General features: G+C 47.1%; 99 protein-coding genes, 1 tRNA gene and 1 riboswitch (1 of these 101 only partly in view). Of the genes, 64 read left to right on the top strand and 36 right to left on the bottom strand.

The window, feature by feature from the left end; all coding sequences use genetic code 11:
* The 10 genes from OS145_RS06475 to OS145_RS06430 form a co-directional block, all read left to right on the top strand.
* Positions 1 to 437, top strand: partial view of a GGDEF domain-containing protein gene (locus tag OS145_RS06475; protein ID WP_006955462.1) — the end only. It extends 655 nt beyond the left edge of the window; only the last 437 of its 1092 coding nucleotides appear in the window; its start codon lies off the left edge, out of view; the stop codon is at positions 435 to 437.
* Positions 431 to 600, top strand: a riboswitch (Lysine riboswitch). Its footprint overlaps the gene before it by 7 nt.
* A gap of 66 nt (positions 601 to 666) precedes the next feature.
* Positions 667 to 2049 carry a lysine-sensitive aspartokinase 3 gene (gene lysC, locus OS145_RS06470; RefSeq protein ID WP_006955461.1) on the top strand — a complete coding sequence of 461 codons (1383 nt, stop codon included), beginning with the start codon at positions 667 to 669 and terminating at the stop codon, positions 2047 to 2049.
* A gap of 96 nt (positions 2050 to 2145) precedes the next feature.
* Positions 2146 to 2946, top strand: coding sequence for an undecaprenyl-diphosphate phosphatase (locus OS145_RS06465; protein WP_006955459.1), 801 nt, complete (start codon positions 2146 to 2148; stop codon positions 2944 to 2946).
* 32 nt (positions 2947 to 2978) lie between these two features.
* On the top strand, positions 2979 to 3824 hold the full coding sequence (locus OS145_RS06460) for an ion transporter (RefSeq protein WP_006955457.1): 846 nt from the start codon (positions 2979 to 2981) through the stop codon (positions 3822 to 3824).
* On the top strand, positions 3799 to 4500 hold the full coding sequence (locus OS145_RS13005) for a M48 family metallopeptidase (RefSeq protein ID WP_006955456.1): 702 nt from the start codon (positions 3799 to 3801) through the stop codon (positions 4498 to 4500). Before OS145_RS06460 ends, OS145_RS13005 begins: the two co-directional genes overlap by 26 nt.
* Complete coding sequence (locus OS145_RS06450) at positions 4469 to 5641, top strand: alpha-hydroxy acid oxidase (RefSeq protein WP_006955454.1); 1173 nt, start codon at positions 4469 to 4471, stop codon at positions 5639 to 5641. The genes OS145_RS13005 and OS145_RS06450 overlap by 32 nt, the downstream gene beginning before the upstream one ends.
* A 15-nt stretch (positions 5642 to 5656) precedes the next feature.
* Positions 5657 to 7393: a thiamine pyrophosphate-binding protein gene (locus OS145_RS06445; RefSeq protein WP_006955452.1), complete on the top strand. Its 1737-nt coding sequence runs from the start codon at positions 5657 to 5659 to the stop codon at positions 7391 to 7393.
* A gap of 78 nt (positions 7394 to 7471) precedes the next feature.
* The gene (gloA, locus tag OS145_RS06440) at positions 7472 to 7912 is read left to right on the top strand and encodes a lactoylglutathione lyase (protein ID WP_040487867.1); all 441 of its coding nucleotides are present in this window, start codon (positions 7472 to 7474) and stop codon (positions 7910 to 7912) included.
* A 73-nt stretch (positions 7913 to 7985) separates the two neighbouring features.
* A complete protein-coding gene (locus OS145_RS06435) occupies positions 7986 to 10211 on the top strand; it encodes an NADP-dependent isocitrate dehydrogenase (RefSeq protein WP_006955448.1) in 2226 nt (741 codons plus the stop codon).
* A gap of 70 nt (positions 10212 to 10281) precedes the next feature.
* The gene (locus OS145_RS06430) at positions 10282 to 10761 is read left to right on the top strand and encodes a hotdog fold domain-containing protein (protein ID WP_040487865.1); all 480 of its coding nucleotides are present in this window, start codon (positions 10282 to 10284) and stop codon (positions 10759 to 10761) included.
* Between the two features lie 53 nt (positions 10762 to 10814).
* On the opposite strand, the gene OS145_RS06425 is transcribed toward OS145_RS06430, so the two are convergent.
* A complete protein-coding gene (locus OS145_RS06425; protein WP_006955446.1) occupies positions 10815 to 12377 on the bottom strand; it encodes a peptide MFS transporter in 1563 nt (520 codons plus the stop codon).
* A 117-nt stretch (positions 12378 to 12494) separates the two neighbouring features.
* Positions 12495 to 13265 carry a TerC family protein gene (locus OS145_RS06420; RefSeq protein ID WP_006955445.1) on the bottom strand — a complete coding sequence of 257 codons (771 nt, stop codon included), beginning with the start codon at positions 13263 to 13265 and terminating at the stop codon, positions 12495 to 12497.
* A 158-nt stretch (positions 13266 to 13423) separates the two neighbouring features.
* On the opposite strand from OS145_RS06420, the gene OS145_RS06415 reads away from it, so the two are divergent.
* The 8 genes from OS145_RS06415 to OS145_RS06380 all read left to right on the top strand — a co-directional run bounded on the left by OS145_RS06415 (position 13424) and on the right by OS145_RS06380 (position 25781).
* Complete coding sequence (locus OS145_RS06415; RefSeq protein WP_006955444.1) at positions 13424 to 14107, top strand: GntR family transcriptional regulator; 684 nt, start codon at positions 13424 to 13426, stop codon at positions 14105 to 14107.
* 2 nt (positions 14108 to 14109) lie between these two features.
* Positions 14110 to 14991, top strand: a complete 882-nt coding sequence (gene prpB / locus OS145_RS06410; protein WP_006955443.1) for a methylisocitrate lyase — start codon at positions 14110 to 14112, stop codon at positions 14989 to 14991.
* Positions 14992 to 15150: 159 nt separating this feature from the next.
* Positions 15151 to 16275 (top strand): bifunctional 2-methylcitrate synthase/citrate synthase, encoded by a 1125-nt coding sequence (gene prpC, locus OS145_RS06405; RefSeq protein ID WP_006955442.1) that lies wholly within the window; start codon positions 15151 to 15153, stop codon positions 16273 to 16275.
* A gap of 12 nt (positions 16276 to 16287) precedes the next feature.
* Positions 16288 to 18885, top strand: a complete 2598-nt coding sequence (acnD, locus tag OS145_RS06400; RefSeq protein ID WP_006955441.1) for a Fe/S-dependent 2-methylisocitrate dehydratase AcnD — start codon at positions 16288 to 16290, stop codon at positions 18883 to 18885.
* A gap of 1 nt (position 18886) precedes the next feature.
* Complete coding sequence (gene prpF / locus OS145_RS06395; protein ID WP_006955439.1) at positions 18887 to 20068, top strand: 2-methylaconitate cis-trans isomerase PrpF; 1182 nt, start codon at positions 18887 to 18889, stop codon at positions 20066 to 20068.
* Between the two features lie 152 nt (positions 20069 to 20220).
* On the top strand, positions 20221 to 23904 hold the full coding sequence (locus tag OS145_RS06390) for an ATP-binding protein (RefSeq protein WP_006955438.1): 3684 nt from the start codon (positions 20221 to 20223) through the stop codon (positions 23902 to 23904).
* Entirely contained in the window at positions 23901 to 24521 is a 621-nt protein-coding gene (locus OS145_RS06385) for a condensin complex protein MksE (protein WP_006955436.1), read from the top strand. The genes OS145_RS06390 and OS145_RS06385 overlap by 4 nt, the downstream gene beginning before the upstream one ends.
* Positions 24522 to 25781, top strand: a complete 1260-nt coding sequence (locus OS145_RS06380; RefSeq protein WP_006955435.1) for a hypothetical protein — start codon at positions 24522 to 24524, stop codon at positions 25779 to 25781.
* Positions 25782 to 25793: 12 nt separating this feature from the next.
* Here the strand turns inward: OS145_RS06380 and OS145_RS06375 are convergent, their stop codons facing one another.
* The 5 genes from OS145_RS06375 to OS145_RS06360 form a co-directional block, all read right to left on the bottom strand.
* Positions 25794 to 26528: a 3'-5' exonuclease gene (locus OS145_RS06375; protein WP_006955434.1), complete on the bottom strand. Its 735-nt coding sequence runs from the start codon at positions 26526 to 26528 to the stop codon at positions 25794 to 25796.
* Between the two features lie 6 nt (positions 26529 to 26534).
* Positions 26535 to 28388 carry a DUF294 nucleotidyltransferase-like domain-containing protein gene (locus OS145_RS06370; RefSeq protein ID WP_006955433.1) on the bottom strand — a complete coding sequence of 618 codons (1854 nt, stop codon included), beginning with the start codon at positions 28386 to 28388 and terminating at the stop codon, positions 26535 to 26537.
* A gap of 68 nt (positions 28389 to 28456) precedes the next feature.
* On the bottom strand, positions 28457 to 30121 hold the full coding sequence (locus OS145_RS06365; RefSeq protein WP_006955432.1) for a BCCT family transporter: 1665 nt from the start codon (positions 30119 to 30121) through the stop codon (positions 28457 to 28459).
* 146 nt (positions 30122 to 30267) lie between these two features.
* Positions 30268 to 30645, bottom strand: a complete 378-nt coding sequence (locus tag OS145_RS13295; protein WP_116287543.1) for a YchJ family protein — start codon at positions 30643 to 30645, stop codon at positions 30268 to 30270.
* 57 nt (positions 30646 to 30702) lie between these two features.
* Positions 30703 to 31347 (bottom strand): outer membrane beta-barrel protein, encoded by a 645-nt coding sequence (locus tag OS145_RS06360; RefSeq protein WP_006955430.1) that lies wholly within the window; start codon positions 31345 to 31347, stop codon positions 30703 to 30705.
* A 214-nt stretch (positions 31348 to 31561) separates the two neighbouring features.
* Between OS145_RS06360 and OS145_RS06355 the strand changes: the two genes are divergently transcribed.
* The gene (locus OS145_RS06355; RefSeq protein WP_040487915.1) at positions 31562 to 31936 is read left to right on the top strand and encodes a thiol-disulfide oxidoreductase DCC family protein; all 375 of its coding nucleotides are present in this window, start codon (positions 31562 to 31564) and stop codon (positions 31934 to 31936) included.
* Positions 31937 to 31943: 7 nt separating this feature from the next.
* Here the strand turns inward: OS145_RS06355 and OS145_RS06350 are convergent, their stop codons facing one another.
* Positions 31944 to 32549: a methyltransferase family protein gene (locus OS145_RS06350; protein WP_006955428.1), complete on the bottom strand. Its 606-nt coding sequence runs from the start codon at positions 32547 to 32549 to the stop codon at positions 31944 to 31946.
* 171 nt (positions 32550 to 32720) lie between these two features.
* Between OS145_RS06350 and OS145_RS06345 the strand changes: the two genes are divergently transcribed.
* On the top strand, positions 32721 to 33932 hold the full coding sequence (locus OS145_RS06345) for a M24 family metallopeptidase (RefSeq protein WP_006955427.1): 1212 nt from the start codon (positions 32721 to 32723) through the stop codon (positions 33930 to 33932).
* Here the strand turns inward: OS145_RS06345 and OS145_RS13000 are convergent, their stop codons facing one another.
* The gene (locus OS145_RS13000) at positions 33933 to 35561 is read right to left on the bottom strand and encodes a serine hydrolase domain-containing protein (protein ID WP_006955426.1); all 1629 of its coding nucleotides are present in this window, start codon (positions 35559 to 35561) and stop codon (positions 33933 to 33935) included.
* Positions 35562 to 35775: 214 nt separating this feature from the next.
* Here OS145_RS13000 and katG point away from each other — a divergent pair, with 214 nt between their 5' ends.
* Positions 35776 to 37950, top strand: coding sequence for a catalase/peroxidase HPI (gene katG / locus OS145_RS06330; RefSeq protein ID WP_006955425.1), 2175 nt, complete (start codon positions 35776 to 35778; stop codon positions 37948 to 37950).
* Between the two features lie 62 nt (positions 37951 to 38012).
* Here the strand turns inward: katG and OS145_RS06325 are convergent, their stop codons facing one another.
* From OS145_RS06325 to OS145_RS06315, 3 genes are read right to left on the bottom strand one after another with little or no spacing between them, the layout of a single operon-like run.
* A complete protein-coding gene (locus tag OS145_RS06325; RefSeq protein ID WP_006955424.1) occupies positions 38013 to 39011 on the bottom strand; it encodes a LacI family DNA-binding transcriptional regulator in 999 nt (332 codons plus the stop codon).
* A 1-nt stretch (position 39012) separates the two neighbouring features.
* Entirely contained in the window at positions 39013 to 40338 is a 1326-nt protein-coding gene (locus tag OS145_RS06320) for a glycoside-pentoside-hexuronide (GPH):cation symporter (RefSeq protein WP_006955423.1), read from the bottom strand.
* Positions 40332 to 41723: a GH1 family beta-glucosidase gene (locus OS145_RS06315; RefSeq protein WP_006955422.1), complete on the bottom strand. Its 1392-nt coding sequence runs from the start codon at positions 41721 to 41723 to the stop codon at positions 40332 to 40334. Before OS145_RS06315 ends, OS145_RS06320 begins: the two co-directional genes overlap by 7 nt.
* 122 nt (positions 41724 to 41845) lie before the next feature.
* Between OS145_RS06315 and OS145_RS06310 the strand changes: the two genes are divergently transcribed.
* Together OS145_RS06310 and OS145_RS06305 are read left to right on the top strand one after the other, a co-directional pair.
* Entirely contained in the window at positions 41846 to 43120 is a 1275-nt protein-coding gene (locus OS145_RS06310) for a sugar MFS transporter (RefSeq protein ID WP_006955421.1), read from the top strand.
* Complete coding sequence (locus OS145_RS06305) at positions 43120 to 45639, top strand: glycoside hydrolase family 3 protein (protein WP_006955420.1); 2520 nt, start codon at positions 43120 to 43122, stop codon at positions 45637 to 45639. Before OS145_RS06310 ends, OS145_RS06305 begins: the two co-directional genes overlap by 1 nt.
* A gap of 118 nt (positions 45640 to 45757) precedes the next feature.
* Here OS145_RS06305 and OS145_RS06300 read toward each other — a convergent pair whose 3' ends face one another.
* The 4 genes from OS145_RS06300 to hexR all read right to left on the bottom strand — a co-directional run bounded on the left by OS145_RS06300 (position 45758) and on the right by hexR (position 53407).
* On the bottom strand, positions 45758 to 48721 hold the full coding sequence (locus tag OS145_RS06300; protein WP_006955419.1) for a TonB-dependent receptor: 2964 nt from the start codon (positions 48719 to 48721) through the stop codon (positions 45758 to 45760).
* 30 nt (positions 48722 to 48751) lie between these two features.
* Positions 48752 to 51388 carry a glycoside hydrolase family 16 protein gene (locus OS145_RS06295; protein ID WP_006955418.1) on the bottom strand — a complete coding sequence of 879 codons (2637 nt, stop codon included), beginning with the start codon at positions 51386 to 51388 and terminating at the stop codon, positions 48752 to 48754.
* Positions 51389 to 51475: 87 nt separating this feature from the next.
* Complete coding sequence (gene gap / locus OS145_RS06290) at positions 51476 to 52534, bottom strand: type I glyceraldehyde-3-phosphate dehydrogenase (RefSeq protein WP_006955417.1); 1059 nt, start codon at positions 52532 to 52534, stop codon at positions 51476 to 51478.
* A gap of 12 nt (positions 52535 to 52546) precedes the next feature.
* Positions 52547 to 53407 (bottom strand): transcriptional regulator HexR, encoded by an 861-nt coding sequence (gene hexR / locus OS145_RS06285; RefSeq protein WP_006955416.1) that lies wholly within the window; start codon positions 53405 to 53407, stop codon positions 52547 to 52549.
* 128 nt (positions 53408 to 53535) lie between these two features.
* Here hexR and zwf point away from each other — a divergent pair, with 128 nt between their 5' ends.
* The 6 genes from zwf to OS145_RS06255 all read left to right on the top strand — a co-directional run bounded on the left by zwf (position 53536) and on the right by OS145_RS06255 (position 59943).
* The gene (zwf, locus tag OS145_RS06280; RefSeq protein WP_006955415.1) at positions 53536 to 54999 is read left to right on the top strand and encodes a glucose-6-phosphate dehydrogenase; all 1464 of its coding nucleotides are present in this window, start codon (positions 53536 to 53538) and stop codon (positions 54997 to 54999) included.
* Entirely contained in the window at positions 54992 to 55696 is a 705-nt protein-coding gene (pgl, locus tag OS145_RS06275; RefSeq protein ID WP_006955414.1) for a 6-phosphogluconolactonase, read from the top strand. Before zwf ends, pgl begins: the two co-directional genes overlap by 8 nt.
* 9 nt (positions 55697 to 55705) lie before the next feature.
* Positions 55706 to 57529, top strand: a complete 1824-nt coding sequence (gene edd / locus OS145_RS06270) for a phosphogluconate dehydratase (protein WP_006955413.1) — start codon at positions 55706 to 55708, stop codon at positions 57527 to 57529.
* Complete coding sequence (glk, locus tag OS145_RS06265) at positions 57530 to 58546, top strand: glucokinase (protein ID WP_006955412.1); 1017 nt, start codon at positions 57530 to 57532, stop codon at positions 58544 to 58546. It begins immediately after the preceding gene.
* A gap of 8 nt (positions 58547 to 58554) precedes the next feature.
* Positions 58555 to 59115, top strand: a complete 561-nt coding sequence (locus tag OS145_RS06260; RefSeq protein WP_006955411.1) for a bifunctional 4-hydroxy-2-oxoglutarate aldolase/2-dehydro-3-deoxy-phosphogluconate aldolase — start codon at positions 58555 to 58557, stop codon at positions 59113 to 59115.
* A gap of 126 nt (positions 59116 to 59241) precedes the next feature.
* Positions 59242 to 59943: a dUTPase gene (locus tag OS145_RS06255; RefSeq protein ID WP_006955410.1), complete on the top strand. Its 702-nt coding sequence runs from the start codon at positions 59242 to 59244 to the stop codon at positions 59941 to 59943.
* A gap of 29 nt (positions 59944 to 59972) precedes the next feature.
* On the opposite strand, the gene OS145_RS06250 is transcribed toward OS145_RS06255, so the two are convergent.
* Complete coding sequence (locus OS145_RS06250; RefSeq protein WP_006955409.1) at positions 59973 to 60815, bottom strand: restriction endonuclease; 843 nt, start codon at positions 60813 to 60815, stop codon at positions 59973 to 59975.
* Between the two features lie 261 nt (positions 60816 to 61076).
* On the opposite strand from OS145_RS06250, the gene OS145_RS06245 reads away from it, so the two are divergent.
* The 3 genes from OS145_RS06245 to OS145_RS06235 all read left to right on the top strand — a co-directional run bounded on the left by OS145_RS06245 (position 61077) and on the right by OS145_RS06235 (position 62985).
* Positions 61077 to 62261 carry a GGDEF domain-containing protein gene (locus OS145_RS06245; protein WP_006955408.1) on the top strand — a complete coding sequence of 395 codons (1185 nt, stop codon included), beginning with the start codon at positions 61077 to 61079 and terminating at the stop codon, positions 62259 to 62261.
* A 128-nt stretch (positions 62262 to 62389) separates the two neighbouring features.
* Entirely contained in the window at positions 62390 to 62797 is a 408-nt protein-coding gene (locus tag OS145_RS06240) for a hypothetical protein (protein ID WP_006955407.1), read from the top strand.
* The gene (locus OS145_RS06235) at positions 62794 to 62985 is read left to right on the top strand and encodes a helix-turn-helix transcriptional regulator (RefSeq protein ID WP_006955406.1); all 192 of its coding nucleotides are present in this window, start codon (positions 62794 to 62796) and stop codon (positions 62983 to 62985) included. The genes OS145_RS06240 and OS145_RS06235 overlap by 4 nt, the downstream gene beginning before the upstream one ends.
* Before the next feature lie 44 nt (positions 62986 to 63029).
* On the opposite strand, the gene OS145_RS06230 is transcribed toward OS145_RS06235, so the two are convergent.
* From OS145_RS06230 to OS145_RS06220, 3 genes are all read right to left on the bottom strand, one after another.
* Positions 63030 to 64028, bottom strand: coding sequence for an NADP-dependent oxidoreductase (locus OS145_RS06230; protein ID WP_006955405.1), 999 nt, complete (start codon positions 64026 to 64028; stop codon positions 63030 to 63032).
* Positions 64029 to 64149: 121 nt separating this feature from the next.
* Positions 64150 to 64226, bottom strand: a tRNA-Val gene (locus OS145_RS06225).
* Between the two features lie 117 nt (positions 64227 to 64343).
* On the bottom strand, positions 64344 to 65318 hold the full coding sequence (locus tag OS145_RS06220) for a DUF3080 family protein (RefSeq protein ID WP_165477451.1): 975 nt from the start codon (positions 65316 to 65318) through the stop codon (positions 64344 to 64346).
* Positions 65319 to 65412: 94 nt separating this feature from the next.
* Here OS145_RS06220 and OS145_RS06215 point away from each other — a divergent pair, with 94 nt between their 5' ends.
* Complete coding sequence (locus OS145_RS06215; protein ID WP_006955403.1) at positions 65413 to 66024, top strand: riboflavin synthase; 612 nt, start codon at positions 65413 to 65415, stop codon at positions 66022 to 66024.
* Here OS145_RS06215 and OS145_RS06210 read toward each other — a convergent pair.
* Positions 66018 to 66227 carry a CPXCG motif-containing cysteine-rich protein gene (locus OS145_RS06210; protein WP_006955402.1) on the bottom strand — a complete coding sequence of 70 codons (210 nt, stop codon included), beginning with the start codon at positions 66225 to 66227 and terminating at the stop codon, positions 66018 to 66020. The genes OS145_RS06215 and OS145_RS06210 overlap by 7 nt on opposite strands.
* A gap of 35 nt (positions 66228 to 66262) precedes the next feature.
* On the bottom strand, positions 66263 to 67147 hold the full coding sequence (locus OS145_RS06205) for a DMT family transporter (protein WP_006955401.1): 885 nt from the start codon (positions 67145 to 67147) through the stop codon (positions 66263 to 66265).
* Between the two features lie 151 nt (positions 67148 to 67298).
* On the opposite strand from OS145_RS06205, the gene thrS reads away from it, so the two are divergent.
* From thrS to OS145_RS06170, 7 genes are all read left to right on the top strand, one after another.
* Entirely contained in the window at positions 67299 to 69215 is a 1917-nt protein-coding gene (thrS, locus tag OS145_RS06200) for a threonine--tRNA ligase (protein ID WP_006955400.1), read from the top strand.
* Between the two features lie 20 nt (positions 69216 to 69235).
* The gene (gene infC, locus OS145_RS06195) at positions 69236 to 69778 is read left to right on the top strand and encodes a translation initiation factor IF-3 (protein ID WP_083405017.1); all 543 of its coding nucleotides are present in this window, start codon (positions 69236 to 69238) and stop codon (positions 69776 to 69778) included.
* A 77-nt stretch (positions 69779 to 69855) separates the two neighbouring features.
* On the top strand, positions 69856 to 70053 hold the full coding sequence (gene rpmI / locus OS145_RS06190) for a 50S ribosomal protein L35 (protein WP_006955398.1): 198 nt from the start codon (positions 69856 to 69858) through the stop codon (positions 70051 to 70053).
* Between the two features lie 14 nt (positions 70054 to 70067).
* A complete protein-coding gene (gene rplT, locus OS145_RS06185; RefSeq protein WP_006955397.1) occupies positions 70068 to 70421 on the top strand; it encodes a 50S ribosomal protein L20 in 354 nt (117 codons plus the stop codon).
* 125 nt (positions 70422 to 70546) lie between these two features.
* A complete protein-coding gene (gene pheS, locus OS145_RS06180) occupies positions 70547 to 71527 on the top strand; it encodes a phenylalanine--tRNA ligase subunit alpha (protein WP_006955396.1) in 981 nt (326 codons plus the stop codon).
* A gap of 13 nt (positions 71528 to 71540) precedes the next feature.
* Positions 71541 to 73925: a phenylalanine--tRNA ligase subunit beta gene (gene pheT / locus OS145_RS06175; protein ID WP_006955395.1), complete on the top strand. Its 2385-nt coding sequence runs from the start codon at positions 71541 to 71543 to the stop codon at positions 73923 to 73925.
* A 3-nt stretch (positions 73926 to 73928) separates the two neighbouring features.
* On the top strand, positions 73929 to 74225 hold the full coding sequence (locus tag OS145_RS06170; RefSeq protein ID WP_006955394.1) for an integration host factor subunit alpha: 297 nt from the start codon (positions 73929 to 73931) through the stop codon (positions 74223 to 74225).
* Between the two features lie 33 nt (positions 74226 to 74258).
* Here the strand turns inward: OS145_RS06170 and OS145_RS06165 are convergent, their stop codons facing one another.
* The 3 genes from OS145_RS06165 to OS145_RS06155 form a co-directional block, all read right to left on the bottom strand.
* Positions 74259 to 74939 (bottom strand): ChrR family anti-sigma-E factor, encoded by a 681-nt coding sequence (locus OS145_RS06165; RefSeq protein ID WP_006955393.1) that lies wholly within the window; start codon positions 74937 to 74939, stop codon positions 74259 to 74261.
* Positions 74932 to 75552: a sigma-70 family RNA polymerase sigma factor gene (locus OS145_RS06160; RefSeq protein ID WP_040487855.1), complete on the bottom strand. Its 621-nt coding sequence runs from the start codon at positions 75550 to 75552 to the stop codon at positions 74932 to 74934. Before OS145_RS06160 ends, OS145_RS06165 begins: the two co-directional genes overlap by 8 nt.
* A gap of 81 nt (positions 75553 to 75633) precedes the next feature.
* On the bottom strand, positions 75634 to 76212 hold the full coding sequence (locus OS145_RS06155) for an LON peptidase substrate-binding domain-containing protein (RefSeq protein ID WP_006955391.1): 579 nt from the start codon (positions 76210 to 76212) through the stop codon (positions 75634 to 75636).
* A 181-nt stretch (positions 76213 to 76393) separates the two neighbouring features.
* Here OS145_RS06155 and OS145_RS06150 point away from each other — a divergent pair, with 181 nt between their 5' ends.
* The 11 genes from OS145_RS06150 (at position 76394) to OS145_RS06100 (ending at position 85069) form a co-directional block, all read left to right on the top strand.
* Positions 76394 to 77329 (top strand): YbgA family protein, encoded by a 936-nt coding sequence (locus OS145_RS06150; RefSeq protein WP_006955390.1) that lies wholly within the window; start codon positions 76394 to 76396, stop codon positions 77327 to 77329.
* A gap of 2 nt (positions 77330 to 77331) precedes the next feature.
* Positions 77332 to 78738 (top strand): deoxyribodipyrimidine photo-lyase, encoded by a 1407-nt coding sequence (gene phrB / locus OS145_RS06145; protein ID WP_006955389.1) that lies wholly within the window; start codon positions 77332 to 77334, stop codon positions 78736 to 78738.
* The gene (locus tag OS145_RS06140; RefSeq protein WP_006955388.1) at positions 78731 to 79165 is read left to right on the top strand and encodes a nuclear transport factor 2 family protein; all 435 of its coding nucleotides are present in this window, start codon (positions 78731 to 78733) and stop codon (positions 79163 to 79165) included. The genes phrB and OS145_RS06140 overlap by 8 nt, the downstream gene beginning before the upstream one ends.
* Positions 79162 to 79887, top strand: a complete 726-nt coding sequence (locus OS145_RS06135) for an SDR family NAD(P)-dependent oxidoreductase (RefSeq protein WP_006955387.1) — start codon at positions 79162 to 79164, stop codon at positions 79885 to 79887. Before OS145_RS06140 ends, OS145_RS06135 begins: the two co-directional genes overlap by 4 nt.
* On the top strand, positions 79887 to 81161 hold the full coding sequence (locus OS145_RS06130) for an NAD(P)/FAD-dependent oxidoreductase (protein ID WP_006955386.1): 1275 nt from the start codon (positions 79887 to 79889) through the stop codon (positions 81159 to 81161). The genes OS145_RS06135 and OS145_RS06130 overlap by 1 nt, the downstream gene beginning before the upstream one ends.
* Positions 81154 to 81891, top strand: a complete 738-nt coding sequence (locus OS145_RS06125) for a DUF1365 domain-containing protein (RefSeq protein WP_006955385.1) — start codon at positions 81154 to 81156, stop codon at positions 81889 to 81891. Before OS145_RS06130 ends, OS145_RS06125 begins: the two co-directional genes overlap by 8 nt.
* A 12-nt stretch (positions 81892 to 81903) precedes the next feature.
* Positions 81904 to 83136, top strand: a complete 1233-nt coding sequence (locus OS145_RS06120) for a class I SAM-dependent methyltransferase (protein WP_006955384.1) — start codon at positions 81904 to 81906, stop codon at positions 83134 to 83136.
* Positions 83137 to 83155: 19 nt separating this feature from the next.
* The gene (locus tag OS145_RS06115) at positions 83156 to 83665 is read left to right on the top strand and encodes a DUF2878 domain-containing protein (RefSeq protein WP_006955383.1); all 510 of its coding nucleotides are present in this window, start codon (positions 83156 to 83158) and stop codon (positions 83663 to 83665) included.
* Positions 83662 to 84204, top strand: coding sequence for a chalcone isomerase family protein (locus tag OS145_RS06110; RefSeq protein WP_006955381.1), 543 nt, complete (start codon positions 83662 to 83664; stop codon positions 84202 to 84204). The genes OS145_RS06115 and OS145_RS06110 overlap by 4 nt, the downstream gene beginning before the upstream one ends.
* Positions 84182 to 84733: a DUF3833 domain-containing protein gene (locus OS145_RS06105; protein WP_006955380.1), complete on the top strand. Its 552-nt coding sequence runs from the start codon at positions 84182 to 84184 to the stop codon at positions 84731 to 84733. Before OS145_RS06110 ends, OS145_RS06105 begins: the two co-directional genes overlap by 23 nt.
* Positions 84734 to 84817: 84 nt before the next feature.
* Positions 84818 to 85069: a DUF3912 family protein gene (locus tag OS145_RS06100; RefSeq protein WP_006955378.1), complete on the top strand. Its 252-nt coding sequence runs from the start codon at positions 84818 to 84820 to the stop codon at positions 85067 to 85069.
* Positions 85070 to 85106: 37 nt separating this feature from the next.
* Here OS145_RS06100 and OS145_RS06095 read toward each other — a convergent pair whose 3' ends face one another.
* Positions 85107 to 85451 carry a hypothetical protein gene (locus OS145_RS06095; protein ID WP_006955376.1) on the bottom strand — a complete coding sequence of 115 codons (345 nt, stop codon included), beginning with the start codon at positions 85449 to 85451 and terminating at the stop codon, positions 85107 to 85109.
* A 141-nt stretch (positions 85452 to 85592) separates the two neighbouring features.
* Here OS145_RS06095 and OS145_RS06090 point away from each other — a divergent pair, with 141 nt between their 5' ends.
* The 3 genes from OS145_RS06090 to OS145_RS06080 are packed head-to-tail and all read left to right on the top strand — an operon-like array spanning position 85593 to position 88031.
* Complete coding sequence (locus OS145_RS06090; RefSeq protein WP_006955374.1) at positions 85593 to 86354, top strand: Nif3-like dinuclear metal center hexameric protein; 762 nt, start codon at positions 85593 to 85595, stop codon at positions 86352 to 86354.
* The gene (locus tag OS145_RS06085) at positions 86351 to 87127 is read left to right on the top strand and encodes a methyltransferase domain-containing protein (protein ID WP_006955372.1); all 777 of its coding nucleotides are present in this window, start codon (positions 86351 to 86353) and stop codon (positions 87125 to 87127) included. The genes OS145_RS06090 and OS145_RS06085 overlap by 4 nt, the downstream gene beginning before the upstream one ends.
* Before the next feature lie 13 nt (positions 87128 to 87140).
* On the top strand, positions 87141 to 88031 hold the full coding sequence (locus tag OS145_RS06080; RefSeq protein ID WP_006955371.1) for an NAD(P)-dependent oxidoreductase: 891 nt from the start codon (positions 87141 to 87143) through the stop codon (positions 88029 to 88031).
* Between the two features lie 47 nt (positions 88032 to 88078).
* Here the strand turns inward: OS145_RS06080 and OS145_RS06075 are convergent, their stop codons facing one another.
* A complete protein-coding gene (locus OS145_RS06075; RefSeq protein WP_006955369.1) occupies positions 88079 to 89431 on the bottom strand; it encodes a DUF1329 domain-containing protein in 1353 nt (450 codons plus the stop codon).
* A 162-nt stretch (positions 89432 to 89593) separates the two neighbouring features.
* Here OS145_RS06075 and OS145_RS06070 point away from each other — a divergent pair, with 162 nt between their 5' ends.
* On the top strand, positions 89594 to 90766 hold the full coding sequence (locus OS145_RS06070; RefSeq protein WP_006955368.1) for a WD40/YVTN/BNR-like repeat-containing protein: 1173 nt from the start codon (positions 89594 to 89596) through the stop codon (positions 90764 to 90766).
* A 1-nt stretch (position 90767) separates the two neighbouring features.
* The gene (locus OS145_RS06065; protein WP_006955366.1) at positions 90768 to 93101 is read left to right on the top strand and encodes an efflux RND transporter permease subunit; all 2334 of its coding nucleotides are present in this window, start codon (positions 90768 to 90770) and stop codon (positions 93099 to 93101) included.
* A gap of 24 nt (positions 93102 to 93125) precedes the next feature.
* On the opposite strand, the gene OS145_RS06060 is transcribed toward OS145_RS06065, so the two are convergent.
* From OS145_RS06060 to OS145_RS06050, 3 genes are all read right to left on the bottom strand, one after another.
* On the bottom strand, positions 93126 to 94748 hold the full coding sequence (locus tag OS145_RS06060; protein WP_006955364.1) for a GMC family oxidoreductase: 1623 nt from the start codon (positions 94746 to 94748) through the stop codon (positions 93126 to 93128).
* On the bottom strand, positions 94726 to 96186 hold the full coding sequence (gene sbcB / locus OS145_RS06055; protein WP_006955362.1) for an exodeoxyribonuclease I: 1461 nt from the start codon (positions 96184 to 96186) through the stop codon (positions 94726 to 94728). The genes OS145_RS06060 and sbcB overlap by 23 nt, the downstream gene beginning before the upstream one ends.
* A gap of 98 nt (positions 96187 to 96284) precedes the next feature.
* Positions 96285 to 96524, bottom strand: a complete 240-nt coding sequence (locus OS145_RS06050) for a hypothetical protein (protein ID WP_006955360.1) — start codon at positions 96522 to 96524, stop codon at positions 96285 to 96287.
* Positions 96525 to 96605: 81 nt separating this feature from the next.
* On the opposite strand from OS145_RS06050, the gene OS145_RS06045 reads away from it, so the two are divergent.
* Entirely contained in the window at positions 96606 to 97658 is a 1053-nt protein-coding gene (locus tag OS145_RS06045; RefSeq protein WP_006955357.1) for an isoaspartyl peptidase/L-asparaginase family protein, read from the top strand.
* Positions 97659 to 97669: 11 nt separating this feature from the next.
* The gene (hrpA, locus tag OS145_RS06040; protein WP_006955355.1) at positions 97670 to 101614 is read left to right on the top strand and encodes an ATP-dependent RNA helicase HrpA; all 3945 of its coding nucleotides are present in this window, start codon (positions 97670 to 97672) and stop codon (positions 101612 to 101614) included.
* Between the two features lie 35 nt (positions 101615 to 101649).
* Here hrpA and OS145_RS06035 read toward each other — a convergent pair whose 3' ends face one another.
* From OS145_RS06035 to ubiG, 6 genes are all read right to left on the bottom strand, one after another.
* Positions 101650 to 101916, bottom strand: coding sequence for a GrxA family glutaredoxin (locus OS145_RS06035; RefSeq protein ID WP_006955353.1), 267 nt, complete (start codon positions 101914 to 101916; stop codon positions 101650 to 101652).
* Between the two features lie 104 nt (positions 101917 to 102020).
* Positions 102021 to 102284 (bottom strand): class I ribonucleotide reductase maintenance protein YfaE, encoded by a 264-nt coding sequence (gene yfaE, locus OS145_RS06030; protein WP_006955351.1) that lies wholly within the window; start codon positions 102282 to 102284, stop codon positions 102021 to 102023.
* 8 nt (positions 102285 to 102292) lie between these two features.
* Positions 102293 to 103426, bottom strand: coding sequence for a class Ia ribonucleoside-diphosphate reductase subunit beta (gene nrdB / locus OS145_RS06025; protein ID WP_006955348.1), 1134 nt, complete (start codon positions 103424 to 103426; stop codon positions 102293 to 102295).
* A gap of 15 nt (positions 103427 to 103441) precedes the next feature.
* Entirely contained in the window at positions 103442 to 105775 is a 2334-nt protein-coding gene (gene nrdA / locus OS145_RS06020; protein WP_006955346.1) for a class 1a ribonucleoside-diphosphate reductase subunit alpha, read from the bottom strand.
* 327 nt (positions 105776 to 106102) lie between these two features.
* Positions 106103 to 106765: an HAD family hydrolase gene (locus OS145_RS06015; protein WP_006955344.1), complete on the bottom strand. Its 663-nt coding sequence runs from the start codon at positions 106763 to 106765 to the stop codon at positions 106103 to 106105.
* Positions 106766 to 106782: 17 nt separating this feature from the next.
* The gene (ubiG, locus tag OS145_RS06010) at positions 106783 to 107517 is read right to left on the bottom strand and encodes a bifunctional 2-polyprenyl-6-hydroxyphenol methylase/3-demethylubiquinol 3-O-methyltransferase UbiG (protein ID WP_006955341.1); all 735 of its coding nucleotides are present in this window, start codon (positions 107515 to 107517) and stop codon (positions 106783 to 106785) included.
* A 150-nt stretch (positions 107518 to 107667) separates the two neighbouring features.
* On the opposite strand from ubiG, the gene gyrA reads away from it, so the two are divergent.
* The 6 genes from gyrA to OS145_RS05980 form a co-directional block, all read left to right on the top strand.
* Positions 107668 to 110307: a DNA gyrase subunit A gene (gene gyrA / locus OS145_RS06005; protein WP_006955338.1), complete on the top strand. Its 2640-nt coding sequence runs from the start codon at positions 107668 to 107670 to the stop codon at positions 110305 to 110307.
* Positions 110300 to 111385 (top strand): 3-phosphoserine/phosphohydroxythreonine transaminase, encoded by a 1086-nt coding sequence (gene serC / locus OS145_RS06000; protein WP_006955337.1) that lies wholly within the window; start codon positions 110300 to 110302, stop codon positions 111383 to 111385. The genes gyrA and serC overlap by 8 nt, the downstream gene beginning before the upstream one ends.
* Positions 111386 to 111426: 41 nt before the next feature.
* Positions 111427 to 112530, top strand: a complete 1104-nt coding sequence (hisC, locus tag OS145_RS05995; protein ID WP_006955335.1) for a histidinol-phosphate transaminase — start codon at positions 111427 to 111429, stop codon at positions 112528 to 112530.
* Complete coding sequence (aroA, locus tag OS145_RS05990; protein ID WP_006955334.1) at positions 112520 to 113845, top strand: 3-phosphoshikimate 1-carboxyvinyltransferase; 1326 nt, start codon at positions 112520 to 112522, stop codon at positions 113843 to 113845. Before hisC ends, aroA begins: the two co-directional genes overlap by 11 nt.
* Positions 113846 to 113963: 118 nt before the next feature.
* Positions 113964 to 114656, top strand: a complete 693-nt coding sequence (gene cmk, locus OS145_RS05985) for a (d)CMP kinase (protein ID WP_006955332.1) — start codon at positions 113964 to 113966, stop codon at positions 114654 to 114656.
* A gap of 117 nt (positions 114657 to 114773) precedes the next feature.
* Positions 114774 to 115343: S1 RNA-binding domain-containing protein (locus OS145_RS05980; protein ID WP_006955331.1), on the top strand; the 570-nt coding region annotated here is incomplete at its 3' end.

The raw sequence follows: 115343 nt of genomic DNA, 5'->3' as shown, positions 1-115343 counted from the left end.
GTCGGACATTACCTATTTCTGTCCTATTACTCGATGTTGATCTATTTAAAAGAATTAACGATGAACACGGCCACCTGTTTGGTGACGAAGTGCTCGTCAAAATGGCTCAACGTCTCACTGAGGTCGTTCGTGATGACGATGTTGTCGGCCGTTGGGGAGGTGAAGAATTTCTAATCATCGCTCCGAACACCTCAAAAAGTGATGCTTTAGGACTCGCGGAACGCGTTCGCCGTAGTCTGAATATGTCAATTACTGAATCGGTAACGACCAGTGTGAGCATCGGTGTATCGAGTGCTGACAGAGTTAAGAGCCCAGAAGAGTTAATCTCACAAGCCGATCGAGCGTTGTATCAAGCAAAGTCAAATGGTCGTAACCAGGTTTGTAGTTTCATTTCGGCAGTTGAATCTCATCAACGAACGATTAATAATAAGGCTTAGGAAGAGGCGCGATAGCTAGGTAGCATTTCTTGATAAGTTCCAACACTTAAGAAATGTGAGGGAGTTTTTCGCCGAGGTAACTGAGCGGTTGGATGCTTGGTTATCGGCTGTTGGGTTTGAACACCTGCAGTTGTCACCAAACGGGTGGAGAGCTTCTGGCTGCAGTATTGAGAATCCTCATCATGTACCAAGCTCTCTGAACATTGTTGTAAGTTGTTCAGAGGATCAAATGACTAATCCCCAACATACATTTCGAGTTGCAAAATTTGGTGGAACCAGTGTCGCTAATTATTCGGCAATATGCGCCGCGGTTGCCAACGTAAAATCACAAAACCAACCTATCTTAGTGGTCGTAAGTGCATGTGCTGGCGTTACCGACCGGCTAGTGATGCTCGCTAACGAGTCTGACAATGTGGAGTCTATATTGTCTGAGATAGTGCATCGACATACAGAGATCGCCGATGAATTATCCCGTTTAAACAGAGCCGGAGCGGTGGAGAAGCAATTAGCGCTTGATGACTTGCATGACCGACTGAGACAACATGTGGCGCGCAGACCTACTCCCCATGATGCTTCGTTTGTCGCGTGGCGAGACCAGCTTTTGAGTTTTGGTGAGTATTGTTCAAGCCTACTATTTAGCTGGGCTTGGGAAGCGAAAACAGAACAACCGAGCGCAGTACTTGAGGCGAAAACTTGGCTCTTTACCGACAGTCGATACGGTCGAGCGAGACCGCAGCTTAAAGCCATGATAGAAAAAGCACCACAATGGCTTAAAACCTTAGAGCCTGGTCGGCTCTATGTAACCCAAGGCTTTATCGGAAAAAATGAGAGGGGTCAAACAACAACCCTGGGACGCGGCGGAAGTGACTATTCAGCAGCGTTGCTCGCGGTTGTCGTCCAAGCTCAAGAGTTACAAATTTGGACCGATGTGGCGGGCGTGTATTCGACGGATCCAAGACTATGTTCAGATGCTTTTGCAATCGCTGAAATGAGCTTTGATGAAGCGGCTGAAATGGCGACTTTTGGCGCTAAAGTTTTACATCCTGCGAGCTTATTGCCTGCTATTGAGTATCAGATACCGGTATTTGTCGGGCATGCGGCGTATCCTGCTCGTGGCGGAACTCGTTTGGTAAAGAACAGTACTCATAAACCCGATGTTAGGGCAGTCGCAGTCCGTAAACAGCAGACTTTGATGACCGTACATAGCATTGATATGTTTCATGCTTCGGGTTTTCTCGCGCAGTTGTTTTCGATTTTCGCTAAGTACGATATTAGTGTTGACCTGATCACGACTTCAGAAGTAAGTATTGCGCTCACGTTAGATGAGGGAGGTAGTCAAGCTAATCACGCGGTATCTGTGCCAGCCGCAGCCATCGCAGAGATTGAACTGTTTGCTAAAGTTGAACTTGAGTACAACTTAACGCTCATAGCACTTATAGGTAATCAAATTGGTCGTCAGTCCCAGCTCAGCCAATGGGTGTTTGATGCCGTCGCACCAACACCCGTGCGGCTTATTTGCCAGGGTGCCAGTGAATTTAACCTGTGTTTTCTTATTCCAGAGAGGGATACGGTTGACGTGGTCACGCGATTACATGAGCGCATTAAGCGATAAGAGACCGAAAATTTATTCTTTCGCTTATTAAATTAAAAGCGGTTGTGCGTATAATGCCTGCGAAAATGATAAAAACATCAGTTAGTAGGCATTAATATGGATCTTTTACACGCTATTTGGTTGGGGATATTACAAGGGATTACTGAGTTTTTACCCATCTCTAGTTCTGCTCACCTAATTTTGTTGCCCGTGCTTACAGGCTGGCAAGATCAAGGGGTTGCTTTTGATTTAGCGGTTCACGTGGGAACGTTGTTAGCCGTTATTGGCTATTTCCGCAAAGAGGTGGGGACTTTGCTTTTTGATGGCTTGCGTTCCATACCGAGAGGAAAACATGTTGGTGAGAGCAAACTTGCATGGATGGTCGTGATCGCGACCATTCCAGCGTGTGTAGCCGGCTATTTCCTGATTGATTACGTTGATTCTGTATTACGCGCCGTCGCAGTCATCATTACGACAACGGTCGTGTTTGCCGTATTGCTCGCGGTGGCGGATAAGTTTTGTCGCGGAACGCGAACACTCGATCAAATTGGTTTAAAAGACGCCATCATTGTCGGCTTATTTCAAGCCGTTGCTCTGATTCCTGGTACGTCTCGATCAGGGTCGACGATTACGGCAGGGCTATTTTTGGGAATGACGCGAGAAACCGCCTCAAAATTCTCGTTTTTCATGGCGATTCCTATCACTTTAGCAGCGGCAACCCTAAAATTAATGGATGTGGTCAGCGAGGATATATTGATCGATTGGACTGCATTCATGATAGGTACCTTGGCCTCATTTATAACGGCTATCACTGCAATTCACCTGTTTTTGAAATGGTTAAATCAAGTTGGTATGTGGCCTTACGTGATTTACCGTTTTCTACTGGCAGGCTATTTAGTTTGGGTTTTCTATCTGTAAACGTGTTTCGATATTTAAGGTAAAACAATCGTATGTATGAAGCACTAAAAGGGCGCTTAGCCGCGTTAAAGAACAACCGTTTATTTGAGTTTGCGGTGATTACCGTAATCATCATCTCGGCGTTGGAAATTGGTGCCAAAACTTACGAACTACCGAACTTGGTAAATACGATGCTGGTGGGCTTGGACTGGTTCATCACGGTTTTTTTTGTGGTTGAAATTACCATTCGGTTCATCGCCGATAGCGATAAAAAGCACTTCTTTAAAAATGGCTGGAACGTGTTCGATACGCTGGTAGTTGTGGTCAGCCTCATTCCAGTAAACGACTCGGAACTTGCTTTGTTGGCTCGCCTTGTGCGTGTCTTCCGAGTGCTTCGAATGATATCGATCATTCCCGAATTACGAACGCTCATTACATCCTTGCTAAAAGCACTGCCGCAGATGGGTTACGTCGTATTGTTGATGTTCATTATCTTCTACATCTACGCTGCGCTGGGGAGTTATCTATTTAAAGATATTAATCCGTTCCTCTGGGAAAACATCGCACGTTCGATGCTCACTCTGTTCCGCGTGATGACGTTTGAAGACTGGACGGATATCCAATATGAGACAATGGAAGTCTATCCATGGAGTTGGCTGTTCTATATGACGTTCATTTTCTTGACCGCTTTTGCTTTTCTGAACATGGTGATCGGTATTGTTGTCAATGTAATGGATAAAGAAAGCCGACTTGAACTGCAAGCGTGTGAGCAAGAGCTTGAACAAAGTCGCGAGCAGCAGTTAAACGAGCAAATCGCTGGTTTACGGTCAGAGATCACCGAGTTAAAGCAGCTTATCGTCAAACAAGGTGGGCATGGAACAAATAACGACGCCTCTTAAAGTTAACATTCTGCGTAAGCCGATAAAGCATATTTATTTGCGCTTACGTTCGGCTGATGAGCTAGAGGTGAGTGCACCTAAACGCTGTCCTCAAAAGTACATTGATGAACTCATTGCAGAGCGGCATGACTGGATTACACAACGTCGTGCACAGTTGCGTGATACGGCGCGCTCGCCCAGCGTGCCGTTACTCAGTACGGAGCGCGTGTTACTCGCGGGTCGCTGGTATCTATGCCAGGCTTGCCGAAACGCCAAGGCGGCTGGCCCTGAGGCTGATTCGGCACTGTTCAACGTGACTGTACGGGGCGATAAGGGACTGACTGAACAACACGTCGAACGACAACTGCGCCGCTACTTAAGTGAGAGGATCACGGCGCTCCTTACTTATTGGGAACCCTTGATGGGTGTCAAAGCAAGTTGTTTCGGCATCCGCAAAATGCATACACGATGGGGCACTTGTAACACAAGAACCGAGAAGATTTGGCTGAGCTTCCAATTAGTGCACTTTCCCTTGGAGTTGCTTGAGTACGTTGTTGTTCATGAGCTTACGCACTTATTTGAGCGCTACCATAACAGGCGTTTTTATGCGTTAATGGACTCATTTCTGCCGAATTGGCGTTCATTAAAACAACGTTTGAACCATTATGAGATACCCGATTACCCCAGCGGGCAGTGAGGATTTTAGGCAAGCTGCTAAGCGGCGTTTGCCACGTGCACTATTTGATTATATTGATGGCGGTGCATTCGCTGAACAAACCGCACACGCTAATGTCCATTCGTTTTCACGCTGGCGCTTACAACAACGTGTGCTGCGTGATGTTGAACATATAAACCTTGCGGTGAATCGACTGGGTCAATCTTATGCAGCGCCGCTTGCGCTAGGACCTGTCGGCTTAGCAGGCATGATGGCGCGTCGTGGCGAAACACAGGCATACCGAGCTGCTCAACACGAACACATTCCTTTCTGCGCATCCACCGTGTCACTATGCGGTATTAATGAAATTCATCAGCATCGTGATACTCAACCAGCATGGTTTCAATTATACATGATGCGCGATCGCGAATTTGTTGTACAGCTACTTGATCGCGTGCAAGCACAAGGTGTTGAAGTGCTCGTTGTGACGGTCGATTTGGCGGTGTTGGGTGTGCGCTATCGAGATGTCAGAAATGGCTTCGAATCAAGCACGGGGCTCGCAAAGTTAAAGCGATTCTATGACTTTGTATCACATCCCCAATGGTTATGGGACGTAGGCTTAAAAGGCGGCCCCCACGTTTTTGGCAATCTCACCGACGCGGTGCCCAACGCACGACAATTGACAGACTTCAAAAGCTGGGTTGACGCACAGTTTGATCCCCGTGTCACGTGGGATGATATTGCGTGGATTCGCTCCCGTTGGCCCGGCAAGTTAGTAATCAAAGGTATCTTGCATTCTGATGATGCACTGAAGGCTGTAAAAGTCGGTGCCGACGGTTTGATCATTTCTAATCATGGGGGGCGTCAACTGGATGGCGCGCCATGTCCAATTGATATATTACCCGAGATTCACCAACACTTATTGAATCAGGGATGTCGCGAACGCATTGAACTTTGGCTCGATGGCGGGCTGCGTAACCCACAGGATTTGTTAATTGCACTGGCGCTGGGCGCCGATGGTGGGCTATTAGGGCGTGCATGGATATACGCACTGGCTGGCTATGGCGAGTTTGGCGTGACACAACTACTTAAGCAGTGGCAAAAAGCACTCTCCGTTAGCTTGGCGTTAATGGGGTGCAACGACATTAATCAACTTAATGAATCGCACTTAATAAGAAGCTAATAATAAGGAGCGGGTGTGAGAAAAAATGCAGCACAGTTAGCCGTAGCAGCGCTCGAAAAACTCGGGGTTACGCATACGTTTGGTATTCCCGGTGTGCACAACACAGAGTTTTATGATGCGCTGCACGCCAGTGAGCAGATTACCCCTATCTTAGTCACTCATGAGGGGGGCGCCGCGTTTATGGCCGATGGCATGAGTCGCGTTCGGCAAATGCACGAGGGCATTGGTGTACTCGCCATTGTTCCCGCTGCCGGTTTCACCCATGCAGCGAGTGGTATTGGTGAGGCGTATCTTGATGGTGTTCCGATGCTTGTGATTTCGGGTGGTGTGCGCACTGATACCGAGTTTGATTTTGTCTTGCATGGTGTTGACCAGTTGGAACTGGCAAAGGGGATCACCAAAGGCGCGTTTCGTGTTAATCATCAAAATGATGTGACGGATGTATTGTATCAAGCTTACCAACTGGCGACCGAAGGAAAGCCAGGTCCCGTGTTAGTCGAAATTCCCGTTAATTTGCAGCTATTTGATGCAACCGTTGCTCAACCTCAACAGCCGCCTCAGCCCACTACACCGGCTATCGATGAGCAAGCCATTCAACGGGCTGTTGAACTCATATCAGCGGGTAAGAGACCCGGACTGTTTGTCGGTTGGGGTGCTCGACACGCGCAACAGCAACTAATTGATTTAGCAGAATATCTGCAAGCACCGGTGGCGACCACCTTGCAGGGACTGTCGGTTTTTCCTCATGATCATCCACTGCATGTGGGCTTTGGTTTTTCAGCTTCGGCAGTACCCGCAGCGCAAGCAAGCTTCAAAGACTGCGATTTAATGATCGCGATTGGTACACGTTTTGCCGAAATCCCAACAGGCAGTTTCAGCGCGAAAGTGCCCGAAAATCTCATTCATATTGATATCGATGAGTCGGTATTCAACCGGAATTATCCGAGCAAAGTGAGCATCAAAGGAGATGCCACAGAGGTACTGAAGTTGTTAAACAACGCGCTGAGCGGTCAGGCAGCACGAGCCGATAGTGCGTCGCTCAAGGCTACAATTAAGCAGTTAAAACAGGATTATTTCGACGAATGGCGAGCGCATGATAGTCACGAACGCATTAATCCATACGTGTTTTTTACGTCAATTGCCGCACAAATGATGGATGACGCGATCATTGTTTTGGATGATGGAAATCATACGTACTTAGCGGCGGAATTATTGCCCCTAAAAGCCGGCATGACATTATTGACTCCCACTGACTATAACGCGATGGGCTATGCTGTTCCTGCCGCAATCGGCGCAAAGCTGGCACAGCCCGAGCGACAAACCATTGCCATTGTGGGAGATGGCTGTTTTGTTATGACGGGAATGGAGTTGCTGACAGCGCAACAGCAGGAGGTTGGCGTTGTTTGTTTTGTATTCAACGACGGCGAACTATCTCAAATCGCGCAAGCGCAGCAAACGCCTTATGCGCGAAAACCCTGTACGGCATTGGTGGGTGCGAAATTTGAAGGCATGGCATTAGCGACCGGAGCGCATTATATTCGTATTGAAACCGAAGCTGAGCTCGATGCGTATATAGCCCAAGCATTCGACGTCGCAGCTAAAGGACAGAGTGTATTGGTTGATGTTAATATTGATTACAGTAAACCCACGCGCTTTACTCAAGGTACGGTAAAGTCAACTTTTAAGCGCTTTCCGACCCGTCAGAAGCTGCGCATTGCTGGTCGAGCGGTGAAGAGAAAACTGTTTGGCTGAAACATTCGCCAAAGGTCGAATCGTGTTGTATTAACGATATGATTAAACTGAAGTAAATACTGTTGTAGGGAGTTAACGTTGAGATATTTACACACCATGGTTCGGGTCGAGGATCTCGACGCGTCATTGCGTTTTTATTGTGACTTGTTGGGCCTTAAAGAAATGTACCGGAAAGAAGTTGAAGCCGGGCGTTTTACATTGGTGTTTCTAGCTGCACCCGAAGACGAAGATGCGGCCAACGAAAACAAAGCGCCGATGGTGGAGCTGACATATAATTGGGATCCAGAGTCGTATGACGGCGGGCGTAATTTTGGCCATTTAGCCTATGAAGTGGACGATATTTATGCACTGTGCAAAAAGTTACAAGATAACGGTGTGACGATTAACCGTCCGCCACGTGATGGACGCATGGCATTTGTCCGTTCTCCGGATGGTATTTCGATCGAACTACTGCAAAAAGGTGGCGCGCGTGAACCAGAGGCACCTTGGGACACGATGGAAAATACGGGTGAATGGTAATTAGAGGGTAGATCCCGTATAATTCGCCCACAGTTCAACCTATTACGAAGTCTGATAAACGATAGGAATCATTATGTCGAACGACAAATCGAAGATTATTTATACTGAAACGGATGAAGCACCACGTTTAGCTACTTACTCGCTGCTGCCTATCATCCAAAGCTTTACTAAAGCGGCAGGCGTTAAAGTTGAAACGCGTGATATTTCACTTGCAGGTCGTATCATTTCGCAATTCTCTGAGTATCTTACTGAGGAACAGCGCCAGTCAGACGCATTGGCTGAGTTAGGCGAATTAGCGAAGACACCAGAAGCTAACATTATTAAATTGCCGAACATCAGTGCATCTATTCCACAGATGACTGCGTGCATTAAAGAGCTGCAAGCACAAGGCTACAAATTACCTGACTTCCCGTTTGATCCACAGACTGACGAAGAAAAAGATATTCGTGCACGTTATGACCGCGTTAAAGGCAGTGCGGTGAACCCTGTGTTACGTGAAGGTAACTCAGATCGCCGTGCACCGATGGCGGTTAAAAACTTCGCTAAGAAGCACCCCCATCGCATGGGCGCTTGGAGTAAAGATAACCAAGCCCACGTTGCGCACATGGAAGAAGGCGATTTTTACGGATCAGAAAAATCAATGACTTCAAGCCAAGACGATAGCTTTAAAATCGTATTGGAGAGTAACGGTGAGCAAAACGTGCTTAAGGACGGTATCAAAGTGCTGGCCGGCGAAGTTGTTGATGCTGCTGTTATGAGCCGCAAGAAGCTACAAGCGTTCTTCGAGAAAGAGACGGTTGCTGCTAAAGAGCAGGGCGTTCTACTGTCATTGCATTTAAAAGCCACCATGATGAAAGTTTCTGACCCGATCATGTTTGGCCACGCGGTGCGTGTTTATTTCAAAGATGTACTTGAAAAACACGCCGATTTAATGAAAGAAATTGAGTTTGATGCCAGCAACGGTATCGGCGATTTGTATTCTAAGCTCGATAAACTGACCGATGAACAGCGTCAGGAAGTCGAGAATGACTTGAATACCGTTTATGCCAAACAGGCTGAGTTAGCAATGGTTAACTCAGACAAAGGTATCACTAACTTACACGTACCAAGCGACGTTATTATTGATGCTTCAATGCCTGCCATGATTCGTGACTCGGGCCAAATGTGGGACCGAGAAGGTGGACAGAAAGAAGCTAAGGCGATGATTCCCGATCGTTGCTATGCGGGTGTTTACCAAGAGACGATTAGCTTCTGCCGTGAAAACGGTGCGTTTGATCCTGCAACCATGGGTACAGTGCCTAATGTTGGTTTGATGGCGCAAAAAGCGGAAGAATACGGTTCGCACGATAAAACCTTCGAAATCCCGGCGGATGGTACGGTAAAAGTATTGAATCAAGCGGGTGATGTAGTATTTGAACACGCGGTTGAAGAAGGCGACATCTGGCGTATGTGTCAGGTTAAAGACGAGCCTATCCGTGATTGGGTTAAGCTTGCCGTTAATCGCTCACGTTTAAGTGGCATGCCTGCCGTATTCTGGCTCGATAAAAACCGTGCCCATGATGCTCAATTGATCAGCAAAGTTGAGACTTACTTAAAAGAGCACGACACCGATGGTTTGGATATCCAAATCATGTCGCCTGAAGAAGCAACACGCCACACGTTGAAGCGCGTGAAAGAAGGCAAGGACACGATCTCAGTCACGGGCAACGTATTACGTGACTACTTGACTGACTTGTTCCCGATCCTTGAGTTGGGCACTTCTGCGAAAATGCTCTCGATTGTCCCATTGATGAACGGTGGCGGCTTATTCGAAACCGGCGCGGGTGGCTCAGCACCTAAACACGTACAACAGTTTGTGGAAGAGAACCACTTACGTTGGGATTCACTGGGCGAATTCCTTGCGTTGGCGGCTTCACTTGAGCATCTCAGCCGTGCGACCGACAACCGTCGTGCACAGATTTTGGCTGATGCGCTTGATAATGCGACCGCGAAGTTCTTGGAAGAGAACAAATCGCCTTCGCGTAAAGTGGGTGAGATTGATAACCGCGGCTCGCACTTCTACTTGGCGATGTATTGGGCTGAGTCTCTGGCTAAGCAAACTGAAGACAAAGAGCTTCAAGAGCGCTTTGAGAAACTCGCTGCAGCTATGCAGAAGAACGAGCAAGCCATCATGGACGAATTGAACGGTGTTCAAGGTAAGCAAGTCGATATCGGTGGTTACTATCAGCCAGACACTGATAAAGTATCTGCTGCTATGCGCCCATGTTCAGTATTGAACGAGACGCTCGCAAGATTATAATGAACATAAGGTTGTGATAGAAAGCAGGCTGCGGCCTGCTTTTTTTATGTCTAACTGTTGAGGAACACACGTGAGTGAACAAAATTATCTACTAAAACTAAGAGCACAGTGTTTAAAGCTGCCGTTGGGGGCGCGTATCTTCTCCCTGATGTTCGCTCGCAAAGCGCCTTACTTTGCTTCGATAAAGCCGCTAGTCACTGAGCTTGAGCCTAACTTTTGTCAACTGACGTTTAAAAAACGCAAAGCGGTTGAAAATCATATTGGTACCGTACACGCGATTGCTGTATGTAATGGCATGGAAATGGCGATGGGGGCATTAGCTGAGGCGTCCATTCCTAAGCACTTACGTTGGCTGCCTAAGGGCATGCAGGTTAATTACTTGGCTAAGACAAACAGTGATGTGCGCATTGAAGCGAAAGCGACAGAGCAAACATGGCAAGTTGGCGATCAGCCTATCGAAGTCACTGCCTATCGAGACGATGGTACTGTGGTGGCCGCAGGGCATATTACGATTTATGTTTCGGAAAAGCCGGCAAAGTCTAAGTCATAAACCATTAAAAAAGGGGCCTAAGCCCCTTTTTTAATGATGCGATACATCTCACTTTACGGTTTATTGACTGGCTCATTAGCGTCAATAACCGCACCTGGATGATCATCGTTGTCAGCTTCACCGTCGTCTGGTGGCAGCTTTTCCCACTTACGAGTGAAGAAGGCGAGAACGAATACTACCGCACCCACACTGACACCGAATAGGAATATCGTCCAGTAGAGCTCTGGCATGGCTTGAGGGTTTTCAGGATCAAGACCACCTGCTAACAAGCCAGCAATTAAGTTACCCATCGCATAGGTCAATACGAATACGCCCATTAACTGACCCGCCATGCGTTTTGGCGACAATTTACTTACGGCACTTAATGCGACAGGGCTCAAGCATAGTTCACCCACGGTGTGAATGAAGTAAACAGCAACTAGCCAGTAAGGCGCGACCTTAAGGCCACTTGCAGCGGCTTGAGAGGCGAAGAACATGACGATAAAGCCGGTTGCCATGATCATCAGACCGATTGCACTCTTAAAACCGTAAGAAGGGTTAATCATGCGTTTACTGAGGTTAATCCAAAGCGCCGCGAAGAATGGTGACAACGTGACCAGGAAAATTGAATTTAACGATTGGAACCAAGTCGTTGGAATTTCAAAGTCGCCAATCATACGATCGGTTAAGTCACGTGCAAACAAATTAAATGAAGAACCGGCTTGCTCGAAGCCTGCCCAGAACATGGTTGATGCGATACACACGAGGAACAAGGCGCCGAGGCGTTTCATTTCATTGCGTGTCAGTTTACCAAACAGGAAAATACTCAGGTAATACACGAAGAAAATGATAGTAAAGATAACGGCCACGTTGCCAGCTAATACCACTGGATCAATAACAATAATATTGTTTAGCGCTAGATAGGTGACGGTTGCCAGACCCGCCAATAGCAAATAAATTACTGCCCAGCTACGCTTGGCAGCACCTGCGCTCATAGGTTTAGCTGGCTTCTCGCCAACACCCTTTAACTTGGGCTGTGTCAATTTGTATTGAATTAGGCCAAAAGCCATACCTACTGCTGCAGCACCAAAGCCCCAGTGATAACCGGCATTTTCTTGCAAGTAACCGGTAACGAAGTAACCGATAATAGAACCAATGTTAATACCCATGTAGTAAAGGGTATAGCCACCATCACGACGGTCATCATTTGAACTATACAGTTGACCCACCATCGCCGTGATATTCGGTTTGAGAAGACCTGTTCCAAGAACAACGAGGATCATACCGATAAAGAAGCTGGCTTCGCTTGGGATTGCCAGTACGATATGGCCCAGCATGATGATGATGCCACCATACCAGGTTGCGCGTTGGCCACCCAGAAGGCGGTCAGCAATCCAACCACCAGGAAGGCCCATGAAATAAACAGCACCGGTATAAAGACCGTATATTGCTGTGGCGGAGGCGACGGTAATGGCAAGTCCACCTTCTTGCATTGAGGCGGTCATAAACAGCACGAGCAACGCGCGCATGCCGTAGTAACTCATGCGCTCCCACATTTCGGTAAAGAACAGGGTTTGAAGTCCCCCTGGCTGTCCGAAAAAACTAGCGTCTTTGTCGACAATATTTTTTGGATCCATTTTAATTATCCGTTTGTTATAAAAATTAATGTTGACCCATTCGACTTTGGTCGAAGTCGAAAAAAGTGGTCATACTTTACTAGCCAATGCCCATGATTAAAACCTTTAGCGATGAATTTATTGGTTTTTGGGTTGGCTGTCCCCCGGGATAGACTTTCTCAGCTGTACAGGTTCTGAGGCCCGTTTTTTGGCACGCACGCGGATGTTTAAAAATTCCACCGCAAGTGAGAACGCCATGGCAAAATAGACATACCCTTTAGGCACATGAAAGCCCATTCCCTCGCCAACTAACGTCATGCCAATCAAAATGAGGAAACTTAACGCTAACATCTTAATAGTCGGGTGTTTGTCGACAAAATCTGAAACCGACTTAGCCGCAATCAGCATGACGCCAACGGATAGGATAACCGCAATCACCATGACCGACAGATGATCCGCTAAACCGACCGCAGTAATGACTGAATCAAGTGAGAATACGATATCGAGCACTGCAATTTGCACCAGTATAGCGACAAAATTGGCTTGTACAGCACTGTGTCCCTCGCTCGACTCGCCTTCAAGCGCATGGTGTATCTCTAAGGTACTTTTGCCAAGTAAGAATAAGCCACCCAGCAGTAAGATGAGATCACGCCCCGAGATTGATTTACCAAGGACGTCGAATAAGGGAGTTGTTAATGACATGACCCAAGTGAGGGAGAATAAAAGCGATAGTCGCGTGCCCATTGCTAATATTAGGCCCAGCGTTCTAGCTCGGTTCCGCTGGTGTTCAGGCAAACGACCAACTAAAATAGAAATGAAAATAATGTTATCAATGCCCAGTACAATTTCTAATGCGGTCAGTGTAGCCAATGCAATCCACGCCTCGGGCATGGCGATCCACTCAAACATAATCTTCTCCGAAATTTGACGTCGTAAATTATAGTGAAGGTCTTCAACTGAAAAGCAATCTTTCCAGTATTGTCGACAATACTTTATAAATATGCTTGTAATATACCTAAATGATCGGGCAGAATAGTAACAACACTTAATTATGTCGACAATTTGATATGGAAGTGCTTTCACCTATTGCCAAACCAGCTGTAACCTCCGCTGACCGGGTTCTTGTTCAGATTCAAAGAGCCGTGGTCGAGGGCGAAATTGCCGCTGGGAGCAAAATTAGCGAGCCTGAGCTTGCTCGTAAATTTAACATCAGCCGTGCACCTCTGCGCGAGGCACTTGCTCGGTTGGAGCGCTGCCATCTCATTGAACGAACGCCAAATGCCGGAGCCCGTGTCGTTCAGCTATCTTATCAAGGACTCATCCATTTATATCAAATTCGGGAAGAATTAGAAGGGTTAGCGTGTCGGTTGGCTGCCGAGTACATGGCAACCGAGGAAATCGAGCAACTTCAGAGTTTGCTTGACCAACACTTATCGCATCAGCGCGTGCGCGAAGGTGAAAGTTACTATCAAGAAGCGGGCGATTTGGACTTTCATTATCGTGTCATCTTAGGGAGCAAGAATCCCTATCTGATAAATATGCTCTGTGATGAACTTTACTATTTGGTCAGGATGTATCGCGTCCAAATGGGGATGAATGGACCTCGTGTTTCACGCGCCTTTGATGAGCATAAAGCGATTTTGACCGCCATTGGCAATCGTGACGGTGAACTCGCGGACTTATTGATGCGGCGTCATATTAGCGCGTCGCGTAAAAACATCGAAATTAAACTAGCACAACAGGAGAAGTGATAATGAGTAACGGAATCCAAAGTGCGGGCGCAAAACTGCGTCGTGCAATTGAACAAGAAAATCCTTTGCAGATCGTCGGTACGATTAACGCTTACACAGCCATGATGGCTGAAAAAGTGGGCCACAAAGCGCTTTATTTGTCGGGCGCAGGTGTTGCTAATGCCTCTTTTGGTTTACCTGACTTGGGTATGACTTCACTGAATGACGTGTGCGAAGATATTCGCCGTATTACCGGCGCTTCAGACTTGCCATTATTAGTTGATGCCGACACAGGCTGGGGTGGTGCATTCAATATCGCACGCACTGTTAAAGAAATGACGCGTGCAGGTGCAGCGGGTATTCATATTGAAGACCAAGTTGCGCAAAAGCGTTGCGGTCATCGCCCAAATAAAGAGATCGTTACTCAAGCTGAGATGGTTGACCGCGTTAAGGCGGCCGTTGATGCCCGTATTGACGACCAGTTTTTAATTATGGCGCGTACTGACGCGTTGCAGCAACAAGGCTTAGATGCTGCCATTGAGCGCGCGCAAGCGTGTGTCGATGTGGGTGCGGATGCGATTTTTGCAGAAGCGGTACACACACTGGAGCAATATCAAGCCTTTACTGAAGCGCTTGATGTGCCAGTATTGGCTAACATTACCGAATTCGGAGCAACGCCATTGTTCAATAAGCAAGAGCTGGCTGACGTCGGTGTCGATATTGTATTGTATCCGTTGAGCGCATTCCGTGCGATGAACAAAGCAGCGTTAAATGTCTACAATAGTATTCTTGAGAACGGCGATCAGAAAGCGGTTGTTGATGATATGCAAACGCGTGCAGAACTCTATGAGTTCTTGAACTACCATGAGTTCGAAGAAAAACTAGACAACCTATTTAAAAAATAAGCTCGGTAGCTTGCGCCTTGGGCGCAAGAATTGATTATGTAGCTTGCGCCTTAGGCGCAAGAATTGATTTTGTAGCTTGCGCCTTGGGCGCAAGAATTGATTTTGTAGCTTGCGCCTTAGGCGCAAGTCAATCACAACAAATTAAGAAGGAATAAAACCATGGCAGAGAAAAAACTAGGTGGTGCAGGATTACGCGGCCAATCAGCGGGTGAAACCGCACTATGTACGGTGGGTAAATCAGGTTCTGGCCTTACTTATCGTGGCTATGACATTAAAGAGTTAGCGGAGAAGGTGAGCTTTGAAGAAGTCGCGTATTTGCTAGCGAAGGGTGAATTACCCAATCAAGCTGAATTAGATGCATACCGTAAGCGTCTAAAATCCATGCGCATCCTACCGCAGGAAGTCAAAGACGTACTGGAGCGTATTCCAAAAGAAGCGCATCCGATGGACGTGCTACGTACAGGTTGCTCAATGTTAGGCAACCTCGAGACTGAAGAAAGCTTCGATGAAGCGGACGATAAAATCGAACGTATGATTGCAACTTTCCCAGGTATGGTGCTGTATTGGTACCGTTTTACACACGATGGCGTGCGTATCGATACTGATTCTGAAGAACAGTCCACAGGTGCCCATTTCCTACGCCTATTGCATGATGAATCGCCGTCTAAATTACATGCTGACGTGATGAATACGTCGTTAATCTTGTATGCAGAGCACGAGTTTAATGCATCAACCTTCACAGCGCGTGTATGTGCTTCGACACTATCTGACATCCACTCGTGTGTAACCGGTGCGATCGGTTCATTGCGTGGTCCATTGCATGGCGGAGCCAACGAAGCCGCAATGGAGCTTATCGAGGACATGAAAGATCCAGAAGATGCTGAGAAAACACTCATGGGTATGCTCGAGCGTAAAGAGAAGATCATGGGCTTTGGCCATGCAATTTATCGCGAGTTTGACCCACGCAATGACATTATCAAAGCATGGTCTAAGAAGCTTGCCGAAGAGAATGGCGATTCTCGCTTGTATGATGTTTCTGTGCGCTGTGAAGAAGTCATGTGGCGTGAGAAGAAGCTGTTCCCGAACGCGGACTTTTTCCACGCGTCTGCATACAACTATATGAACATTCCGACAAAACTGTTCACACCTATCTTTGTGATGTCACGTGTGACGGGTTGGACGGCACACGTGAAAGAGCAACGCGCAAACAACCGTATCATTCGTCCTTCGGCGGATTACACCGGCCCAGAAGCGCGTCCAGTACCCGCTATCAGCGAACGATAAGTAGGTGGTGGGATGAGTTCGAATTACCGTAAATCGTTAAAAGGCACCACGCTCGAGTACTTTGATGCTCGAGCAGCGGTGGAAGATATTGAAGCGGGCGCCTACGACAAGCTACCTTACTCGAGCCGAGTCTTTGCCGAGAACTTGGTGCGCCGCTGTGAACCCGAGCTTCTTAAACAGTCACTTGAGCAATTAATTTACCGCAAACGTGAGCATGATTTTCCGTGGTTTCCAGCCCGTGTCGTTTGCCATGATATCTTAGGTCAGACCGCGTTGGTCGACTTAGCGGGATTGCGTGATGCTATCGCTGAGAAAGGGGGTGATCCGGCAAAAGTGAACCCGGTGGTTCCCACTCAGTTGATTGTTGACCACTCGCTCGCGGTGGAGCATGCAGGCTTTGAAAAGGACGCGTTCGAGAAGAACCGTGCGATTGAAGACCGTCGCAATGATGATCGCTTTCACTTTATTAACTGGACTAAAACTGCGTTTAAAAACGTGGATGTTATCCCTCCGGGGAACGGCATCATGCACCAGATCAATTTGGAGAAGATGTCACCGGTTGTGCAAGTGCGTGACAACGTCGCCTTTGTAGATACCTGCGTAGGCACGGACAGCCACACGCCGATGGTTGATGCCTTGGGTGTTATCTCGGTAGGTGTGGGCGGTCTTGAGGCTGAGAGTGTAATGCTTGGCCGTGCATCTTATCTACGCTTGCCTGATATCGTGGGCGTTGAATTGACTGGTAAGTTACAGCCAGGCATCACCAGCACCGATTTGGTACTCGCATTGACTCAGTTCCTGCGTAAAGAACGTGTGGTCGGTGCTTACCTCGAGTTTTATGGTGAAGGTGCTAAAGCCCTGACGGTCGGCGATCGGGCGACTATCTCTAATATGACGCCAGAATACGGTGCCACGGCAGCGATGTTCTACATTGATGAGCAGACCATTGATTATCTTAAATTAACTGGACGTGATGACGATCAGGTCGAGTTGGTGGAACAATACGCCAAAGAGACTGGGTTATGGGGCGATAGTCTTGAAACCGCAGAATATGAGCGTGTTCTAACGTTTGATTTAAGCCAAGTAAAACGTAACCTAGCGGGGCCGTCAAACCCTCATTCATTGTTGCCCGCTGGCGAGTTGACTGAGCGGGGAGTGGCGAAACATATTGAGTCACCTGAAGATGGAAAAATGCCTGATGGCGCGGTAATTATCGCAGCTATTACGAGCTGTACAAACACCAGTAACCCGCGCAATATGATTGCGGCGGGCTTGATAGCGCGTAACGCCAATAAATTGGGTTTAACGCGTAAGCCATGGGTAAAAAGCTCACTCGCACCGGGCTCTAAGACGGTTAAGATGTACTTAGAAGAAGCGCAATTGTTGCCAGAACTGGAAACACTCGGTTTTGGTGTCGTGGCGTTTGCATGTACTACCTGTAATGGTATGAGTGGTGCACTTGATCCTAAGATCCAACAAGAAATTATCGACCGTGATTTGTTCTCGACAGCAGTGCTATCGGGTAACCGTAACTTTGATGGTCGGATTCACCCTTATGCAAAACAAGCGTTCTTAGCATCACCGCCATTGGTTGTTGCTTATGCGATTGCGGGCACTATGCGCTTTGATATCGAGAAAGACGTGTTGGGCTATGACACTGACGGCAACGCAGTCACGTTAAAAGACATCTGGCCAAGTGACGAGGAAATTGACGCTATCGTTAAATCGAGCGTTAAGCCTGAGCAGTTCCGGAAAGTGTACGATCCGATGTTTAATCTTTCGGTCGATTACGGTGACGATATTAACCCACTCTATGATTGGCGTGAAATGTCGACCTACATCCGTCGGCCCCCGTACTGGGAAGGTGCGTTGGCCGCTAAGCCAAGCTTAACAGGGATGCGTCCTTTAGCGGTACTTGGCGACAACATTACTACGGATCATTTGTCACCTTCGAATGCGATTCTTGCTGACAGTGCAGCCGGTGAATACCTCGCTAAAATGGGCTTGCCAGAAGAAGACTTTAACTCTTATGCGACCCACCGTGGCGATCATTTAACGGCTCAACGTGCAACGTTTGCCAACCCGAAATTGTTTAACGAAATGGTGCGGGATGATGCTGGCAATGTGATTCAAGGTTCGTTGGCACGGATTGAACCTGAGGGTAAAACCGTACGCATGTGGGAAGCGATTGAGCACTATATGACTCAAAAGCAACCATTGATCATCGTGGCAGGTGCTGACTATGGTCAAGGTTCATCGCGCGACTGGGCCGCTAAAGGTGTCCGCTTAGCTGGGGTTGAAGCTATCGTAGCAGAAGGTTTCGAGCGTATTCACCGTACCAACTTAATTGGTATGGGCGTTTTGCCACTGCAGTTTGAAGAGGGCACAACCCGCAAGACGTTAGCACTTGATGGTTCTGAAACCTATGATGTTAAGGGCGAACCGGCTCCTGGTGCGCGACTGAGTTTAATGATTCACCGAGCCAATGGTGAAGATATTGAAGTGCCCGTGATCTGCCGCTTGGATACCAAAGAAGAAGTATCCATTTATTCGGCGGGTGGTGTGCTTCAACGGTTTGCACAAGACTTTCTTGAGGCTGAGGCAAGTTGATATGAAATTTAGGCCACAGTTGAAAATTCCCGCCACCTATATGCGTGGCGGGACTTCAAAAGGTGTATTCTTTAACTTAGCGGACTTACCTGAGGCCGCGCAGCAGCCAGGTAACGTGCGCGATGCACTTCTGATGCGCGTGATTGGCAGCCCCGATCCTTACGCTAAGCATACTGATGGTATGGGCGGCGCGACATCAAGCACCAGTAAAACGGTCATCGTGTCGAAAAGCACGCAACCCAACCATGATGTCGATTATCTATTTGGTCAGGTATCGATTGATACCCCCTTTGTTGACTGGAGCGGTAACTGCGGTAATTTGTCGTCTGCGGTGGGGGCTTTTGCAATAACTCAAGGCCTCGTTGACGCCGATCGCGTGCCGGAAAACGGTATCGCTGAAGTCCGTATTTGGCAGGCAAACATTGGCAAAACTATTGTCAATAAGGTACCGATGCAAGACGGACAAGTACAAGAAATGGGTGACTTTGAGCTTGATGGTGTGACGTTTCCAGCGGCTGAAGTGGCGATCGAGTTTATGGATCCCTCCGCCGATGGTGAGCAGATGTTTCCCACCGGAAATCTTGTCGATACATTTGAGGTGCCTGGCGTCGGAACCTTAGAGGCTACCTTTATCAATGCGGGTATTCCTACCGTATTTCTGCGTGCCGAGGCGTTAGGCTATGAGGGAACTGAGTTGCAAGAAGCGATTAATGGTGACGCAGCAGCCTTGACGCGACTCGAAACGATTCGGGCTCATGCCGCGGTTCGCATGGGATTGATCGATAAGGTAGAAGAAGCCGTGCAACGTCAACATACGCCGAAATTAGCCTTTGTAGCACCCGGTAAGACCTACACCGCCTCGAGCGGTAAAGTGATTGAGGCCAGTGATGTTGACTTGCTTGTCCGTGCTATGTCGATGGGTAAACTACATCACGCGATGATGGGAACGGCTGCGGTGGCGATTGGCACAGCCGCTTCTATTCCAGGTACATTAGTAAACCAAGCCGCCGGTGGCGGTGAGCGCACGATGGTCAACTTTGGTCATCCGTCGGGTACGTTGCAAGTCGGTGCTGAAACGCTCCTAAAAGATGGTGAATGGCGTGCTGTCAAAGCCATTATGAGTCGAAGTGCACGTGTGCTTATGGAAGGCTGGGTGAGAGTACCTGCAGAGGTGTTGGATTAATGACCCGCTAATTCATAACGATTGCTGAAAGCGTCCTTTGGGGCGCTTTTTTTATGGTTTTAACGGATGTAAATTGTCCGTTAGTGCATCGCTCACGATGCAGAATGCATGCTATCATTAACGGCTTTGGTGAAGGTGTTACGAGGAACAATATGGCAGGTAATGCGGCTCGTCTTAAAAAAATAATTATGATTAACGGTCACCTCCCGGGTATCGTGGAACTGGATTTAGAAGGGCACACCAATATTTGTGGTAGTAACGCGTCGGGGAAAACCACGTTACAACGTATGATCCCCGTGTTTTATGGCGAGCAACCCAATAAAGTGGTGCCTAAAACCCGCGACAACTTTGACAAGTTCTATCTGCCGTACAGTAATAGCTACATTATTTATTCATATCGGTCTGCGGCGCAACGCGACGTCCAAGTGGTGTTGACCAAACGCAACGATGGCGTTGATTACCGTTTTATCGATGCTGAATATTGCCCACAAGACTACCTCGACGAGCAAGGTGATAAAGTGGTTGCGGTTGACTACCAGGAGTGGTTGAAGCGATTGCGCGCGAAAGGGCATCTTTTTAGTCATAAAATCAGTGCAACAAGCGAGTTTCGTACGCTGATTCAAAATGATGTACAAGCGTTGCAACATACCCAAAAAGATAGCGTAAAACTGCGTCAATTGGCGGCACGCTTTGCATTGGTGAAAGCGCCTCATAAATTACGTCATATCGAAAAACTGGTCAGTGCTGTGCATGCTAAAGAAGGCAAAATGGATACTTTACGTAGCATGTTAGCGGCGATTCTAGAAGAAGACGGGCACGCTGTCCCCCACAGTTCGATTCGTGGTGAAAAGATCCGCAGATGGATTGAACAAATGCGGCAAACGATGCGCTTGGATGATCTACAGGCCGCTTTCACTAAACTCTCAAGCGGTGCTCATCGCTATGGCGATGAGTTAGCAGAGCTTTGGGCTATTCAACCTTTATTGCTTGAGCATAGAGAGCAGTTAGCTGATCAAGAGCGTGATTTAAAGGCAACGTTAAAGACAATTGAACAACGTATTAGTCAACGCACCGCCGATTATGAGCAGCAACGCGATCAAATCAATGAGACACTGAGCGAGTACAAGGCCGAGCTTAAACAAGTTGAGCGACAACTGGATGAAGCACAGAACAGGGCCGATGAATTTCGTGACGCTAATATTGAGGAGTGGGAACATACAATTGATCGTTTGCCCGAGCTACAGGAACAAGCGGAGGAAGTTAAACAGCAGCGCATTGTTTTGCTTGAGGCCCATCATGCTGAACGTCAACAACTCGATAGCGAGAAATTAAAACTAACGGAGCGGCAGCAACGGCGTGATGTGAAGCATCAAGCTAAACTCGACGCACTCGCGCAAGAACTGTCTGAGCTGCATGCACGCCACAGCGAGGCATTAAGTGAGTTCCGTGAACAACATCAACGCCACCGTAACGAGCAAACTGACCGTTGGCGTGATGAGCGAGAAGCCGTCAAGCTGAAACTGGCCGCGTTTAATTCGGAGAGTCATCACGCAAATGCAGAGGAGCAACAGCAATTAGATGCATTGTCCGAGCGCGTTGTTGATGCGCAAGAGCATCTCACCCTGCAACGCGATCAACTCGAACAAGCGCGTGAACAGCTCAACCAGTCACAGCGTAGTCGTCTACGTGTCAGTGAGGAATTAAACCGTACGCGTGAGCAGTTAGCCTCAGTAAAAATCACCGTTAAGCAAAAAGCGATCGAGCTTGAGCCCAATCCTGATAGCCTTCGAGGCTTTCTGCATAGCCATTTACCTACGTGGCATGACACGATTGGTAAGGTCATTTGTCCGTCACTATTAGAGCGCACCGACCTGAATCCTGTTTTTGAAGAAGCCAACGACAGTGTTTATGGTTTACAGATTGATTTGACGGCGATCGAGTTGACACCACACGATAATGAGCAGGGCAGACGTGAACTCGAGCAACTACAGAGCCAACAACAGTCGCTGATTAAACGGGTCGAAGAAATTGAACAGCAGCTAGGCCGCGAAAGCGAGTGTGTATCCGAGGCTGAAGCTCAGGTTCATCAGGTGCAGCATCAGCTTCAAAAACAACAGCGTGAAGTCGAATATGCGCTTGATGCTCAAGCTCGATTAAAAGCGGATATAAAGCGACAAGTCTCGGAGCGAGCTCAACAACTTCGAGCACAACAAGAGGCTTATGAAGAGCGGCTAGAAAGTCTTAATGAACACATTGAAAGTAGTACGCAAGCGTTAATCGAACAGCAACGTAGTGCAGAAATTGAGTTGAAAGCTGAACAGCAAGATGTGATCGCACAACTTGAGGAGTCGCAAGAGCTAGAACGTCAACAGCAGGCACAGGAACGTGCACAGGTTAAGGACGATATTAAGGCATTGGAGCGAGCATTTAGCGACAAACTTGCTCAGCAAGGTGTCAATGAACAGGATATTGAACAGTTAAAACAACGAGAAGAACAGTTAAATGACGCGATACATCAAGCGACTCAATGGAAAGAGCGCGTGCGCGAGTATCGATATTTTAAACAGTCCGTTTGGCAGTCAGCACGTCCGCAATGGCAAGCGCAAGAAAGACGGTTGCAGTCAGAGATTTTAACGCGAGAAGATCAAAAACGTTTAGCTAAAAATGTGTTTGAACAGAGTAAATCGCAAGATCTCGAGTTGCGTCAGCAGACTCAGTTGAAACTGGAACAGATAAGTGCGTTGTTACAGCGATTACGAGACAGCCTCAGTAAACTCGATCACTTGCCAGGACTTACGCCTGAGTTGCAGCAAAGACAACAGGCAAGCGCCTTAAAGGAAAGAGACAGTAGCGAACTTTTAGGTCGATGCGATGATGTGTACGAACGTTTCATGCATAGCGATAGAGTCCTTAGTGAGGAGCTTCGTCAGTTCGATAATCAACTACGTCGTGATGCGCAAGTAGACTTTCTTAACTTCATGGAAGAAAGCCGACAACGCATGAATGTGGGAGAAGACATTGCATCGAAATTGGCACTCTTCCAAGTGATGTTGGACTATCTCGAAGAGCACCAACAGGCAATATTGGCGACCGGTCACAATATTAGTAAAGATTTAGTAGACTTCTTTACTGTCTTTAATGATATCCATAAGCGTGTGGCTCAGTACAGCCGGCGTTTAACTGATGCCGTAGGCGATGAGCTGTCTTTATCAGGCATCGACCGCGCCGAAGTTAAAATCAGCTCAACTATCGATGCGTTGGGATTTTGGGAACCGCTCACACAGTTTGTAGCAAGTTATGAGCAATGGCAGCAGTCCGGCGATAGACTTCCAAACGAAGACTACTTGATGCAGTTGGGAATGGTCGCCGATATTTTGCGAGCCGATCAAAAATACAGTATCGAATCATTATTGAAGATTGAGTTGTTCTTAACCGAAGCAGGCAATGAGCTTGTGATTCGGAATGATCGCCAACTCGCTGAATCGTCGAGCCATGGAATGGCTTATCTGATCTTGTGTAAATTCTTATTAGCCTTCACACGTTTGTTACGCACGGATAGCGAGGCGATAACGCTCCATTGGCCGATTGACGAAATCGGTACGTTGGCCTATCACAACGTCGAGAAACTTTTTGATGCGTGTGATAGCAATCACATTCAAATTGTAGGCGCCTTTCCTAATCCTGAGTCTGATGTTTTGATGCTATTTAAGCATCGTTACTTAATTGAGGCACATCCAGACAAGGTGGGAAAAGGACAGTTGAAACGCATTCAACCAAAGGTTTCTGGATTATCTGAGAAGCTGGCTCACCTTGTTCAACAGGAGCACCACGTATGATGACATTTGGTCCCATTATCGAGACGCTACTGGCTGGCGAGTTTATTTGTAGTCAACGTTTCCCAGAGTATCATCGACAGTTACAAGATGAGACATTACAAAATCAGATAAATGATTATTTGCGTCCGTTAAATCGCACCGTGAGCCAGGCGGCTGACGGGAGCGTTTTTTTCTTAAGCTATCAGACGCTTGATAAATCGGGTCGTGAGCATTTACGTCAACAGTTTATTCAGACCCTTGCTACACTGATGCCGTTACTCGAATGGCTCACTCTGACACAAGAAGCGCTCGGCCACGATAGTACATTGGTGCCTGGCGACACGATTAAGCTTCCCGAGTGGGTTGTTGCCTGTGAGGACAACCCCAGTCTAAAACAACGCCTAGCAAATTTAGCACGTGACCGCTTTTTTAACTCGCAAGCCGAAACTGTCGATGCCCAAATAAAGCAAATTGCTAAGCGGTTGGTAGAGCATGGTTATTTTATCCAGCCTCACACGGACAGACCGTATTTTATTGTGACAGGAAAAGTGGATTATTTGATGGACGTAATCCGCTTTATTCGCGACGAAGAAAACCTTCCCGTTGAGGAGACACCTGAGCAAGAGGCGTTATTGTAGATGACTGATGAGCAACTCAATGTTTCCGACCAGCGGCTTGAGCAAGGTGAAAAGCGACTCAACCTGATAGGTCGACATGCAGGTATTTTGATGCAGGCCTATCAAACGGGGGAGCTTGATGCTTTGTCTGTTAATGAAGGAATACTGCGTAACCTCTTAAATGCACGGATTATTTATCAGCCGGAGCACGGTCAAGGGTATCGTTTGCGAGCGCCTATTGCACAACTCATTGCTAATTTAGTTGTGGATGAACGGCGACGGTCGATCCAAGCCGATGTTGCGGACAAGCTGGACTCTATTCGCAACCAGGTCGATGTGTTCAGAAAGGCGCACCAGCGCAGTGATATGTATCTAGCAGAGTTAAAGTTACATATTATTGAAGAGCGTGTTTATGACTTAGTCTCTGAGTTTGATGAAGCAATTCACAGTTTATGGAATCGATTGAATACCGATTTTGGCTTTGCCGCCAGTTTGGATGAGAAAATGGCTGAAAACCAGCGGGCACAAAACCAAATCGAGCGATTACTCGACGGACTTTCAATGGTCGATTACGAGGAGTGTATTGCGCTTGCCGATGGTCATGTAAAACTACGCCAACTACTGGTTGTGCAACTACAGCGCCGGACAAGCTTACAACGTGCAAGTATGCTCGAGATTCAACATCGAATGATTGAATTAATGAGCCGGTTTCGTGAACAGCAGTCGCGTAGTCTATTGGTTAATAATATGGCGCAGTTTCTGCGTCAACATCCCGAGCTTAAGGTCAGTGATTATACTGAACGCAGTGAAGTCCCCGAGTTGTTTAACCTAGCGCGTGGTATTCGTGCGGGTGCTCACGCGGATGTGCGTATTGAGAGTACTCAACAACAAACGTTAGACGTGCTGCATGAGGCGCTACATAAAACGCGTCACTTACGTACTGAACAAACTTCATCGAGTGAGTCAGCAAAAGCCATGGCGCAGTTTAGCGACGCGGTACTTGAAACTGAACAGCGACAGTTAAAGCAAGATGTTGATGAGTTTTTTATCGATGCAGCTCAAAGCCAGTATCCTCATTCCGCACTCGACTATCTAGTCAACAACGAACTGCGTTGGCAGCCAGAAATTTGGTTATTTCAGGTACTCAGTGAATACCAAACGCTAACGAAAAGTGTGCAAGTAGAATTGCCGCTGCAAAGGCGCGAACGCGCCGTAAGCAAAACTAATGAGGTGCATATTATTGAAGATTTAATTGTGCAGCCACCTAAACGAGTCGCCTAACAATATCTTTCACTAGGGCAACCAAATATCTTGCAGCGGCGAATCCAGACTGTAGCGATGACGGATTTGCGCTTGTAAGAGCTCAGCACATGCAAGCGCATCGGTGAGCGCATCATGGGGTGCGTAAAAGGGCAAGTTATAGCGCTCGCGACTATCGGCAAGACGAATAGATAGGGGACGCTTACCCATTAACCTTGACCAAAACGAACGACGTTGACGGTGAAAGCGTGCTTCAATGGCCATGGTATCGATGACAGGAAAATGGATATGTTCATTGAAACGCGCATCCATTGCTTTTTGTAGGAAAGGGCGCTCGATTCCGTTGTAATGAACGACCCAAATCTTGCCCGCGACTAAATCCAATAGCTCAGGCAAAATAGCCTCGATATCAGGAGCGGATTGAATATCAGAGTGAGTAATACCGTGAATAACGACAGATTCGTCCGTTAAGTCTTGTCGCGGTTTGACCACCCATTGCCGCGCTTGCGACATAAAGATCCGTTGAGCGGACATAGGTACGACAGCAATACTGACGATGCTATTACGTTGACAATCTAAGCCTGTGGTCTCGAAATCAACGGCGACCATCGGAGCGTCTTTAATCAAAGTCTCTTTGTTAACCATGCCCTGTTCAAAATAGTGTTTAAACATCGGGGTGCTGACATGGGCAGCCCATGTCGAGAAGTCCATTGACCAATCACGCTCAGCATCCGAATTAATCACCTCACGCGGCTTTAAATAAAACATGCCGGCTTAGCCTCCTGCATAGCGATAGCGTAAGTATTTCTGTGCATTACTGAGGATCTGAAAAGCATCTTTTAGGTTTTTGCGTTCAAAATCCGATAGTTGCTCGGGCGCGACATTATTATCGGGCGTGTCGCCCTCCGTTAGGGCAATAGCCTGGTGTCGAATACGCACCATTGAGATTAACTCGAGGGCGTCACGTAAATCCGGTCCCCGACCTTTGGGCAGTATGTTTGCCTCCATGATATCCTCAAGGCGAGCAAACGAGTTGCGTTGCGTCGAGCCGACCGCGAGCGCATGTACGCGAATCAGATCAGCCACCGGTGCTGTGCCGCGTCGTTTCGTATTGATACTGTCGCGGTGCTTACCATCCTTTTCCATCACGAAATCTTTGAAAAAGCCCAGCGGTGGTGTTCGACTCAACGCATTACGCGCCATAGAGCCTAAGAAACGCTTATTATTTTTGGCTTTTACACGAATTAATTCATTCAGTTGTTTGGCAAAACTAAACTCACCCCATACGCCGTCTAAGTCAAAAAAGATAGAGGAGTGCAGTAAGCGTTCGGGAGAGGGGTTATCAATCCAGTCGGTGAAGTATTTCTTCCAAACGCGCAGCGGTTGTCGCCACTGGTTATTGGTTGCCATAATACCACCTGTGCAATACGTATAGCCGCATTCATGCAAACCGTCCGAGACAAACTTAGCCAAAGCTTTGAAATAGGCATCGTGTTCTTTAGGATTAAAGTCGTCGTGTAATACCAGTGCGTTATCTTGGTCGGTTACGATAGATTGTTCATCACGCGCCATTGAACCAAGTGCGAGAAAGCAGTAGGGAATGGGTGGTGGACCTAATTCGATTTCCGCTAACTCCAAAAGGCGTTGCTTGAAGCTACGACCGATGGTGGCCATCGCTGAGCCAATCATTCGTGAATTAGCGTCTTCGTTGACCAAACGCACAAAGCTTGCTTCTACACTTTCTTTTAACTGCGCCAACTCTTCAAACGTATTTTGTTTAAAGATACTACTGACTACGTAAAGACTTGATTTCGATTCGTGACGCACGACGTCAGATAAGGCAATAACACCAATCAAGCGCTGCTTTTTTAATACAGGTAAATGATGCAGGTTAGTCCTGAGCATGGTTAACATCGCTTCAAATATGCGTTGATTATGCTCAATATAAACTAAGTTCGAGGACATCACGTCACGTACGGGATCGCTGGGAGCACGTTCAACGGCAAGTACACGCTTGCGTAAATCTTTGTCGGTAATAATACCGAGTACGTCATCAGGGTTATCACCACAAATGAGTAATGACGAAACTTGCTCGTCAGTCATTTTTTGAGCGGCCTCTATAATACTGGCATCAGACTCGATAATAACAGGCTGCCGACTCAACAATGTTTCGACGGTTTCAATAAATAAATCGTTACGCTGCTCGCGTTCGCGCACGGCTAAATTAACGCGTTGGTGTTCTTCAACCTCAACCGCATCCGCAAAGGCGTCGTATTCGTCGTAAAGCCGATTAAATAGGGCACCGGGTACATAGTAAATCAGGCTGTCTTCTAACGCTTTTACAGGATAACGTACACGGCCTTTACGTAATAAGCCGGCTTCACCGAAAAAACCTCCGGCACTTAAGCGATTAAAAAGTTCGCCGTTGCGCTTATACGTTTCTATGGCGCCGCTACGAATCACATGGAGATCAGAAATAGGTTGGTTGTACTCAAGCACCTGATCACCCTTCTGAAAATAGCCGACCTCGATTTGTTGTGAGATCGTTTGTAATTCCGCTTCGGGCAGAATAGTGAAGGGTGCATATTGTTTAATGAAATTTAGTATTTCGACGTGTTCGGCTTCCATGACATCACCTCAGGTACAAAAAAGCGGCGCTTAGTGCGCCGCTTTTGTTTGAAGACAACAGCTGCGTGTTATCCGTTTTTACCGATTCGTGGTTCAGAACGCAAGCCCTGAATAACGGCGACGCAGGCCGCCAACAATACGATAGTAAATGGTAGACCCGCAGAAACAGCCATTGCTTGTAGTGCGACAAGTCCACCACCAAGTATCAAGGCGATTGCGACCAATCCCTCGAAGGTACACCAGAAAATACGCTGGGGTACAGGCGCTTCAACTTTACCACCCGCACTGATGGTGTCGATAACTAAAGAGCCTGAGTCAGACGAGGTGACGAAAAATACGATGACCAGTATGATTCCGATGAATGAAGTCACTGACGCCCATGGTAATCCTTCAAGCATAACAAATAGTTTCAACGAAAGATCCGCGTCAACCAAGTCTTGTGCTCCGTTAATCACCTGTTCGATAGCAATATTACCAAATACAGACATCCAGAATACACAAGCCAGTGAAGGTACCAACAATACCGATACTAAGAATTCACGCACAGTACGACCGCGAGATACACGTGCGATGAACATACCAACGAACGGTGACCATGCAATCCACCAAGCCCAGTAGAACGATGTCCAGCCTTGAGTGAAGTTTAAGTCTTCACGTCCTACAGGATTAGATAAGGCAGGTAGGTTAGCAATATAGTTGACTAAGTTTTCGCCGAAACCAGTGATAATTGCGAGCGTGGGGCCGACAATAATGACGAATAGAAGGAGTAGCGCCGCTAACGTCATATTGATCTGCGATAAACGCTGTACACCTGATTCTAAACCTGCCAGCACCGATGTGAGTGCGATGGCTGTGATACCCATAACGAGAAGAATTTCTGTCGTATCCCCTTTGGGTACATCAAACAGAAAGTTGAGTCCAGCGGCAGCTTGTGAGGCACCAAGCCCGAGCGAGGTCGCAAGCCCGAATAGCGTCGCTAAGATAGCGATGGTATCGATAATGTGACCTGGCCATCCCCAAACGCGCTCTTTCAAAATCGGGTAGAAAATTGAACGAACAGTCAGAGGCAAGCCTTTGTTAAATGAAAAGAGCGCTAGACCCAAAGCTAGGATTGCATAAATAGCCCATGGGTGAAGTGCCCAGTGGAAGATAGTCGCTGCCATGCCTAATTCGCGTGCAGCTGCTTCATTGCCGCCAGCAGCACCTAATGGCGCCCAGTCGGTACGCACTCCATTTTCCATGGAGATACCCCCGAGCGAAGACGAGAAGTGGGAAATCGGCTCAGACACACCATAAAACATAAGGCCGATACCCATACCTGCAGCAAACAGCATCGAGAACCAACCCATGTATGAGAAGTCTGGTTTGGCCTCTGTGCCGCCAATGCGAACGCGACCGAGTGGTGTAAAGATTAGGACCAGTGCAACCACGACAAAAATATTAGCCGCGCTTAAGAAGAACCAATCAAGATTTGATGTAAGCCAACCACGAATTCCACTAAATAATGGTTCAGCTTGTTCTTGGAAAATTAAAGCAAAGAGAACGAATGCAACAATTGCAAGGCCTGAAACAGCAAAAACCCGATTGTGGAAGTCTAATCCAAACGGGCCTAAATTCATCACGACGTTGTCTTGTCCAACTTTGTAATCGGTATTGATGGGGTTGACCTCCCCATCCGGGATCATCGGATCCTTCTCCGCCTTACTTTCATCTATATCCTTGTTTTCGCTCATGGACATCCCCTTTATTTGTTGTGATTAGTGAGTACATTCTGCAAATTTACACTTATTTTACCGAAGTTTAGAGTAAACAGTTCACCCACGCGAGTAAAAACCCTTGTTTTTATAGCAAATGACAGAGGGTTTGAGTGATGAGCTGGCTATTTTACTTCTCCTGTTGTGTAGAGCCAGCATTCAGATAGCTTAACAAACTGACTTTGTTCTTCCATCCATGTGAGTTCATCCTGCGTATAATAGAATGCGCGAAAGTGAACGTAACCTCGGTTATTTGAGTGACTGTGAGATACGATTTGTAAACGGATGAATTCAGGTAATCCCTCAAGTGATAGGTCTGGGGGACAGTAATCTCGGTGCCATGTCTTGCGTATATAGGGCAAGTCGCCAATTACGTACGCCGTATAACGCGATCGCATGAGTTGTTCGGGTGTTTGTGCGAGTGTTCGATCACTCAATAACAAATGGCAGCAGTGTTTAAAACTCTTTTCGCTACCGCAGGGACATTGATGGTTAAGATCCATAGGGCATACTTGCCTCACAAAATGCCAAGTATGCCACGTTCAGATGGACAACCCCACTTAAAACCAAAAACGTAGGTTGAGAAGATAGTTGTCTTGTCGATAATCGGTATCAGAGGCAGTGCGGCGTTGATAGCTGACGCCAAGTGCAGTGCGTGGGTTCATCATGTAAAACGCGCCCAATTCGGTCTGCCAATAGCGCACATCGCGTGTGAGGCGGCTATAGCTCGCAGAAGCAAATAGCGTTAGCTGAGTTTGAGTTTGGTGTTCAATACCAAGCTCAATGCCAGGACCCGTTTCTTGATCTTCTGTACGCGTGGTGCCGTCGTCAACTTCAACCGTAAGACGTTGTATGAATAACTCTGAAAACAACCGTGTGTCCGCTGATAAGAAATGTTGTGTGCCTAGTCGTATACTCATTTGGTCAGTGAGCATGTCAATGTCGTTATGGCTGACTTCGGAAAATTGACCTGAGACACCAACGTACCAATCATTTTGCCATTGCAGTTGAAGTTCAGCACGAGCGCCACCACCATCAAATGCATTTTGTGTAGAGCCGCCATCTAAGTCGGTTTCAGTACTTAAACCGCTAAATGTTAACTGGTTGAGGGATTGTGCGGGCATGGTAAATGCGCTTTGAGCAAAACTAGGAAAAGAAACTGATGCAATTAAGGCGAATGCTGAAATATTAAAAAAAACTTTCATAAAGACTCTCAGTTAAAGTGACTTTCGTTGACTAGATTAGTTCGAATTATCATGTTCGCTATCGGTAGAAAGCTACAAACGGTGTACGCGTTAACTGAGAAACGGCTCGACTCATTAATCGATAACTCGGAATAAATCGTATTTTAAAGGGAACAAATTGAAACCTAATTTGAGGTGTCTTGTGTCAAAAAGTAAACCGAAGACCAGTGGCAAGGTGCTCATTTTTTATGATGGCGGATGCCCTTTATGTGTGAAGGAAATGCGTCACTTAAAGCGTTTAGATACCAACAATAAACTGGCGTTTGAAAATATTAATGTGAAGGATTTCAGTGCGCGGTACCCCGACATCGATCCAGATGCCGCCAATCAATTTTTACATGGTATCAACGCCGATGGGAACGCAATATACGGTCTTGATGTCACTCACGCTGCTTGGCAGGCGGTTGGGAAGGGCGCTTATATCGCGCCCCTGCGATGGCCCGTGATCCGTTGGTTTGCTGACCGAGCTTATTTATTATTTGCCAAACATCGTAACCGTATATCACGCTGGGTTACCGGGCAAGCTCGCTGTGAACAGTGCAATTTATAACACTGAATTAGAGCCAACGCGGTGTCTTTTGCTTGTACTGGATATAGACGTCCCCATGGCTTTTTTCGAGCGCTATTTCTTCCTGACGAACTTGGAGACAAATCATGGTAACGCCCGTGATAAGGCAGACGAGTGTAAATAGTGAAGGGAAGGTTAAAAACAAACCGAGTTGACCGAGCAACACGCCCTTAAAGATAGGGTTGCGGGTTCGTTTAAATGGACCACTCACTAGCAGGGGGTGTTGCGAATCGTCATCAATGCCCGAACGCCACTCGGATTGCATGTAAGCGTGACTAAAACTTACTAAGAAAAACGAACAAAGCATCAGAATAACCCCAGAATAAACGGTTACGGGCTGATAAATCACCTCAATCACGCCAAGCTGGGTGTCAATATCCCACACTAAACGAGCAATACAAATGGCTAATATTGCCGAACGAAACATATTGAAGGTTTGTCTTATCCACCATGATGCGCTCAGAGCCTTGCCTACGTGCACTTGTGTTTGTTGTGTTCTTGCTTTTCGGCCAAGCGCAACACTACTGTAGTGAACGGCTATAATAGTAAAATAAATCGCAAGAAAATACTGACTCAGTATGTCAAAGTTGAACACACGATACCCCTATATTTTCGAATAAATATAGCATCTATTGTACTATTATTTTAAGTAATTGAAACCCTTCTGAGTGTGCATTCAAAAAGCAATGGTTTGCCTTTTGGTGTACGCCATGCGAGCCTTGCTGTTCAATATTTGAGTTTTCATTACTTAAGGCTGGAGTGCAGTATGACGCGTGGTATTGGTTATCAAACACAGAACGAAGCATTAAACCAATTGGTGAATAGGGCAAAGGGAGCTAAACCAATTGGTATTGACGAGTTTAATCAACGTATCGAGCGCGCTCAGACTCTCATGAAAGCGCAGGGAATCGATGCTATTTACCTTAATGCGGGTACGAATCTTGAGTACTTTACAGGGTTGCGTTGGTACCCGAGCGAACGGTTAGTGGGGGCAATTATCCCAGTTGAAGGTACACCGCGGCTTATTGCTCCGGCTTTCGAACTCGGTTCACTAAAGCAAGCGATGCAGGTCCCCCTTGAGCCATTACTGTGGGAGGAGCATGAATCGCCCATTGAGCTGATGGCAAGCACGTTAAAGGACACGTTCGGCGCTAAATTAAGGCTGGGCATTGACGAGTCAACGGCCTACAGTTTCGTCGCTCGACTGGAGGAATACGTCCCGGCACAGCAGTTATGTGATGCCAAAACGGTTATTGCTGAATGTCGAATGCACAAGTCAGAGGCCGAACTTGCACTCATTCAAACTGCCATGGATATGACGATTGCTGTTCATCGCGCGACAGCATCGATGCTGAAAGAGGGGATGAGTGCGACGGAAGTGCGGACATTCATTGATGAAGCACATCGTCGAGTTGGTGCTTCGGGCTCTTTTTTCTGTATCGTCCTATTTGGTCAAGCAACCAGCTATCCGCACGGCGTACAGCACGAACAGTACTTGAACGCTAACGACTGGGTGTTGATTGATACAGGTTGCAAGTTGCATGGTTATCACTCTGATATCACGCGTACGTACGCTTTTGGTGAAGCGACGTCTGAGCAACGTGAGTTTTGGCAATATGAGCGTCAATTGCAACAAGTCGCTTTTGACTCGGCGCATCTAGGCGAGCCATGCTCTAGCGTGGATGACGCAGTGCGGCAGGAGCTTGCTCGTTTATCCCTTAAACCGGATTATCAGCTACCGGGAGTGCCTCATAGAACAGGGCATGGTATCGGCATGGACTTACACGAATGGCCTTATCTAGTGGGCGGAGACGAAACACCCTTAGCGCCCGGTATGTGTTTTAGTAATGAACCCATGTTAATACAGCCAGAACAATTTGGTGTCCGGTTAGAAGATCATTTTTATATGACCGATGAGGGACCGAAATGGTTTACTGAGCCCTCTCGGTCGTTGGATGATCCGCTTAACCTAGAGTAATTAGTCCGCAGGTGCTAGCAGCAGCTGCTGACCTAACTGAGTAACTGGGCGTGCCTGGTTACTCAGTAGCACGACGCCGCGACGTCCATCTAATGTAAATCCAACATAACTGGTGAACCCCGCTGTTTGACCGTTGTGCCAAGCCCATTCTTGTTGGCCGTTGCGTTGAATTAACCAACCCAGTGCTTGTTGCGTTTGTTGGCTGAGTGATTCGCGTGGTGCTAACACGGTCGCGACGGTTTCGGTTTGTGAGTCGGGCGGTTGCATCATCAGCTTCAAATAAGCAACCATATCATCAACCGTGGATACCACGGCGCCAGCACCCGCCATCGCATCGAAATACCAGTGTGGTGCTGAACGACCATCAAACCGATGTCCTTGAGCAAGCGCGTGAATATGCGCTTTAACATGCTCCTCATTTTCCAGAGCAAGATAACTATGGTTCATGTTTAATGGTCTAAATACGGATTCAGTGAGCAGTGTATCGAGCGATTGATGATGAAAAGCAACCAATGTTTCGGCGAGCACGGAGTAGCCAAAGTTAGAATACTGATAACCTACGGGTGATGCTAAATCGGTGTTGCGAAGGGCGTCCGATAACTGATTGAGATGATAGTCTGCATACGGATTCAGATCGTCGTCGACGTCGAGGTTGGCAGGTAAACGCGGTAAGCCTGAAAAATGGGTAGCAAGCGAAACTAAACTGATTTCACTGACCGGTTTTGATAACTCGTCCCAAATGTTACCCAACTGCGCATCACTCGCTAATACTCCATTTGCCAAATCCTTAGCCAGTAAAAACGCCACCATGGTTTTTGTCACTGAACCAATCTCAAATTGAGCATTCGCAGGTACTTGGTGAGTAAATCGTTTTATTTGCCAGCGGTCATTACTATAAGTGATCACCGCGCCATCGACGTTGAACGCGGCAGGGTCTAACTGTTGTTGAGTCGAAGCGGTCTTCGTTTGCTCAAGACACAAGGTAAGAGGTAGTTTCCCGCCCTGGGAAAACTGTCCTCGATAGCAATCTGATGATTCATCCTTGGTCACGGTGCCTGTGTATGATGCGCCAATCAGGCTAGAGCTAAAAGTAAGTTGTTGGTCACCGATGTTAATTTGATTAATTGGAATGCCAAAGGACTCTTGGGCTGGGCTATCGAGGGTCGCTAAGTACCCATCGGCGACAACCGCAATGTTAAGTTGTAGGGGTAATGTTGTGCGACTATTTATCTCTAACGTGCCTTTGTAGGCCCCTTCAAAACGCAGCCGTTGTTTGTCTTGGTTGTTTAAACGCGTCAGTTTAATTGGCGTCGCTTGGCCTTGCTGCCATTCACCGCTCAATACTTGGTCATCAACTTGACCGACAAATTGAGCTTTGAGCTTGTCAACTTTAATGGTCAGCTGATTATTATTCACAGTGACTGAGGACGCTGGGAAATCGTACATGCCTTGATTGGGACTGTCGATAAAGACGCTAATCTCACCGTCTGTATCTTGATTGATATCAAACGCTAATACGATAGAAGCACCGCGCCCAACTTCAAGCTCACCGCGCCAAATACCAGCAAAATCGCTGGCTGATACGAGTGGGGTCACAAAAACAAGAAAATAAAGTAGAAATCGTTTCATAAGGCAGAGTGGGCTTGTAAAAGTAATCCGTATGTTATCATTTAGTTTGTTTAATAAATCAACAAAGATCAAGTATTCCTTAAACTCTAATCGAAAAAATCTTTTAAGGTGACCGTTTTAATAACCTTGGGCTATTTGCCCTCTGAGTGCTATAAATCTAATCAGTAGAAAGGTTCGTAGTTATCTCAATACAACGAAAAGAGGGAAGCGACATATGAGTTCAGGTAAATGTCCAGTCATGCACGGCAGTATGACAAACACAGGCAAAACGAACACCCACTGGTGGCCCAATTCACTTAAGCTCGAGATTTTACGTCAGCACGACACCAAAGCGAACCCGATGGATGCGGGCTTTAACTACGCAGAAGAGTTTAAAAAAATAAACTTGGAAGAGTTAAAGGAAGACGTAAAAAAATTGATGACCGACAGTAAGTCTTGGTGGCCAGCCGACTGGGGTCACTATGGCGGTTTTATGATTCGTATGGCGTGGCACTCAGCAGGTTCTTATCGTCTCGCTGATGGCCGCGGTGGTGGCGGTACAGGTAATCAACGTTTTGCACCGTTAAACAGCTGGCCTGACAACGTAAGTTTAGATAAAGCACGCCGTCTGTTGTGGCCGGTGAAAAAGAAATACGGCAACAAACTGTCTTGGGCTGACTTGTTTATTCTTGCTGGTACCATGGCCTATGAGTCAATGGGGCTCAAGGTGTTCGGTTTTGCCGGGGGACGCGAAGATATCTGGCATCCAGAAGAAGATATTTATTGGGGTAGTGAGAAAGAATGGTTGGATGCAACTAAGAACCGTTATGACTCCGATCAAGAGCGTGAGTCACTCGAGAATCCGTTAGCCGCCGTGCAAATGGGTCTTATCTATGTCAACCCAGAGGGTGTTGACGGTCAACCCGATCCGTTGCGTACTGCGAAAGACGTGCGTGAAACGTTCAAACGCATGGCTATGAATGATGAGGAAACGGTCGCTTTGACAGCCGGTGGTCACACGGTTGGTAAATGTCATGGTAACGGAAAAGAAGAGAATTTAGGCCCTGAACCTGAAGCAGCCGATGTGGAAGAGCAAGGCCTAGGCTGGCGCAACAGCGCTGGCAAGGGTATGGGACGTGACACAATGTCGAGCGGTATTGAAGGCGCTTGGACAACTCATCCTACTCAGTGGGATAACGGCTACTTCTACTTGTTATTCAACTATGATTGGGAACTTAAGAAAAGCCCGGCAGGCGCTTGGCAGTGGGAACCTATCGACATCAAAGAGGAAGACAAGCCCGTTGATGTAGAGGATCCTTCGATTCGTCACAACCCAATCATGACGGACGCCGACATGGCGATGATTAAAGATCCAGAGTATCGCAAGATTTCTGAGAAGTTTTACAATAATCCCGACTATTTTGCCGAAGTGTTTGCGCGTGCTTGGTTTAAATTGACGCACCGCGATTTAGGTCCAAAAGATCGGTATCTTGGAGCCGATGTGCCTGAAGAGGATTTGATCTGGCAAGATCCAATCCCGAAAGTGGACTACAGCCTGTCTGATAGCGAAGTGGCTGAGCTCAAGAAAAAGCTACTTGAAAGCGGTTTAACCGATTACGAGTTGATTTCTACGGCATGGGATAGTGCACGTACATTCCGTGGGTCAGACTATCGTGGCGGTGCTAATGGCGCCCGCATTCGTCTTGCTCCACAAAAGGATTGGCACGGTAATGAGCCCGAGAAATTACAACGTGTGTTGGCGACGTTAGAGCGTGTTCGAAGCGAACTCGACAAGCCTGTAAGTATTGCTGACTTGATTGTTTTAGGTGGCACGGCCGCAGTTGAGAAAGCTGTGCACAAAGCAGGATACGATTTCACTGTCCCGTTCACGCCAGGGCGCGGTGACGCGACCGACGAGTGGACCGACGCTGAGAGCTTTGAACCACTTGAGCCCTTACACGACGGGTACCGCAATTACTTGAAGAAGGACTACCAAGTTTCAGCAGAGGAGTTGATGCTCGACCGTACTCAACTGATGGGGTTAACGGCACCTGAGATGACAGTGCTCGTCGGTGGTCTACGCGTACTTGGCGCGAACTATGGTGAATCCAAACATGGCGTTTTCACTGACCGTGTGGGCACATTGACCAATGACTTCTTTGTCAACTTGACTGATATGGAAAATGTCTGGAAGAAAGCGGGTGATCATTATGAAGTCCGTGATCGAGCGACTGATACGGTCAAGTGGACAGCCAATCGTATTGATTTGGTATTTGGTTCAAACTCAATTTTGCGTGCTTATTCTGAGCTGTATGCGCAAGATGATAACCAAGAGAAGTTTGTAAAAGACTTCATCGAAGCTTGGGTTAAGGTAATGGATGCTGATCGGTTTGATGTTAAAGCAGCTTAGTCTGCTTTAACCGCTCAGGCGTAAAAAAGCTCGTGCGTGAAGCACGAGCTTTTTTTATGCGTTTAAATACTGTGAACTGAATCGCGTTCGATCACCCGAGGCTCAAACACGGTCTGGATATTATCGAGTTTTTGTTGATAAATGTGTTTGAGTACCCAGCGCGCCGCCATGACGCCCATGCCGCCAATGGGATAATCAATGGTGGTCAATTTAGGGTACATATAATGTGAAAAATTCACATTATCAAACCCGATAATTGATAAATCCTCGGGCAGTCGCAGGCCCTGTTCGCGTGCCGTTGTGACAGCGCCTGCCGCCATTTCGTCGTTCGCACAAACGATAGCGGTGATGTCAGCATCAGCATGTAGTAGTGCAGCAACGCCTTTAACGCCACCGAGTTCATGAAAGTCGCCTTCGTAAAATAAGCTACTTTTGGATTCGATACCGTACTCGGCGAGGGCGCGCAGGTGACCAAGATAGCGCTGCTCCGCATCGTTTTTCCACATAGGACCCGATATGTAACCAATTTTACGGTGCCCGTTGCGAAGCAAATGCTGAGTGGCGAGGTAACCGCCGTGCTGATTGTTCAAAGTGACACAGCGATCGGACATGCTTTCGACAAATCGGTTGAGAATTACAAATGGCGTGCCGCCCTCTTTAAGCTGGCGTAAGTAATCATCTGAGACCGCTTCAACGTGTAAAATAAGTGCGTCGCAGTTGCGACTTTTTAGAAAGGCAATACTTTCTTTTTCCAAACGTTCATCGCTGTGACCCGCAGCGATAATGACATGCTTTCCTGCACGTCTGAAAGCGGCCTCAATATCACTCAACAAAGTTCCAAAAAATGGACCGTTGAGTTCTGAAACCACAATACCAATGGAATTGGAGCGGCTCGAAGCCAAGGACTGAGCAATGGAGTTGGGGTGATAGCCTAGTTTATCCATGGCTTCAAGTACTTTGACTCGAGTTGCTTCACGCACCGGCGTATTATTATTAATCACGCGTGATACGGTTGCTAAAGAAACACCCGCCAGTTTAGATACTTCGTAAATGGTCGCCATATTATGAGTATTGCTCCAAGGCTTCTGAAATTTGTTGTACGCGTTTTTGCTTCAAGGTGTAGCGTAGCATGACCGCTGCCACCAGTAACGAAGCCAAGGCAGGCAAAATGGTAAAGGCGAGTTGAATGCCATGTTGTGCCTCTTCACTTTGAATTTGATTGGGGGTATAGCCGTAAAAAGCTAACCACCAACCACTAATGGCGCCACCTAGTGCAAGACCAAACTTAATAAAAAAGACGACCGATGAATACACCAAACCTGTGGCTCTTACGCCGGTCTTCCAATACCCGTAATCTGCAACATCTGCTATTTTTGCCCATAACATAGGCGTACCCATTTGCAGGAATAAGCCCCATAAAAAATACATGACAAAAGCGGCAACCAACTGTTCGGGACTCACCCAGAAGGCAGCAATACAAACAATAGCAGCGAGTATCTGAATACTAATGTAGGCATTGACTTTATCCATATATCGACACACATACTGGGCTAATGCGCAACCCATGATATTACCGACCATACCAGTGCTTACAAAGGCGGTCACTAGATCATCGCGCACAAGGTAATACTTAACATAGTAAACAGCGAGTGTATTTTTTAAAGCGATACCTGTCAGTACAAGCGCTGCTGCAACGGATAGTCGGCGCCATTGTTCATTCTGCCATAAGGTCCGAAGCGCCTGTCGAAACGAAAGATGTTGTTGCTTTGGTGGTCTGAGACGTTCTTTTGTACCCAAAAAGCATACAACAAAAAGTATCATTCCGAATATGCTCAACGTGACGATAGTGAGTTGATAGCCAATGACTGGACTACCATCGCCGAACCAATCGACCAGAGGCAACGTACAAGTGGTGACTAATAAGCCACCTAACATGCCAAGTACAAAGCGATACGATTGAATTGATACACGTTCCGATGGATCTTCCGTTAATACGCCACCAAGTGCGGAATAAGGAATATTGATCGCCGTGTAGGCCAACATGAGTAACGTGTACGTAATGTATGCATAAATAAGTTTACCGAAACCGTCTACTTCGGGAGTAGTAAACGCCAATACGCTGAAAACTGCAAAGGGTACTGCCATCCATACTAGGTAAGGGCGGAACTGACCGTGATGCGAGCGTGTCTTGTCGGTAAGTAAACCCATGAGTGGGTCGGTGACGGCATCGATAAGTCGCACAACGAGGAACATACTGCCCACAGCGGCGGCTGAGATACCAAAAATGTCTGTATAAAAAAAAGCCAGAAACAACATAACCGTTTGGAAAATGATGTTACTGGCTGTGTCACCTAAGCCGTAGGCTATTTTTTCGGTGCGACTTAGCATATATCCTCCACAGCGTGATGCTGTGATTGTCTAGCTAAGAAGAGTTTCTGTAAAGCTTTTGCACTGTTTTTAAATGTGCGCTGTTGTGTATTGTAGTCGACATAGATAATCCCAAAGCGTTGTGTATAGCCCTCTGCCCACTCAAAGTTGTCCATCAGGCTCCAGGCAAAATAGCCCCTTATATCCACACCGTGATTAATTGCGTCGTGAACCGCCAATAAATGGCTCTGAAAATAATCGATACGCATCACATCGTCAACTTCACCTTTATTACAGCTGTCGGCGGTCGCAATACCGTTCTCGGTAATGTAAATCGGTGGTAGGTTGTCATATTGGCGATCCAGTGTGAGCAAAATTTCAGTCAGCCCCTTCGCATAAACTTCCCAACCCATGGTGGTTAACCCGTCGCCCGATGCCGGCACATCACTGAAACCATGTTGTTGGTTGGCCTTAAATACGGTTCGGGTATAGTAGTTTACACCGAGAAAGTCGAGTGGCTGATTGATGATCGCCATATCGCCGGCATTTATTTGCGGACGATCCGTAACAGCCAATTGCTCAATAACATCGGGATAAGTACCGCTAAGCATTGGTTGTAGATACCATAAATTGTGGTACTGATGAGCAAATTCAGCGGCGTCGCGATCGGCTTGCTGCGAAGTCAGCGGATGACACGGGCTAAAATTAAGTACCACGCCTAACGCCGGCGCTTTACCATCAGCGAAGCTGTCGCGCAGGGCTTGTAATGCTAAACCATGTGCTAAAAGCAAATGGTGAGCAGCTTGACGTCCTTGTTTGCGACGTGAAGCATCACCTGCTTGAGGTCCTGGAGCATGAATACCTGCCTCATAACCTAAATATGCACTACAGAAAGGCTCGTTCAGTGTTGCAATACTTGATACTTGGTGACCGAGTGCATCGGCTATCACACGCGCGTAATCAGCGAAACGATAGGCAGTTGCGCGATTTAACCATCCTCCTTGATCCTCCAAATACTGAGGTAGATCCCAGTGGTATAGCGTTATGTGAGATTGGATTCCGCGCTCCGCGAGTGCCTCAACGAGCTTGATATAAAAGTTTAAACCGCTTCGATTAATTTCACCATTGGCTTTGATTACACGCCCCCATGCGATGGAAAAGCGATATGCATCAACACCCAGCTCGCTAATTAGTTCAACATCTTCTTGCCAACGGTGAATGTGATCGCAAGCCACGTTGCCGTTACTGCCATCTTTTATCGCGTTCGGTTGCTGACAAAAGCTGTCCCAGATACAGGGTTCGCGGCCAGCAATATCGCCCTCAATTTGAAATGATGATGTAGCAACACCAAACGTGAAACTCGGATGGTTTAGTCGTGACTGATAAGGTAGCGTTATTTTTTTCATAAGAGTTCGCTCGCCAGGCAGGTTTTAATTGCCTTTGAATTAAATTATGCTATACATGAAAGCGCTTACATAATATTAGATGGTCTGATGGCTATCGTCAAAAAATAAAGCAAGAGGGAATTATGACAACTCCACAAACCTCAGCGTTACACGGGAGTGAACAACCGACCAATTATCGGTTTGCTCTGACCGCGCTCACATCACTATTTTTTATCTGGGGCTTTATTACCTGCCTCAATGACATTCTTATTCCATATTTGCGTTTGTTATTCGATTTAAATTACGCGCAGTCTATGTTGATCCAATTCTGTTTTTTTGGTGCTTACTTCATCATTTCAGTACCGGCAGGGTTGATGGTGGGTCGAATCGGATATAAGTCTGGGATTATCGTTGGCCTACTAACCGCGGGGGCAGGTTGTGTGCTGTTTTATCCCGCTGCACAGCTAGAAGTTTACGGTTTATTTTTAGGTGCCTTATTTATTTTGGCATCCGGGGTTACGATTCTACAAGTCGCAGCGAATCCCTATGTCACACGGTTAGGTCCAGAAAAGACCTCATCCAGCCGCCTAACGATGACACAAGCTTTTAACTCTTTGGGCACAACGGTAGCGCCGTTCTTTGGCACTTGGCTTATTTTTGGTGGTGTAGCCGATCCCGAGGTATCCGGTGTGTCAAAGGATACCGTTTCGTTACCTTACTTTATCTTAGCGGCAACACTCGTCATCATGGCGTTGATTTTCGTTCGGTTGAAGCTCCCCGCGATGGGCAAAGTCGACCAAGCGGCACCACTTCCAACGGGAGGCGGTGCATGGGGTCAAAAGCACCTGGTATTAGGAGCGCTGGGGATTTTTGTCTATGTCGGCGCAGAAGTTGGTATTGGCAGTTTTCTAGCGATTTACTTGTCACAAGACCACATTGGCGGAATGACGACATCGCAAGCCTCTCATTATATATCTTGGTATTTTGGCGGTGCTATGGTTGGACGTTTCATCGGAGCCGCCGTCATGCAACGTTTTGCTGGCAATCGAGTGCTATTGTTTAACGCAACATGTGCGATATTGCTTGTTCTTACTACCATCTTGAGTTCAGGTGCCATCGCAATGTGGTCGATTCTATTTGTTGGATTGTGCAACTCAATTATGTTCCCAACGATTTTCAGTCTTGCATTACAAGGCTTGAAAGAAAGCACGGGTCAAGGCTCTGGCATCTTGTGTTTAGCTATTGTCGGTGGCGCGGTGTTGCCACTATGTCAAGGAGCGTTGGCTGATGTGGTAGGCGTGCAAACAGCCTTTATTGTGCCCCTTATGTGTTATGCCTACATCGCATACTACGGTCTCGCTGGCTATGTACCCCGTGCCTTTAAAAAAGCAAAGCAAACAGCTGAGGTGGCAGAATAATGAGACAAAAAAAATGGCTATTGGCTGCGTTACCCGCAGCCATTCTTTCGGCCTGTACGGCAGACACAACCGCACCTATGAGTGAGGACTCAGTTTGGCCACAGTTGGATATTCCTGTTGCTCAAAAGCCAGCAATGGAACAACGTATTGATACATTACTCGCCGAGATGACGCTCGAGCAAAAAGTCGCACAGATGATCCAGCCTGAAATTCGTGACATTACGGTTGAAGATATGCGTCGTTACGGTTTTGGTAGCTACCTAAACGGTGGTGGTGCTTTCCCAAATAACGATAAATATGCCACACCGCAGGATTGGATTGCTCTTGCAGAGTCAATGTACCAAGCTTCTGTTGATGATAGTGTCGATGGTATTGATATTCCTACGATGTGGGGTACCGATGCGGTGCACGGTCATAACAATGTATTGGGTGCGACCATCTTCCCGCATAATATTGGTCTAGGAGCCGCACGCAACCCGGCGCTTATCGAAGCTATCGCTGAAGTAACGGCGACCGAAGTGATGGTTACCGGGATAGACTGGGTGTTTGCGCCGACTGTTGCGGTGGCACGCGATGTGCGCTGGGGACGCACCTACGAGAGCTACTCTGAGGATCCCGCGGTAGTGCGCGATTATGCAGCCTCAATTGTGCGCGGATTGCAAGGCCATGTGGATGGCGACTTTCTTTCAGAAAAGAATGTCATTAGCACGGTAAAGCACTTTATTGGTGATGGTGGTACGACCGACGGTATCGACCAAGGTAATACAGAAGTCGATGAGCAAACCTTATTTGATATCCATGCTCAAGGCTATGTGGGAGGCCTCGAGGCTGGCGCACAAACGGTGATGGCAAGCTTCAACCGGTGGAATGGTGATAAGATTCACGGTAGTAAATACCTGCTGACTGATGTCTTAAAAGAAAAAATGGGCTTTGATGGTTTTGTCGTGGGTGACTGGAACGGTCATGGACAAATTGAAGGCTGCACCAATGATAATTGCCCACAAGCAGCGAACGCAGGGCTTGATGTCTATATGGTGCCAACCCAAGCTTGGAAACCGCTATACGAAAACCTCATTGCACAGGTAAAAGATGGCACTATTGCAGAATCTCGTATTGATGACGCAGTGCGCCGAATTTTGCGTGTAAAAATGCGTGCTGGGCTATTTGATAAGCCGTCACCCGCGAATCGTCCATTGTCGGGTAAAACCGAACTCATTGGTGCTGAAGAACACCGCGCAATTGCTCGTCAAGCCGTGCGAGAGTCTTTGGTGCTACTGAAGAACAACAACAACGTGTTACCGATAAAGCCGAACCAACGTGTGTTGGTTGCTGGACCGGCAGCCGATAACATTGGTCAACAGTCCGGTGGCTGGACGATAAGCTGGCAGGGTACCGGGAATAGCAATGAAGACTTCCCAGGTGGCACGTCGATCTACGATGGCATCGCTGATGCTGTAAAACAAGCCGGCGGCGAAACTGAGCTTGCTGTTAATGGTGAGTATCAAGAAAAACCTGATGTTGCAGTGGTCGTTTATGGTGAAACACCTTACGCCGAAGGTAATGGCGATATTGATAATGTAGATTATCAACGCGGCAATGCGGTCGATCTTGAACTGTTAAAACGACTTAAAGAGAAGGGTATTCCTGTTGTTTCGGTGTTTATCAGTGGTCGACCTATGTATGTGAACCCGGAGCTCAATGCTTCTGATGCCTTTGTAGCGGCTTGGTTACCAGGTAGCGAGGGCGCAGGCGTTGCGGATGTACTTGTGACAGATGCAGAAGGACAGACACGTTTCCCAATCTCTGGTCAATTGCCTTTTTCTTGGCCGAAGACGCCAACTCAGGGACGCTTAAACGCAGATGAGGCCAATTACGATCCACTATTTAAACTCGGCTATGGTTTGAGTTTTGACGATAATGTAACCCTTGATACGTTAAACACCGACTTTGCGACTGGCGACCAACCGTTAGAAATGGCGATCTTTGAGCGCTCGCCACAAGCGCCTTGGCGCTTGATGATAGGCAATAGCGCAAAGCGTATTGAAGTGACAAGCAGCATCCAGTCACTGAATGGCGTAAAAGCTGAAACTTTTGATGATCAAGTTCAAGAGGATGCCCGACGCTTTATGTTTGAAGGCGAGGGTGCAAACTACTTTAGTTTTGTAAGTCCTTTTCCACGAGATTTGCGGGCGTATAGTGTCGAGGATGGCGTGTTGAGTGTGACGGTTAAAGCGAGTCCAGATAAGCCGCTGACATTGTCACTGAACTGCGGACCTGATGCCTGTGAGTTTAGTCAGAATATTGAAGCGTATCTAAATGAAGACTCAGCGCAACAATGGACCACGTTAAACTTCTCGGTTCAATGCTTGGAACAAGCCGGCGTAGACACGGCGAGTACGGGTGAAGTACTGCGTCTGGGAAGCTCTGCGGATAGCCATGTCAGTATTCGCGATGCGCGCTTGCAAGTCACCAAAGCCATAAACGATGAAGTGCTATGTTTGTCGGAAGACGATAATTAGTTCGCTCACCAATCGCTGATAAGGCAAAAGCAAAGGCCAGCTAATAACTTAGCTGGCCTTTTTAATGGGTGTTGCTTGTTGGTCCAGGGAAGACAACAAGCAACTGAGTTACGCAAACTTAGAAGGTGTAACGTGCACCGACTGCGTAACGTGGACCGTATTGACGTGCGAACAGGAACTGCTCTTCGTAGCGTCCGTAACCTTCTTCGGTTTCGTTGTTGAGGTTAATACCTTCAAAGAATACCGTTAGCTTTTCAGTCACGTCATAGTTAACACTTAAGTCCCACTGTCCATAAGACTTAGCGAACTGTGGTGGCGCATCAGAAGAGCCCTGTGCCTGACCAACACCAATCAGGTAGCTATCACGCCACGCGTATGTAGCGCGGATAGACCAACCATCTTTCTCGTAGAATGCTTGGAAGTTAGCTGAGTCACTTAAGCCTGTAAGCGGTGCTTGCTGCTCAAGGCTGGTTACGTCAAAACGAACATCGCCATCGACGAACGTTGCGTTAGCAGCTAAACCAAATCCGGAACGTCCAAAGAGGTGTTGCGCCGCAATTTCGAAACCGTCGACGCTCTTACTATCGGTGTTGCTTGGGCGACTGATGCTCCAAACAATTAAAGGGTCATCTGCATTTGGCTCAATAGCACCATCCGCATTACCGTAACCATTGGCTATCATTTGCTCAAAAATCGCCGTGCTGGTGGCTTGCTCACCGCGCGCTTCAACATCAGCGACAGCTTGCTGATAGCGAGGCCCTTCAAAGATGTCACGCAAACCTTCTACCGTCGTTTCGGTGATGGTGGTTTGAACAAAGTTATCAACATCCTTCTTAAAGTAACCAACCGATGCATAGCTACCTTCGCCATAATAATATTCAATGGCTAAGTCGAGGTTGGTTGACTCAAATGGCAACAGGTTAGGGTTACCTGAGCTACCTGTGCGAGCACCCGGTTTTGGACTTGCTGATAAACTGCGACCACCGGCTAATGCGCCTAATGGTGCACGAGAGATGGTTTTGCCTGTTGAGAAGCGACCAATCAATTGATCAGTAAAGTTGACCTTCAAATCGAGCATCGGCAAGAACACGTCGTGTTCACCGGTTTGCGTCAAGAAAGTCGCATCACCTTCTTCATACTGCATGATCCACTCTGAAGCACTGACCCAGTTGACTTGCTGTTCAACTCGTTGACGCACTGTACTGGTAACATCCGTTGTTTCATAACGAACGCCGACATTGAGCTCGGTTGGAAACGCACCGAGCGAGAATTCCCATGATGTTTGCAAGAAGATGGCATCTGTTTTCTCACGCACGTAGCTTTGGCTATCAATACCGTCATAGTAGGCATCGGCTACAAACTCATCAGCACCCATGAGATCTTCGGTTAGATAAGCCACATGACGCGCAAGCGCTTCGTTGTAATCGTAGGTGTAATAATAGTTTTGTGCGAGGTCAGAACCGCCACCTTCAAATTCGTCTAGGAAACCACTGGTGTCATGGTATTCGAACATACCGTCTGGGAATATTTCGGCGAAACTAGGACTGAATCCGGGCCCACCGCGTAAACCACTCCAAGCTTCGTAACCGCTCATATCTTGATCGGTGCGTGAAATACCCGCTTTCACAGAGACCAGAGGAATATCCAACACCGAATTATACCAAGTACCTTCAATCTGATACTGTTTTACGTTGGATTCGCCTGGAGAGTGGATGAATTGACCAAAGTTAGAGCCAATTTCGTTGGGTGCTAGCACCGAAGTCCCATTGTTCCAAAGTACGCTCGCTTGCGGAATTTCGCCGTTGCGATAGTCGTAGAATTTGGTTTGCAACTGGTCAGAACCCATAATGATTTGACCATTTGAACCGAGACCGGGATCGGCACCGTTGTCGATGCTGTTGCTTGAGTCATGGGCATCGACCCAAAGTCTAAAGTCGGGCGTGATGTCCCATGTCAGGTTTAAACCGACGGAGTCCGCCTCGATTTCAGTGGTATCCCAGTTTGCGGTAAATGAGGCATCATTACCTGCGATATCGGCATAAACCGCTGTACCGTTCTCATCTAAGATATAGGAATTGATGTTACCACCAAATTCGTTCCAAATACCCCAGCCAAAGCCGACGCGACCCGACGTTCGGCGTGAACCGGTGTAGTCGGCAGTCAGTACCATGGTATCGGTCGGTGCAAACTGTAGCGTCACTTGACCGTTAGTACGTTCGTTTTGAACGTCGGTAAAGCCATAGTTCATATCTTTAGGAAAGAAGTGGTTGCCGATACGCTCACCATCCTCGCCGATGGGGCGAGGATCAACATAGTCCCCTTCGTCAAGGTCAGGTAAACCGACATTCGCCTGCCAACCTTGTATATTGGCGTACTGTTGGCGGAAGTCACGGCGTTGCTGGGAAACCGAGAAAGCGATACCGAACGTATCATCGGCAAACGTATTACTGTACACCGCAGCCAGTTCTGGCGTCACGCTATCGCCTTTTTCGACTGAGCTATCGTGCAGGGCTTTGCCCATGATTACGAACTTTTGTCCTGAGTGCTGGAATGGGCGAGTAGTAACAATATTTACCGTTGCTCCTAAACCACCACTGGGTGTATCAGCCCGTGCAGTTTTATACACTTCAAGTGCTGTAACTCCCTCAGACGAAAGGGCTTCCATATTGTAAGAACGACTAAAGCCAGTACCTGGCATTTGCCGGCCATTGAGGGTGATCAAGTTAAACTCTGGGCCAAAACCACGTACGGTTATTTGGCTACCTTCGCCATCATTTCGACTCACCGAGACACCGGTAATACGCTGCAGTGATTCTGCCAAGTTGGTATCTGGGAATTTACCCATTTCCTCAGCAGAAATTGCGTCGACAACACCGCTTGACTGGCGTTTAAAGTCAGTTGAGCGTGCTAAGCTACCGCGAATACCACTGACATTAATGACTTCAATGGATTCTTCTTTGGCTTTTTCTTCGTTATCTTGTCCTTGATCTTGCGCATATACAGGAAACGCCAGACCCGCGGTCAGTACGAGTGACACTGCCGTCGCAACAGGACTTATGCTAAACGTCATTGGTTTTTTCATTGTTCTATCCATTTCTGTTTGTCGTACTGCTTAGAAGTTATCGATGACTAAGTTATCGACTTGATACTCAGCACCGAGCGACTGACCCCAGGTCGGGAAAATCATAATGGTTTTGATATCGCTAATATCTAAACCTGCGTCAAACAGTGATTGCAGGGTAAAGTTATATGTCGCCCATTCACCTGCTACTGGCTCTTCGCCGTAGTTACCGCTGGCCAGAGGCACTTCCACGAATATTTTGCTATCGCTCGATTCAACTTTAAATAACCACTGTGCGTCAGCACCTTCCGGCTGACTCATAACTCGCATATCAAAACTGATTGCACCGTTAGCTAACATCGCTGAAGCGTCAAAAGAAACCTCGTCCTTCGCTTGGAAGCCAAGTACCGTCTCAGGGGTACTTTGAATGACGAACTCAGTGACTTGTCCATGGTCATCGCCACTATCGACGACACCAGGTTTGGAACCGGCACAGCAATCAAACAGGTTCCAGTCCTCATTCAAGGACTCTTCAAATATCGCCAAACCTTCTTGCCCAGCACTAGGATTATAAATGCGTGCCTCATCAACACGATAGACAGCGCCTTCACCGGTGTCCCAAGCTGGGTACATCATGACAACGTCAATGGCTGAGAGGTCAAAACCTTGATTGGCGAGTTCTTGCAAACTAAAGGTATAAGTTTGCCATTCACCCACGACCGGCTCTGCGCCACCACTACCCTCAGTAAGGTCAAGTTCAAGTGCTGATTTCGCGTTGTTGGATTCAATTTTGAATTTCCAAACAGAGTCAGGATTAGAGGGTGACTCGACGACTTTTAAATCGAACTGAACCACACCTTCGACCATTAGGGCGCTCGCATCAAACTTGATACCTGAATCTTCGGGTGGCTTAAAGCCCAATACTGCGGGTTCAGCGCCAACAGAAAACTCCGCGACATTGCCACGTTCTTCATCAGTAACAACAACGGGTGTCGTACCGCCACAACAATCCCACATGGGCCAGTCAGGGTTTTCGCTGTCACCGAATAAAACCAGTTCAGGCGATGCCGCTTCTGGTGATACGATCTCGGCGTTAGTAACGAGATATTCAGCACCATTACCCATATCCCATGTCGGGAAGATCATTAACACATCGATTGCTGAGGCTTCTTTTAAGCCGGCGTCGACCAATGCTTTAATTGGGAAGGTATAAGTTTGCCATTCGCCGACTGTTGGAGCGACACCTTCTTCGCTCGCAGTTAGCGGCAGCTGTCCTGCGTATTGACCGTCGTTGTTTTCAACCTTGAACAGCCATTCTGCGCTGCCGTTACTGGGTGGCGTTACCACTTTTAAGTCAAAGGTGAAATAGCCTGAATCGATGATTTGTGAAGCATCGTAAGGTTGTGGCGAAATGGTTTCGTCTTCAATAAACGCTTCGCGACTTACAAAGCCATTTACAGTCGGTGTTTCGTTGACCACAAACTTGTAAACATCACCTTTGTCGGCATCACTGACCAATTCGGGTGTTGAACCACCACAGCAATCCCATGCAGGCCATGCTGGATTAGGCGTGCCGTCAAAAATGGTTAACGTGTCGGGGATAGTTGTACTTGGAGGTACTGGAATAGGGGCTTTACCTGTGACAAGGGTTTCTTCGTCTTTATAACCTGCACGAACGGTTTCACAACCTTTACCCGTATCCGGATTTTGTGAGCATTGGAATACGCGAATATAGTCGATTTCTAATGTTTGACCTTCTGCGAAAGCGCTTTCATCTATGCCCGTGTTATTCGTATTTTCTGGCCAGTCTCCGCCGACAGCGAGATTCATGATGAGGTAAAAACGTTGGTCAAATGGCTCAGGACCATAGGCAACTTCTAGCTCACCTGTACTCTGATTATAAAACTCGGTATACCAACCTTGATGATTCAAACCAATGGCTTCACCTTTGCTGTTATAGCGAACCGTGGACTCCATTTGAGTTGCATACAGATAATCGTCTACGTACCAACGAATTTCGCCTTCTTGCCATTCGATAGCATAGGTGTGGAAAGCATCTGCTGGATTACCTTCTACAGCGTATGACTTACCCGAAGAATCGTTATCAGGCCATTCGCTACCATAGTGAAGGGTACCGTGGACATTGTTCTCAACGTTACCTTCTTCGTCGGTCGTTTTGAGGTTAACGGCTTCGACAATATCGATTTCGCCAGATTTCGGCCAAGTACCATAGACTGAATCGGTTGGCATCATCCAGACTGCGGGCCAACTACCTTGCCCGGACGGCATTTTTGCACGTACTTCGATACGGCCGTACTTGAAGTCACCTTTCATTTTGCTGTTTAAACGTGCTGATGTATATGGTTTCTCAGCACCTTCTCCAGCGGGCAGGGCAACTATTTTCAAAGTATCGTCGGAAACATACGCATTGTCAGGACTGTCGGTGTAGCATTGTTGCTCATTATTGCCGCCACCTTGGCAGTTGACTTCAAAGTTCCATTTACGTTCGTCAATACTGTTACCGTCGAACTCGTCACTCCAAACAAGTTCCCAGTCCTCAACGGGAGCAGTAGTATCAATTTGGGTGTAGTCAGTGTTGGTTTCGACACTGTCGCCACCACACCCCACTAAGCCGAGCGCTACGAGCGCTGCAGCAATAGGGCGTATTTTTGTTGTTATCGGGTTCATAATTGAATTCCTGATTCATCGTTCTTGTTGTACGGCTGCGTATAAAATGTAAGCGCTTTCACAAATTAGAACAAAAAATTAACAACGTCAATGTGTGGTATTAACTTCTTGTTTAGAATTTGTGACAACCTTTTTGGACGCCGCATTCATCAGAGCTATTGTATTATCAAGCATACGATTACTAAAGCCCCATTCATTGTCGTACCACGCCATCACTTTAACTAATCGTCCATTGACCCGAGTTTGGCGCGCATCAAAAATACTCGAATGATCATTATGATTGTAGTCAGAGGAAACCAAAGGTAACTCGTTGATCGCCAAGACCTGGCTCATAGGCGCTTGGTTTGTAGCGGCTTTAACGATAGCGTTCACCTCTTCTACGGTTGTATCACGTGCTGCGATAAAGTTGAGGTCCACTAAAGACACATTCGGGGTCGGGACACGCACAGCCAAACCATCAAAACGACCCTGTAACTCGGGAATAACGAGTCCAACCGCGGCAGCTGCGCCTGTTTTTGATGGAATCATGTTTTGTGCAGCTGCTCGGGCACGTTGTAAGTCGCTGTGATAGGAGTCAGTTAAGCGCTGATCGTTAGTGTATGCATGCACGGTGGTCATCAAACCGGACTCAATACCCAGGGATTCGTGCAGTATTTTCGCCACCGGTGCTAAACAGTTAGTTGTGCAGGAGGCGTTCGAAATAATATCCATGTCTGCTGTTAGTATTTCATCATTAACACCGAACACGACGGTCGCATCAACGTTTTTGCCTGGTGCAGAGATAATTACTTTTTTTGCGCCAGCATCAATGTGTGCTTTGGCTTTATCGCGTTCCGTGAATAAGCCTGTACATTCTAGTACAACATCAATGTTTAGTGCCTGCCAGGGTAGCTGGCTCGGATCACGCTCAGCGTAAACACTTACAGTATGGTTATCTATCGACAAGCTATCGATGCCAGCTTCCACTTGTGCAGCAAATCGACCGTGAACCGTGTCAAATTGAAGCAGATGTGCAAGTACATCGGGTGAGCCAAGGTCGTTAATCGCGACGAGCTCGATATGGTCAGTCAGACCTCGTTCATAAAGAGCGCGTACAATATTTTTTCCGATTCGTCCAAAACCATTAATTGCTATACGAATGGGCATAACTACTCCTAACTATTCTTTTGTTGTGGTTTGTTTGCTGTAACGGGAGCCCTTGAGACCCTCTTTTACACGCGCGAGTTTTTCTCTAAATTTAGGGCCTCGTTGCAATGTGTAACCGGCAATGATCGCGTCAATTAGTACCAACTGAGCGATACGAGAGGCCATTGGCATATATTGGTCGGTATCTTCGGGCACGTTTGTCGACACAGTAAATTGACAGTTTTCGGATAGTGGGCTATTCGGTGCCGTTATACCGATGACCGTTGCCTTGTTGTTGTGTGCTATGGCAGCTATTTCACAGAGTGCCTTGGTGCGGCCCGTGTGGCTTATGCAAACAAGGACGTCATTAGGTTCGCTATTAATAGCCCACATACGTTGGACCAGTGGATCATCTGAAAACACCGATGGCGTATCAAATCGGGCAAATTTGTTCTGTGCGTCGTGGGCGACAGAGGCGGACGCACCGAAACCAAAAAATGCGATTTTTCGAGCACTCACCATGGCTTCAACGGTGGCAGCAATAGGGCGGCTATCCAGCGACTGCCGCGCAATACTCAACGCATTTAATGTTGAGTCAAAAATTTTCTGTGTGATTTGATCAACATTGTCGTTCTCTTCGATATCGCGGTTCACGTACGGCGTACCTTGCGCCAGACTTTGTGCTAGCTGTAACTTAAAGTCAGGATAGCCTTTGCATCCCAAGCGACGACAAAATCGATTGACGGTCGGTTCGCTGACACCCGCCAGAGCCGCCAAACTGGCAATGCTTCGGTGGATGGCTTGCTCGGGCTCATGCAAAATCAGCGCAGCCACTTTGCGTTCAGACTTGCTGAACTGACTCTGCTCTGACGAGATACGGTTAATCAAATCCATATGTTTTACGACTCATTATGTAATTTAGTTACGAAATTATTTGTTATATTGACAAAGTTATCACCCTTAAACTAGTCTAAATGTAGTAAAGTTACAAAAACAAGCAACTAAAATTAATCGAGGCATGCATGACAGACAGTTTGCAACGCAGTGATTTAGTGTTATTCGGGGTGCTGGGTGACCTGTCACGGCGCAAATTAATTCCTGCGCTTTTTCAATTAGATCGCAGTGGGTTATTGCATCAAGAGAGTAAAATTATTGGTGTCGCCAGAGAGGAATTAAGTGCCAGCCAGTTTGAAGAGCGCGTTAAGGATACGCTGCAAACGTTTGTGTCTAACGATGAGTTAGTTGACGATGTATTGGCACGTTTTTGTAAGCGCTTTCATTATGTTGAAATGGATTTTTCTCAAGATGAAGCTTACCAAGCACTCAAAGCCTCGACCTCCGATGAGGTCGATCGCGTGTTTTATCTCGCTACGCCACCTAGTCTGTATGCCACTATTTGCGCCGGCTTAAGCCGCCAGTCACTGATTCATGACAGTACGCGGGTTATTCTGGAAAAACCTATCGGTCACAATTTAGCTTCTTCACAAACGATTAACCAAGCGGTGGCGCAGTACTTTCAAGAGAGTCAAATCTATCGAATCGACCATTACCTCGGTAAAGAAACCGTATTAAATTTGCTCGCGCTACGTTTTGCCAATGCACTATTTGCTTCCAACTGGGACAACTCGGCTATTGACCATATTCAGATTACGGCTGCCGAGAAAGTGGGTGTCGAAGGGCGTTGGAGCTATTACGATGACGCGGGTCAGTTACGTGATATGGTGCAGAATCATCTACTGCAAGTGCTCTCGCTCATTGCAATGGAGCCACCCTCTCGGCTTGATGCAGAGAGTATTCGTGAGGAGAAGTTAAAGGTTTTGAAAGCTCTACGACCGATTGATACGTCAAACTGCAAAGATGTTTCGGTACGAGGTCAGTATCAAGGTGGTTTTATCGGTGAGCAAAAAGTACCGGGTTATTTGCAGGAAGAGGGCGCTCGCGAGAATAGCGATACAGAAACTTTTGTCGCCCTAAAAGTCAATATTGATAACTGGCGTTGGTCAGGTGTTCCATTCTATTTGCGTACAGGCAAGCGCATGCCAGAAAAACGCAGTGAAGTCGTCATTACATTTAAGAAGCAGCCTCACAACATCTTTAGCGATACAACCGCAGATTTACAGCCAAACAAATTGGTTATTCGCCTCCAACCCGACGAAGGTGTGGAAGTGCAAATGTTGAATAAAATCCCGGGTCTTGGCAAACAAATGCACCTAAAGGCGACCACACTGGATTTAAGTTTTGATGAAACGTTCGAGAAAAAGCGTATTGCCGATGCCTATGAGCGGCTCATGCTCGAGGCAATGCAGGGTAACCAATACTTATTTGTGCACCGTGACGAGGTCGAGTATGCGTGGCGTTGGGTCGATGGCATTCTCGCGGCATGGGAACAAAACGAGCAACCGCCAAAACCTTATCACGCAGGCACCTGGGGACCTGTATCCGCCGTTTCTTTATTAGCGCATGACGGAAGGCAGTGGGATGAATAAAATAGAGGGAATCAACGTGAATACTTTTGATAGTAACCAAGCATTATCGAGTTCATTAAGCGATCGTATCGCAGAAATTCTTGCGTGCGCCATCGAACAAAAGGGCGAAGCGACCTTAGTGGTATCCGGTGGACGCACACCGAAACCTTTATTTTCTGAGCTTAATGAACAGTCTATTGATTGGTCAAAGGTTACTATATTGTTAGCTGATGAACGCTGGGTGTTACCCGATTCAGACGACAGCAACGATAAGCTGATAAAAACTTGTTTATTGAAGAATAAAGCGGCTGCTGCTAAGTACGTCAGTCTTTTTACAGGTCATGAACATGCTGAAAATGCTGCTAAAGCATTAGAAACCAGAATAGCGAGTTTACCCACATTTGACGTGGTCGTGTTGGGCATGGGTAACGACGGGCATACCGCTTCACTCTTTCCATGTTGCGAGCAACTTGAAGCTGGGTTAACTCAGCCGCAGGCACTGATTGCGACGCAGCCAATAACGGCACCTTATACACGACTGAGTTTAACCAAACAGCGCCTGTTGAACAGTCATAATGTGTTTTTCCACATTACGGGCGATGATAAATGGTCGGTATTGCAAACAGCGCTCGAGCAACCTGATCCGAAAAAATATCCGATTAGTGATTTTGTTCACGCGGGAACAACACCTATTAATGTTTACTATTCAGCCGCGTAAGAGGTGCTTATGAATCCGGTAGTAGAACGCGTAACGCAGCGTATTGAAGCGCGCAGCGAAGCAACACGTCACGCATATCAGGAGCGCATGAAACATGCGCGGCGCAAAGGTCCGCATCGTAGCGCTTTGTCATGCGGTAATTTAGCGCATGGATTTGCTGCTTGTGGGCAATCGGACAAAAGTGAGCTGCGCAGCTTGACGAAAGCTAATATTGGTATCGTGACAGCGTATAACGATATGCTATCAGCTCACCAGCCTTACCATGATTATCCGGAAAAGCTAAAAAAGGCGATTCGTGATGTTGGCAGTGTCGCACAAGTCGCCGGCGGTGTGCCCGCTATGTGTGACGGGGTTACGCAAGGACAACCGGGCATGGAGTTGAGCCTACTGAGTCGCGACGTCATTGCCATGGCAACCGCAGTGAGTTTGTCACACAACATGTTTGATGGCGGCTTGATGCTTGGCATTTGCGATAAGATCGTACCCGGTCTTTTGATCGCTGCATTGAGCTTTGGTCATATGCCATTTATTTTCGTACCTGCCGGTCCCATGCCGTCGGGTATTTCTAATAAAGAAAAGGCGCGTATCCGCGAGCTTTATGCGGAAGGTAAAGTTGATAAGGAACAGTTACTTGACGCTGAATCTGCATCTTATCACTCGGCGGGAACGTGCACGTTTTACGGCACCGCCAACTCGAATCAGCTGGTCATTGAGATGATGGGGTTGCACCTGCCCGGTGCTTCGTTCGTGAATCCTGGCAGTGAACTGCGTGAGCAATTGACTCGTGCCGCTGCGCAGCACGTCACGCGTATCACCGATCTGGGAGCCGATTATCGGCCTATCGGCGAAATTGTGACGGCTAAGACTATCGTAAACGGGATCATTGGTCTGTTGGCAACAGGCGGCTCGACCAATCACACCATGCACCTTGTAGCGGTAGCAAAAGCCGCAGGTTATCAAGTCGATTGGAATGATTTCGCTGAGTTATCATCCGTTACGCCGTTATTGACACGAATATATCCTAATGGACAAGCGGATATTAATCACTTTCAACGCGCCGGCGGTATGCCGTTCTTAATTCGTGAACTATTGCGAGCCGGTTTATTACATAACGACGTTGAGACGGTTGTCGGCCACGGGCTCGACAAATATCAGCAGCGCCCAACGCTCACCGAAGAAGGGCAGCTGACCTGGGTCGATATTGCTGAAGAATCGCTCGACGAAGACGTTTTACGACCGCACACCCAAGCATTCAATAAGCATGGAGGCTTAGAGGTCCTGTCTGGTAACTTGGGCCGTGCGGTCATCAAAACATCCTCTCTACCTGAGGGCATCAAACCGATCACTGCACCGGCAGCGGTGTTTACCAGCCAGCATGAACTGGTTGATGCATTCAAAGCGGATAAGCTCAACAAAGATTGTGTAGTCGTTGTGCGTTATCAAGGACCCAAAGCCAACGGTATGCCTGAGCTGCATAAGCTAACGCCATCACTGAGTGTTCTACAAAAGCGCGGTTACCACGTGGCTTTAGTCACGGATGGGCGTATGTCAGGCGCATCAGGGACAGTGCCTGCGGCTATCCACGTAACGCCCGAAGCGGTCGATGGAGGGGTGATCGCGAAGATCAAGGATGGTGACTTGGTTAGCGTTGACTTTGAAAATGCCCGTTTAAAGGTGCTTGTTGACGAGAATGAACTCAATGCGCGTGATATAGTCGCGCCAGATTTATCAGAATATCAATTTGGCATGGGACGAGAGTTGTTTGGCAACTTTCGAGCTAATTTGAGTGGCGCTGAGTCAGGCGCATCCGTGCTCTTTAGGGAAGATCAGTAAATGGTAAATGACTCACAACTCGACCTAAGCACGGAATTTGCCGTGGTCGCAGATATTGGTGGTACCAATGCGCGTTTCGGTCGTATCAACTTAAAAACCTTTGAACTCGATCGCATACAAGTGTTTCCTTGTGCGGATTATTTGAATCTAACTGATGCGCTCATTGCTTATCGTGAGCAACAAGACGTTGCGTTAGAACATGTAGCGATTGCCATTGCTTGTCCGGCAGAGGGTGACTCGATTCAAATGACTAACCACCACTGGCAGTTTTCCGTGCGTGGTACGCGTGAAGCACTGGGATTAACCAGTTTTATCGTATTAAACGATTTTGCGGCCGCTGCGATGAGCTTGCTGACACTCGATAAAAGCGAGATGAAGAAAATCGGCGGCGGTAAAAAGGTGGAAACGGCTCCCTGTGCTGTACTTGGCGCAGGTACCGGTCTCGGTGTAGGACATTTGGTGCACATGCCTAACGGTGATGTAATGCCGTTGCCGGGTGAGGGCGGGCATGCCGATTGGGCACCACTTAATGACAAGGAGTGGGCGATTCACGAATTTCTGGCACGTCGTTTTGATGGTCGGGTATCAGCAGAACGTCTTCTTTCCGGCCCCGGCATTGAAAACCTTTATCAAGCCATTGCGCACTACCACGACAGAGCAGTACCGCCGTTGCGCGCGAAGACAATTGGAGCGCGCGCTTTAACTAACTGCGATGCGATAGCGACAGAGACCGTCAATCAGTTTTTTGCCAGCCTGGGTAGTTTTGCGGGCAACCTTGCGCTCACGCTTAACACTCGCGGCGGTGTGTATATCGCAGGAGGCGTGGTACCCAAACTATTGCCACTCATGGCCGCTTCCGAATTTAGAACACGATTTGAACAAAAAGGTCGTTTCTGTAATTTAGCCGAGTCGATTCCCTGTTATGTGATAACCGCCGAACATGCTGGCATGCGCGGCGTGGCACAGTACTTAAAACAAACATTGCGTAAAGCACCAGCGACAGCTGATATCGATTGAGGACTCTAATGAACTATTCTGCTAACGATATTCTTAATGCGTCAAGCGTTATTCCAGTCATTGTCATTGATGACATTCAACAGGCTGTGCCGCTCGGGAGAACACTTTGTAAGCAAGGCTTTAAAGTGTTGGAAGTGACCTTAAGGACGACCGCTGCGTTGCACGCGATTGAGGAAATGCGCCGCGAGCTACCCGATGCTATTGTTGGCGCGGGTACCGTCACAAACATCACTCAGCTTACCCAAGTGCAAACGGCCGGCGCACAATTTGCGATAAGTCCAGGTGCCACGCCCGCTTTATTAGAGGCAGGCAAGGGCGCTGATATTCCATTGATTCCCGGCATTGCAACCGTATCTGAATTAATGATGGGGATCGAGTACGGCTATGATCGGTTTAAGTTGTTTCCGGCTGAAGCCGTTGGCGGCGTAAAATTATTGAAATCGATTCATGGACCGTTCCCTGACATTCGCTTTTGCCCCACAGGCGGTATCAACGAGAGCAACTACCAAGACTACCTCGCGTTACCTAACGTAAGTTGCGTGGGTGGCTCATGGATCATGCCTAAGTAATGTTGCAACTGGGTTATCTGTATTCCAGGTAACCCACATCTATTGACCCTTCCTATTGCATGGGCAACCTACGAACCGCTACTATACGGTACGCTTTTGCCCTATTCGTCAACCAAGGACGCATTCATGCCCGCCGATACTCAATTAACGGTCAAACAAGCCCAACAAATTGCTAAGTTACAGACTCAATTTAATCAGGGCCTCGATGCACACTGGCCGATAGCGCCAAAACTGGTCCGTGATGATTTCGCGGCTGTCATTGTCGAGCTTGGTGAACGCTATGAACACCTTGGCTACAAGTGGTGGAAAAAGCAAACCGTCGACCACGCCCAAGCCAATATGGAGTTGATCGATGTGCTGCACTTCGCGGTGTCTGACGTTATCGAAATTTTGGTAGAAGATGACAGTGCCAGTCCCGTTGAGACAGCCGCACTTAAGCTCGCTGAAGCGAGTATTCGCGCCCATGCTGATGAAGCTCGAGACGCCCGGTGGTTGTTGCGTCATACTGCGTTAGAAGGACGCCCAGACTTAAACCGTCCGTTGTGCTTTGGTGATGAATCATTGACGCAACTATTTAGCATGTTATATCAAGCCTACGGTACTGCAGAAGCGGTTTATATCAGTTACGTAGGGAAAAATGCGCTGAATCATGTGCGCCAACAACGGGGCTATAGAGAGGGCAGTTACATTAAGATGTGGCGAGAGGAGGAGGATAACCAAGTGATGATGCGTTTGCTACTCGACAGTGCTGACATCCTGAAAAGTGACTCGCCGCTTGACGATGCAATATCTCTTTTACTCAATTACTATGACACCCATGTTGCGTAGGTCGCGCATCATACGCGATTAACCCAGCACTATGGGCGCGTGCCATGACATTTTGGAAACCGCTTGCAACCCCAAAAAGATTCGCCCCTATTGGGTCCACGACGGGCTATGCGTTTTACCATAGGCCCTTCACACTTGGGACAAACCTGTGTGGTTGGACGTGTGTTTGGGCTTGGGGGAAATCTAACAGCGGCTTTTTCGCGTTGTCGCACAAATCGATGGAAGGTTTCGCCATCGATAATATGTATGGGTTTTCCCTTTGCGAAAATGTGCGCGTCATGCGTCAGCTCGCCAGACGTTACGATAAAGCCACCAGCGGCGCCTTCTGCTATGACAACACCAAATAGTTCCCTTACGACTGAAACAGGTACTTTGCGATATTTCCACTGTTTACATTGCACCAAATACAACTGACCGTTTCGTTCGATCCTTAAATCAATTCCACCATCTGGTCCAGTAGGTGTTGGCTTCACATGATAGCCCTCGCGGCTAAAAAATTCGCCAACGAGTTGTTCAAAATGCTCCCAATCCACAGTTTTTAATACGGCAGGTTCGGACGATTGGATAACACGTTCATAGCGTTGTTGGTTCGATAAAGCGTTTATTAATGAAACGATACTGGCCAAAATTAGAAGTGCAGGGAGCGCAAATTGCAATAGAGGTAACAGCAGTTGCCCCATGAAGTGGGCCATATAAGCGGTCATGCTGGTGGGATCATTAATGTCTATTTCAACGGTACCCCATGTATGCGACTGAACAATGAGATTGATACTAAAGTAGGTAATGGGGGCAAGAAAAAGACTGATATACCAAGGCCAAGTTGAGAATAAGTCGAGCAACCCCTCGATTAATGATTTACTTCTACGCGGCATCACGGTTCCTCGCTACCGTTAACTCAACGTCTATCGAACTCACATTGCAGATAACATGCAAGCGAATCGCTATGACATTAAAAGGATACTTATTTTTAACATTGTGCTATGAATATATATTTGTGTCGCACTTAAATCAACAGATTCGTCAAGTGCCGTGTCTATTTTCTCGGCTTCAGCGTATTTTATTTGTTAAACAGTTCTGCGTGAATTACGATAACGGTGCTCACCATCATAACTTATGTACAAGGACTTTCTCGCTTGTCATTACAACAAAAATACAATGACATTAATTGGCTAACAGGGCAGTTTAGGGATTCACGGCGCGAAGCAAGCTATCGCGACTCGATAAAATTACGGGTTAGGCATGACTCTCGCTTAGCACTGATGCTGGTTTCCCTGATTTTCGCGATGTTTGCTGTCACCGACTATAATCTGCTCGGTCATTCAACTGATTTTTTTACCTTAATATCGATGCGAGCGGTCGTGGTTTCAAGTTGTGTCGTGTTGGCATTAATTCTTGGACGGGTTGGTAACTTTTCTCGAAAACCACTTCTTCATGCCTTGCCGTTATGGGTTCTTGCCGCGGGTATTATCTCGATCGTGCCTTTAAGACCCGAAAGCCTTTACACTCAAATTACGGCGGTTGTTGTCGCCATCATGGCGTTTTACCTACTCATTCCAAGTTTATTAACCATTGCCAGTTGGGCGAGTGGATTTCTCAGTGTTGGATTTATAGTAGCTTCAGTAGCTTATGCCGAGGTCTCCGTACCAACTGCCACTCGTCTCGTTCTTCTTCTTATCATGGCTAATATTGTCGGTTATTGCGCGTTGTTAAGACTTGAAATACTCCAACGTAAGCAGTTTTCTTTATTAAATGAAGAGCGCGACCAGAATTTAGCCTTGCAACGAGAAGTAGAACACCGAAAGTCTCTCGAAGCACAGTTAAGAAGATTAGCCGAACGGGATACCTTAACCGAGCTTGATACGCGCAGTCATTTCATTAAACGTGCTGAAGCTTTATTAGAAAGAGCTTTACGCGAAAACACGGCATTTTGCTTACTTATGATAGATGTCGATCACTTCAAGCAAATTAATGATACTTGGGGTCATACGCGGGGTGATGAGGTACTTAAGCAGGTTGCTAAAACCATTCGTCAATCGCTTCGACGTGTCGATGTGGTGGGTCGTTTTGGTGGTGAAGAGTTTATCGTGGCGATGCCGAACACGCACCATAAAGAGGCGGTCAAGTTAGCTCAGCGATTAACCGCTAATGTTAACGCAATCGAGTTACCATCTCCCTTAAATCAAGTTTCGGTCAGTATCACCGTCGGTATCGCAATGAAAAGCAATGAGCGCAGCTTGGATCTGCTCATTCAGCGCGCTGATGAGATGCTTTACAAAGGAAAGCGAAACGGTCGAAACCGAGTTGAGTTGGCGCGCTGAGGAACTCACCAGCAATTACTCATTAGCCATGTCAAATAAACTTGACTTTATTCTTTGTGCGGCTACTATGGTAAAGTGTATTTTACATTATGACGTGTTTTATTTACTTTACTAAATGGAGAACAAAAATGACTGAACGTAACGAGTGGCAGCAACAGCAGTGCCGATCGAATAAATTACTGGCGGTTTGGACAGGGTTATGGGTACTTACGTTGGCGCTGGCGAGCTTCGGACCTAAGCAATGGTGGGACAGTTCGACAATGACTTATGTAGCTAGCGTAGTAAACATCATTATGGGTGCTGCCATGATATGGGCGAACAAACGTCACTTAGACCATCAAGACGAGCTGCAACGAAAGGTTCAGCTAGAGGCGATGAGTTTAGCGCTTGGCATCAGTGTGGTTTTAGGCCTTGCGGCGACATCGCTAACGCAAAATAGCTTGTTGGGTTTTGATTTTGAGATTTCACACTTGATGATGGTACTCGGCGTCACTTATATTGTTGCGCTTTTATTAGGGATGAGGAAATACCGATGAAAAACCGACTCAAAGTGTTAAGAGCTGAGAGAAACTGGACTCAGAATGATCTTGCGCAGGCATTGTCGGTTTCACGTCAAACAATCAATGCGATTGAAACAGGAAAGTTTGATCCGAGCTTACCGCTAGCATTTAAAATTGCCAAGGTATTCCAATGCACTATTGAAGACGTTTTTTCTGACGACTAGTGGGTAAAATGCCACTTGCGTATACAACGCAAGTGGCTCAGTTATTAGAGTTTGACTAATAATTTACCTTGGTTCTCACCACTTAGAAACATGTTAAGTCCTTCAATCGCCGACTCTAAGCCTTCAAGTACGTGAGCCCGATATTTGATATCGCCATTTGTCACGTAAGGCGTTAATTGTTTCAGTAAGGTGGGGATTTGATCAAAATGATCCGGCATCGTGAAGCCCTGAATTGTCAGTCGCTTCTTGATGATTGGAATCCAGCTCGGTCCAGGGCTTGGTTGCTCTTTATCGTAATCCGCAATCATGCCACAGACAACAATGCGTCCATGTGCATTCATGCGTCCCATGACCGCATGTTGAATCGGACCGCCGGTATTCTCAAAATAGAGGTCAATGCCATTTGGCGTTAATTCAGCTAACTTGGCGGGAATGTCATCAGTCTTGTAGTTGACTGCGCCGTCAAACCCAAGTTCGTTAACAATCCACTCTGCTTTTTCGTCTGAACCGACTACGCCAATAACCGAGAGGCCATCGGCTTTCGCCATTTGACCGACAATCGAGCCGACGGAACCGGCTGCGCCTGTGACTACCAACGTTTCACCTTGTTTGGGTTTCCCCACGTTTAATAGACCTTGTGTTGCGGTAAGGCCGGGAAGAGCAAACACCGAAAGCACCATTTCATCGGGCGCACCTGTTTGCACTTTATTAATTCCTTGACCATCGCTGAGCGCATACTCCTGCCAGCCCATCATTCCCATGACGCGATCGCCTTCGGCAAAATCAGGGTGTTTACTTGCAACGACTTCACCGACACCTGAACTGCGCATCACAGAGCCGAGTTCAACCGGTGGAATATAACTTTCTTTGTCTGGGCTCATCCAGCCAAACATGGCGGGATCCAATGACATGTGGGTTTGTTTAATCAGTATTTGACCGTCGTCGACGCTGGGACGATCGAGTTCAACGATCTCGAAAATATCCTTGGAGACAGGACCAGGCTGAGGACGTTTGACTAGTTTAATTGCTTTATATTGGCTCATGAAGCTCCTCGCTACAGGTAAGTGTACTGACGATGCAGATTAACTATGTGCGAAACTTACGAATAGAGCAACTTGAGCGGATCAGAGGGTATAAAAATAAAAATTGTTAAATTTAAGGAAGTGGTGCGTCCGAGTAGACTCGAACTACCGACCTCTGCCATGTCAAGGCAGCGCTCTAACCAACTGAGCTACGGACGCACTGTTTGGGGTTGTCGTGAAGACGGGCGCTATATTATTGATTTGAAGTTAAGCATGCAAGTACTTTTTTATCGGATAGCGTGTGTTTGCTTGTTAAATCACCAAAGTGTACGAAATTTAGCGTCCAGCCTTAAATCCACATGCTTCAAAAAACTGTTGCCAGGGTTGGACGAAAGACTTAGTTGCTTGCGTTAACCGCGCGTCGTAAAGGGCCCATTGATTTAAATAGTGTTTAAGCTCAGGTTGTGGCGCTTTCATTGCAAGCGTGTTTAATGCCTCGCTAAAACGCTGGTACTGGCGTTGTATATCCGCTAAGTCGCCTTGTGTTTGTTTGATAAAAACTGAAATAAAGGCGCTATGTAAACGGTGAGCGCGCTCGGGTATACCTTTCGATAAGCAACCGGCAGGCTGAGCAAGGTTATCCAGCTGCTCGGAAAATTGCGTGAGTAAAACAGAGTACTCAGCGATGCTTCGCATCAGTTGAGGCAAGTAGTTTTCTTGCGCCAAGACTTTTAAGGGCTCATTAAGGTCAACGGCTGTATTTGGCTCCTCAAGCCATGAAGTGACCGCATTCAACGCATTTATACTGTGACTAAATTCAGTGTCGGAAATGGTTACTAATGGCGTTGCAGCCATCGTTAGCGCGTGCCTGAGCCCTTTGTCCGTTGCAAGCGCGCGTGCCAGACGAGCAGACGTTGTGTCGCTCAGTTGCTGCGCAGCGGTAATGAGTTCAGCAGCAAAAGCTTCTGACTGCGGTGACTTAGCACATTGTCTGAGCGCTTTAATGAGGCTTTGATCATCTTGAAAACGAGAGAATCCATCATCAAGGCGACCTAATGCACTATTGCGTTCAGCAATCAGTTGACCCGCGCGACAATGATTCAGTTGTAGCGCTGTTAAAAAGCGCATAGTGGGTGTTGATGCCGTCGGCTTGAGGACGCGAACGTCAGGTAACTGCGGCGGTCGGGGCTCGAATGTGAGCGGCGTTAATTCAATATCTAAGGTAAAGGCTACGCGCTCGTGTAGAGCGTGCAAACTGGATACAGTCGAGGGCTGCGAACAACCCACCAACGAAACTAACAAAATTGCCACTATCCATGCGTTAACACAACGCTTTGGCTGGAGTCGCGTAACTAAAAGCTTTAAACTGGTCAGCATTGTGTTGTTAGCTAAGGACATAAGTTAAATGTTCACAGGTATTGTTCAAACCAAAGCCAAAGTGGAATCGCTGACTGATAAGGGCGATTTTCGTCATTTGACCGTCTCAGTCGAGCCACATCATGTTGATGGCGTTCAACTGGGGGCCAGTATAGCGATAAACGGTGTTTGCTTAACAGTGGTTCACTTTGATGAGACACAGGTTTCATTTGATGTGATTGATGAAACGCTGCGGCTGACTAACCTAGGCGAACTGAAAGTAGGCTCGGAGGTTAACTTCGAACGCTCGTTGCGGGTTGGCGATGAAATGGGCGGTCACTACGTATCAGGGCACATTCATTGCACCGCTTCGATCCTTGATATTGAAGTCAGTGAACATAATTGGTCAGCTTGGTTGTCGTTACCGCAAGCTCAAGTACCTTATTTGTTCGCGAAGGGCTTTATTGCCGTGAATGGTGCGAGTTTGACGGTGGGACAGGTACAGGATAATAAATTTAGTTTGCACCTTATACCCGAAACATTGCGTTTAACGAACTTGGCTGCACTGAAGCCAGGCGATAATGTGAACATTGAGATGGACCAACAAACTATCACGACTGTCACAACGGTGGAGCGCGTCCTCGCTGCACGCGGTCAATAGAATTGTTCATCATTGCCGTCGACCTTTAAACGAGTTTGTGCGTTAATGGGGTCGACGGTGAGTTGGATATGAATCAGGTCACCGCAGGCTGAACATTCTTCTTGGTAATCCTGATCGCCATTACTGCTATCTACACCGAGTTGCGTCGTATGCCCGCAGTGGGGGCAACGGACGATTGCATGGGTCAGGTCTTCCTCGTGCATAACGGTCACCGTTTGGTTTTTTAGGGTAGCCTTAATTATAGAAAGAGAATCGCAATACCACCTAATGATACCAGTGCGCCGAACAGCGAACGCACGGTAATCTTTTGTTTTTTCAATAAAGAAATTGGAATTAAAAAAAGTGGTGCAGTGGACAGAAGTGTTTGTGTTAAACCCGGATTAATATGTGCAATAGATAGCTGCTGTAACCAAATCGCTAAAAAGGTGCCAAAAAAGATAGCACCCAGCAGTGGCAGTGGGTTAATGGCTCGGCACTGGCGAAAAATGGCTTGAAAAGCGTGGCGTTGTGATATTCCAACAATCAGCGCTAATAGAATAGAACCGGCCGCAAGGCGAATAAATGCCGCACTGAGCGGATCAATAAGATCATTTTGTAATACCGAAAAAGCCATTACCAGCCCAGTTGCTTGACAGAAGGCAGCACCACAGCCAAACAGGATACCGCTGATGGACAGCGACGGCTGCTGATTCGGCGCACGTTCAGTGACGACCAATAAAACACCCAACAAAGTCACTAGCGCACCGATAATTTCGATACCAGAAAGGCCGTCGTTTAAAAACAACCAAGCCATAAACGCAGCTAGAGGTGGCGCTAAGTATTCGAGTAGCATCGCGTGCCAGGGGCCCAAACGGCGCAATGCGGCAAAATGGCAGCTGTCGCCTACGGTAATACCAATTACTCCGCTGAGGGCGAGTAACCAGGGCCCTGCACTAAATACCAACGGTGCGCCAAACAGGGCACTCATACCGAATAGCAACGGACTGGCAATTACGCCTTTGATGAGATTCATTTGTAACGCTGAGAAGTGAGCACCGGCGCGATGATAAAGTATCGAAGCCACTGCCCAAAAAGCGGCTGCTGTTAACGCTGCTAGCTGCCCCCAAACACTCGCTAGATCCATGTGTTACCCTTGCTCTCACAAAAAGCCTGCATTATAGTGTGGGTTTACGTTCGATGGTACCGAACGTAAACAATTTCGTATGGTTCGACAAAGAATCGATGTTAGCGCATGTGGCACTTGGTAGGTGTCACCACTGTAGAAAGGAAGTTTCATGCCTGTAATCACTCTCCCTGACGGTAGTCAACGCGAATTTGATCAACCTGTATCCATTTTGGATGTGGCTCAAGATATTGGTGCTGGTTTAGCTAAAGCCACCGTAGCAGGCCGTATTGACGGTGAACTCGTCGATGCCTGTGAAATGATTGAACACGATGCGCGTATTGAGATCGTGACACCGAAAGACGATGACGGTTTACATATTATTCGTCACTCTTGTGCTCACTTATTAGGTCACGCGTTTAAGCAATTATGGCCGGACGCAAAAATGGCGATAGGCCCAGTCATCGATAACGGGTTCTATTACGATGTTGACGTTGACCACACATTAACGCAGGACGACCTCGATAAACTTGAAAAACGCATGAAAGAACTGGCGAAAACTGAGTATCAGGTCATTAAGAAGAAGGTGAGTTGGCAAGAAGCGCGTGAGACGTTTGTAGAGCGCCATGAACCATACAAAGTCGAAATTCTCGACGAAGATATTCCAACGGATGCCAACCCGGGTCTTTACCACCACGAAGAATACATTGATATGTGCCGTGGACCACACGTGCCAACGATGAAATTCTGCCAACACTTTAAAGTGATGAAAATGGCGGGCGCATACTGGCGTGGTAACTCAGATAACAAGATGTTGCAACGTGTTTACGGTACTGCGTGGGCGGATAAAAAACAGTTAAAAGCGTATCTGCAACGGTTAGAAGAGGCCGAAAAACGCGATCACCGTAAGATTGGTAAGGCACAAGACCTGTTCCACTGGCAAGAAGAAGCGCCAGGTATGGTATTTTGGCACCATAACGGTTGGACCATTTTCCGCGAACTTGAAGACTTCGTGCGCGAAAAGCTTCGTGAATATCAATACCAAGAAGTGAAAGGTCCGATGATGATGGACCGAGTATTGTGGGAAAAGTCGGGTCATTGGGAGAAGTTCTCAGACCTGATGTTTACGACATCATCGGAAAACCGCGAGTACGCGGTAAAACCAATGAACTGCCCAGGTCACGTACAGATCTTTAACCAAGGTCTTAAGTCTTACCGTGATCTGCCATTACGTATGGCCGAGTTTGGATCGTGTCACCGGAATGAACCTTCAGGTGCGTTGCACGGACTGATGCGTGTACGTGGCTTTACACAAGACGATGCGCACGTTTTTTGTACAGAAGATCAGGTGCAAGACGAAGTCGCTGCGTGTATCAAAATGGTCTACGAAACATACGAAACCTTTGGTTTCGATAAGATCGATGTGAAGCTTTCAACACGCCCTGAGAAACGCCTCGGTGATGATGCAACTTGGGATCGCAGTGAAAAAGCTTTAGCGGATGCCTTGAAAGCGCATGATATCGACTTCACCTATTTACCCGGTGAAGGTGCCTTCTACGGTCCTAAAATTGAATTTACTTTGTTCGATTGCTTAGGTCGTGCGTGGCAGTGTGGTACAATACAGTTAGATTTCGCGTTACCAGGTCGTTTAAATGCGACTTATGTAGGTGAAGATAACGATCGCCATACGCCTGTGATGATTCACCGAGCCATTCTCGGCTCACTTGAACGTTTTATGGGCATTCTTATTGAAGAGTATGCGGGGAATTTCCCGTTGTGGCTCGCACCGACGCAAGTCGTGTTGATGAATATTACCGATAATCAACGCGATTACGTCAATAAAGTAGTGAAATCCCTGAATGAAAAGGGAATTCGTGCATCAGCCGACTTGAGAAATGAGAAGATAGGCTTTAAAATCCGAGAACACACTTTAAAACGTGTTCCCTATTTGCTAGTTGTCGGCGACAAAGAAGTCGAGGCTGGCGAGGTTGCGGTTCGTACTCGTAGCGGTGAAGACTTAGGTAAGTTTCCGCTCGAACAGTTTGTTGAGCAGTTACAAGCAGAAGTGCGTACACGCAAAATCAATTAATTAGTTTGGAGGAATAAACCATTAAAGGCGGAAAAAGAACTCAGAAAAGCGCTGACAAAAATCGTATCAATGACGAAATTCGTGTTAATGAAGTTCGCTTAATTGGCACGGAAGGTGAACAGATCGGTATTGTAAGTATCAATGAAGCTCTTGAAGCAGCAGAGGATGCTGGTGTTGATTTGGTCGAAATGAGTCCAAATGCTGAGCCACCTGTCTGCCGCCTTATGGATTACGGTAAGTTTCTCTACGAAAAGAGTAAAGACCAGAAAGAGCAGAAGAAAAAGCAGAAACAGATTCAGGTTAAGGAAGTCAAATTCCGACCTGGCACAGATGAGGGCGACTACCAGGTAAAACTGCGCAACCTGCGTCGTTTCCTCGAGGGAGGTGACAAAACTAAAGTCACTATCCGTTTCCGTGGCCGGGAAATGGCACACCAAGAGTTGGGTATTGAGCTGCTAACTCGTATTAAAGACGATTTAGACGAAATCTCAACTGTTGAGTCGTTCCCTAGAAGGGCCGAAGGTCGCCAGATGATTATGGTTCTGGCACCGGCTAAGAAGTGATTGTGGTACACAAGTAGTTCAGCCTCGGTTGAACTCACCCTGTCACACTTTTAATCAACAATGCGGAGTTTTATTTCATGCCAAAAATGAAATCAAACAAGGGCGCGTCAAAGCGCTTTAAAAAGACTGCTTCAGGCGGTTACAAGTGCAAGCAATCTCACTTGCGTCACATTCTGACTAAGAAGACACCTAAGCGTAAGCGTCAGCTTCGCGCGAAGAGCATGGTCCACGAGGCCGACGTCAAATTAGTCGATCGTATGTTACCATACGCGTAAGGAGGGATTAGCAAATGGCACGAGTTAAACGTGGTGTGATCGCGCGTGCGCGTCACAAGAAAGTCCTAAAGCAGGCGAAAGGTTATTATGGTGCTCGTAGTCGCGTATATCGCGTTGCGGTGCAGGCAGTTACTAAAGCAGGTCAATACGCATACCGTGACCGTCGCAACAAGAAACGTCAATTCCGTCAATTGTGGATTGTTCGTATCAATGCGGCAGCGCGTCAAAACGGTTTGTCATACAGCCGCTTTATCAACGGTCTGAAGAAAGCATCGGTAGAAATCGATCGCAAAATCCTTGCCGACATCGCTGTACATGACCAAAGCGGTTTTGCAGCCTTGGTTGAAAAGGCGAAAGGTGCACTGTAATCGGCAAAAAGGCTTTGCCAAAAACCGATAAACAGATTTAAAAGGGAGCCAATTTGGCTCCCTTTTTTATGGCTTTTTCGTTAGAATAGAGCTTTCGTAATTTGCATGATAGGTTGAGGGAACGAATGCAGTTAGAACAAATCGTTGAACAGGCGCAGCAAGCTATTGCTGAAGCTGATTCGCCGCAAGCACTGGACGAAGTGCGCGTTGAATACATGGGCAAGAAAGGCCGGTTAACTGAGCTGTTAAAAGGCTTAGGTCAGCTTGAACCATCTGAGCGTCGCGACGCTGGACAAAAAATTAACCAAGCTAAACAACAAGTCCAAGCTGATATTAACGCCCGCAAAGAGGTTTTAAAGGCGGCTGAGCTCGAAGCAAAGCTTGATGCTGAGCGTATTGATGTGACCTTACCTGGACGCGCTAGCCAAGTGGGTGGCGTACATCCTGTTACACAAACCATTCGCCGTATTGAATCATTCTTCGGTGACTTAGGTTTCAGTGTGAAGCAGGGCCCAGAAGTAGAAGACGGCTTCCACAACTTTGACGCGCTCAATATTCCAGCGAATCACCCTGCACGTGCAGACCACGATACGTTCTACTTTACTCCCTCAACGATGCTAAGAACGCAAACTTCGGGTGTGCAAATCCGTACCATGGAGGCTGAGCAGCCACCATTACGTATCATTTCGCCAGGTCGCGTATATCGTAACGATTACGACCAAACGCACACACCGATGTTCCATCAGGTAGAAGGCTTGATGGTTGATAAAGACGTGAGCTTTACGCAGTTAAAAGGCATTTTAGAAGACTTCTTAAATAACTTTTTTGAGGAGTCGTTAACGGTTCGTTTTCGTCCTTCTTATTTCCCGTTTACTGAACCTTCCGCTGAAGTGGATGTAATGGGTAAAGATGGTAAATGGTTAGAAGTATTGGGTTGCGGAATGGTTCACCCAAATGTACTTCGTGCAGTCGGTATTGATCCCGAGCAATATACAGGCTTCGCTTTTGGCATGGGTGTAGAGCGATTAACCATGCTGCGCTACGGCGTGACCGATCTGCGTGCGTTCTTCGAGAACGACCTGCGATTCCTAAAACAGTTTAATTAAGAGGGCGGCGAACATGAAATTTAGTGAAAATTGGCTAAGAAGTTGGGTCAATCCAGACATTTCTAGTGAAGCGCTGAGTGAGCAACTCAGTATGGCTGGCCTTGAGGTTGATGGTTTAGAGCCCGTTGCAGCAGACTTTCATACTGTTGTCGTTGGTAAAGTCGTTGAATGCGGTCCTCATCCAGACGCCGATAAGTTACAGGTCACTAAAGTCGATGTGGGTGAGAATGAATTACTTGATATCGTTTGCGGTGCACCGAACTGCCGTAAGGATTTAATGGTTGTGGTCGCTAAGGTTGGCGCGGTATTACCGGGTGACTTCAAAATTAAGAAGGCAAAGCTGCGCGGACATCCATCGCATGGTATGTTGTGCTCGTTTAAAGAGCTGGGTCTAATTGATGACCACGACGGTATCATTGAGCTACCTTCAGACGCACCCATCGGCAAAGATTACCGTGAGTACTTGGGTCTGGATGACTTAAGTATTGATATCGATTTAACACCCAACCGCGGTGACTGCCTGAGTATTCGTGGCATAGCACGTGAGGTCGGTGTACTGAATAACATTGATGTGTCCGAGCCGACAGTTGACGCTGTTGAAGCAACTCTCGAAGACGCCAAAGCAATTCATTTAGATGCACCGGTTGGGTGCCCTCGTTACTTGGGGCGCGTAGTAAAGAATGTTGACGTTAAGCAACAAACACCGTTGTGGATGAGTGAGAAACTGCGTCGCAGTGGTATACGTAGCATTGATCCTGTGGTTGATATCACCAACTACGTCTTGTTGGAGCTGGGCCACCCGATGCACGCATTCGACCTCGACCGCATTCAAGGCGATGTTCATGTGCGCTATGCCAATAAAGGTGAGACCTTAACTTTATTGGATGAGCAAGAAGTGAAACTCGATGACGATGTGCTAGTTATTGCTGATGACAAGCAGGCATTGGCTATGGCGGGCGTTTATGGTGGTCTCGGCAGTGGTGTAACACGAGAAAGCAAAGATATATTCCTCGAAAGCGCATTCTTCGCGCCTGATGCGATTTTAGGTAAAGCACGTCGTTTTGGTTTGCACACGGATGCGTCTCATCGTTATGAACGCGGTGTTGACCCAGAATTGCAACGCCAAGCCATGGAGCGCGCAACACAGTTGTTGATTGAAATTTGTGGTGGTGAAGCAGGTCCTATCGTCGAAGCCAAATCAGACGAGCATCTACCTAAGCCAGCTGAAGTGACGCTGCGTGCGGCACGCCTCACGAGTGTATTAGGAATTGATATTGAAGCTGCTCGCGTGACTGAAATTCTCGAGCGTCTAGGCTTTGACGTCAAAGTGGAGACAGGCGAGTGGTTGGTCAAAGTGCCGACTTATCGATTTGATATTGCCATTGAAGAAGATCTTATCGAAGAGGTTGCGCGCGTATTTGGGTATAACAATTTTCAGGCAGCTGCGCCTGCTGCACAATTACGTATGCGCCCACAACAGGAATCACTGATCAGCACACATCGCTTAGTGGATGCGATGATTGAGCGGGGCTATCAAGAAGCAATTACGTATAGCTTCGTAGACCCGAAACATCAAGCGGCGTTATTTGATGAAAGTGCATCGCTAACATTACCCCATCCTATTTCGGTGGACATGTCATCAATGCGGTTAAGCTTGTGGCCAGGCCTATTGAATGCGCTAGCGCATAACCAAAAGCGTCAGCAATCAGTGTTAGCTTTTGTCGAAACAGGCTTACGCTTTATCCCTGATGAAGCGGCTGAAAATGGTGTGGTGCAGCAACCGATGTTTTCTGGCGTGCGTTCAGGTAAGGCCTATGGCGAACATTGGTCGGCAGAAGACCGTGGCGTTGACTTCTATGATGTAAAAGGTGATGTCGAAGCCTTGTTGAAAAAAACGGGTATCAATGATGTTCGTTTTGTAGCGAGCGAACACAGCGCTCTGCATCCAGGACAGTCTGCTGCGATATACCGTGGTGAGCGGTGCATTGGCTATATGGGCGCCTTACATCCTAAGTTTGAGAAGACATTCGGTCTTAATCAACGTGCTTTTGTGTTCGAATTGCAACTTGATGCGATTAACCAACGTAGTATTCCATCGGCTCAACCCGTGTCGCGGTTTCCGAGTATCCGCCGAGACTTAGCGGTTGTTTTAGATGAACGTATCGCGGCGGGTGAAGTGTTAACTACGTTGAAGAACATTGGCGTTAATCAGTTGATTGACCTAAACTTATTTGACGTTTACCAAGGCGATAACTTGCCAGAAGGTAAGCGTAGCTTAGCTCTTTCTGTCACACTTCAAGATAACGAAAAGACCCTTGAAGAAACCGAAATAAACGGCATTATGGAAAAGCTAGTATCGACGTTACAGTCGGAGTTTGATGCAACCTTGAGGGATTAGGATATGGCGCTGACTAAAGCAGAACTCGCTGAGGTACTTTTTGACAAGTACGGTGTAAGTAAGCAAGACGCTAAGGATTTAGTAGAGGCGTTTTTTGAAGAAATACGTTCTGTTTTAGAGTCGGGGGAAATGGTCAAGTTATCAGGCTTTGGTAACTTTGAACTTCGAACAAAGAATCAGCGCCCAGGCCGTAATCCAAAAACGGGTGAGGATATTCCTATTTCAGCTCGCCGAGTGGTGAGCTTTAAACCCGGTCAAAAATTCAAAAGTCGCGTAGAAAACACAAAGCCCGAGCAATAGCTCGGGCTTTTTTATTACGTTATGCTTAAAACGTTAGCGAAAAAATAAACTACTAAATGGATTAAGCAGGCGACTGATACCCGATGTAAAGAACAACGGTGCGTCTAATGTCGCAAGGGTCAAGCAGTCTTCCGTCGCAGTACGAGGTGTGTGCTTACGATCCGCATCCAACAAGATAAAATCACCGTCATAATAGGCATCGTGCTCATCGTTAAATACACCATCAATCACAAGTGTGGCTTCTTGCCCTTTGTGAGTATGTTCCGGTACTTGCGCACCAGGTTCCATGTAAATTAAGTTGGTCTGACCATCATCGGACAAATCAACCGGTGCTCTCCATAGCTTACCCACTAAATGAGTCCATTCTCCGATACGATGAGCGTTGTGCGCCAAAGTCGTCGGTAAATTAAAGCGACGACCCTCAAGGCTAACTAAGTCTTCGCGTTGAGCCGCTGGTTTAGCCTGAGAGTTAAAAATCGCCTCTAACATTTGGTCGCATTGAGTCTTCGACATAGCACCTTTGGAGGGCGCGCAAATCGTTTCAACAAGACTATCCAAATGTTTGCTACATAAATCTTCCTCTATTTCACAAACCGTTCGTTTGCAAATAGGGCACATATCAATATGTGTACCAACAACTAATGTCATTGATGCACTAAGGTCGCCTGAAGCGTACTGATACAAAATTGCTTCAGAGGGATGTGACTTAATCATGCTCAACTATTAACTCTTTCAATTTCTTTAATGCAAGGCGCGTACGAGACTTAACCGTGCCCAATGGAATTCCAAGAGAGTCGGAAACTTCTTGCTGCGACTTACCCTCGACATATATTTTTTCTACCACGATACGTTGCGCATCTGGCAACTGACCGTAGTAATGAGAAATCTCTTGCAACAGAATGTCTTGGTCCAACGCGTAATCGTCGTCTAAGTTATCATTCTGCTCGGCCAGAATTGGCCATAGTTCATCAGCACTTATATCATCCTTGCGCTTTTTATTCTTTCTTAATAAATCGAAACGAATATTGCGCGCAATTGTGAAAATCCAAGTCGAAGGTGAACCCTTATCGGCCTTAAATAAATGTGCCTTGTGCCACACATTTGTCATTGTTTCTTGCACAAGATCCATCGCAGTTTGCTCGTTACCAAACTGACGCGTTCCATAAGCTTGCAACTTAGGTGCAAAATGTGAGAACAATTCACTGAACGCTTGACGGCTACGCGTTTCAGCAATCTGAGCCAGAAGTTGCGCAGCTTTTTCTGCAGTGTCCTGCTGGGATGTGGTCATAACTCCCCGTTGTGAAGTATGAGATGTCACCGTTTGCATAACTAGACCTGCTATTGTTGTTAGTTGGTATATCTAACTACGAGAACAAGTTTAAGTTTGGATCAGTCGATCTCAAAAAAGTTACGTAACCAAGTTTAGCAGATAATCAGCAACTTGCTCACTTGATTGCGATTTAATTAACTCTTGTTTGGTGTGAACGTCGAGTGGCAAAATTTCCAGCCAACGCTGGCACACCCAATCGAGTTGTTCAAACGGTTTTTCATCATACAAATCACCAAGTTCTGGGTAAACACCATAAATTTCTTCAAGGCGTTCTTTAAGCACGGCAACCTCATCCGTAATCGGTGTCGGCTGCCACAAAGGAAGCGCTTCGACGTCACCGATTCGAAGCCCATCCTCCTCGAATTCGTGATGTTTTATGTGAACTCGACGTTCACCTTGTACAGTAATACCCAGAAAGCCATCGTTGAGCATTTCAAAGTCAACAATAGTGACTGCGGTGCCAAAGGGCAGAATATAGTCAGCATCATATTTGTCGATACCCGGGTCAAACATGCACACCACAAACTCGCTTTGGTTTGCCATGCACTGTTTAACTAGACGTGTGTAGCGTTGTTCGAAGATGCGCAATTTAAGCTTCCCATTCGGCATGACATGCGCCGTCAAGGGAAATAAGGGTAAACGCTGCACTTTTTCCATACGATACAACTATCCTGAATTTGGTTTGATTTAACATGCTTTACGCATGCTTATTCAGCTTGGATCTAAATTTGTATAACTTAAGCAAACCTTTTTTGCTGTAAGTCCGTTATGGTAGATGGCAACATCGATGCAACAATATATATAATGTATTATAAGCTTGTAAATAAACGGAGTTTTGATGCGTCTAAAAGTTGGAATAAGTGCCTGTTTATTGGGTGACGAAGTGCGTTTCGATGGTGGACATAAGCGTTCACCTTTTTGTGAAAATGAACTTGCCAAACACGTAGAATTTGTCAAGTTTTGCCCGGAAGTGGGTATTGGGTTACCAGTGCCTCGACCCACCATTAGGCTTGAGTTTCACGATCAGCAGATACGCGCTGTCATCCCTAAAACCGGTGAAGACGTAACCGATTCATTGAAAAGTTTTGCAGACCGAGTTCAACCAAAACTTAAGGATCTATCGGGTTACGTGTTGTGCGCGAAGTCACCTAGTTGCGGTATGGAGCGGGTAAAACTCTACGATCCTAAAACCGGCAGCGCGCGCAAAGAGGCGATGGGCTTGTTTGCCGAGCGATTGCATGAATTGGAACCTGCACTACCGCTTGAGGAAGATGGTCGTCTGAATGACCCTCACTTACGAGAAAACTTTATCTTGCGTGTATTTTTATACGGTCGCTGGAAATCCTTGCCGCATCCGTTGAGTAAGTCGGCATTATTGAAATTTCACACACAGTCTAAATTGATTTTGATGGCTCACAACCAAGCCGAATATCGCGCCCTGGGGCGCGAGGTCGGTGAAGCAAAATCAATTGATGAGGGCTTCTGCCAACGTTACATCTTACAAGTTATGAACGCGCTTAGTAAGCCGGCTTCAAGGCGTAACCACACGAATGTATTGCAGCATATTCAAGGTTACTTCAAGCAGCATTTAGATAAAGAGCAAAAGCACGAATTAAGTCAACTAATACTCGACTATCACGATGGTACGTTACCGCTTATGGCTCCCTTGACGCTTATTCGTCATTACTTACGTGAGTTTCCCAATGAATATCTAGCCGAACAGTGGTATGTCACACCATACCCTGAAGATTTAAAATTAAGATATGGACTATAACTATGGCGGCAGTTGTTTGGTTTAGAAGTGACTTGAGAACGGTAGACAATCCGGCGCTCGATGCAGCCTGTCTTAATCACAAACACGTTTATGCGTTATTTTTAGTACCCCAGCGTACTTGGCAGGCGCATGACTGGGCGCCCATTAAAGTCGATTTATGGTGGCGTCATTTAGCAGAGTTTAAGCAGGAGCTCGCTGACAAAGGAATTGGTTTTTCGATTTTTACAATCGATCGATTTAGCCAAAGTGGCGCAACGATTGCCGATTTCTGTGAGAAACATAAAGTCAATACGGTATACGCAAATAGAGAGTATCCACTGGATGAGATAGAACGTGATAAGCAAGCCAGGGCATGCTTTGAGCAGCGTGATATCGAGTTTCAGTTATTTGACGGTAACTTACTCGTGCCGCCAGAGGCTGTGGAAACAAAACAGGGCGGCTACTACAAGGTATTCACGCCATTTAACCGAGCTTGGCGTACTGAGGTTGCTAAAATCAGCGATTGGACGCCAGAGTCTTGGCGCGTTGAAAATACCGTAGCGAGCAGTACCGAGCTACCGCAGTGTCCGTTAGAGCGTAAAAATAGTCAAACCTACCCGGTCGGACGACAAGCCATTATGGGTAAACTGGGTCAATTTATTGAACATCAGGTTGACGAATACAAAGCGCGTCGCGATGAACCCTCCGTTGATGGCACCTCGATGATGTCTGCATACTTTGAAATGGGAGCGATTGCGCCGAAAACTGTAGCGCGCGCACTCTCGTCATTGTCACCAGAGTTTCCGTATGGGCTCGAGCCCGGCGCAGACACCTGGCTAACAGAAGTTGCGTGGCGAGAGTTTTATCAGCATCTCATGTTTCATGAACCTCGATTAAGTCGAGGAGAGAACTATCAGACAGAAACCCAAGGGTTACCTTGGCGAGACGCTGAAGAAGATTTTCAAGCTTGGTGTGACGGGCGCACAGGCTTTCCTATCGTCGATGCCGGCATGCGACAGCTCAATGAGACCGGATGGATGCACAATCGTTTACGTATGATCGTGGCTAATTTTTTAGTCAAAGATCTACTGATCGACTGGCGCAAAGGAGAGCAGTACTTTATGCGTAACCTTGTGGACGGCAGCTTTCCAGCTAACAACGGCGGCTGGCAATGGAGTGCATCGGTTGGTACTGATGCGGTCCCTTATTTTCGGGTTTTTAATCCTGTCCGCCAGAGTGAGAAGTTTGATCCCGACGGAATCTACATTCGTACTTGGATAAAAGAACTAGCGGATGTACCGAGTAAACATATTCATTGGCCACATTCGTATTTGAAACAGCATAAAACGGGGTACGTGTCTCCAATAGTCGATCATAGCGAGGCGCGTGAGCGATTTTTATCGACGTTTAAGCAGGTGAAAAATGGATAACAAAGAGTTAGTGGAAAAGCTTAAGAGCTTTTACGAGGAATTTTCGACGGATCAACTCGATGATTTAGACTCGATATATCATGACGATGTTGCGTTTAATGATCCCATTCACCAAGTCGTGGGCCGAGATGACTTGCGCAACTATTTTGAGCACACGATGGAAAACGTAGAGTATTGTCATTTTACGTTTGAAGACGAAGTCATTGGTGATAAGCAGGCCTACTTGAGTTGGCAAATGCGATTTTCGCATCCAAAGCTCGCCAACGGTCGTGAAATCATTCTTCCAGGCGTTTCACATGTTCAGTTTGAAGACGAAAAAATAAGATTACAAGAAGACCACTATGATTTGGGTGCCATGTTATACGAGCATGTACCTTTGGTCGGGTTTGTTATTGATAAGATCAAACAGAGGCTGGTGTCATCATGAAAGTACTCATCACCGGTGCTACCAGTGGGATTGGTCAACAACTCGTTGCGGACTATGCCTGCGAGGGTCATAACGTGGTCGCTTGCGGGCGCAACGCCGATGCGCTGAAAAAATTGGCAGACGAGTTCCCTGACTATGTCGAAACGTTACAATTCGACACGGTTGATCGCGATAAAACAATTGAGCTTTTGGGATCAATCAATCAAATCGATGTTGCCATTTTGAGTGCGGGTGTCTGTGAATACTTGGATATTGAATCATTTGACGCAGAGCTCTTTGAACGGGTATTTACCGTTAATGTGCAAGGCACAATGAATTGCGTGCAAGGTTTGTTGCGGACGCTTCAACCAGGTTCGAAATTAGTGCTGGTAGGTAGTCTTGCACGACTATTGCCATTTACGCGGGCTCAAGCCTATGGCGGATCAAAAGCAGCGATTCATTATATTAGTCGCTCACTCGAAGTGGATCTTGCCCCTAAAGGTATTCGGGTGCTCTCGATTTCACCGGGGTTTGTTAAAACCCCGATGACCGATGCTAACGATTTTGAAATGCCGATGCGAGTTTCTGTCGATTATGCCTCTCAGTGTATCCGCAAAGGTATCGACAAGAACAAACGAGATATCGGTTTTCCTACCATTTTTACATTGATGTTAAAAACCATGTCTATTCTGCCTCAAGCGTGGCAAGTAGCGCTCAGTAAACGTATGTCGAAGGGAAATTAATGAAAATAGCAGTTGTAGGAAGTGGTATTGCAGGCTTAACAACGGCATATTACTTAACTGACCACCATGAGGTGACGGTATTCGAAAAAAACGATTATATCGGCGGTCATACAAATACCATTGAGGTCAATGATGAGAAAGGCCCTGTTGGTGTCGATACGGGCTTTATCGTGTTTAATGACCGAACCTATCCGCGTTTCAAACGTCTAATGACTGAAGTGGGTGTGACGTGGCGGGACACTGAAATGAGCTTTAGTGTGCAAGATCCAGAGTCAGGTCTTGAGTATAACGGACATACTTTACTTACTTTGTTTGCCCAAAAACGTAACTTGTTTCGACCCAAGTTTTATAGATTGCTTAAAGGTATTGTTACGTTTAACGAAGCGGCAAAAAAGGCTGCAAAAGAGAATAGCGATAACGACCATATAACCTTGGGTGAGTTCATCGATTCGCTGGATTTAGATGAGCAAGTCGCGCATTATTATTTGCTACCGATGATCTCCGCGATTTGGTCATCAAGTATTAAAGATGCCTACCAGTTTCCATTAGGCTTTTTCTTGCGCTTTTTCTTAAACCATGGTCTGTTGGACATCAGCAATCGCCCCCAGTGGCATACGATTGAAGGTGGTTCTAGCGCTTACATTCCCAAATTAACCGCTAAATTTAGTGACCGTATTCGTTTGTCTCAAGATATTAGTGAAGTCCGACGCACTGAGAATGGCGCATCGTTAACCTTCTTAGATGGTCATGTTGAACACTTCGATCGTGTTGTGTTTGCTTGTCACAGCGACCAAGCATTGGCATTGCTAGCAGACGCTAATGATGCCGAAAAGCGTATTTTGGGTAGCATCCCCTATAAACTAAATGAGGTTGTATTGCACACCGACCGTGCTCTATTGCCGCTTCGAAAGGCCGCTTGGGCAAGCTGGAATTATCGTTTAAGAGTCGGTGAGTCGGCGCAGCGCGAACCAAGTTCAGTGACCTACAGCATGAATATTTTGCAGGGTTTAAAGACGCAAGCGCACTACCTTGTTACGCTCAATAATAGTGAGGCTGTTGATCCGGACAAGGTGATTAAAAAACTGTTTTATGCACACCCTCAATACAGCACAACCTCAATGGCTGCCCGCAAAGATAGAGACCTGATCAATGGTCATCGCAACACCTATTTTTGTGGTGCTTACTGGTACAGCGGCTTCCATGAAGACGGTGTACACAGTGCCATAGACGTGGTTAATATGATTGCGCCGGAGCTTAATGTAGATAATGGATAGCGGTATCTATTGGGGGCAAGTTTTTCATGAACGCCGAACCCCAAAACATCATCAGTTTAACTATCGGTTTATGCAGTGGTGCGTGTGCCTAGACGAGCTTGACGAGGTACACCAGCAAAGCCGCTGGCTCAGTACCCGAGGCTTTGCGCCGCTGTGGTTCAGACGTAATGATTACCTACGGGGCTCAACAGGGGACCTAAAAACCGCTGTGCTTGAAAAAATGAACCAGCTCAATTCGCGAGCGCTTAGCGGTCGAATCTGGTTTGTCGGTAATCTGCGAACTTTTGGTATTTATTTCTCTCCTCTCAACCTATATTTTCTGCAGCAGGGTGAGCACTTTACCCACGTGCTCGCTGAGGTCAGCAATACACCTTGGCTGGAGAGGCACTATTACCTTGTTGACTTGGCCGAAACTGTGCCTGAGCACGAAAAGGCATTCCATGTTTCTCCTTTCAACCCGATGGATATGCGTTATCGATGGTATATCGAGCCACCAACTGATAAGTTGTCGGTAACCATAAAAGCTTGCCGCGAAAGGGCTGAGTTTATCGCAGGCATGAAGTTGTCTAGAAGTGAGTTAAACCGTAAATCAATAAAACACGTAATAAAAACTGTGCCGTTTATGGCGCTAAGAATAATCGGTGGAATTTATTGGCAAGCGTTAAAGTTGTTCATCAAGCGCATTCCCATATACGACCATCCTAAAACAAAAAAAAGTAAGACTAGATAAAGGGTACGATCGATGTCTCAAGGCGAAACTGTAATGCAAGCACCGCTGACTTACGGCTGGATAGATAAAGCAGCAAAACGTATGACGCAGGCGTTGCTTGCTCATTTAGGCGAAGGCCAGTTGATTGTTAAAGAACAAGGCAAACTGGTCGGTCATTATGGAGATAAGTCTTCAGACTTATGCGCTGAGATAAATGTATTAGACGCTAAATTTTATGTGCGCTTGTTGACCGGTGGCAGTATTGGCGCGGCTGAACTCTTTATTGATAAAGCGTGGGAAACACCAAATTTAACGGCAGTGATCCAGGTATTTGCTCGCAATATGGACGCGCTTGATAAATTGGAGCGAAAAGTCGCTTGGCTCACCTTTCCAATTAATAAATACCGTCATTGGGCCAACCGAAATCACAAGGCGCAAGCTAAGAAGAATATTTCGGCACACTATGATTTAGGTAATGAGCTGTACACCCGCTTTTTAGACACAAATATGCAGTACTCGAGTGCTCTGTTCTTACAAGGCAACGAGACACTTGAACAAGCGCAATTGAATAAAATGGATCGTCTGTGTCGGAAATTGGAGTTGAAGCCGACGGATCACCTCTTAGAAATAGGCACTGGCTGGGGTGGCTTAGCAATTTTTGCTGCGCAGAATTATGGCTGTCAAGTGACGACTACAACGATTTCAGAAGAGCAGTATCAATATGTAGCGGAGCGTATCAAATCGCTCGGACTGGAAGACCGTATCACACTGTTGAAAGAAGACTATCGCGACCTCACCGGTCAGTACGATAAATTGGTATCGGTCGAAATGATCGAAGCGGTCGGTAAGCGTTATTTGCCTGGTTTTTTCCAAGTTTGTAATGAACGCCTAAAGCAGAATGGACTGATGTGTATTCAGGCGATTACGATTGCTGACCAACGTTACGCGAGTTATTCCCGCTCGGTCGACTTCATACAGAAACATATTTTCCCCGGTGGCTTTTTACCATCGCTCTCTCTCATGACCGATTTATTTAAGAAAGAAACATCGTTGGTGGTTCGCGATGTGCGAGATTTTGGTGAGAGTTATGCCAAGACATTAGCGGCTTGGCGTGATCGGTTTAATGGTCGTGCCGGTGAATTAGAGCAGTTTGGTTACGATGCTCGATTTTCGCGCTTGTGGAATTATTATTTTGGCTATTGCGAAGGCGGATTTTTAGAAAAGACCGTATCTGTAGTACAAGTCACTGCATCCAAAACGTCATAAGGCGCTTCCAAGGAGACCTATGTCAACTTCGCTACAACACAAGATCGTTAGCTTCGTACTGTTTAACTTATTGTGGTTAAGTGCAGTTGCAGGACGGAGTGATTACCTATGGCTGACTATTGTGCTGGCCATCGCCCAATTTGCCTATAGCTACTGGATTGCTGAAATACCCGTTAAGAAAATGGCACAACTGTTAGCTGTGGGCTTATTACTCGAGGCGATAGCCATTAGCCTCGGTGCGATTGACTTTGTGGGCTCGGTTTTTCCGTTGTGGTTGGCGTTGTTATGGGTCGGATTTGCTGCGATGGCACCGGTCGCATTGGATTGGCTCGTTAAGATGCCGTTCGTTGCAGCCTTATTAGGCGCAGTTTCTGGTCCGTTTACTTACTATGTTGGATTAGGGTTCGGTGCGGGGACGGCTGAATCGCTATTCTTTACGTTACTCGTCTACGCGGTTGTGTGGGGACTCTTTATGTTGTTTTTCTGTCGTGCTATGCGAGCCAGTCCAAATGAGAGGTTAGTTCTATGAAAACCAAGTCATTAGCTTTAGCAAGTGCCTTAGTATGTGCTGGGCTAAGCACGGCTGTCGGCGCACAATCTATCGGTGAATGTAAGAAGCCATTGGCTGATGAATATAAAGAAGTTGGTCAAACACGTCTCAGTGTGCTGTTTTGGGACGTTTACGATGCCTTCCTTTATACGACAGATGGCGATTTTGACTGGTCGCAGCGCAAGCAGCAACGCAAAGCTCTATTGTTGCGCTACTTACGTGATATTGAAGCAAAGGAGTTGGTGGAAACCACGTCAGAAGAGTGGGAGAAACTTGGCTTCAATAGTCAGGAACAGTCGCAGTGGTTAGATAAGCTTTCGGAAATGTGGCCTGATATCAAAGAAGATGACTGTATCTTATTGAAAGAGACCAAAGAGGGTTATGCGGCATTTTATCAAGGCGATAAAAGCTTGGGTGTGATTAACTCGAGTCAGTTTACTGAACAATTTTTAGCGATTTGGTTATCACCTGAGTCGCGTTTTGAGGAGGAAAGAGATGAGCTGGTTGGAAAACAGTAATAAGCGTGTATCTCAATGGCTATTGGCAGTGGTTGCCTTGTTATCGCTTTCGGCGTGTTCAACAGCGATAGAAGAGTATCAAGGTGAGCAACCGAAGTTACAGTTAGAGGAGTTTTTTAAGGGCGATTTGGTCGCTCATGGTGTCGTGCAAGATTACTCTGGTAAGGTCATTCAGCGTTTTACCGTGCAAATGCAAGGCTCTTGGGATGGTAACCAAGGCACACTTGACGAGCAATTCACCTACGCGGACGGTCGCACACATGAACGTATTTGGAAGCTCACAAAAACGGGTCCCAACACCTACGAGGGGCGAGCATCGGATGTTGAAGGTGTCGCTGTTGGTACCACAGCGGGTAATGCACTTAACTGGGAATACGTGTTACAGGTTGAAGTCGATGGCGAAATGATGGCGCTCTCGTTGGATGATTGGATGTACTTGGTTGATGAAAACAATATGATTAACCGCACGCAAATGTATAAATACGGCTTGCCCGTGGGTGAAATTACGCTCTATATCGGAAAGCAGTAGCGCATTTACAAGAAATGGTTGTAGAAAATAGGGCGCTGGTCGATATAATAAGCATCTTTGAATATTAGGGTGTATGAGTCATTTATGGCAGGACCGACGTTTTCTTACAATAATCCGCGCATTAACGGTCAGACCATTTTTGTAAAAAGAGGTCCCCACTGCGGTAAGCTAGGTATTGTAAAGCAACAAAATAAAGATGGCTCTTATGTGGTATCTCAGGCTGATTTTGGTGATGAGCTCATTAGCTTTAAACGTGAAGAGTTTATCGTGTACCGCTACCGCAAAATCCGAGTCCCTATCGATCGTGTCGCAGGTAAAAACCCCGATGTGCTATAAATAAAAAACCAACCGAAGGGTTGGTTTTTTAGTTCCTTTAAGACCCTCTAGGGAAGCGACAGCGACCGGATTTTTGTTGCAATTTCTGTTGCCACAGCTCTTTTGCCGTTAATCCGCCTTTGCCACTGGATTTTACGGTAGCTTTTTTGGGCGCTGATTTGGACGCCGCTGCTTTGGGTTTGCTCTCTTTTTTTGCGGGCGCTGTGACTGAGCCCGCAGCAAGTGACTCTGCTTCTTCCGCAAGCTGAGCTAAACGAACGTTTTTACCACCGTTTACACTGTACCAACCGCTTTTGGCCTCAATGGATGGCGCCTTACCGTGTGCTTTCTTGTAAGCTGCGGTGTAATCTGCAAGAACTTTCTCTTTATCCAGTTTGCTCATTAATCAAACCCTATTCGATTATAAAAATTTAACAGAAACGATTAAAAAGTAATCTACCTGACCGTTTATACCGTTTTTTCGGATTTATGTCTAATTTAAGGTAAAATAAGTTGCAAACACGCCGTAAAAGTAGGTGAATAAATGACAATTGAAGTAAGTCAGCTCACTGACTATTTAGATGAGTTGTTAAAAGTACGTCAAATAAAGGATTTTTGCCCCAACGGTTTGCAAGTGGCAGGCAAGTCGCATGTAAAGCGTATCATGACAGGTGTTACTGCGAGTCAGGCGTTGGTCGATGCAGCCGTTGCTGCGGACGTTGATGCCTTATTAGTGCATCATGGTTACTTCTGGAAAAATGAACATCAACCTATTGTGGGGATGAAAAAACGTCGTATTAAGGCGTTGTTGGAAGCCGATATCAACTTGATTGCCTATCATTTGCCGCTCGATGCCCACCCTTCATTGGGCAATAACGCGCAATTGGCCAAGCTAATGAATTGGTCAATCGACGGTACGGCTAACCCGAGCGATCCTGGCAATGTATTGATGCTTGGTCATGTTGAACAACCCTACACAAGCGAACAGTTAGCGGATGCGTTGATAGAAAAGCTCAACCGCGATTTAACGTGCTATGTTCCGTGTCAGCAACCTATTCGGCGGTTGGCATGGTGCACAGGTGGTGGGCAAGGGTTTATTGACGAGGCTGTCGCGCTCGGTGTTGATGCATTTATCACCGGCGAGGTATCAGAACAAACGGTGCACAGTGCTCGCGAGCAGGGGATTGCCTTTTTCGCCGCTGGGCATCATGCGACCGAACGCTACGGAGCCAAAGCACTCGGTGAACATTTGGAACAGCAATTTAACCTCGACGTGAGCTTTGTCGATATCGATAACCCAGCATGAATAAAAAACAAGCACGTGGCAATTTCACGGGTATCAGTCAAAAGTTCGCCCGAAATATTTACGGCTCGACCAAGGGCCGACTGCGCATGGCCGTGTTGAAGCGTGACTTAGCGCCACTCATTGATGGGCCTAAGCGAACAATATTGGATGTTGGCGCAGGCTTAGGCCAAGTGAATGAGTGGTTTCTTACGAAAGGGCATGCGGTGATTCACACTGATATTGCTGCCGATATGGTCGAAGAAGCACAACAAAATCATGAGCAATTAGGTTTAACACGAAGAGCTCAGTACATCGTGGCTCCACTCGAAGCGCTCACAGCGCAGTTACCTGATCAACAGTTCAGTTTGGTGTTATGCCACGCGGTACTCGAATGGGTTGAAGACGGTGAGCAGGCAATTCAGTGCTTATCTCAATTACTTAAGCCTGGCGGAACTTTGTCCTTAATGTTTTATAATCGCGATGCACAATTAATGGCAAATGCGGTCTATGGTAATTTTGATTATATAGCGCGCGGCTTAAAAGTTAAAAAAACGGTCCGTTTAAGTCCTCAACAGCCGCGCAGGCCGCAGGATGTTGAAAAGTGGCTCTCAGAGGCGGGCTTGCAGGTGGATACTAAAACGGGCGTGCGCTGTTTTCATGACTATCTGCGCGAAGTCGAGCACCAGCAACGCTATGATGAGTTGTTGGATCTTGAAATGGAATATAATCAACAATCACCGTTTCGAGAGTTAGGTCGTTATCAACATTGGTTGATTCGCAAGCCGGACAAGTAAAGGGAGAAAACGTATGGGACAACGCTGTAGTTTTATTGGTTTGGGTGTGATGGGCTACCCAATGGCTGGGCATCTTCAGCAACAAGGGTTTGATGTTTGCGTTTATAACCGCACATCGAGCAAAGCCGAGCAGTGGGTTAATGAGTATCAAGGTTGTCGTGCCGATACACCCGCTCAAGCGGCGGCTGATGCAGACTTTGTGATGGTATGCGTGGGTAATGATGACGATGTGCGTAGCGTTTTTTATGGTGAGGACGGCTTACTCGCGCAGTTGAAGTCAGGCGCAATCGTTATTGACCATACGACGGCATCGGCCGATCTTGCGCGTGAGCTCGATACGGCAGTTACGCAACATCAGGGCGAATTCTTAGATGCTCCGGTTTCTGGCGGCCAAGCAGGCGCCGAGAAGGGCATTCCTACAACGATGGTCGGTGGTGAACAAGCAACCTTTGATAAAGCGCAACCTGTATTGAACTGCTACGCGAAGAAAATCGTTCGTATGGGTGAAGCCGGCAAGGGTCAACTTGCTAAAATGGTTAATCAGGTGTGTATTGCCAACGTCATTCAAGGCGTCGCTGAAGGTCTGCATTTGGCACGAAAAGTTGGCCTTGACCCCGATGCATTGGTCGATGCAATTGGCGCTGGCGCTGCTGGTTCCTGGCAGTTAGTTAACCGGTACAGAACCATGTGGGACCAAGAATATGATCACGGCTTTGCCGTTGACTGGATGCGTAAAGACTTGGGTATTGCGATTGCAGAGGCTAATCGCCACGGAGCTGCGCTGCCGTCGACTGCGATGATTGATCAATACTATGCTGAAGTGCAAAGCCTCGGTGGCTCACGCTGGGACACGTCAAGCTTGATGGTACGATTAGATAAATTAGCAGGCGATTGGGAAAAATAAAAAAGGAGGCTGATGCCTCCTTTTCTGATGCTTGCAAAGCGTACGGCTTAACGGAAACCCGTGCGACGCAATGCGTTAGTAGTAAAGTCATTACGGTTAGGTTCAATGTCCCAATCCATGTAATCACTCTCTTCATTGCCTAAGCCCAATGAGATGTAGCGACCTGAGTTAAGGTCGTACAATGCTTCGGCTGCCATCCAAGGCACGTCCTGATTATAGAACTGAGTATTAAGCGCTTCACCGACACGCCATAATTCACCACGACCATCGTAATGGTCAATGATAGACGCTGTCCACGTATCTTCATCTAAGTACATGGTACGCTTAGAATAGATGTGGCGCTCACCGTCTTTAAGGGTGCCTTCGACAACCCACACGCGATGTTTTTCATAACGGATGAGGTCCTGATTCATGTGACCTGCTTGGATAATTTCATCATAATCCAATTCAGGGTTCATGATTTTGAAGTTGTTATAAGGAATATAAACTTCCTTCTTACCTTTTAACTCCCAGTTATACTTGTCCGGTGCACCATTGTACATATCAAGGTTGTCTGAGGTACGAAGACCATCAGCTGCCGTACCTGGTCCATCATAGGCTACATTAGGCGCACGACGAACGCGGCGTTGACCGGCGTTGTAGATCCACGCGCGACGACCTTCTTTAACCTGGTTAATGGTTTCATGTACCAACAATACAGTACCTGTTAAACGTGCAGGCGCTTCTACTTCTTGTAGGAAATAGAACAGGATGTTGTCATCTTCTGGACCACGGCCTGATTCCAGGTACTCTGGGAATACTAGAGTTTCTTTTAGTTCAACGGGAACAAAATCACCACTTGCCAATACTGGGAACTGGGCAACGTTACGGGTAACCTTACCACCACGGAAACGCGTGATATGGTTCCAAACCGCTTCAACACCTGTTTCCGGAATCGGGAATGGGATAGTTGTAACTTCGAAGTTTTGAATACCATTACCGCCCGCAACTAACTCAGCATTCTCTGCGTTCTTTTTAATTTTTGGCCAAAGTGAGTCAGGGTAGGTTGCAGAGCGACGCGTTGGATAAACGATCATTTTGTAATCGTCATATTTATTAAACATCGCAATCTGACCTGGCGTCAGGTTGTCTTTATATTGATCGAGGTTATCGTGAGTAATCGTGAACAGTGGTTCGTCACTTGCGAACGGGTCCGTGCCGCGCACAATCTCAACGCTTGCATCAGAATAACCACCATTCCAAGCTGGAATTGAACCGTCTGCATTACCGGCTTTTTCAGCACCAATCGGTGTTAAATCCTTGCCTAAACGATCGGCTTGGTCAGGCGTGACCTTAGCCATTACGCTGGCGGAGATAACTGATAGGGCGAATACACCCGCTTTTAGCATCAGTTTATTCATGGGTAATTTCCTTGTTGTTCTACTTTCGTACATCACTTTGCCAGAGGTTAGACCTGTAAGACAATAGTTTCACTAAAAAAAGCAGGAAAATATGCGAAAAAGGTTTTCAAATGAATATAACCTTATACAATTCTAAGACATTTTTTTTGTTTAGGAGGTTCCATGCGTCTGTCCCCAACCCATATTGGGTTGTTGCTCAGTGGGGTTTTGAGCACTTTTGCATTCGCACAAGAAACCGATGTGTCGTCGCAGCAAGAATTTGATGTGATTTACGCGCCGGCAATGCAAGCAAGCAGCAAACTAATTATAAAAAACCCGCTTATTGCAACCGCTAAGCTATCTAACCGCCTTGTTGCGGTCGGCTCACATGGCAATATCATTACTCGAGATCTCAATAGTAACACATGGAAACAGGCTAATGTTCCGACCAGTGTGTTACTGACCAGTGTCGACTTCGAATCTGACTCGATAGGCTATGCCGCAGGTCACCATGGCGTGATATTAAAAACGACCGATGGCGGCAATACTTGGCAGCGTATCTTTGATGGCTTTGATCTGCTCGATCTTGAAGTTGCGTTTTATCAGCAACGCATTGCAGAACTCGAACAAAAAATAGCCGCAGACGGTGATGAGTCGGGTGATTTGCAGTGGGCGCTCGATGATGCCAAGTTCTATTTAGAAAATGCACAACGTGCAAAACAAGAGACAGGCCCTTCAAAACCGATATTAGATATTAAAACGCTAGCCAATGGCGATGTGCTGGCGGTAGGCGCTTACAACACTTTGTTGGTCAGCCAAGATAAGGGGGCGAATTGGCAACTTATTAGTGGTCGTCTAGATAACCCAAATGGTTTTCACTTAAACGCCATCGCTACGCAGGGCGACAATGTATTTATCGCCGGTGAAGCGGGTACCGCGTATGCGAGCCAAGATGGCGGCGCATCATGGTCGTCGGTTGCACCGCCGTACGATGGTTCATTGTTTGGTGCTCACTTTGATAACCAAGGTCGGTTATGGACCTATGGACTACGTGGCAATATTTTTGTCTCGGACGACTTAGGTGAGCGTTATACCGCAATTGATAGCCCTGCGGATGCCAACTTGATGAGTGGCTACGCGGATACTAAAGGTACTCAATGGATCGTGGGTAACTCAGGTGTCATTTTAGAAATTACGCCCTCTCTCGACGTGACTGAACACACACATCCAAGTAGTGCTGTATTCGGCGATATGGTTGAATTTAACGGCGAAAAAGTACTGACCAGTCGTTCTGGTATTTACTATTGGCCAGCAAAAACAACCCAAAGTGACACAGCGGAAAAGGGGCTAGAGTAGCGTGGATAATAATATCGAAAATAAAAAACCCTCTTTACTCGAGCGGGCATTATTCAAGTTTCGTTTAGGTTGGTTACTGTTATTTGCGGCGGTTACCCTTGTGCTGGGCTACAACGCCGTTCAAGTGCGCCCAGACGCTTCTTTCACCAAAATGATTCCGACTCAGCATCCGTTTATTCAAAATTATTTTGAATACCAAAAGGATCTATCGAGTCTTGGCAACGTGGTGCGTATTGCCGTTGAAAATAAGCAAGGCGATATTTTTGAGCCTGAGTTCCAAGAAACGGTCAAGCAAATTACCGACGAAGTGTTCTACATCCCTGGTGTTAATCGCTCAGGTTTACGAAGCTTATGGACACCCAATGTACGTTGGATGGAAGTCACTGAGGAAGGCTTTGTGGGCGGCCCGGTTATCCCAGACGGTTACGATGGTGGCAAAGAGTCCATCGCTCAACTGAGGGAAAATGTGCTTCGCTCCGGTGAGGTGGGTAACCTGGTTGCGAACAACTTCGAGTCAACTATCATTTATGTCCCTCTCGACGAAGTGAATCCCGAAACGGGCGAAAAGCTGGATTATGGGGAATTTTCGGAGCGCTTAGAAACCTTAGTACGTGACAAATATCAAAGTGATGAAATTGGTATTCACATTACCGGTTTTGCCAAGTTGATTGGTGATTTGATCGATGGTGCCGAGCAAGTGGGTTTGTTCTTCTTGCTAGCGATCCTTATCACTTTGGCTATGTTGTATGTGTACAGTCGCTGCTGGCGTAGTACCTTCACCGTACTGGGCTGCTCAATCATTGCCGTGATTTGGCAACTGGGAATTATCGACCTGATTGGTAGCGGGATAAACCCATACTCGATGCTAGTACCGTTTTTGGTGTTTGCTATTGGCGTCTCTCACGGTGTGCAAATTATTAATGCCATTGGTTACAATCGCACGCATGGTTTCGACAAATTTGAAGCGTCCAAGCTTGCTTTTCGGAGCTTATACATTGCGGGTCTAACCGCATTGGCGAGTGATGCGATTGGCTTTACCACGCTGATGGTGATTGATATCGCTGTGATAAAAGAGCTTGCGATTGCGGCCAGTATCGGTGTAGCGGTTGTGGTACTGACTAACTTAGGTTTATTACCTATTTTGATGTCGTACTTCGGGGTATCTGATAAAGGTGTCGAGTATCACCGCAAAGCGGAAAGCGAAAAACACATCGTGGTGCGTACCTTTGAGAAGTTTGCTCAACCGAAGTGGGCCTACAGTACCTTGGGTATTGCGATAGTGTTATTGGCATGGGGTCTTTATTATGGTCAGCAGATGCAAATTGGTGACTTAGATAAAGGTTCGCCGGAACTACGTCCTGATAGCCGCTATAATCTTGATAATGCCTACATCGTTGATAACTACAGCTCAAGCACTGATATTTTTGTTGTGATGGCTGCGACTGAACCACAGCAATGTATCGCGTATAATAACCTTGAGTTTATGGATCGCTTTAGTTGGCATATGCAAAACACCAATGGTGTCCAAGATGTCAAATCCATCGTATACGTATCGAAGATGGGGATGTTTGCCATTAACGAAGGTAACCTAAAGTGGTTCACCTTAAACCGCAACCAGTTTGTTACCAACGCATCGTTGAGCCGTATTCCAGATGGCTTAATTAACAACGATTGTTCGATGGCGCCGATTATTATATACCTTGATGATCATAAAGCGGAAACATTGAAGAATGTGGTCGCCTCTGTGGAGTCGTTTAAGCAGAACTACCAAAAAGAAGGTATTGATTTGCTGATGGCGGCGGGTAACTCAGGTATTGAAGCAGCAACAAACTCCGTCATTGAGAGCGCCCAGAACAAAATGCTGTTGTGGGTCTATGGTGTAGTGATTTTCCTTTGCTTAATCACCTTTAGAAGCTTACGCACAGTGGCTTGTATTGTGCTTCCTCTCGCCTTTACGACGGTCATGAGTCAAGGGTTAATGGCGGTGTTAGGGATAGGCATTAAAGTTGCGACCTTGCCTGTTATTGCACTCGGTGTCGGTATTGGTGTCGACTATGGCATCTATATTTACAGTAAGGTTAAGGAAGGCCTGCAACGTGGTATGGATCTGCCTGCTACCTATCGTTATGCACTTGAGAACACGGGTAAAGCGGTCGGCTTTACTGGATTGACGTTAGCGATTGGTGTCGCGACGTGGATCTTCTCACCGATTAAGTTCCAAGCGGATATGGGGATTTTGCTGACCTTTATGTTCCTTTGGAATATGCTCGGTGCGCTGATCTTGATCCCTGCGTTAGCGCGTCTATTTAAGGTCGGAAAACTGCATCAAAAATAAACGCGTATAATTTATGGAAAAAAGTTAAAAGGCGTCGGCTTTAATCAAGTCGGCGCCTTTTTCAGCTATAGCGATGGTAGGTGCGTTGGTATTACCACTGATAGGCGTTGGCATTATTGACGCATCAATAACTCGTAATTTGTTGACTCCGCGCACACAGCATCGTGGATTAACGACGGAATGCTGGTCTTGACCCATCCGACACGTGCCTACAGGGTGGTAGATCAGGCCGATTTCCTCGGTAATTTGCTGGGCGAGTTCGCTATCTCGATTGTAGGGGCGAGGAAACAACCGTTTACCTACGAATGGCTTCAAGGCATCGGTCTCGAGTAAGTTACACACCTTTTTAACCGCTGCTGTCAACGCGACTAAGTCATTGGGGTTTTCGAAAAAACGGTAATTGATGAGTGGCTTTCCAAACGGATCCTCGGGGTTAATTTGAATGCTTCCGCGTGACTCAGGCCGGAGCAAACAGACATGAATACTGAAGCCATGCTTTAATGTGGGCCACCAGTTATAACCCGAATCTTTAAACATGACGGGTAACACGTGGCACTGAAACCTAGGCTCATTTTCATTCGCCCAATCGTTATCGCTTACATCGAAAAATGCACCTACCTCGGCCAATGAATGGCTTAATTGTCCGTTTTTATTGATAAGGTAGTACAAAAGCGCGGGTAAGAGTTTCACTAGACCCCAAGGCGTGAGTGTCAGTCCATTCCGTTTTTTATTTTTCACATGGATACAAATATCCGCGTGTTCGGCAAGATTGTTACCCACTTCGGGCGCATGGTAGACCACCGGGACATGCACCGATTTAAGTGATTCGCTGTCACCAATGCCGGAACGTTGCAAGATAACAGGTGATGCGAGTGCTCCAGCGGCGAGAATGACTTCGCGGTGCGCATAAAAATGGTGTTTTTGTCCCTTAGAAAACGCCTCCACACCTTGAGCATTGTGCCCATCAAATAGAACACGACGAACATCGTAACCCGACAGTATGGTTAAGTTATGTCGGTCTGCCACCGGTTTTAAGTAAGCTTTATAGGTGCTACAGCGCTCACCATTCGCCATGGTAAATTGAAATGGGCCTGCACCTGTTAAGGTATCGCCATTAAAATCATGATTATACGGCAGTCCGAGTTCTTGGCAGGCTTCCACAAATGCACGGCAGACGGGGTAATAGGGTACTTTATCACTGACTTTCAACGGACCTCGAGCGCCATGGTAATAGCTAGCACCACGCTGATTGGCTTCGGACTTTTTAAAGTAGGGAAGTAATGCAGCATAACTCCACTCGTGGCCAGCGGCATCTGCCCAGCGCTGATAGTCTTGTTGACTACCTCGGCAGTAAATCATTGCATTGATGGCACTTGAGCCACCTAAGCCCTTACCCCGAGGTGTGTAGGTTGTTTGTTGAGCGAAGCTTTGGCCGCGGTACAGCCAATTAAAGGTAGGGCTATGAATAAAGCGGGCAAAGCCAGAGGGCATCGCGGAGAAAAAGCCGGGCGGCTTGCGCCCAGCTTCTAAGAGTAAAATGCGGAATCGTCCGTCTTCACTCAGTCGATTGGCAAGCACACAGCCAGCCGATCCACCACCGACGATGATATAGTCAAAACTGTGTTCAAAGCCCTTGTGCGTAGTCATAAAGTGATTTCAGCAGCTGCATGCGATGTTTATTATCCTGATACTGCTGCGCTAAACCTTCAAGTTTTTCTGCAAACTCGGTTATCGAAAGTTGCCCGTTGGTAGGTTCAGTAAGGCGTTGACGACAGAACTGCTGCCAGCGTTGGAGCTCGCTTTGATCGAGTGTCGCCGGATAATTCCGTGCACGATAGCGAAACAACAGCTCGGGTAGACGGTTATCTTGCGTGTTCAGCTCAATACCGGCTAACTGTTCGGGTCTCATCGCACGGATCATCTGTAAGTTCTGCTTATCTTGGGCGTCGAAGAAACCATCGTATAAGCGTTGATCAACGTCTAAAGGCGGCTGTTCGCCATGCTCGAGTGCGCTATCAAAAATCGCCATGATGCGATCACGGAAGTCACTGTTCTCGGCTAACCAACGAGTCCGCTCCCTAAGCGTGGCCAAGTCGATTTGGGTACGCTGTTGCGCTTCCGCAGTCAGCGTTGCCAGCGGCGCTAAGAACGGGCAACGATTTAGCGTAATCTGGGTGGCGCCGGGTCGTTGGGTTCCGTTGGTTTCATGCTGCTGACGTGAGGCAAAGAGTAAATCTCGTAATTGCTCAGTCGAATAATCCGCAAAATCTGCTGGATTAATACGTAGATCCCAAGCGATCAGTGCGTTAGCACGTTGAGCGTGAAAACCAATCGGCAGCACAGCCGATACGAAGAAATTATCGGCGCCATACAAACCCGAGACGTGCACCAAAGGCTTAATCTGCTGCCAATTAATGAGGTTCATCAGGTCATTCTTATGGCGATGCTGTAAGGCAAACTGCCACAGTTTCGGTTGCTTTTCTGCAAGCAGTTGTGCCATCGCGATGGTCGCTCGGACATCGGACATAGCATCATGCGCTTGCCCATGATCAATACGGTTTGCTTGGGTCAACTTTTCAAGTCGCAAGGTCACACGGCCATCTTCGTCCTCCGGCCAATGAATACCCTCGGGACGCAGTGCGTAACAGGCGCGTACCACATCAATCAGGTCCCAGCGCGAATTACCGTTTTGCCAAGTATGAGCATAGGGGTCATAAAAATTGCGATAACACAGTGAGCGCGTTACTTCATCGTCAAATCGAATATTGTTATAGCCAATAATAATGGTATTAGGTTGACTCATCTCTTGCACAATAGCTTGCGCAAAGTTGGCTTCGTTAACGCCCTGATTCAGCGCATATTGCGGAGTGATCCCGGTAATGAGTACCGCTTCGGGGTCGGGTAAAAAGTCCGGCGTGGGTTGCGCATAGATCGTTAGAGGGCGTCCCACGGGTTGAAAGTCCAACGTGGTGCGCATCCCAGCAAATTGCGCAGGCCTATCAATCAGTGGCCGTGCACCCCACGTTTCGTAGTCGTGCCAGTAGAAGGTGGGTTGGTTTTTATTATTTTCTGGAACGGATTGCATGTCTCATACCGGCTTAATTTAGTTGGCTTGGAGGCTACACCATTGTTGGTAGCCCTGCAATATTAGCACTTTGATATTGAAGTCGTTAAGAGCGGCAACTAAAGGCGCTCAATTTGAGTGATTTTTAAGTCGTACGCTTTGTAGAGTTTTTCTTCGACGTTACGGTGGTCATCGTGATTAACCGCCAGCTCGGCATGAGGTAGAACACGCTCAGCGAGTCGACGAGCGATTTCGTCGCGCAAGTCGCGATCGCTATCTGAATGCTCAACCGTCGGTACGTTGAGTTGCACCTGCTCGGGTGCACCAAGATGATCGTAGTTAACGCGATAAGTGGGCATAGAGTTACCTCCAAAAACATTGCATTGTGGTGTCGATTACCCTGTAATGTGTAGTTCGAATCCGTCATTAAGGATAGAACCATGAAAATAAAAACAACACTGACTATGCTTACGCTTGCATTGGCGGGAACGTTCACTACCGCGGCAACGAAAGCTGAAACACATGAGTCCACGGATAACAAGACACCCATTGCTCTGGTTATTCACGGCGGTGCAGGCACGATTACCCGAGCTAATTTAACCGCAGAACAAGAGGCCGCGTACCACGCGAAACTCGAAGAGGCTCTGCAGGCGGGTTATGCAGTACTTGAGCATGGCGGCAGTAGCACCGACGCGGTGATTCATGCGATTCAAGTGATGGAGGATTCACCGTTATTTAATGCGGGTAAAGGCGCGGTGTATACCTGGGATGGCGAGCATGAGCTTGATGCCTCGATCATGAACGGGGAGACGGGGAATGCCGGTGCTGTCGCGGGCGTAAAAACCGTAAAAAGCCCGATTGAATTGGCGCGTACGGTTATGGATAAGTCGGTCCATGTGATGTTGAGTGGCGACGGCGCGGCACAATTTGCTCAGCAGCAAGGCTTAGCGTTGGTTGATAACAGCTACTTTGACACCGAACATCGTTATCAGCAGTTAATTAAAGCCAAACAAACGATTCGTAAAAGTGAGCAACCGGAACAACAAGCTTGGCGCTATCTCGATCTCGATTATAAATACGGCACCGTGGGCGCTGTTGCACTGGATCAGTCGGGTAACCTCAGTGCTGGTACATCAACCGGCGGGATGACTGCTAAGCGTTATGGTAGAATAGGGGATTCACCGATTATTGGCGCTGGCACTTGGGCGGACAATAGTAGTTGTGGTGTATCAGCAACTGGACATGGCGAGTATTTTATTCGTTATCATGTGGCTGCGGATATTTGTTCGCGTGTTAAGTATCAGAATCAAACCGTGCAAGAAGCGGGTGATGCGGTTATTCATGGTATTTTAGAACAAGCGGGTGGCACAGGTGGTGTCATTATTATGGATGCACAAGGTCACATTGCAACACCGTTTAACACCGAAGGTATGTACCGGGGTTATATTCGCAATGGCAAAGTGCATACTGCGATTTACAAAGATGAGGATTAAAGCGGGCGTTTATGAGTCGTACCCCCAAAAAAACTAAACCGCTATCTGCGGAGCAAAAACAAGCGCAAAAACAGGTGCTCGATAAATTTGCAAATGCACTGGCAGAATGTACGTTAGCGGATGCCGCGCTTCTTAGAGGGCGACTGCGTGGCAGTGTCAAAATTAAAGATACTGAGCGACGCGTGCGCGTTCAAAGCCAAATTGAGCAAGATATCGAGACAGCGCAATTGCATTTGCTCGCGCGGCAAGAGCAACAATTTAAACTGGATTACCCCGAACAACTGCCGGTCGCGCAGGAACGCGAGCGTATTTTAACAGCGATGCGCGAACATCCGGTGGTCATTATTGCGGGTGAAACGGGTTCGGGTAAAACGACTCAGTTACCTAAGATGTTGCTAGAGCTGGGGTATGGACGCAAAGGCACTATCGCACACACGCAACCTCGTCGACTGGCGGCACGTAGTGTCGCCGCGCGTATAGGTGAAGAGCTCGGTGATACGCAAAAGCAGCAGGTCGGTTATAAGATCCGTTTTCAAGACGAAACGGCACCGACCACTGCGGTCAAATTAATGACCGATGGTATGTTATTGTCGGAGCTGCAAAATGACCCTTTATTGCTACAGTATGACGCAATTGTCATCGATGAGGCGCATGAACGGAGCTTAAATATCGATTTTTTGCTTGGCGTGTTACACCAACTACGTCGCAAGCGCCCGGATCTTAAAATTATTATCACCTCCGCCACTATCGAAACCGAACGCTTCTCTAAGCATTTTGATAATGCGCCTGTACTCACTGTAAGCGGGCGCACGTACCCCGTCGAAGTGCGTTATCGTGACCCATCGGAGCAACCTGAGGCTCAGAATGATGTTCTGGCAAGTTTATTAGATGCGGTGCAAGAGCTGCAAGCTGAAGGTCCCGGTGATATTTTGATTTTCGCCAGCGGCGAACGTGAAATACGTGATTACGCGGAGGCGATTCAAGAACTGCAATTGCGCGATACCGAAGTGTTGCCGCTCTATGCGCGGTTATCGTCGAGTGAGCAGAACCGTGTCTTTCAGTCGCACAGCCAACGGCGTGTGGTGATTGCGACTAACGTTGCGGAGACATCACTGACGGTGCCAGGCATACGCTACGTGATCGATCCGGGTACCGTGCGCATGAGTCGTTATTCGTACCGAACTAAAGTACAGCGTCTTCCTATTGAACCGATTTCGCAAGCAAGCGCGAATCAGCGTAAAGGTCGTTGTGGTCGCGTGGGGCCCGGCATTTGCATTCGTCTATATAGCGAAGAAGACTTTCTCAGCCGTCCTGAATATACCGATCCTGAAATTCTGCGGACTAATTTGGCGGCAGTTATATTGCAGATGTCCGCGATGCGACTGGGCGATATTAGGCGCTTTCCATTTGTCCAGAAACCGGATGAACGTTTTATTAAAGATGGTTTAAATCTGCTGGAAGAACTCAACGCGATTGCGCCCAACCGAAAACAACAGCAACCACGATTAACAGACACCGGTCGACAACTGGCACGTTTACCGCTCGACCCTAAACTCGCACGTATGGTGCTCGCCGGACATGAGCAGGGCTGCGTGCGCGAAATGCTGATTATTACCTCGGCGCTCAGTATTCAAGATCCTCGCGAGCGCCCGAGTGATGCAAAGGAAAAGTCGGACCAAGCACACGCACGGTTTGCCGATGACAATTCAGACTTTATGAGTTTTCTCAACTTATGGAATTATTTAAGAGAGCAACAGCAAGCACTCTCAGGTAATCAGTTTCGTAAGCAATTAAAGAAAGAGTTCCTGCATTTTTTACGTGTGCGTGAATGGCAGGATGTCTATACCCAAAGCCGACAAACGGCACGTGAGTTAGGATTACGCATTAATGAGGAAGCGGCGACTTACGAACAGGTGCACCGAGCACTACTCGCAGGCTTACTGTCTCAAGTCGGTTTAAAGGATGCCAAGCACGAGTATCAGGGTACGCGTCAAACTCGCTTTCATATTTTCCCCGGCTCTCATTTATTTGGACGACCACCTAAATGGGTTGTCAGTGCTGAACTCGTTGAAACATCAAAGTTATATGCGCGCGTTAACGCCAAAGTTGAGCCTGAGTGGGTTGAGCAGGCTGCTGGGCATTTGGTTAAGAAACAGTATCTTGAACCACATTTTGAAGCCAAACAAGGCAGCGTTGTTGCTGACGAGCAAGTGACGTTGCTCGGGCTGATACTGGTGGCGCGTCGGCGCGTACAGTTTGGTCCCATCGATCCCACGCTCGCGCGACATATTTTTATTCGTGAGGGGCTGGCGCAGGGCCAAATCAAACGTCAATTGCCTTTTATCAAGCACAATCTGGATTTGATCGCGAGTGTACAAGCGCTGGAGGAAAAATCGCGCCGTCGGGATATCCTCGTTGATGAACAGGAATTATTTGAGGCGTACGAGCGTCATATTCCAGAGGGAATTTATAACGAGAAGCTACTCGCAGGCTGGTGGCATAAGGCAGCAAAGTCTGAGCCTAAGTTGCTGTTCTTCAAGCGTGACGATTTGATTGACGCAGATACCAGCCATATTACGGAACAAAGTTACCCCGAGTTTTGGCGACAGGGTAACCTTAAATTGCCGCTGAGCTATCATTTTGAACCCTCCGCTGAAGATGATGGGGTTTCGGTGAATATTCAGTTGGCAATTCTCAATCAAGTCGAAAATGAAGGATTTGACTGGCATATTCCCGCGTTGCGTGAAGAACGAATAACCGCGTTGATTAAATCATTGCCCAAGCCGATTCGCAGAAACTTTGTGCCGGCACCTAACTTTGCTCAGGCCGTATTTGCGGATATTGAACCGGGTGAGTTGAGTCTGCTTGAAGCCATGTGTAGGAAGCTACTGCGTATGACGGGCGTGCGAGTGGAGCCCAGTGACTTTAAGCCCGAACAAATTGATGCTCACTTGCAAATGAATTTTAAAATTCTTGATGGTAAGAAGCTAATACGTCAGGGCCGTGACCTCACGGCGCTTAAAAATGCGCTATCGGGTCGCGTACAGGCGCGTCTTGATAAGACCGCGGGGCAGGAAGTTGAACGTGAACCATTGGAAACCTGGTCGATCAACGATTTGCCCAAGGTGGTAAGCGAAAAGCAGCACGGTTTTGAAATGCGGGCATACCCAGCGGTAACGGTAACGCCTGATGATCAATTACAAGTTCAGATGTTCGATCATCAAAAAGAGGCGGAGCTGGCGCATGCACAAGGAATTCGTGCCTTAGTGCTTAAACAAGTGCCTTCCCCTATCAAATACTTACAGAAAAGCTTGTCTAATAAAGCCAAGCTGGCGATGTACTTTAACCCCTGGGGTAAAGTTGATGCACTTATCAAGGACTGTATCGATGCGGCAGTGGATAATCTGTATCAAGATTTTGTTGCGGAGCAAGACGAGGTTCGCACGGAGTCTGCGTTCAACGCTTTAGTGGAAAAAACCCGTGCTGAGCTGAATGAGCGCGTTGAGCGTATCGCGCAGCAAGTTGAGCAATGTTTAATCCGCTCCAACGATTTGAAGAAACAACTGAAAGGAAAAATCCCATTGGACCAGATTCAATCGCGTGGCGATGTGCAGAAGCAGGTTGAGTCACTTGTTTATCGCGGTTTTGTATCTGAGGTTGGTGCCGAACGGTTGCAAGATATTGAACGCTACTTGAGTGCGTTGCAGCGTCGTCTGGAAAAGTTACCTGAAAATCCGAACAAGGACAGGCTGGCAACGTTAATGCTTGATGAATTGACTGAGAGCTACAATGCGTTGGTTAAACGCTATCGTCGTATCGTACCAACTGAGGTTCGAGAGATCTATTGGATGATTCAAGAGTTACGCGTGTCACTCTTTGCGCAGACGCTGGGGACTAAATACCCTGTGTCCGAGAAGCGGATTAAGCAAGCCATAAACGATATAAAGGCACCTTGAGGTGCCTTTATTTTTTGCTCACCTAATCAAAAGAATTAAGCGGCGTATAAACCTAGGTGCTCTTTAGCATAGGCTTCGAATTCGGTGAAGCCACCAACATGTGTTTCATCAACGAAAATCTGTGGCACTGTGTGCACTGGTTTCCCGACTGTTTTTTCTAAATCAGCTTTGGTGATGCCTTCTTCATGAATATCAACGTAACGATAATCGAAGTCATCACGGTCTGCTTTTAACTGTTCAGCGACTTCTTTAGCGCGAACACAAAAAGGACAACCTGGGCGACCAAAAATAACTGTAAACATGAATAATCCTCGAATCCTTGAATTTGACTCTATTATCCATATTTAACCGGTGCTCTACAATGTATCCGAACGATGGCGGTTATCGTTTTTTTCGAATGGTGAGATTAATGTTCGATATCAAGGTCGGATTCAGGGACACAACAGCAGGGTAGGAAGTCTCCTTTACGTACGTAGGCGAGGGGATCCGTCAAATAGCGAACTGAGCCACTTTTGAGTTTAGAACGACAGGCACCGCAAAAACCACTTTTACAGTGATAATGTACCTCTAACTGATGCTTTTCGAGCGCATCGAGTAAAGTGCCTTCTGAAGCGTCAACGGTCAGCTCATGCTGACCGTTGACTTTGACTTTAAACAGTTTCGCTGTCATCAGGCGCGCTAAAGGTCAAAGTCGCCTAAGTCCGAGGCATCCACACTGCTGTCGATCTGACCGACCAAGTAAGAACTGATTTCAGCCTCTTGTGGTGCAACCTGTACGTTATCGGATACCAAGTATTTATTCATCCACGGCAATGGGTTTGAGCGCTGCTCCGGGAAAGGCGCATCATAGCCGATCGCCTGCATACGCAAGTTGGCAATATATTCGACGTACTGACACAACATACTTTCATTAAGACCAATCATGGAGCCATCTCTAAACAGGTAATGGGCCCATTGTTTTTCTTGCTTAACGGCTGTCATGAAGATCTCATAGGCTTCGTCGGCGAGTTCTTCGGCGATCTCAGCCATTTCAGGATCGTCCTCACCGTCTTGCCACAGGTTGATCATGTGCTGTGTCGAGGTTAGATGTACGTTCTCATCGCGCGCAATAAGACGAATGATTTTTGCGTTGCCTTCCATGAGTTCGCGCTCTGCAAATGCGAAGGTACAGGCAAAACTGACATAAAAACGAATCGCTTCTAACGCGTTAACTGAGTTGATGCACAAGAAGAGTTTTTTCTTCAGTTCGCGGCGAGTCACGTTATGCTCTTCACCATCGACGGTGATCTTGCCCTCGCCATGGGTTTGCCACAGCTGCGTGTAGAAAATCAAATCGTCGTAGTAACGAGAGATGTCGTTAGCGCGCAATTTGATTTGGTCATTAATGACGATATCTTCGAAAATTTCACTTGGATCGCTAAACAAGTTACGCAGAATATGCGTGTACGAACGCGAGTGAATGGTCTCAAAGAAAGACCATGTTTCAATCCAAGTTTCGAGCTCAGGCAGCGAAACGATAGGCAGTAGCGCAATGTTAGGGCTTCGACCTTGGATCGAGTCGAGCAGTGTTTGATATTTCAAATTTGAAATAAACACATGCTTTTCACTGGCGGTTAACTTGTTAAAGTCAACACGATCACGACTCACGTCGACTTCCTCTGGACGCCAGAAGAAGCTTATCTGTTTTTCGATAAGCTTTTCAAAAATACTGTGCTTTTGTTGGTCGTAACGTGCAACGTTGACCGAGTTCCCAAAAAACATGGGTTCGGCCAACGGATTAGTTTGTTCTTGGTTAAACGTTGAATAAGACACGCAAATCGCTCCTTATTAAATCTTGCACGCACCGCCTGCGCAATCGTCGTCTTCTTCAATCACCACCTCGGCAGGGCGATCACTTTGCTTACGTTGACGCTTTTGTTCGGCGGAAATGTCGGATTGGTTATCGGCTGCACCGTCGCGCGTATTGTGATAGTAAAGTGTTTTCACACCCATCTTATACGCTGTTAATAGATCCTGAAGTAATTGTTTCATCGGTACCTTAGCACCATTGAACTTACCCGGGTCGTAATTGGTGTTGGCCGAGATAGTTTGATCGACAAACTTCTGCATAATGCCGACCAGTTGCAAATATCCCTTGTTATCCGGGATCTGCCACAATAGCTCGTAATTGTTTTTCAGGTTTTCGTAATCGGGCACCACTTGCTTTGTCACACCGTCTTTAGAGGCTTTGACACTGACAAACCCACGCGGTGGTTCGATACCATTGGTCGCGTTAGAGATTTGCGACGACGTTTCTGAAGGCATCAAGGCGGACAACGTTGAGTTACGCATGCCGTGTTCTTGAATGTCCTTACGGAGCTGCTCCCAGTCGAGGTGGAGTGGTTCTGAACAAAACGCATCTAAATCTTTCTTGTAGGTATCTGTCGGTAAAATACCTTGAGAGTAGGTGGTTTCATTGAATTTAGGGCATTTGCCTTTCTCTTTAGCGAGTTCCATTGACGCTTTCATCAAATAGAACTGAATCGCTTCAAAGGTACGGTGCACAAGACCGTTGGCTGAACCATCGGAATACTTCACGCCGTGTTTAGCTAAATAGTACGCAAAGTTAATGACCCCTATACCGAGCGTTCTACGGTTCATGGTGGCGTTATAAGCCGCAGGTACCGGGTATTCTTGATAATCAAGTAAACTGTCGAGTGCACGCACGGCAAGATCCGCGAGCTCTTCGAAATCGCTGAGCGATTCGATTTTACCTAAGTTAAACGCTGATAAAGTACATAGCGCAATTTCACCTTCTTCGTCATTGACGTGACTGAGTGGCTTGGTCGGTAGCGCAATCTCTAAGCACAGGTTGCTCTGACGAACAGGCGCAACTTTTGAATCGAACGGACTGTGAGTATTACAGTGATCGACGTTTTGCACATAAATTCGGCCGGTGCTCGCACGCTCTTGCATAAACAAGCTAAACAGCTCGATGGCTTTAATACGCTTCTTACGAATATTTTCATCGTTTTCGTATTGGACGTAGAGACGCTCGAACTCTTCTTGATCTTCAAAGAATGCGTCATACAAGCCAGGCACATCCGATGGACTAAACAGTGTGATGAAGTCATCTTTGACGAGGCGTTGATACATCAAGCGATTGAACTGCACACCGTAGTCGAGATGGCGAACACGGTTTTCTTCCACACCACGGTTGTTTTTAAGTACCAACAGGTTTTCAATCTCAAGGTGCCACAGCGGATAAAACAGCGTTGCCGCGCCACCACGTACACCGCCTTGAGAACAGCTTTTCACTGCTGTTTGGAAATACTTATAGAATGGGATACAACCCGTATGGAACGCTTCACCATTGCGAATAGGGCTACCGAGTGCGCGAATACGTCCGGCATTGATACCAATACCCGCGCGTTGTGATACGTATTTAACAATAGCACTGGCTGTCGCGTTAATTGAGTCAAGGCTATCGCCCGTCTCAATCAATACACATGAACTGAACTGGCGGGTCGGCGTGCGCACGCCAGACATGATAGGCGTTGGCAACGATATTTTGAACGTTGATGTCGCGTCATAAAAGCGCTTGATGTAGTCCATGCGAGTGGACTTAGGGTAATTAGCGAATAAACAAGCCGCCACTAAAATATAAAGAAACTGAGCACTTTCGTAGATATCACCGGTGACTCGGTTCTGCACCAAGTACTTATTCTCTAGCTGCTTAACTGCAGCGTAAGAAAAGTTCATGTCACGCCAGTGATCAATGATCTCGTCCATCTGGTCGAATTCTTGCTCACTAAAATCTTCTAGCAAATGTGCGTCGTAACGCTTCTCATCAACCATTTTCTTGACATGGTCGTAGAGGCGAGGGGGCTCAAACTTGCCGTACGCACGCTTTCGTAAGTGAAAAATGGCCAGACGCGCAGCCATATACTGATAGTCAGGCGCTTCCTCTGAAATTAGGTCAGCCGCTGCTTTGATAATGGTTTCATGAATATCTTCGGTTTTGATCCCATCATAGAACTGAATATGTGACTTAATTTCGACTTGAGAAGCAGAAACATTATTAAGGCCTTCTGCAGCCCACATGATGACACGATGAATCTTATCTAAATTCAGCGGTTCGCGTTGACCACTGCGTTTGGTAACGAAAAGTTGCTCGTTCATTTTAGCGCCGACTCTTAGCTGTTTGTTATAGATTTGTGGCCACAAGATATTGTGTGATTTTCGGTCTGTACACCAAATGAACACAATATCTAGTAGTCGATGTGTTACAGGCATACTAGATACAACCCGCACATCGATCAAGTCTATTTAGTAGTAAATATTCGTTTAAAGCCGCTTGAAATTTTGCAAGCGCTTATCGTGCATAGGCTTGCGTGAAAGTGTAAATTTTATAATTTTTTAGTTGAAAAAATCATGCCTTTAGAAACAAGCGTTCTATGCAAAAAAGGTGTCATAAAAACTATTAAAAAAATGAACGATTTAGAACATCTACTTTGGTAAAGCGAGTAGCTCCATCAAGGCATTGGGGTGAGCGATGGTGTAGTCCGCTAACCATTGTTGTGGTTGGTCAGTACTCGAGATATAGCCATACTCTGCAAGTACCGTCACCATACCTGCATTACGCCCGGCCACGATATCGCGTTCTGCATCGCCTATATACACACAGTCCTTGGGATCGACAGCAAGTTGTTCTGCTGCGTAGTAAAGTGGTTTGGGAGACGGTTTGGCTTCTTCCAATGTATCACCACAGACGACTACCGAGATACTTTGTAATGCTTCAAACTGCGCAATCAGAGGGTGCGTAAGAAACTCTGGTTTATTGGTGACGATACCTATTTTAATCTGATTGCGGCGAAGCGAACTCAGTAACATCTCGATACCGTCAAATAACTTACTGTGAAGCGCTAAGTTGCTGCGATAGATATCGAGAAACCTTGGTTTTAGCGCAAGTAGCGCATCCTCATCCAATTGCGTTAAACCTAATAACCCACGAGAACCGTGCGAAGCAACAGGCGTAAATACCTCTGCGGGTATCTCCGGAAGTCCATTTTCGCGACAGACTTGATTAAGCGCAAAGCCCAAATCCGGTGCTGAATCTAATAATGTGCCATCGAGGTCAAACAAAACTGCAGCTACCGGATGTTTGTTCACGCGAGTTCCCTAATGAGTTAACGGTCTGGTTTATGAAGTGCAACGATGTAATTCACGTCGACATCATGTTCGTCTAGCATAAAGCCTTGCAATGGCTTATATACGATGCCATTCATCTTCATTGCTTGCAATCCATGGGCATCTGTCATACGCAGCAATTCAGAAGGCTTGATAAATCGTTGATGCTGGTGAGTCCCTTTGGGCACCCAACGTAAAACATGTTCAGCTGCCACAATACCCAGCAGCCAAGACTTCACGTTGCGATTTAACGTCGAGAAAATAGCGTAACCGCCGGGTTTAACCATCTCACATACCGCGCTTACAATGGCCGCAGGGTCAGGAACGTGTTCGAGCATTTCCAGACACGTGACGACATCAAACTGTGCGGAATTTTCTGCAGCAAAGTTTTCAGCGCTGACTTGTTGATAGTCGATACTGAGTTGCGATTCCAATGCATGTAACCGAGCGACCTCTAACGAGTCGTGAGCGAGATCGATACCGGTTACTCGAGCACCACGACTTGCCATACCTTCGGTTAATAAACCACCACCGCAACCGACATCAACAACATGCTTGTTGAATAACCCGCCTACTTGCTGTTCAATAAAGGTTAATCGCAGTGGATTAATTTGATGTAGCGGTTTGAATTCGCCCTCGGTGTCCCACCACCGCGAAGCAAGGGCGGAGAATTTTTCGATTTCTTTTTCGTCAACGTTATTGCTAAGGGCTCTTAAAGAGGCTCGTTCTGACATGTGTTAGAGGTTCCAAATTGGCGTAACTTCTATAGAGTTTACATCAGCGGACGTTTTTGAAAAAGAGGGTGCGTGTTCACCCTGTGACGGGTACAATACCTAATTAATTATAACAACGATTAAGTATAGCTTGAGTTTAGGGATACATATATGAGCGATCTGGCTAGAGAAGTCTCACCCATCAATATCGAGGATGAATTAAAAAGTTCTTATCTTGATTACGCGATGAGCGTGATTGTGGGTCGAGCGCTTCCAGATGTTCGGGATGGTTTGAAACCCGTGCATCGTCGCGTACTTTTCGCGATGAATGAATTGCGGAATGACTTCAACAAACCCTATAAAAAGTCTGCCCGTGTGGTGGGTGACGTTATCGGTAAATATCACCCACATGGCGACAGTGCGGTTTATGATACCATCGTGCGTATGGCACAACCGTTCTCGCTGCGCTACACCTTGGTTGATGGTCAAGGTAACTTCGGTTCAGTTGACGGTGATTCAGCCGCAGCCATGCGTTATACCGAAATTCGGATGGAGAAAATTGCCCATCAGTTGTTAGCCGATCTCGACAAAGAAACGGTCGATTTTGTTGATAACTACGATGGTACCGAGCGCATTCCAGACGTGTTGCCAACTAAAGTGCCTAACCTGATGGTCAATGGTTCGTCGGGTATAGCGGTGGGCATGGCAACCAACATTCCTCCACATAACCTAACCGAAGTTATCAATGGCACCTTAGCGCTGATTGATAATCCAGAAATCAGCATTGAAGAGCTGATGGAGTTTATTCCGGGACCTGACTTCCCAACGGCGGCGTCAATCTCGGGCCGTTCTGGCATTGTCGAGGCCTACAAAACAGGTCGCGGCCGCATTCATTTGCGTGCTAAAGCCGAGGTCGAAGTTGACGAAAAGTCGGGTCGTGAAAGCATTATCGTCAGTGAAATTCCATATCAGGTGAACAAAGCGCGCTTGATCGAGAAAATCGCTGAGTTGGTAAAAGAAAAACGCCTTGAGGGTATCAGTGGCTTGCGCGATGAGTCGGACAAAGACGGTATGCGTATCGTTATCGAGATTCGTCGTGGTGATGTCGGCGAAGTGGTACTCAACCACTTGTACGCCAACACGCAAATGCAAGTCGTGTTCGGTATTAACATGGTTGCGCTTGATAAAGGCCAACCTAAGCTGTTCAACCTTTATCAGGTGTTAGACGCATTCGTTCGTCATCGCCGTGAAGTGGTGACACGTCGCTCGGTATATGAATTACGCAAAGCGCGTGAACGCGCTCACATTTTAGAAGGCTTGGCGATTTCACTCGCGAATATCGATGAAGTGATTGAGCTTATTCGCCGCTCGCCAACCCCAGCAGAAGCTAAGCAGGGTTTGGTCGCGCGTGGCTGGCAGTTAGGCAATGTCGCGGCAATGCTCGAATCCGCGGGTGTGGATGCAGCACGTCCTGAACACTTACCAGAAGAGTACGGTATTCGTGACGGTAGCTACTACCTGACCGAAGAGCAAGCACAGGCTATTTTGGATCTTCGCTTGCATAAGCTGACCGGCTTAGAGCACGAGAAGATCCTAGACGAATATAAAGGTCTGTTGAAACAGATCGAAGAACTCCTGCATATCTTGCGCTCAACTGAACGTTTGATGGAAGTGATTCGCGAAGAGTTGGTTGAAATTCGTGACAACTTCGGTGATGCACGTAAAACGGAAATCACCGCGGCTGCGCACGATATCAGCATGGAAGACTTGATCAACGAAGAAGACGTTGTGGTAACGCTGTCTCACGAAGGCTATGTGAAGTATCAGCCATTAACTGAGTACGAAGCGCAACGCCGTGGTGGTAAAGGTAAAGCAGCCACGAAGATGAAAGACGACGACTTCGTTGAACGCCTGTGGGTTGCCAATACGCACGACACCATCTTATGTTTCTCGACCCGTGGTCGCATTTATTGGATGAAGGTCTACCAGTTGCCGTTGGCGAGTCGCGCTTCGCGCGGTAAGCCTATTGTCAACCTATTACCGCTTGAATCGGATGAGCGTATTACGGCGATTCTACCAACCCGTGATTATCCAGAAGATAAGTTCGTCATCATGGCGACTAAGCACGGCACGGTGAAGAAAACACCATTACCTGAATACTCGCGCCCACGTAACGGCGGTATTATTGCGCTCAACCTGAATGAAGGCGACGAATTAATCGGTGTTGATATCACCGATGGTGAGCAAGAGATTATGCTGTTCTCAGACGGCGGTAAAGTCGTTCGCTTTAGAGAGGACCAAGTACGTTCAATGGGTCGTACGGCTACCGGTGTGCGTGGTATCCGTCTCGAAGAAGGTCAGAAAGTCGTCAGCCTTATCGTTCCGGGCACTTACGAAGATGAACAACAAGCGGCGATTCTGACGGTCACAGAAAACGGCTTTGGTAAACGCACCTTGGTTGAGGAATATCCGACTAAGAGCCGCGCTACTAAGGGTGTCGTGTCAATAAAAGTCAGCGAACGTAATGGTGCTGTCGTCGGCGCGATGGAAGTCGTGGATGGCAACGAAATCATGCTCATCAGTAACAAAGGCACGCTGGTTCGTACGCGCGTCAATGAAGTTTCGATGGTGGGTCGTAACACCCAAGGCGTGCGTTTAATCCGTACTGGTGACGACGAACAAGTGGTTGGCTTACAACGCATTGATGAAGTCGACGAGGACGAACTTGAAGACGTGGTCGTTGAGGGTGAAGTAAGCGAAGCAACATCCGAGCAACAGCCGTCTGATAAATCTGAGGCAAACGATGAGTAAGATCTTTAACTTTTCGGCCGGGCCGGCGATGTTGCCGGCCGAGGTCATGCTGCAAGCACAAGAAGAGTTCTTACAATGGAACGGTACAGGTGTCTCGGTGATGGAGTTTTCACACCGTGATCCTGCTTACGTAAAAATGGCACAAGAAGCGGAGCAAGACTTGCGAGAGTTGCTTAATGTGCCGGACGACTATCATGTACTGTTTTTGCAAGGCGGTGGTCGCGGTCAGTTCTCTGCCGTGCCACAAAACATTGCAGCAAAAACAGACACTGTCGATTATCTTGATTGCGGCACTTGGTCAGGATATGCCATTCGAGAGGCTGAGAAGTATGTGAGCCAAGTTAATGTGGTGGGCGCAGCTGAACAAACAGAGCAGGGCAAACGTATCCAACCCGCGAGTGAATGGCAATTAAGTAACAATGCGCGTTACTTCCACTATTGCCCGAATGAGACAGTCGACGGCATTGCGATTCATGATATTCCTGATGTGCAGGCGCCTATCGTTGCCGATATGTCGTCTAATATCCTGTCAGCACCACTCGATGTCAGTCGTTTTGGGGTTATTTATGCAGGCGCTCAAAAAAACATTGGTCCTTCAGGTTTTGCTATCGCGATTGTTAAAAAGTCACTTTTAGGTCAACCACAACCTGAAGTGAGTTCGATTATGGACTATCAGTTACAGGCCAAAGACAACTCAATGTACAACACGCCCAACACCTTTGCATGGTACCTCTCTGGGCTCGTGTTTAAGTGGCTTAAAAGACAAGGCGGTCTTGCGGGTATTGGCGAACTTAATCAACGCAAAGCGAGTGCTTTGTATGACTATGTTGACGCGTCTGACTTCTATCGAAATGAAGTTCACCCTGACTATCGTTCTATTATGAATGTACCCTTTCAGTTAGCTGACGATGAGCTCGACAAGCACTTTCTAGAGCAAGCTCATCAGGCAGGCCTAGTCGGTCTCAAAGGTCACCGATTTGTCGGTGGCATGCGCGCGAGTCTATATAATGCCATGCCTTATGAAGGCGTCGAGGCGTTGATCGACTTTATGCGCGAGTTTGAGCGTACCCACGGCTAAATCTGCTTATAAAAAATAAAAGAACAAAAGAAGGAATGAGCATGGCAAAGTTTGATGCAACCCAGATGGCGAATCCCGGCGTTAGGGAATTACAACCCTATCAAGCGGGTAAACCGATGGATGAACTGCAGCGCGAATTGGGCTTAGATAAAGTCGTTAAGTTGGCTTCAAATGAGAATCCGTTGGGTATTAGTGCTCGTGTCAAGCAAGCCCTTCAGGGTGAAATCGATGATTTAATTCGTTACCCGGACGCTAATGGCTTTTATCTCAAAAGCAAAATTGCTGACAAGTTCTCGGTAGCGACAAATCAAGTGACCTTAGGTAATGGCTCAAATGACGTACTCGAGCTATTAGCGCGTACCTTTGTCAGTGATCAACACGAAGTTATTTTTTCTCAGCATGCGTTTGTTGTTTATCCATTGGTGACGAAAGCAATTGGAGCTACGCCTGTCGCGGTTCCTGCAAAGGATTATGGGCATGACCTTGAGGGGATGCTGGCGGCGATAACGCCCAAAACCAAAATGATATTCGTCGCTAACCCAAATAATCCGACGGGCACATTTTTGACTACAGATGCGTTGTATAGCTTTGTCAAACAAGTACCTGATAACGTTTTGGTTGTGCTTGATGAAGCCTATTACGAATATATTCCGAATGACGAGCGCGCGCCTTCAATTGAGTGGTTAGCTGAATTCGATAATTTGGTTGTGACACGCACCTTTTCAAAAGCCTATGGCCTTGCAGGGTTACGTGCTGGCTTTTCGGTGAGCTCTGCGGCGATTGCCGACTTAATGAACCGTATTCGCCAACCGTTTAATGTTAATGCGCTGTCATTGAAAGCGGCGGAAGTGGCATTAGACGATGATGATTATCTCGCTGAAGCGGTGCGCGTCAATGCACAAGGGATGCAGCAGTTGATTCGCTTTTGCGAACAACACAACTTTAATTATATTCCTTCGTACGGCAACTTCCTCACTATTGAAGTGGGATCGGACGCTGATGATATTTATCAAAAATTATTGCATGAAGGCGTGATTGTACGTCCAGTCGCAGGCTACGAATTACCTCATCATCTGCGTGTAAGTATCGGTCTGCCAGAAGAGAACCAAGCGTTCATCGAAGCGATGGAGCGCATTGTTAAATAAAGGTATTACGTTGTTGAATTTACCTGATCCGCTACACCTTGCACCGCGTTCAGCGTGTAGCGGCACGGTTACACTGCCGGGTTCGAAGAGCATCTCAAACCGTGCACTGCTGATGGCGGCATTGTGTGGCCAACCTGTGACCTTAAAGAATGTGCTTGAAAGTGATGATACGGCGCGCATGATCGATGCCTTAACGACACTCGGCGTATCTGTTAAACGCAGTGATTTGGATCCCTCCGAATACCAAGTCGAAGGCTGTGGTGGCCGTTGGCAACCCGCTCATAACGAACTCTATCTTGGCAATGCAGGCACTGCCGTCCGTCCTCTTGTCGCTGTGCTCGCCGCCTCATTGAGCAACACGCAAGTGATGCGGCTTGATGGCAATGCGCGCATGCGCGAGCGTCCAATCGCGGCGTTAATTGACAGCTTAACCGCGGCCGGCGCAAACATTCAGTGTCATGCAGAACCCGGTTTCTTACCGTTGACTATCGAGAGTGGTTTTAAGGGCGGAGAGGTGACTATTGATGGCAGCGCGTCGAGCCAATACATCTCGGCGTTGTTGATGGCTTTACCTTTGCTTGCTGACGACAGCGAATTGTTATTAGTGAACGAGGTTATCTCGGTTCCTTATATCGAACTCACCTTATCGATGCTGCGTGATTTTGGCATTCAAATTGATAAACACAGTGACCGTCATTACAAAATTCCCGGTCGCCAGAGCTATCGTTCGCCAGGCAGTTACTTTGTTGAAGGTGATGCAAGCGGAGCGAGCTACTGGATCGGCGCGGCAGCAATTAGTGGTGGTCCAATCACGATTTATGGCGTGGGTAAAAATTCAATTCAGGGCGACGTACATTTTGCTGAACTAGCGCAGCAAATGGGAGCAAACGTCGAGATGTTGGATAACGCAATTCGTGTATCCCGGAGCACTGAATTGAAAGCCATCGATGTGGATTGCAATAATCTGCCTGATGCCGCAATGACGCTCGCTCCTATGGCATTATTTGCTCAAGGAACGACGGTGATTCGTAACGTCGCTAGTTGGCGCGTAAAAGAAACCGACCGATTGGCGGCGATGGCGGCTGAATTGCGTAAAGTCGGCGCTCAGGTGGAAGAGGGCGAAGATTATTTATCAGTGATGGCTCCAGCGCATTGGCAACATGCTTTGCTAGATACCTATGATGATCACCGCATGGCGATGTGTAGTGCCTTGATTGCGTTTTCTCCGGTAGGCGTCAGCATCAACGATCCTCAATGCTGCTCGAAGACCTATCCGCAATTTTTTGATGAGTTTTCACGGCTTTGTCACGATTAAAATATAGTCTTACATCAAACTTTGATGTAAACGGCGCGTGACAAAAGATGCAAAATTTTCACAAATCAGTATAATTGCGCGCTTAAATCTGCAAAGAGCAGGGCAAATAGAGGAATTTATGGCGACTCGCGTACCCGTAATTACAATCGATGGGCCAAGTGGCTCAGGCAAAGGCACAGTGAGCCGTTTGTTGGCCGAGAAATTAGGCTGGCATCTTCTTGATAGTGGCGCAATCTATCGTGTTTTGGCATTAGCCGCGATTCATCACGACTTTAGGCCCGAAGAAGAAGAAAAACTTGTCACGTTAGCTTCACACCTAGATGTGAAATTCGAAGCCGAGGAAGACAAAAGCCTAACGCATATCATCTTAGAAGGTGAGGATGTAACCCTGACAATTCGCACTGAAAGCGTGGGTAACATGGCATCTAAGATCGCTGCGCTACCAAGGGTTAGAGAAGCGTTGTTAAGGCGTCAACGTGGTTTCAAAGAGCTTCCAGGCCTGATTGCCGACGGACGAGATATGGGCACAGTGGTATTTACTGATGCTGAAGCCAAAGTATTCTTGACCGCCTCTGCTGAGGAGCGTGCACAACGTCGCTTCCTGCAATTGAAGGAAAAAGGTTTTGATGCTAACATTGACCAATTAATAACCGAAATTAAAGAGCGCGACGATCGCGACACAAATCGTGCTGTCGCACCGCTTAAACCGGCCGAAGATGCTTTGTACATCGATTCAAGTGACAAAAGCATAGAGGAAGTCGTCGATTCGGTTATGGAGTTTGCACATAGCAAACTGTCACAAACTAGCTAGCTGGTCATTAAGACGAGCTATTTAGGGACCTGCTGTAAGGATACGTGCAGGTGAATTTAATAACCCCGCTGAACAGGATGTCCAGTGGATGTCATCTAAAAAGTGAAGTTAATACATATGTCAGAAAATTTTGCACAGCTGTTTGAAGAGAGCCTGAAAGAAGTCGAAACTCGTCCGGGTTCTATCGTTAAAGGTACTGTCGTTGCGATCGAAAAAGATCTTGTTTTAGTCGACGCAGGCCTGAAATCTGAAAGTGCTATCCCTGCCGAACAATTCCGTAATGCTGACGGCGAACTTGAAATCACCGTAGGTGACGAGATCGACGTAGCGTTAGACGCGGTTGAAGACGGTTTCGGTGAAACAATTCTTTCACGCGAAAAAGCTAAGCGCTATGAAGCTTGGCTGCAGCTGGAAAAAGCATACGAAGATAACGCAACTGTTACTGGTATCATTTCTGGTAAAGTTAAAGGTGGTTTCACTGTGGATCTTGGCGGCGTTCGCGCGTTCTTGCCAGGTTCATTGGTTGACGTACGTCCAGTACGTGAAACTGCACACCTTGAAAACAAAGACCTTGAATTCAAAGTTATCAAGCTTGATCAGAAGCGCAACAACGTTGTTGTTTCTCGCCGCGCAGTTATCGAGAAAGAAAACAGTGCAGAGCGTGAAGAGCTTCTTGAAAACTTGCAA

The organism is Idiomarina baltica OS145, from assembly GCF_000152885.1.
Taxonomy (GTDB): domain Bacteria; phylum Pseudomonadota; class Gammaproteobacteria; order Enterobacterales; family Alteromonadaceae; genus Idiomarina; species Idiomarina baltica.
Note: the sequence above shows the minus strand (reverse complement) of the source record. Positions and strands in the feature narration are given on the sequence as shown.

Coding starts and splice junctions, on each gene's coding strand:
- OS145_RS06465 (WP_006955459.1), top strand. CDS start 2,146: ATGGATCTTTTACACGCTATTTGGTTGGGGATATTACAAGGGATTACT.
- OS145_RS06425 (WP_006955446.1), bottom strand. CDS start 12,377: ATGGATCCAAAAAATATTGTCGACAAAGACGCTAGTTTTTTCGGACAG.
- lysC (WP_006955461.1), top strand. CDS start 667: ATGACTAATCCCCAACATACATTTCGAGTTGCAAAATTTGGTGGAACC.
- OS145_RS06375 (WP_006955434.1), bottom strand. CDS start 26,528: ATGTTTTATTTAAAGCCGCGTGAGGTGATTAATTCGGATGCTGAGCGT.
- OS145_RS06100 (WP_006955378.1), top strand. CDS start 84,818: ATGGCAGGACCGACGTTTTCTTACAATAATCCGCGCATTAACGGTCAG.
- zwf (WP_006955415.1), top strand. CDS start 53,536: ATGACAGACAGTTTGCAACGCAGTGATTTAGTGTTATTCGGGGTGCTG.
- OS145_RS06165 (WP_006955393.1), bottom strand. CDS start 74,939: ATGATTAAGTCACATCCCTCTGAAGCAATTTTGTATCAGTACGCTTCA.
- OS145_RS06345 (WP_006955427.1), top strand. CDS start 32,721: ATGACGCGTGGTATTGGTTATCAAACACAGAACGAAGCATTAAACCAA.
- prpF (WP_006955439.1), top strand. CDS start 18,887: ATGAAATTTAGGCCACAGTTGAAAATTCCCGCCACCTATATGCGTGGC.
- hrpA (WP_006955355.1), top strand. CDS start 97,670: ATGAGTCGTACCCCCAAAAAAACTAAACCGCTATCTGCGGAGCAAAAA.
- ubiG (WP_006955341.1), bottom strand. CDS start 107,517: ATGTCAGAACGAGCCTCTTTAAGAGCCCTTAGCAATAACGTTGACGAA.
- rplT (WP_006955397.1), top strand. CDS start 70,068: ATGGCACGAGTTAAACGTGGTGTGATCGCGCGTGCGCGTCACAAGAAA.
- OS145_RS06300 (WP_006955419.1), bottom strand. CDS start 48,721: ATGAAAAAACCAATGACGTTTAGCATAAGTCCTGTTGCGACGGCAGTG.
- acnD (WP_006955441.1), top strand. CDS start 16,288: ATGAGTTCGAATTACCGTAAATCGTTAAAAGGCACCACGCTCGAGTAC.
- OS145_RS06045 (WP_006955357.1), top strand. CDS start 96,606: ATGAAAATAAAAACAACACTGACTATGCTTACGCTTGCATTGGCGGGA.
- rpmI (WP_006955398.1), top strand. CDS start 69,856: ATGCCAAAAATGAAATCAAACAAGGGCGCGTCAAAGCGCTTTAAAAAG.
- OS145_RS06255 (WP_006955410.1), top strand. CDS start 59,242: ATGCCCGCCGATACTCAATTAACGGTCAAACAAGCCCAACAAATTGCT.
- OS145_RS06315 (WP_006955422.1), bottom strand. CDS start 41,723: ATGAAAAAAATAACGCTACCTTATCAGTCACGACTAAACCATCCGAGT.
- pgl (WP_006955414.1), top strand. CDS start 54,992: ATGAATAAAATAGAGGGAATCAACGTGAATACTTTTGATAGTAACCAA.
- OS145_RS06140 (WP_006955388.1), top strand. CDS start 78,731: ATGGATAACAAAGAGTTAGTGGAAAAGCTTAAGAGCTTTTACGAGGAA.
- OS145_RS06305 (WP_006955420.1), top strand. CDS start 43,120: ATGAGACAAAAAAAATGGCTATTGGCTGCGTTACCCGCAGCCATTCTT.
- yfaE (WP_006955351.1), bottom strand. CDS start 102,284: ATGACAGCGAAACTGTTTAAAGTCAAAGTCAACGGTCAGCATGAGCTG.
- OS145_RS06070 (WP_006955368.1), top strand. CDS start 89,594: ATGCGTCTGTCCCCAACCCATATTGGGTTGTTGCTCAGTGGGGTTTTG.
- OS145_RS06360 (WP_006955430.1), bottom strand. CDS start 31,347: ATGAAAGTTTTTTTTAATATTTCAGCATTCGCCTTAATTGCATCAGTT.
- pheS (WP_006955396.1), top strand. CDS start 70,547: ATGCAGTTAGAACAAATCGTTGAACAGGCGCAGCAAGCTATTGCTGAA.
- OS145_RS06125 (WP_006955385.1), top strand. CDS start 81,154: ATGGATAGCGGTATCTATTGGGGGCAAGTTTTTCATGAACGCCGAACC.
- phrB (WP_006955389.1), top strand. CDS start 77,332: ATGGCGGCAGTTGTTTGGTTTAGAAGTGACTTGAGAACGGTAGACAAT.
- OS145_RS06250 (WP_006955409.1), bottom strand. CDS start 60,815: ATGCCGCGTAGAAGTAAATCATTAATCGAGGGGTTGCTCGACTTATTC.
- OS145_RS06130 (WP_006955386.1), top strand. CDS start 79,887: ATGAAAATAGCAGTTGTAGGAAGTGGTATTGCAGGCTTAACAACGGCA.
- OS145_RS06380 (WP_006955435.1), top strand. CDS start 24,522: ATGACTGATGAGCAACTCAATGTTTCCGACCAGCGGCTTGAGCAAGGT.
- OS145_RS06435 (WP_006955448.1), top strand. CDS start 7,986: ATGTCGAACGACAAATCGAAGATTATTTATACTGAAACGGATGAAGCA.
- OS145_RS06310 (WP_006955421.1), top strand. CDS start 41,846: ATGACAACTCCACAAACCTCAGCGTTACACGGGAGTGAACAACCGACC.
- prpC (WP_006955442.1), top strand. CDS start 15,151: ATGGCAGAGAAAAAACTAGGTGGTGCAGGATTACGCGGCCAATCAGCG.
- OS145_RS06385 (WP_006955436.1), top strand. CDS start 23,901: ATGATGACATTTGGTCCCATTATCGAGACGCTACTGGCTGGCGAGTTT.
- OS145_RS06150 (WP_006955390.1), top strand. CDS start 76,394: ATGCGTCTAAAAGTTGGAATAAGTGCCTGTTTATTGGGTGACGAAGTG.
- pheT (WP_006955395.1), top strand. CDS start 71,541: ATGAAATTTAGTGAAAATTGGCTAAGAAGTTGGGTCAATCCAGACATT.
- nrdA (WP_006955346.1), bottom strand. CDS start 105,775: ATGAACGAGCAACTTTTCGTTACCAAACGCAGTGGTCAACGCGAACCG.
- OS145_RS13000 (WP_006955426.1), bottom strand. CDS start 35,561: ATGAAACGATTTCTACTTTATTTTCTTGTTTTTGTGACCCCACTCGTA.
- OS145_RS06115 (WP_006955383.1), top strand. CDS start 83,156: ATGTCAACTTCGCTACAACACAAGATCGTTAGCTTCGTACTGTTTAAC.
- thrS (WP_006955400.1), top strand. CDS start 67,299: ATGCCTGTAATCACTCTCCCTGACGGTAGTCAACGCGAATTTGATCAA.
- OS145_RS06160 (WP_040487855.1), bottom strand. CDS start 75,552: ATGCAAACGGTGACATCTCATACTTCACAACGGGGAGTTATGACCACA.
- OS145_RS13005 (WP_006955456.1), top strand. CDS start 3,799: ATGGAACAAATAACGACGCCTCTTAAAGTTAACATTCTGCGTAAGCCG.
- hisC (WP_006955335.1), top strand. CDS start 111,427: ATGGCAAAGTTTGATGCAACCCAGATGGCGAATCCCGGCGTTAGGGAA.
- OS145_RS06075 (WP_006955369.1), bottom strand. CDS start 89,431: ATGAATAAACTGATGCTAAAAGCGGGTGTATTCGCCCTATCAGTTATC.
- OS145_RS06120 (WP_006955384.1), top strand. CDS start 81,904: ATGTCTCAAGGCGAAACTGTAATGCAAGCACCGCTGACTTACGGCTGG.
- OS145_RS06105 (WP_006955380.1), top strand. CDS start 84,182: ATGAGCTGGTTGGAAAACAGTAATAAGCGTGTATCTCAATGGCTATTG.
- OS145_RS06210 (WP_006955402.1), bottom strand. CDS start 66,227: ATGCACGAGGAAGACCTGACCCATGCAATCGTCCGTTGCCCCCACTGC.
- OS145_RS06230 (WP_006955405.1), bottom strand. CDS start 64,028: ATGAGCCAATATAAAGCAATTAAACTAGTCAAACGTCCTCAGCCTGGT.
- OS145_RS06095 (WP_006955376.1), bottom strand. CDS start 85,451: ATGAGCAAACTGGATAAAGAGAAAGTTCTTGCAGATTACACCGCAGCT.
- OS145_RS06320 (WP_006955423.1), bottom strand. CDS start 40,338: ATGCTAAGTCGCACCGAAAAAATAGCCTACGGCTTAGGTGACACAGCC.
- sbcB (WP_006955362.1), bottom strand. CDS start 96,186: ATGCAATCCGTTCCAGAAAATAATAAAAACCAACCCACCTTCTACTGG.
- OS145_RS06050 (WP_006955360.1), bottom strand. CDS start 96,524: ATGCCCACTTATCGCGTTAACTACGATCATCTTGGTGCACCCGAGCAG.
- OS145_RS06240 (WP_006955407.1), top strand. CDS start 62,390: ATGACTGAACGTAACGAGTGGCAGCAACAGCAGTGCCGATCGAATAAA.
- OS145_RS06260 (WP_006955411.1), top strand. CDS start 58,555: ATGAACTATTCTGCTAACGATATTCTTAATGCGTCAAGCGTTATTCCA.
- hexR (WP_006955416.1), bottom strand. CDS start 53,407: ATGGATTTGATTAACCGTATCTCGTCAGAGCAGAGTCAGTTCAGCAAG.
- OS145_RS06170 (WP_006955394.1), top strand. CDS start 73,929: ATGGCGCTGACTAAAGCAGAACTCGCTGAGGTACTTTTTGACAAGTAC.
- OS145_RS06090 (WP_006955374.1), top strand. CDS start 85,593: ATGACAATTGAAGTAAGTCAGCTCACTGACTATTTAGATGAGTTGTTA.
- OS145_RS06390 (WP_006955438.1), top strand. CDS start 20,221: ATGGCAGGTAATGCGGCTCGTCTTAAAAAAATAATTATGATTAACGGT.
- OS145_RS06420 (WP_006955445.1), bottom strand. CDS start 13,265: ATGTTTGAGTGGATCGCCATGCCCGAGGCGTGGATTGCATTGGCTACA.
- OS145_RS06235 (WP_006955406.1), top strand. CDS start 62,794: ATGAAAAACCGACTCAAAGTGTTAAGAGCTGAGAGAAACTGGACTCAG.
- OS145_RS06135 (WP_006955387.1), top strand. CDS start 79,162: ATGAAAGTACTCATCACCGGTGCTACCAGTGGGATTGGTCAACAACTC.
- OS145_RS06110 (WP_006955381.1), top strand. CDS start 83,662: ATGAAAACCAAGTCATTAGCTTTAGCAAGTGCCTTAGTATGTGCTGGG.
- OS145_RS06035 (WP_006955353.1), bottom strand. CDS start 101,916: ATGTTTACAGTTATTTTTGGTCGCCCAGGTTGTCCTTTTTGTGTTCGC.
- OS145_RS06370 (WP_006955433.1), bottom strand. CDS start 28,388: ATGGAAGCCGAACACGTCGAAATACTAAATTTCATTAAACAATATGCA.
- serC (WP_006955337.1), top strand. CDS start 110,300: ATGAGTAAGATCTTTAACTTTTCGGCCGGGCCGGCGATGTTGCCGGCC.
- gap (WP_006955417.1), bottom strand. CDS start 52,534: ATGCCCATTCGTATAGCAATTAATGGTTTTGGACGAATCGGAAAAAAT.
- prpB (WP_006955443.1), top strand. CDS start 14,110: ATGAGTAACGGAATCCAAAGTGCGGGCGCAAAACTGCGTCGTGCAATT.
- cmk (WP_006955332.1), top strand. CDS start 113,964: ATGGCGACTCGCGTACCCGTAATTACAATCGATGGGCCAAGTGGCTCA.
- OS145_RS13295 (WP_116287543.1), bottom strand. CDS start 30,645: ATGGATCTTAACCATCAATGTCCCTGCGGTAGCGAAAAGAGTTTTAAA.
- OS145_RS06205 (WP_006955401.1), bottom strand. CDS start 67,147: ATGGATCTAGCGAGTGTTTGGGGGCAGCTAGCAGCGTTAACAGCAGCC.
- OS145_RS06450 (WP_006955454.1), top strand. CDS start 4,469: ATGAGATACCCGATTACCCCAGCGGGCAGTGAGGATTTTAGGCAAGCT.
- OS145_RS06155 (WP_006955391.1), bottom strand. CDS start 76,212: ATGGAAAAAGTGCAGCGTTTACCCTTATTTCCCTTGACGGCGCATGTC.
- edd (WP_006955413.1), top strand. CDS start 55,706: ATGAATCCGGTAGTAGAACGCGTAACGCAGCGTATTGAAGCGCGCAGC.
- OS145_RS06215 (WP_006955403.1), top strand. CDS start 65,413: ATGTTCACAGGTATTGTTCAAACCAAAGCCAAAGTGGAATCGCTGACT.
- OS145_RS06365 (WP_006955432.1), bottom strand. CDS start 30,121: ATGAGCGAAAACAAGGATATAGATGAAAGTAAGGCGGAGAAGGATCCG.
- glk (WP_006955412.1), top strand. CDS start 57,530: ATGGTAAATGACTCACAACTCGACCTAAGCACGGAATTTGCCGTGGTC.
- OS145_RS06085 (WP_006955372.1), top strand. CDS start 86,351: ATGAATAAAAAACAAGCACGTGGCAATTTCACGGGTATCAGTCAAAAG.
- OS145_RS06325 (WP_006955424.1), bottom strand. CDS start 39,011: ATGGCGACCATTTACGAAGTATCTAAACTGGCGGGTGTTTCTTTAGCA.
- OS145_RS06415 (WP_006955444.1), top strand. CDS start 13,424: ATGGAAGTGCTTTCACCTATTGCCAAACCAGCTGTAACCTCCGCTGAC.
- OS145_RS06060 (WP_006955364.1), bottom strand. CDS start 94,748: ATGACTACGCACAAGGGCTTTGAACACAGTTTTGACTATATCATCGTC.
- OS145_RS06460 (WP_006955457.1), top strand. CDS start 2,979: ATGTATGAAGCACTAAAAGGGCGCTTAGCCGCGTTAAAGAACAACCGT.
- gyrA (WP_006955338.1), top strand. CDS start 107,668: ATGAGCGATCTGGCTAGAGAAGTCTCACCCATCAATATCGAGGATGAA.
- katG (WP_006955425.1), top strand. CDS start 35,776: ATGAGTTCAGGTAAATGTCCAGTCATGCACGGCAGTATGACAAACACA.
- OS145_RS06295 (WP_006955418.1), bottom strand. CDS start 51,388: ATGAACCCGATAACAACAAAAATACGCCCTATTGCTGCAGCGCTCGTA.
- OS145_RS06080 (WP_006955371.1), top strand. CDS start 87,141: ATGGGACAACGCTGTAGTTTTATTGGTTTGGGTGTGATGGGCTACCCA.